Genomic DNA, 115,343 nt, shown 5'->3' on the forward strand with positions numbered 1-115,343 from the left:
CGGCGACCCGTTGCCCGGTCGTGCCGGCTACGTCACCGCGGCCGCCCTCCGGCCCGACGGCCGCGTCCTGGCGGCCGGGTACGGTGACGACGCCGTCCGGCTCTGGGACACCTCCGATCCCGCGCACCCGAAACCGCTCGGCCGCCCGCTCGCGCTCGACACGAAATACGGCAGCCCGGCGTTGTTCAGCCCGGACGGGCGCACCCTCGTCACCGGCGGCGACGACCACACGCTGCAAGTATGGGACGTCACCGACCCGGCACGTCCCGTCTGGGCCGGCGGGCGCTTTCCCGGTCATCCCGCGTACGTCAACTCGGCCGCCTTCAGCCCCGACGGGCGTTTTCTCGCGACAGACAATGACGACAACACCGTGCAGCTGTGGGACTTTCGTGACCCGGCCCGGCCCACAGCACTCGGCAAGCCCATCTCCGGGCACGGCGCGCCGGTCCGGTCGATCGCGTTCGACCGAGGCGGGCAGGTGCTCGCCACCGGCAGCGACGATCAGACGGTGCGGCTCTGGACCGTCGCAGACCCGGCGAACCCGGCGCCGGTTGGCCGGCCACTCACCGGACACACCGAGGCGGTGAATTCCGTGGCTTTCGCTCCCTCGGGTGACCTGTTGGTTTCGGGGAGTTCCGACCGGACACTCCGGTTGTGGGACATCGCCGACCCCGCGCACCCGGAGCCGGCGGGCGAGGCCGTCACCGCCGGCGCGGACGCCACCTCGGTCGCGGCCTTCTCCCCGAGTGCCCGATTCCTGGTGACCGGTGGCGGCGACGCCACGGTGCGCGCGTGGAACCTCGACGTCGACGATTCCCGCCGGAGAATCTGTGCCACCACAGGCGATTTCCTCACTCCGGAAGTCTGGGCACAGCATTTGCCGCAGCTGGAGTACGAACCGCCGTGTGCCCGATGACACAAATTCGATCATCAGATGGAAAGACGTCGTAAAGACGGCACAGAGATTCTTTGTCAAAGTATTGCCAGTGGTATTAACCACTCGTAAGGACTGATGCGAGAACGACCGTACGAGTTCTACGATCGCATTATGTACATCGCATTGTTGCGCTACACAGCGCCCACCGAAGAAGTCGACTACGCATTGCCCGATCACAGCACCTGGCTGCGCAAGCAGTTCACCAAGGGGCTGTTCCTGGTCTCCGGAAAGGGCACCGGAAACGCCGACCAGGTGATCCTGACCCGCCCGGTGCTCCGGGGCAAACTGGACGCGGTCCTGGCCACGGACCCGTTCGTAGTGCAACGTCTCGCCCGCTACGACGTCATCGAGTTCTCCGCGACCCGCACCGCACAGGAACTATTAGCTCTCAACGAGGCCATCGCCTCCTGACCGACGGACGCCAGCGGCGAGGTGGCCTTCGGCAGCGACGCCCGCCACCTCCCGGCGAAGAACCGACGGGTCCGAGATCCCGCGCGCGCCCCGCGCCGCCGGTCGATCCGCCGTCCGGGAATCCAGCCCTTCGTTGAAGGCTCACCTAAGATCGTCCGGGCAGCACCCCGCCCGACGCACGCACAGGAGAGCCCGCATGAGAACCCCCGACCTCGTCCTGCGCGGCCGTCGGCTGACCGGCGACCGCGCACTGGTCATGGCGTCGGTCGAAACCGGCGGCGACGAGGCTCGGGACGCCGTCCACCTGGCCGGGAAGGACGGAGCCGACCTCGTCGAGGTCCCGGCCGGGGCACTCCCGCACTGCCACCCCGGCCCCACGTTCGCCGTCGCCACCGGCAGCGCGGAGGTGGCCGAGGCCGCCTGCCGGGCGGGCGCGCGGCTGATCCGCGACACCGGCGACGCGGACCCGGCCCTGCTGGAGATCGTCGCCCGCCATGGCGCCGGTTACGTGTGCGCCGCGCCCGGCGGCGCGGTGCCGATCGCCGAGGCGCTCGCGGAACGCGCCGAGCGCGCCGCCGCGGCGGGCGTCCCCCGCCAGGGCATCCTCGTCGACCCCGGCGCCGAGCGTCCCGGCCTGCTCGCGGCGGTGCTGCGGCAGCTGGACGCGGTGGCCGCGACCGGCTGGCCCGTGCTGCTGACCGCGCCGGGCGAGACGGCCGAAGCGCTGACCGCGACCGCGCTCGCCGCGCGGCACGGCGTCGCGGTGTTCCGGACGACGCGGGTCCGGCAGACCCGGCACGCCGCCGAGATGGTCGCGAGTGTCCTGGGCACCCGGCCCCCGGCCAAGGCGGTGCGATGGGAGTAAACGAAGAGGTGACGTTGCGGCGGATCTGGCCTGGCGACGGCGGCCCGGTCGGCGACGCCGAACTGGAACGGCTCTACGCCTATCCCGACGGTCCGAAGTGGCTCGCGGTCAACTTCGTTTCCAGCGCCGACGGCGCGGCGACGATCGACGGCCGCTCCGGCGGGCTCGGCACGGCCGCCGACCGGGCCGTCTTCCGGCTGGGCAGCGATCTCGCCGATCTCGTGCTGGTCGGCGCGGGCACCGCGGTCGTCGAGGGCTACGACGGGGCGCACCCGGACGAGGAGACCGCACGACGCCGCCGCGAGCACGGCCTGGCGCCGATCACGCCGGTCGCCGTGGTGACCACGGGCCGCGCGCTGGCCCCCGACGCGCCGGTGCTCACCAAGGCACTGGTGCCGACGATCGTCGTCACCAGCGAGCAGGCCCCGCCCGCGCTGCGGGAAGCGTGGGCCGCCGCGGGCGCGCGGGTCCTCGTGGCGGGCACCACCGCGGTCGATCTGCGGCAGGCCGTCGGCACGCTCACCGAATGGGGATACCGGCGGATCGACTGCGAAGGCGGTCCGCGGCTGTTCGGCTCGCTGCTCGACGCCGGGCTGGTCGACGAGCTGCGGCTGACCGTGTCCCCGCTGCTGGTGGCGGGCGCGTCGGGCCGGATCGCGGCGAGCGCGGGCATCGACCACACCGACCTCGCGCTGGCGAGCGTGCTGACCGACGGGTCGACGCTGCTGCTGCGTTACCTCGTCAAGCCGTAGACGTCCTCAGTGGACGGTCAGTTTTCCGCCGCTTCCTTGGCTTTTCGCGCCGCTTCCTCAGCTCCGTCGAACGCGGCGCGGGCGGCGTCGAGGTCGTCGCCCGCCTGTGCGGCGCGGGTCTCGGCGTCCGCGAGCCGGGTACGCAGTTCCTCGGCCCGCGTGCTCGCCTGCTCCGCGACGCGTTCCGCGCGCACCAGCTCGCGCCGGGCCTGATCCCGTTCCCTGGCCAGGGTCTGCGCCACGCGCCGCAGCCGGTCCCGTTCCTCCCGTTCCCGTTTCGCGCGCTCGGCCGCTTCGCGCCGTTCCCGCTCGGCCTTCTCCTGTTCGCGCCTGCGGCGGGCGGGTTCGAGCGAGGTCACCTTCTTCGCCGGTTTCGGTCCGGTCTTCGCGGGCTCCTTCGGCGGCTTTTTGGCTTCCTTCTCGGGTTTTCGCTTGGTTTTGATGTTCGCGGGCGCCGCCGCGAAGGTCAGCCACTGCTCGCCGCCGGACTGCGTGACCATCGACGTCAGCCTGCCCGCGAGGGCGAGCCCGGCGGTCTCCGGATCGGCGGCGACGGCCTCCAGCGTCGCCTCGACCTCCCTGGCCACCGGTTCGCTCAGCCGGGGGACCTCGGCACGCATGACCTGCCGGATCAGCTCGTGCCTGCGCTGGGTGAGCGCCCGCAGCTCCGCGCCGGCCAGCTTCGCGTGCGCGTCCCGCAGGGCCGGGCCCAGCTCGGCGAGCTCGGCCAGCGCCGTCGAACCCGCCCTGGCCAGCCGGTTCACCACCGACGCGGCGAGGGTCGGCTTGCGCAGCGCGCGGATCCGTTCCGCGAGCGCGGCGTCCCCGGCCGCCTTGGCCTCGCGCGCCGCCGCGTTCCGCGCGGTGACGAACCCGGCGGGCTCCCCCGCGTACAGCGCGTCGGCGACCGTCTCGAAGTCCACCCTGGTCAGCGAACCACACCGGGCCCGCGGGCGCGAGAAGATCCGCCGCCATGGCGTACCGTGGACGGGCGTCACCGGAGGTGAGGACCGCGCGTATGACGACTTCGCACAGCCAGTTCACCCTCGGGGACGCGCTGGCCAAGACCCTCCCGGTGCTCCAGCGGGTGACCGGGCTGGCGGTGACCTTCGGCGGTCCGGTCGACGGCGACGCGCTGGTGATCGAGCGGCTCCGCGGCACACAGACCCGCTCGCTGGAGAACCTGCGGGTCGCCGCGGGCGCGGGTCTCGGCGGCAAGGCGCTGGCCCTGTCCCGGATCTCGACGGTGACCGACTACCTGAGCGCGAAGGGCATCACGCACTCCTACGACCGCGCGGTCGCGCCCGAGCGGATCGGCACGATGCTCGCGGTGCCCGTCCGCACCGGGGCGGCCACCCGCGCGGTGCTCTACGCCGGGACCCGCGCGCAGGTCCCGATCGGCGACCGGGTGCTGCGGGCCGCGCTGGAGGTCGCCGCGCGGCTCGAACGCGACATCCTGGTCGAGGAGGAGGTCCGGCGGCGGGTGGCGGCGGTGCCGGCCGCGCTGCCCGCCGGGGACCTGCGCGACCTGCGGGCCGAACTGGTCTCGATCGCCGCCGCGATCACCGACGAGGACGCGCGCACCGCGCTGCTCGCGGTCTGCGACCGGCTGGAGCCGCCCGCCCCGGCGGCCGGGCTGCTGTCCCCTCGCGAAACCGAGGTACTCGCCCAGGTCGGGCTCGGCTGCACGAACGACGAGATCTCGGCGAATCTCGGCCTGTTGCCCAACACGGTGAAGTCCTACCTGAAGCACGCGATGCGCAAACTCGACGTCAGCAACCGGATCCAGGCGGTCAACAAAGCCCGCTCGCTGGGCCTGCTGGGCTGAGCACCCCACTTGTGGGGTGGTGTGATCACCGGTCGCGGGTCATCATCGGCCGTGAGCGGCGTCGCTTGTGGAGGATGGAGGATCGGCACGTGTTCTTCGATTTGGGTATCCGCGACTTCCTGGACCGCGCCGAGCTGGTGTACCCGGACCGGGTGGCGGTGGTCGACGAACCCGACCAGCCCGCGGCCTCGTGGGGCTCGCTGACCTACGCCGACGTGGCCCGGCTGGCCAGGGCGCAGGCGGCCAACCTCGACGCGCTCGGGGTACCCGTCGGCGGGCGGGTCGCGATCGTGTCGCACAACGCCGCCCGGCTGCTCGTCTCGTTCTTCGGCGTCTCGGCGTGGGGCCGGATCCTGGTCCCGGTCAACTTCCGGCTCGCCGCCGCCGAGGTCAAGTACATCGTGGAGCACTCCGGCGCCGAGGTGCTGCTGATCGACCCGGAACTGCGGCACCTGCTCGACAACGTGACCGCCAAGCACGTCTTCGTCCTCGGCGAGGACGACGACAAGGTCTTCGGCGGCGACGGCACGCCCCGGGACTGGGCGGGCGACGAGTCCGCCACCGCCACGATCAACTACACCTCCGGCACCACCGCGCGGCCCAAGGGCGTCCAGCTGACCCACCGCAACATCTGGCTCAACGCCGTCCTGTTCGGCCTGCACACCACGTTGTCCGACAACGACGTCCTGCTGCACACGCTGCCGATGTTCCACTGCAACGGCTGGGGCATGCCGTACGCGGTGACCGGGCTCGGCGGCAAGCACGTCGTGCTCCGCAAGATCGACGGCGCCGAGATCCTGCGCCGCATCGACGAGCACGGCGTGACGATCCTGTGCGCGGCGCCCGCGGTGGTCACCGCCGCGCTCGACGCCGCGTCCACCTGGGACGGTGAGATCCCCGGCCGGGACCGCGTCCGCATCGTCGTCGCGGGCGCGCCCCCGCCGACCCGCACCATCGAACGCGTCCGCGCCGAGCTGGGCTGGGAGTTCATCCAGCTCTACGGGCTCACCGAAACCTCGCCGCTGCTGACCTTCAACCGCATGCGGCACGAGTGGGCCGATCTCGACCCGCACGAGCAGGCCCGCCGCCTCGGCCGCGCGGGTACCCCCGGCCTCGGCGTCCGGATCGCCATCGACGCCGACGGCGAGGTGCTCGCCCAGTCGAACACGAACCTCGAGGGCTACTGGGAAAACCCCGAGGAGACCGCGCGGGTCCAGGCGGGCGGCTGGTTCCACACCGGCGACGGCGGCACCTTCACCGACGGGTACCTGACCATCGCCGACCGCAAGAAGGACGTCATCATCAGCGGCGGCGAGAACGTGTCGTCGATCGAGGTCGAGGACGCGCTCAACTCGCACCCGGCGATCCGCGAGGTCGCGGTGATCGGCATCCCGGACCAGAAGTGGGGCGAGCTGGTGACCGCGCTCGTGGTCACCGACGGTTCGGACGTTACCGCCGAAGAACTCATCACCCACTGCCGCGAACATCTCGCCGGATACAAGTGCCCGAAGCGGGTCGAATTCCTCGACGCGCTCCCGCGCACCGCGACCGGCAAGATCCAGAAGTTCAAGCTGCGCGAGCCGTTCTGGAAGGACCAGGACCGGCAGGTGAACTAGCGCGGACGTGCCGTCAAGGCCACCTTGAGGGACTCGGGCGCTCGAAGCCAGCGGGACAGGCCAGCAAGTCCGGTGGTCATGCGCCCCAATGTGGCGTTCGGTGCGTCCAACGCACCGAACGCCACATTCGCTGCGTCCAACGCACCCAATGCCACATTGGGGCGCTCGACCACGCGGGAAGGGACCGAGGGCCGGGCTTCGGGAACTAACGCACCAGCCGGAAGAACGCGCGGAGCTCGTCGACGAAGAGTTCCGGTTGCTCGAACGCGGCGAAGTGCCCGCCGCGTTCGAGCTCGTTCCAGTGCCGGATGTCGGTGAAGCGCTTCGCCGCCCAGCGCCGCGACGGCCGGGTGATCTCCTTCGGGAAGATCGAGCAGCCGGTCGGCACGTCGATCGTGTCCTCTGTGGACTCACTGGCCCACGCCCGCATGGCCTTGAGGCTTTCCCAGTACAGCCTCGCCGAGGACGCGCCGGTACCGGGCACCCAGTACAGCATGATGTTGTCGAGCAGCTCGTCCCTGGTGAACACGTTCTCCGGGTCGCCGTCGCAGTCGGTCCACGCGCGGAACTTCTCCAGTATCCACGCGCACTGCCCGGCCGGGGAGTCGACCAGCCCGTAGCCCAGCGTCTGCGGCCGGGTCGACTGCTGGCCGGAGTAGCCGCTCTCCCATTCGCCGAACTCCCGCGTGGCGGCCAGCGACGCGCGTTCGGCGTCGGTCAGCTCGCCGAAGGTGTCCTTGTCCGGTACCACCATTGGCATATTGAGGTGGATTCCCGCCAGCGAGCCCGGGTTTCGCAGCGCCATCATCGTGGTGACCGCGCTGCCCCAGTCCCCGCCCTGCGCGCCGTAACGGCGGTAGCCGAGCCGGTCCATCAGCTCCGCCCACGCCGACGCGGTCCGCTCGACCGACCACCCCGGCCGCTTCGGTTTGTCGCTGAAACCGTAGCCGGGCAGGGAAGGACAGACGAGGTGGAACGCGTCGGCGGCGTCCCCGCCGTACGCCGTCGGGTCGGTCAGCGGCCCGATCACCTTGGTGAACTCGACGATCGACCCCGGCCAGCCGTGCGTGATCACCAGCGGGAGCGCGTCCGGGTGCGGGGAGCGCACGTGCAGGAAGTGGATGCCCAGCCCGTCGATTTCCGTACGGTACTGGGGAAATCCGTTCAACCGCGCCTCGGACGCGCGCCAGTCGTAGCCGTCGGCCCAGTACTCGCAGAACCGCCGCACGTAGCCGAGCGGGATGCCCTGGCTCCAGTCCGCCACCGTTTCCGGCTCCGGCCATCGGGTCCGGCGCAGCCGATCGGCCAGATCCGCCAGCTCTTCGTCGGGAACGTCGATCCGGAACGGGGTGATCTCCGGTGAGCTCATGCCTTCCACACTTAGCGCGTACCCCGCGCCACGGCAAGTGTCAGAGCGGGTGCCCGGTGGTGACGTCGACGTGTCCGGGGACCTCGTCGTGCTCGTCCCCGACCGAAAGCGTGCCGGACGGCTCGACCACCATGATCGACGCGCCCTCCTTCGACGAAGGCTTGTGGAAGACACCGCGCGGCACGACGAACAGCGAGCCCTTGGGCAGCGTGACGACCCGCTCGCCGTCCTCCTCGCGCACCGCGATGTCCAGTTCGCCGTCGAGCACCAGGAAGAACTCGTCGGTGTCGCGGTGGACGTGCCACACGTGCTCGCCGGCGACCTTGGCGATCCGGACGTCGTAGTCGTTGATGTTCGCGACGATGCGCGGGCTCCAGATGGCGTCGAAACCGGCCAGCGCGGTGCTGAGATCGAGAGGCTGCTTACTCATGAAGGTCATCCTGACCTTGGCGGAACGAAGGCACGAGTGCTAGGAATCGCATATGTCGCATGATTCCTCGCACGCGGTCGCGGTCCTCGTCGACGAGGGTTCCAACCCGTTCGAACTCGGCGTCGCGACCGAACTGTTCGGCCTGCGCCGTCCCGAACTCGACCGGCCCTGGTACGCATTCACGCTCTGCTCCGCCACGCCGTCGGTGCGCATGCACCTGGGCATGTTCACGCTTTCCGGCGTCGCCGGGCTCGACGCCGCCGAGGCCGCGGACACCCTGATCGTGCCCAACCGGCCCGATCCGCGGGTGTCCGCGAGCCCGGCGGTGCTGGCGGCGATCCGCCGGGCGGCCGCCCGCGGCGCCCGGCTGATGAGCTTCTGCACCGGCGCGTTCACCCTCGCCGAGGCGGGCGTGCTCGACGGCCGCCGCGCGACGACACACTGGCGCTGGGCCGACGAGTTCGCCGCGCGGTATCCCTTGGTGCGACTCGAACCCGACGTGCTGTTCGTCGACGACGGCGGTCTGCTGACCGCCGCGGGCAGTGCCGCCGCGCTGGACCTCGCCCTGCACGTGATCGGCCTCGACCACGGCGCCGAGGTGGTGAACGCGGTGAGCAGGCGGCTGGTGTTCACCGGCCACCGCTCCGGCGGGCAGCGGCAGTTCGTCGAACGCCCGGTCCCCGACGTCCCGGACGCCTCGCTGGCTCCGACACTGGCCTGGGCGCGGGAACGCCTGCACGAACCGCTCACCGTCGCGGACCTCGCGGCCAGCGCCATGACCAGCCAGGCGACCCTGCACCGCCGGTTCCGCGCCGAGCTCGGCACCACCCCGCTGGCCTGGCTGACGGCCGAGCGGATCACCCTCGCCCGCCGGCTCATCGAACGCGGCGAACTCCGGCTCGACGCGGTCGCCGGCGCGAGCGGTCTCGGCACCGCCGCGAACCTGCGCGCCCAGCTGCGCCGGCACACCGGGCTGACACCGACCGCTTACCGAAAGCGTTTCGGCCTGGCGTCCTCGGCCGTAGCCGGAGCGTGAGGATTGCTGCCACCATGGGGCGCATGGACGCTCCTTTGCTGCGTCAAGTGGTCCTCGACTGCACCGACGCCCGGGAACTGGCGGAGTTCTACCGGCGGCTGCTGAACCTGACCTACCGGCCGGGAGACGAGCCACCGCCCGAGGGCGAACCGGACGCCCAAGGTCAGGACTGGCTGGTGCTGCGCAATCCCTCCGGGCCGCAGGTGGCCTTCCAGCAGGTCGACGAGCTGCCTCGGCCGACGTGGCCGGACGGGCGGCATCCGCAGATGCTCCATCTCGACCTGACCGTGCCGACGGCCGGGGAGTTGCTCGCACAGCACGAGCGGGCGCTGTCGCTGGGCGCCGAGCTGTTGCACGACAACTTCGAGGATCCCGACGAGCCGTTACGGGTCTACGCCGATCCGGCCGGGCATCCGTTCTGCATCTTCGTGGCACCACCACCGGCGAACTGAGACGTCGCTGTGGAGCAGCCGCACTGGATCGGCGACGAGGACGACCGGGACGCGGCCCCGCCGCCCGTGACCTACCCCGAAGCGGTGCAGATCCTCCAGGACCTGGTCCGCGCGCGCCGGGACGTGCGCCTCGACTGGTACGGCGGCCGGGGTCCCCGCGGCGACGCCCGCCTCGTCTTCCTTGCCACCGCGGGAATCCCCGAGCACCGCGTCCGGTTCGGGTCGCCCCGGCAGCTGCCCGCGCTCACCAGGGTCCTCGGCTCGGCGCGTCCCCTGCCCGCCCACCAGGGCCTGTGGCACGCGCGCGAACGCACCATCACGGCCCGGATCGTCGGGGACTACGACGAGCTGGTGGTGGCGCTCGCGCGGATCATGATGCCGAAGGCCCCCGCCCCCGACAGCCCGCCGGGCCGGGACGTGCGCGGCAGGCTCGCGAGCAGCGGCGCCTTCCTGACCAGTGAGACCGCGGCGGGCCCGAAACCGGGACGGCGGACGATGCGGCTCGTGCCGGCCGGCGACGAGCTGACGACGCTGTATCCCCGGCGCTTCCGCACGGCGCCGGCGCTCGCGCTGGCACTGACCGGGTTCACCGCCACCGACGCCGCGGCCGCCCAGGAGACCCTGGTGGGCTACGGTTCGAGCTATCTGCACGAAGTGGTGCGGGCGTCCGGGGTTTCGCTACGGCTGTGGGAGGCCGGCCACCCGGCGGACCGGGGTTTCCCTGGCAGCGGCGCGGGAAAGATCGCGTTCCCCCGGGAACGGTACGACGCCACCGCGGTCGCCCTCTACGCGGACGCCGGTTCGTCCTGCCGGGATCCCCTGGAGAAGTACCTCAAGTACTACCGGATACTCGAGTGCTACCTTCCCGGCACCGGCGGCGCGCGCCCACTGTCCGAAGTGGACCAGTTGCGGGCACTGGCCGAACTCGTGGTCACCCCGGCGCGGCTGGCGGGATTCCTGCGCGGGGGCGGCCTGCTCGCGAGCCTGTCCGACGGCTCGCTCGTCCGGGACGTCCCGGTGCTGCGCGCGGACCACGGCGCACAACCGGTGCCAGGGCTGGACTACCGGCCCGGCATGGCGAAGCGGGTGCACCGTATCCGCGGCCGGATCGTCCCGGCCGGGAAGGGCGGCCGGGCCGGGGCCATCCGGCCCGGCGGCGGCGAGGAGCGTGGCCTCGGCGCGGATCTGGCGCTCATCCGGTTCTTCGCCGAAAGCGCCATCGGCCACTGGGCCACCCCACTGCGCTGAGCCACCCGGAGCGGAGCACGCTTGATCGCGATATTCGCCCGGATGACTCTTGCGGAGCGACGAATTAACTCTTACCAGAGACAACGGAACATCAATTGCTATCCCGTTCGCCCCGGAATGTCGGAAAACGGTTTTCGCGTTTGCTTTGTTCATCTCGCACACATCTCGTGTCCGCGAAATATTGGGGACGGCGCCGCCGGCGGTTCCCAGGATGACCCGGCCCCGGCAGTGCGGCCGGGGCCGGTCATCCACCTTCAGGAGGATTCGTGTTACGGAAGCGCGTCGCGGCCGCGATCATCGCGGCTACCGCCCTCGTCGGCCTGACGACGGCCGCCTCGTCCACCGCGCAGGCGGCGAGTGTGCCGGTGTTCGATCACATCGTGCTGGTGATGTTCGAGAACCACTCCTATTCACAGATCAACGGCAGCTCCCGTGCCCCTTATTTCAACAGCCTGGCCGGCCAGGGCGCGAAATTCACCCAGTCCTTCGCGATCACTCATCCGAGCGAACCCAACTATCTGGCGATCTTTTCCGGGTCGACGCAGGGCGTGACCAACGACAACTGCCCGCTGACCTTCAGCGGCAACAACATCGCCAACCAGCTGCTCACCGCGGGCAGGACCTACAAGAGCTATTCCGAGGCCATGCCCTCGGACGGCTACACCGGCTGTTCCAGCGGCACCTACCGCCGCAAACACAACGCCGCCCCGGACTTCCCGAACGTCCCGGCGAGCAGCAACGTGCGCTACAGCACCTTCCCCTCGTCAGCCAACTACGCCTCGCTGCCGACGGTCTCCTACGTGGCGCCGGACATGTGCCACGACATGCACGACTGCTCGATCAGCACGGGTGACACCTGGCTGAAGAACAACATGGACGCGTACGCGCAGTGGGCCAAGACGCACAACAGCCTGCTCGTCGTGACCTTCGACGAGGACGACAGTTCCTCCTCGAACCACATCTTCACCACGTTCGTGGGTGCGCACACCCAGGTGGGCTCCTTCGCCAACCAGGTCAACCACTACAACGTCCTGAGCACCATCGAAAGCGCTTACGGGCTGACCCAGCTGAACTCGGCCGCCCCGATCACCACCGTGTGGAACTGACCGGTCAGGACTGATCGGCGACGAAAACCGGCATCCGCTCGCGGGCACGGCGCCCCCGTGCCCGCGAGCGGGCTCCCCGTTATCCTGGTCCCGACGGCATCACCGCTACCGGGAAGACCCCATGCGACCACCGGCCGACGATCCGCTGCGGCGGCTACGCGCGCTGTGCCTGGCGCTGCCCGAGGTGACCGAGCGGCTCAACCACGGCGAGCCGGCGTGGGCGGTCCGCGGAAAGCCGCTGGTCACCTTCTCCGAGCGCAAACCGGCCGGCCGGACGGGCTTCTGGTGCCCGGCGCCACCGGGCGAGACGGAGGCACTGGTCGCCGGGGACCCCGAACGGTTCTTCCGCCCGCCGTTCGGTGGCCGGGACTGGCTGGGTGTCTACCTGGACGTGCCGGTGGACTGGACGGAGGTACGGGAGCTCATCGTCGAGGCGTACCGCATGATCGCCCCGCGAAAACTGGTGGCCCGGCTCGACTGACCCGGCATACTGGTGTGGTGGCAACCGCGCTCGTGACCCCCTGGTGGTATCGCCGCCGAGCGGCGGACTCCGACGAGCCGGTTACCGGCGGCACCGCCCCGACCCCGATCCTCGACTGGGCGCATCCGCTGATCCGGTCGCTCACAGCGCGGACGGCGTCCGCCGGCGGCGACCGGCTCGCCGGGCTGCGCCACGCTCACGCGCTCATCGCGCGGTCCGTCCGGCCGGTGTACGCGGTGAACGACCGGCAGCCGATCTCCCGCACCCTGCGCCGCGGCCGGGGTTCGTGCAGTCAGCGCATGGCGCTGCTCGAAGGTGTCGCGCGCGGCGCCGGGGTCCCCACCCGGGTACGCGGCCTCGTCGTGGACGGGCGGTTCTGGTATCCGCGGTTCCCGCACCTGAAACCCCTTGTCCCGTCCCGGGTTCTGCTGGCCTGGCCGGAGTTCCGGATCGCGTCGGAGTGGCTCTCGGTGAGCGGCCTCTTCGGCGCGTCGGGCACCGGCTTCACCAACACCGGCGCCGAGACGCTGTTCGACGCGGTGGCACGGACCACGGTGGACTGGGACGGGCACAGCTGCGCGGCCGGGGATCCGTCCGCCTGCGACCTGTCCGCGCACGTGCTGACCGATCTGGGCCGGTTCGACTCGCGTGACCTGCTGTTCGCACGCCACGGACAGACGCTCTGCGGGCCGCTCACCGCGCTGGCGGATCCCCTGCTGAGCCGCTGGGCTCCGCCGGTGACTCGTCGAGACCGCCCGGAGTAGCGCGTATCGGGGCGGCGCCCGGCTTGGCGCCGCCCCGATACGCCTGTCTCAGGCCAGGCCCATGGCGAACACGTGCATCGCGGAGTTGCCGGGCAGGGTCACCGCGACGACCTCCTTGCCCGCCGTCACCGGCACGGTGGTGGCGAACACCCGGTACGGCGTCGTCGGATAGGCCGGCCCGGTGCGGGTGTTCTTGCCGAGCACGGTGGCCACTGTGGACGCTCCGTACTGCGCGGGATCCGCACAGCACCAGTTCGGGAACCCGGTGTCCGCGGAGCTCGTCGTGCCGTCGGCGTAGTGCAGGGTCACCGTGCCCTTCGCCGTGCCGGTGCCCGTCCCGGCCAGCACCAGCCCGGAACCCTTACCCGCCAACGAAATCGTCTGTCCGGAAGCGACGGTGTTGTCCGGGCGCCCGGTCCCGGCGTCCGGCCAGGTGAGCCGGGCGCCCCTGGCCTCGAAGGCCGCGCCCGGTTTCAGCCCGGCCTCGGCGAGCCCCTCGGCCCGGAAACTGCTCCCGCCGCCGTCGAGGTCGCCCGCGGCGAGGTGCGCGGCGTCGGTGACCCCGGTGTTCCCGGCGGCCGCGCCCAGCGACGCGTAGGGCACGGTGACCGTCGCCGAGTCGGTGACCCGGTGCTCGCCGAGTCTCGCCCGGTACCGGACGGAGCCGGTGAGCTGGTAGTCCTGGGGTTTGACCGCGGCGTCCGGCGCCAGCGTCACCGGGACACGCAAGGTCTGCCCCGGCCACACCAGCCGCCCGCCTTCGACCGCGACGTCGGCGTGGAACCCGTCCGCGGCCGAGACCGAGAAGGTCACGTCCCGCACCGGCAGCGGCGTCCCGTTGGTGAAGCTCAGCGTGGCCTGCGCGGACGCGCCGGGCGCGACCAGCGGCGGCGCGGTGAGCGTCACCGAACCCGCGTTGTCCTCCGGGAAGAACCCGCCCACCGCGCTCGCGCCGTAAAGCCGGACGTCCTGGCTTTCGGCGGCCCCGATCGGTGCCGTCTTGACCCGCACGACACCACCGCGGTCGGCCGCGTCGTACCACCAGCCCGAGGGCGCGGCGTCGAGCTCGGCCCGGCTCGCGTACTGGCGCAGCACACCGTTCCCGGCCTGGACGGCGCCCGGCTTCGATCCCGTGTGGACGGTCAGCTGGTAGCGCCGCGCGTCCGGCTTCCCGGTGTAGGAACCGGAACTGGCGCCGATGCCCACCGTGACCGTACCCGGCCCGGACTTCGGCGCGTCCACGGTGAACCGCTGCGTCGCCTGCTGCCCGCGCTGGTAGCCACGGGTGACGCCGTCGTCCTCGGTGAGAGTGAACCCGCCCTTGCCCTGCGGGTAGACGTCGAGGTCCAGTGAGCTCTTGTCCCGCGTCTGCCACGATTTCGTGCCCTCGGCCCACATCGGCACCACCGCACCGGCACGGACGAACAGCGGCAGCGTGTCCAGGGGGGCGTTGTAGCCGTCCACTGTGGTCGGTCCGGTGTAGGTCCGGCCGGACCAGTAGTCGATCCAGGTACCCTTCGGCAGGTAGATCCCGTTGCGCTTGTTCGACTTCTCGTACACCGGCGCGACCAGGAAGTCGGTGCCGGACAGGAACTCGTACTTCGCCTTGTCGGTCCACACGTTCGGATCGCCGGGGTACTCCAGCGCGAGCGGGCGCACCTGGCCGACGCCGGTCTCGTGCGCGGCGGCCGAGTAGCTGTAGGTGTAGGGCAGCAGCCTTTCCTTGAGCAGCAGGTACTTCCGGTTGATCGAGGTGTAGGGCTCGCCGTGCCGCCACGGCTGCTTGTCCGAGGCCGCCCAGCCGTCCATGGTCATCGCCACCGGCAGGAAGGTCTTCCACTGCAGGTCCCGCGCGTAGGTTTCCGGGCTGCCACCGAAGATGCCGTCGATGTCGCCGGTGTTGTAGGCGATCCCGGAGGTCGTCGCGCCCGCGTAGGTCGGGATCTGCCAGCGGATGTAGTCGTAGGATCCGGACTGGTCCCCGCTCCACAGCACGCCGCAGCGCTGCGCGCCCGCCCAGCTGACCGGCTGCCACACGAAACCGCGCGCGTCGCTGTTGTCCTCGATACCCTTGTGCGCGGTGTCGCACGCGTCGAGCGCGAACTGGTACCCGGGCCCGACCCAGGCGACGTCGAGCTTGCGCACCCGCACGCCCGCCTTGACCTCCTCGCCCTGGTTCGGCAGCCCGTTCTCGGTCCACAGGCCCAGTTGCATGTTGTCCTTGCGGAGCCCCTCGCCGACCTGCTGGAGGTTCTCGTAACCGCAGCCGTAGCCGTCGTTGACGAGCATCCAGCCGTTGGGCATGCCGTTGGCGGTGTAGCCGTCGGCCACCTTCAACGCGTCCAGCGTGTGCCGCTCGCCGCGGTTCTTGTTGTGCAGATAGCAGTCGGAGTCCCCGGTCTCCAACCCGTAGATCGGGGGCAGGAAAGGCTTTCCGACCAGATCCGTGTAGCCGGAGATGACGTCCTTGAGCCCGTCGCCGACCACGTACACCGCGTCGAAGCGCTTCTCGTCGTGGGTGGTGCGGACGGGATCGGTGAACGAGTAGCTGCCCGGCGCGAAGGTGTTGCGCAGCACGCCGTAGCCCGCGGTGGAGGCGTAGAACGGCTGCGAGTTCGGGGCGCCGCCGTCGTTCCAGTTGTCGTCGGCGAAGATCTTGATCGTCTGGTCGCGGTGACTGAACCGGCCGTTCTGCTCCCCGCCGCCGACGAACTGCTCGGCCGCGCCGCGGGCGAGGGTCTGCGTCGTGGTCTTGCCGTCCCAGGACAGCGGCGCGGACTCCGCCCAGATCCGCCTGCTGTCCGAACCGTCGTAAAGGGCGAACTTCAGCGGGTGCTTGTAGGCGCGCACCGTCGCCTTCGGTGTGGAGATCGCCCAGTACGCGCCCTTGTCGACCCGGCGCGGCGTCGCGGGCTGCCCAGCCCGTGGCCGGACGATCTTGCTGCCCGCCGGATCGGTGAAGTTCCCGTCCGGGGCCAGCCACAGCCGCACCGCCGCCTCGGCCGGGAAGCTGACCTTCACCGCGGCGGCGCCCGACTTCAACGTCACCGCCGGACCGTCCGCCGAGATCCCGGTGAGGTCACCGAGCCGCCCGGACGGCGCGGCGGCCGGCTCGGCGTAGGCGGCCGTCGGGGCGAGAGCGAGGATCGTGGCTGTCGCCAAACTCCAGAGCGAATGCGCAACTCTGCTCATTTGTGGCACCTTTCGCGCATGAACACGCATGATGCCTCTGTATAGCTCACCCCGGGCGCGCTGTCATCAGCCGAACCGGTTCAGGACGCGGAACGCCCGACTTCCGTAGGTAGCTGTCGCGGCCGTCCGCGCTACCGCGTGCCGACGACGGCATCCACCGGACAGCCCGGCCTGTCACACCTCCGACGGCAAGAGTGTGCTGACGTGACCGGCGATGACGCCGCGAGACTCGCGTTCGGGCAATGCCTGTTCCTCGAGTGAAGCCATGGTGTGCCGGTAGTGCGCCACCGCGCTCTCACTGGTCAGGTAGGCGTGGCACCGATTGTGTTCGGCGACGATGACCTGCCGCTCTCGATGGAGTGTCATGCACGCGAACGCAGCGGGCAGCGGCCACATCACCGTGTCGGGCACGACCTGGATCGGCACGGTCTGCTTCAGCAGGTGGTGAAGCTGGTGTCGACGGACGTCACGAGCGGCCGGGAACTGGCGTAACGCACGTTCGCCGAGCAGTACCCGGTAGCGCATCGAGAGAACGTGTTGCCGCGAGGCGGCGAGAACCACTCGTTCGTCCTCGCCGCCGAGCGCCTCGACGTAGTCGGGAGTTTGCAGCGGCGCGGGGATCACGTCGGGCGCCCATGCCGTGATCCCGGCCGCCCGGTGCTCGTACTCCAGCAGCAGCGGCGGGTGAGCCGCCGGGTCCGCGTCGACGAGATCGGGATTACCGACCTGGCGCGCCAGGTCGAGCAACCGGGCGCCTTCGTCGGCGCCCAGATGCAGGCCGCCGACGATCCGTGCCACGTTTTCCGCGCGCGGCGCCCGGCGCCCGGTCTCGTACAAGGCCAGGTCCGGGAAGGGGATACCGGTACGCGCGCTCAGTTGCCGGTAGGTGATCTTCTGCGCCTCCCGGGCTGCGCGCAGCCCGACACACAACGCGACAGCTGCCGGGGTAATGCTCTGCTTCGTAGAAGCGCACGAAGTCAGCGGTCGCTCCTCTCGGTCGTGACGGCACGCGCCTCGCGTACCAGCGGGTAGCCGGTGTTCGCTCTGTCGATCACGGCCTACTGGATCCCCCAACCGCGGCTGGTCGGCTTTCCCAGCCACACCGTCTGCGTGCCGTCCGGCGCGACGGTCAGCCCGTACGACTGTGGCTGTGGTTCGCCGTTGTCCTGCCACCATTCGTAAGCCGCGAGGGCTTCGTCCCACAACCGCCGGGGGCCGAACTGCCAGACGGGCAACGCGTCGGCCCGTGGGTCGGTGTCGACACGGGCCCAGGATCCGCTCGCGGTGTCGTGGAATTCGACGACATGCCGGTACTGGACGTCTTTGTCTTCCCAGTGGGTCAGATAGCAGGCGGGCACGCGCAGCCCGATCGTGAACGCCGCCTTCTCGAACGCGACCAGTTCGTACATATCGCCGCCGCGCAGCGTTGTTGTGGACTTGTCGGCGTACTCGATCTGTTCCTGGGTCGGGTCGAGAAAGGTCCGTCGTTGGTTACGGACCCGCATGAACTCAAGGTTGTCCCCGAACCGTCCCGACGCCTGCCCGCCGTCGACAACCAGCCGCAGCAACGCGCCGTTGCAGTAGTCGGTACCCCACGGCAGCACCAGCACGCCGCCTTCGACGGTCTGCTCGATCCACGCGGCGGGCACGCGCCGCACCGACGCGGTCGCGATCACCCGGTCGTAGGGCGACCCTGCCGGAAAACCCGCTGTGCCGTCCCCTTCGATCACGGTCACCCGATACGGCGTAACCGCCAACGCGGCCCGCGCCGCGTCGGCGATCTTGCCGTCGACCTCGACCGACGCCACCCGCCCGGCACGCCCGACCCGGCACGCCAGCAGAGCGGCGTTCCAGCCCGTGCCGGTACCGATCTCCAGGACCCGATGTCCGGGTCGCACGTCGAGTTCGCCGAGCATCTTCGCTACGAGCGAGGGCTGGCTGCTCGAACTGGTCGGCACCCGCCCGATCCCGCCGACCGGATGCCCGTCGTCGACCTGAGTCACGATCGGCCCGGCGGAGTTCACCAGATCCAGCCACCGTTGCCGATCAGCCGTCCGGGAAACAGGAACGAATCCGTGACCGTCAGGGTTGTCGTCCCAGATCACCTCCGGGATGAACAGCTCCCGGGGAACCTCATCGAGCACACTCGCCTGATTCGTCACGTTCAGTTCTTTCCGTGCTTGCCGGTGTCATCGCCTTTGTCGCCCCAGTTCGACCACTTGTCAGTCTGCGCGTCACCCCCGCCATCACGTTCGCTCTCGTGACGACCGGCCTTGTCCTCTTTGTCGTTGCCGTTCTTGTCACCCATGCTGACCTCCATCAGTCGTTCGTGTACAACAGGTACTTCGCCACGCCGCCCTGCGTCGGCGCGGAGCCGAATCACGCACGTGGGTGCGGCACCGGTCGAATGACCGACCGGCGAGAAAGGGGCGGATAACCGCCCGGCGGCGGCGAATAGCCCATTGCCTCGCGGTACTCGCGTTCGCAGCTCCAGCACTGGGCAGGGACACCGTGCGCATCCCGCTGCCCACGATCGTGATATTCGGCGGTGGCAACCAGACCGCACAGCATCGCGACTCCCTCGCCGGGCGCGGGCAAATGGTCGAGCCACGCCCGATGCCAAACCCCATCGACGATCGGATGCAGATGCGCGAGGTCGACGTAGATCACCGCGCTCATGACGGCCGCTCCACCTCGCCGCTGCCGTCGCGCTCGTCCTGCTCACGCCGCCGACGCGCCGCTTCATCAGCCAACTGCCGCTGAAGTTGCTGTTCGACCATCGCGCGCGCCGCGATTTCAAGCCCGTCAAGGCCCTTACCGGTCACGCTCACCATACGCCGCCCTTCTTCCCAGATGCTTCTCTCGTTCTCCCTCAGGTAGCCTTGTCGTCACACGGCGTCATCGGAATGGGTTCGCCGTTTGCAAGGGTTTGCAGACTGGTGGTCACGTGAGCGAACTGGGCGAACGACTGAAGGCGGCACGGGCCGCGGCGGGTGTCAGCCTGGCCTCTTTGGCGGCGAAGACCCACTACAGCAAGCCGTACCTCAGCCAGCTTGAAAACGGAACGAGGACCGTCAAGCCCGACCATGTCACCGCCTATTCGCGCGCGTTGAGCATCTCCGTGGACTCGCTATACGGCCCGGCACAAGATCCCCTCCGCGTCGCGCACGAATGGCTGGTAGCGGATACACCGGTAGCGCTGCACCGGCGGGCTGGTCGACGCGTCGGCGAAAGCCTCGTCAGCGAGTTGGAGCACCGCGTTGTCGAGCTTCGCCACCTTGACGACACGGTGGGCGGAGGCGACCTCATTCCGCTCGTGCGGCGCGACCTGGCCGGCGCAGAGGACACCGTGAAGCGCGGAAGCTATTCCGAGTCGGTCGGACGGCGGCTTCGCGTGGTGGTCGGCGAACTCGCCCAGCTGGCAGGGTGGGTTGCCAGTGACGCGGGGGCTCACGTCGAGGCCGAGCGAACTTACCTCAGCGGCGTCTCGGCAGCACAGGAGGCCGGGGACACCGCACTCGTCGGCCAGCTCCTTTCATCGCTGTCGTACCAAATGGCGAACGTGGGTGATCCGGCCGATGCGGCACTCCTCGCGAAGAGTGCCGTGGCCGGCGCGCGCGACATCTCTCCGGTTGTGCGAGCGCTGCTCCTGGAGCGCGTCGCGTGGACAAGCGCGCGCTCTCGCGACCGAGATGCAGCTCGGCGAGCGCTCGACGCGGTCGATGATGCCTACGCTGCTCGCACGCCGGGCATCCCCGAGCCGGAGTGGGTCTACTGGATGTCTCGGGACGAGATCGACGTCATGGCCGGGCGCTGCCTGATCGAGCTTGGCGACTCGGCGAGCGCCTTACCGCTGCTGACCACGGCCATCGACGGCTACGACGTGGACCATGCGCGAGAAAAGGCCCTGTATCAGACGTGGCTCGCGGAGTCGTACGCACGAGCGGGTGAGTTGGACGCGGCACGCAGCATCATTGGACGAGCCCGAACCACCACGGCCGAGGTGAACTCGGCCCGGCTGACGGATCGGGTGGAGAAGATCGAACAGCTTGTGCGCTAAGCCTCGGCGGCGCGTTGCTGTGCGGCGAGGAAGTGTGCGGTGTCCGCCGTCGCGGAGTAGAGCGCGCGGTAGTGCCGGTAGAACTCCTCGTACCGCGCGGCCGCCACCGGATCGGGCTCGACGGTCGAGGAGATCGGGTTCCACCGCGCGACGTCGACCTCGACACCCGCGCCCTCGGCCGCGAGCAGCGCGTCGCCGAGGCAGGCACCGATCGTCTCGGCGGGCACCTGCTGCGCCAGCCCGGTCACGTCCGAGACGATGCGGGTCCACAGCCCGCCGGTGGTTCCGCCACCGACGGCGACCAGCCGCCCGGCCGCGCCACCGGCCTGCGCCATCGCCTCCAGGTTGTGCCGGACGCCGTAGGCGATGCCCTCCAGCGCCGCCCGGTAGACCTCGGCCCTGCCGTGCCCGGTGGTCAGCCCGGCCAGGACGCCCCGCGCGTCGGGATCGAACAGCGGCGTGCGCTCCCCCGCGAAGTACGGCAGCAGCAACAGTCCCCGGCTGCCCGCGGGCACCTCCGCCGCCCGCGCGACGAGTTCCGTGTAGCCGAGGCCGAAGAGCCCGCGCAGCCAGTCGGTGATCGAACCGGACGTCGCCATCCCGGCGGCGAGCGTGAAACTGCCCGGCGTGACACCGCGGGTCCCCCACAGCCCCGGATGCGGGCGCGGTTCGGTCAGCACCTGGACGAGGAACATCGTGGTGCCGTACATGACCATGACGTCACCGGGTTCGCGGACGCCGACGCTGGTCGCCTCCGCCCACGCGTCCACGGTGCCCGCGACGACCGGCAGCCCGCGCGGCAGCCCGGTCCGTTCGGCGGCCTCCGCGCTCACCTCGCCCGCGATCTCGCCGGGCCACAACAGGTCCGGCAGCGCCACACCGGGCGCGACCCGCTCGGCCCAGTCCCGCGCCCACTCCCCGGCGGCGAGGTCGTACATCGGCGTGCACTGGCTGGCCGAATGGTGATCGAGCACGTACCGCCCGGTGAGCCGGTGCACCAGGAACGAACTCGCCATCAGCAGCTTCTTCGTGCGCCGGTAGACCTCGGGTTCGTGCCGCGCCAGCCAGCGCAGCTTCGGCCCGACCGCCTGACTGGTCAGCGGCGAGCCGCACCGCGCGAGGATGTCCGCCGCGCCGAGTTCGTCGTCCAGCTCGACGATCTCGGCGACCGCGCGGGTGTCGACGCCGTAGAGGATCGCCGGACGCAACGGCGAGCCCGCGTCGTCGGCGGGCAGCAGGCAGGGCCCGATGCCGCTGACGCCGAGCCCGGCCAGCGCACGTCCGCCGGCGGCACGCAGCAACTCCCCGGTGATCGCGGTGAAATCTCGCCACCAGACGTCTTCCGGATCGTGCTCGACCCAGCCGGGGTGCGGTGTCGACACCGCGTGCTCGCGGACCGCCCTGGCGAGTACCTCGCCCGCCGGATCGACGAGCACCCCCTTCGAACTCGACGTCCCGATGTCCACCCCGAGCAACAGACCCGTGCGCGGTGACATCAGACCTCCAGCCGTGGCCGACGTTCGAGAAATCGATTACCACGCTATGGTGATGCCCTCAGGTGTGTCAATGCGGACAGGCCAACACACAGCAGGGGACAACACGAGTGGCGACGATATCCGACGTGGCGGCCAGGGCGGGCGTGTCCACCGCGACGGTGTCCAGGGTGCTGAACGGGAAGTCCACTGTGGACCCCGCGCTGGCCGAACGGGTGACCCGCGCCGCCGAGGAACTCAGCTACACGCCGAACGGCCTCGCCCGCAACCTGCGCCGCCGGGAAACCGCGGTGCTGGCGCTGATCATCTCCGACGTCGAGAACCCGTTCTTCACCGCGATCGCGCGCGGGGTCGAGGACACCGCGCAGGCCGCGGGCTATTCGGTCATGCTGTGCAACTCCGACGAGAACCCGGCGAAGGAACGCCGGTACGTCGAGGTCGCGGCGATGGAACGGCTGGCGGGCGTGATCATGTCGCCGACCACGCCGGACAGCGACGTCCGCCCGCTGCTGGAACACCGCACGCCGATCGTCACCGTCGACCGGCGGCTGCGCTCCGCCGACTGCGACGCGGTACTCGTCGACTCCCGCGCCGCCGCCAAGGAGGCGACCCTGCACCTCGCCGAGCGCGGCTACACCCGGATCGGCTGCGTCGCCGGGCCCGCCGGGGTGATGACCGCGGACGACCGGCTCGCCGGTTTCCGCGACGGAATCCGGGCCGCGCAGGCAAAGTCCTCCGCCCGCTGGATACGCCGGTGCGAGTTCCGCGGCGCCGCCGGACGACAGGCGGCCGACCACCTGCTGTCGCTGCCGGAACCGCCGGACGCGCTGCTGGTCTCGAGCAGCACGATGGCGGTCGGGGTGCTGCAGGCACTGGCGGACCGGGGCCTGCGCGCGGGCCGGGACGTCGGGATCGTCGCGTTCGACGACGCGCCGTGGACGACGCTGATCGATCCGGCGCTGACCGTGGTCGCCCAGCCCGCCGGCGCGATCGGCCAGCTCGCCGCGCGGCTGCTGCTGGCGCGGATCGCCGACCGCACCACGACGACCAGCACCACGACCATGCGGGCACAGCTGCTGATCCGGGACAGTTCGCACCGCTGAGGCGGCATTGGGCCGTTCCGCCTAACCGGTCAACCGCTACCGAAGTGACGCTTGACACAGTCGGCATCCCACACCTAGCGTCTTGAGTAATCGATTACCCACTACCACCTTCCGCTGACGTGAGGTGTTGTGAGGTGTCCGTGAGCGTCCCCACCGCGCCGCTGGTCGCGATGACCGGCATCAGCAAGACCTACGGCGGCACCCTCGCCTGCGACGACGTCGACCTGACGGTGCGCGCCGGCGAGGTCCACGCCCTCCTCGGGGAAAACGGGGCGGGCAAGTCGACGCTGATGCGCGTCCTGTCCGGCGACGTCACCGATCACCACGGCACCGTGGCGATCGAGGGCAGGCCGACGCGGTTCGGCTCACCGCACGACGCGCAGCGCGCCGGGATCGCGATGATCCCGCAGGAACTCGACCTGGTACCGGGGCTGTCGATCGCGGCGAACATCTTCCTCGGCCGGGAGCTGCGCACGCGCGCGGGCATCATCGACGTCCGCCGGATGAACCGCGAGACCGGGGATCTCCTTGCCCGCACCGGGATCACGCTCGATCCGAAACGGCACGTCGGCGAGCTGCGCACCGGCGAACAGCAGCTCGTCGCGATCGCCAAGGCACTCGCGCTGGACGCGAAGGTGCTGATCATGGACGAGCCGACGTCCGCGCTTTCGCCCGCCGAGGTGACGCGGATGTTCGCGGTGATCACCGAACTCCGCGCGGCGGGCGCGGGAATCGTCTACATCTCGCACCGGATGGAGGAGATCAGCCGGATCGCCGACCGGGCGACGGTGCTGCGCAACGGGCGCGTCGCCGCCGCGTTCGCGACCGCGGACCTGACGGTGGCGCAGGTGACCGAGGCGCTGGTCGGCCGTCCGGTGCAGGCATTGTTCCGTACCGAACACGGCAGTACCGGGCGGGAGTTGCTCCGGCTGACCGACTTCGCGCTCCGGCCGCGGCGGACCCGCCCCGGCCGCCGGGAACCGGACGGCGTCTCGCTGAGCGTGCGCGCCGGGGAGATAGTCGGGCTGGGCGGATTGCTCGGCTCGGGACGCACCGAACTGCTCGAAACGCTGTTCGGCGCGGGCACCCCGGGCCGGCGGCACGGCGAGCTGCGGGTCCGCGACCGCGTGGTCCGGCCACGCCGCCCGCGTCAGGCGATGCGGCTCGGCATGGCACTGGTCCCCGAGGACCGCCGGATCTCCGGTCTGGCGCTGTCGCACTCGATCCGCGCCAACACCGTACTGTCCATAGTGGACCGAATCGCGGTCGGCGGGTACGTCCCGCGTAAGCGGGAGACCGGCGCGGTCCGCCGCGTCGTGGACGAGCTGAAGATCAAGATCGGCGGGCTCGGTGACGCGGCGAACACGCTCTCGGGCGGCAACCAGCAGAAGATCGTGCTGGGCAGGGCGTTGCTCACCGAGCCGAGCCTCCTGCTGCTCGACGAGCCGACGCGCGGCGTCGACGTCGGCGCGAAGGCCGAGATCTACCAGTTGCTCAGGGAGGCGGCCGGGCGCGGGATCGGCATCCTGCTCGCGTCCTCGGAGCCGGCCGAGCTGGTCGGGCTGTGTGATCGCGTGGTCGTGCTGCACGACGGGCGCAGCGTCCGGGAGCTGGACACCCGCGACGCGGGCGAGGCGGAACTGCTCGCCGCGGCGATGGGCGAGGGCAGAACGGCGGCGGCAGTGGGGGGAGAGTCGTGAGCGAGCAGCAGCGGACCGAGACGCGGCCGGAACCGGCGGAGTTCCTGCCGGGCCGCCGCGCCTCCGTCGTGGACACCCTTTTCCGTTTCCAGAGCCTGTTCGGCCTGGTGCTGGTGTTCGCCGCCGGGATCGTGTTCTCCCCGGTTCGCGACGGCGAACTGATCTTCCTGAGCAGCGACAACCTCTTCAACATCGTCCGCGCGACCGCCGAGATCGGGATCATCGCGGTCGGGATGACGTTCGTGATCCTGATCGGCGGCATCGACCTGTCGGTGGGCGCGGTGCTCGGGCTCGCCGCGGTCGGCTCAGCCGTGCTGATGGTGAACAACGGTCTCGGCGTGCTCCCGACCGTGCTGATCGTCCTGCTCGCCGGGCTGGTTTTCGGCCTGCTGCAAGGAATCGCTTCGGCGGTTTGGGGCATCCAGGCGTTCATCGTGACGCTGGCGGGCCTCCAGATCGCCCGTGGGCTCGCCCGGATCTGGTCCGGCGGGCAGGGCGTGCCCATCCCGTACGGTGACGGTCCCGGCAAGGCACCCGTGGCGTTCTCGCTGCTCGGCGAGCGCACCTTCAACGGCCTGGTCCCGATCCCCGCGATCATCTTCGTGATCGTCGCCGCGCTCGCCATCGTCTTCCTGCGCACCAGCGCGTTCGCCCGGCACCTGTACGCGATCGGCGGCAACGAGAAGGCGGCACGGCTCTCCGGTATCCCGGTCGTGCGGGTGAAGGTGCTGGTGTTCGGCCTGTGCGGGCTGCTGGCCGCGCTGGCCGGCATCATCCACGCCGGACAGCTCAACCAGGGCAGCCCCAACGACGGCAACACCTACGAACTCGACGCGATCGCGGCGGTCGTGGTCGGCGGCACCGCGCTGCAGGGCGGTCGGGGCTCGGTCGTCGGCACCGTCGCCGGGGCGCTCATGCTCGGCGCGCTCAACTACATCCTGGGGCTCAACAACATCGACTCGAACGTGCAGCTGCTCATCAAGGGCCTCGTCATCGTGGCCGCCGCCGGTCTGCAACGACTCCGGCCGACACCGTGAACCGGCCGAACCCGGCAACAGGGAGGAACGCCATGCCCGTCCGTCCACGCACCGGACTCACCGTCACCGCACTGGCCGGGGTGCTCGCACTGGCCTCGGCCTGCGGCACCACCAGCGAGAACTCCGGACAGGGCAAGCAGACCGGGCCCAGTCAGGCCGCCTGCAAGGGCGCGGGCGGCAGCTTCACCATCGGGATGAGCCAGGCCAACCTGTCCGAGCCCTACCGGCAGCAGATGAACGACGACATCGCCAGGGCGGCGAAGGGGGTGCCGCAGTTCACCGTCAAGTTCGCCGACGCCCAGCAGGACAACAGCAAGCAGGTCGCCGACGTGGAGAACTTCCTCACCCAGAAGATCGACCTGCTGATCATCAGCCCGAACGAGGCGAAACCGCTGACCGCGGTGGTGAAGAAGGCCTACGACAAGGGAATCCCGGTGCTGGTGCTCGACCGGAAGGTCGAGGGCGAGGCGTACACGCAGTGGATCGGCGCGGACAACGTCGAGATCGGCAAGCAGGCCGGAAAGTACCTGGCCGAGAAGGTGCTGCCGCAGGGCGGGAAGATCGCCGAGATCCGCGGGCTCGCCGGATCGACCCCCGCGAAGGAGCGGCAGGACGGCTTCGCGCAGGGGATCCAGGGGCACAACATCGACATCGTGTCCACAGTGGATGGCGACTGGCTGCGGGAGAAGGGCCAGCAGCAGGCGGACGCGGTGTTCAAGGCCCATCCCGAGATCCAGGCGGTGTACTCGCAGAACGACCCGATGGCCGAAGGCGCCTACCTCGCCGCGAAGGCCGCCGGGATCGACCAGCGGCTGAAGTTCGTCGGGATCGACGGACTGCCCATCCCCTCCGGCGGGATCAAGGCCGTCGAGGAAGGCCGCCTGTCGGCGACGTTCGTCTACCCGACCGCCGGCCGGGAAGCCGTCGGGTCGGCGAAGCAGCTCCTGATCGACTGCAAGCAGCTGCCGAAAACGCAGCTTCTCCAGACCTCGCTGGTCACCAAGGAAAACGCGGCCGAGGCCTACGCGAAGGGCAACAGCTAAAGCTTTCCCGTCCCCACCCTGGTAGCTCCTCCCTCCCCTCCCCCACCGATCGGAGTGCGCCATGCACAGCCGAAGAGCCCGCCCTGCCCGCAGACCACTACTGATAGCAGCCATGACAGCACTGACCATAGTAGGAATACCCGCCACCGCGGCCGGGGCCGAACCCGACCGGCCACCGTCGGCGGCCTCGGTGGGGCCGATCGGCTGGGACGTCTACCGGGATCTGGACGCGATGGCGGCGCTGCGGCCGGGCGCGCAGACCAAGCAGTTCTCCAGCTTCGACCGCACGGGCGGCAACGACGACGGCTTCAACGGGACCTACAGCTGCCTGCGGATCACCGCGGAAGGCTGCGTGATCGCGGAGAAGACCGGCGCCGGTGAGATCGAGAGCATGTGGTTCACCCGGGACAGCGGGAACATGGTCAACAACGGCCGTCTCAGAGTCGAGCTCGACGGGCGCGCCGTGCTGAACAGCTCACTTCAGGACATTGTGGACGGACGAATGGGCGCGCCGTTCGTCTGGCCGCTGGTCGGCAACGGCGACGACACCTCCGGCGGCTCGGTGATCAAGGTGCCGATGCCCTACCAGCGTTCGATGCGCGTCACCGTCCAGCACAACCCGCTCTTCTACCACGTCACCTATCGCGAGTTCCCCGACAACGCGGGAGTGCGCACCTTCGACCCGCGCGATCGGGCGCTCGACGTCGTGGATCGCCTGCGGGGCTTCGGGATCCGCGATCCGAAACCCGCCGCGCACCGTGCGCGGACGGACTCGGGCACCGCGAACGTCCCGGACGGCGCCACCGCGCGGTTCGCCTCACTCGGCGGCCCCGGCACGATCAGCCAGCTCCGGGTGACGCTGCCCCAGCTGGTCTCCGAACCGCGGGTCCGCGACGACGGGCGGGCGTTCGGCGCCGGCGGGCACAGCTCGTTCCGGATCGCGATCGATCCGGACAACACCGGCGTCCGGCTGACCCGGCGCCCGGATCCCGCGATCGGCCACCAGGTCGCCGACGTGACCGTGGACGGCAAACCCGCCGGGCGGTGGACGACCGGCGCGCCCACGCCGCGCGGGGTGTGGACCGATCAGGTCCTCGACCTCCCGGCGAGCCTGACCGCCGGCAAGTCCTCACTGCGGATCACGAACACGTTCGTCTCGTCCGACCTCGACGTCAACGAGTTCCGCTACGACGCGCACTCCCAGGTGAACGGGAAGTGGCGCCGCACCGACGTCCTCGACCTCGGCCCCGGCCATCCTGGCGAGGAGAAGACGCACGACTACCAGCTGACCATGCAGACCTGGAACGGTTTCCAGATCTACCGGTACGAGCGTGACGCCGCGAAGCTGGCGGCGTCACAGGCGGTGCTGTCCGGTACCCGGCTGCGGATCACCTTCGACGGGAAGACCACTGTGGACTCCCCGCTCGGCGAGTTCTTCGGCTCCGGGCTCGGCAAGTTCGACACCCGCACGATGCTGTCCTCGATCGACGCCACCGAAGGCGGCGCGCTCACCGCGTGGTGGCCGATGCCCTACCGCCATGACGCGGTCGTCGAGCTGGTCAACCACAGCGGGCAGCCGATCACCGGCGCGGCCGTGGAGGTCACCTCGGCCCCCACGCCTGCCACCGAGGCCGGGCTGCGGCCCGGCGGCGGGCTCGGCTACTTCACCGCGACCAGCCACAAAGGACTGACCGAGAACGGCAAGGACTGGTCGATACTGAAGACCGCGGGCCGAGGGGTGTTCTACGGCGTGACACAGAGCATGACCGGGCTCATCCCCTCCGGCAACCGGCGCGACTACCTCGAAGGCGACGAGCGCGTCTACGTCGACGGCGTGGCCAGCCCGCAGTGGCACGGCACCGGGACGGAGGACTTCTTCGAGTCCGGCTGGTACTTCCGCGACGGCACGAACTTCGCGATGCCGCTGGCCGGGAACCCGGCGTACAAACTGGACGGTGACGGCTGCCGCTACGACTGCACCGGCGCCGTCCGCCTGCTGGCGGGGGACGCGGTGCCGTTCTCCTCCGCGCTGGACTTCGGGATCGAGCACGGCCCGGTCGACAACGAGCCCGCCGAGTACGGCACCACCGCGTACTGGTACGGCCAGCCGGACACCGCCGCCCGTCAGACCGACCTCGTCGACGCCGGGAACGACGCCAGCAGGCGCGACCACGGCTACACCGCCGACGGCGAAACCCGGAGCAGCCTGACGTCGAGCTTCGAGGGGACCCAGCACCAGGTCCCGGTGACCCGCGAAGTCACCGCCGCGACCGGCGAGGTGCGCTTCACCCTCGCGCTGGACCCGCGCAACGCGGGCGCGCGGCTGGTACGGCTCGGTGACCAGAACGCTGCCTACCAGCAGGCCGCGGTGTTCGTGAACGGCAGGCAGGCGGGCACCTGGACCGAACCGCTGGGCAACAGAACCCTGCGCTGGCTGGAGGACACCTTCGCGCTCCCGGCGAGCGTGACCGCCGGCCGCTCCTCGATCGACGTGCGGATCGTGCCCGCGAAGGGCGCCCCCGCGTGGTCGGCCGCGCACTATCGGCTGGAGGTGCTTTCCTGACCCACCGGTACCGCAGGACCGCTCTTCGTCGTTTGGAGGACACATGGCACGCATCGGCGTGATCAACATTTCGGACGGGCGTGACTACGTCCACAGTGGAATCACCGACTTCATCAGGTCCAACGAGGACAAGCTCGTGGCGTCCCTCACCGCCGCGGGGCACGAGGTGGTGAGGGCCCCCTCAGCCGTTTCGGCCAACACCCTCGCCACCTCGCACGCCCGCGGGATCGAGGCGGCGGACGTCGATCTCACCGTGCTGCACTACTGCGTCTGGGCGTTCCCACACTTCACCATGCTGGCCGCGGGCGCGCTGCGCGGGCCGCTGGTGCTGGTGGCCAACACCGACCCGGTGCAGCCGGGCATGGTCGGCATGCTCGCCGCCGGTGGCGCGCTCGACCAGATCGGCCGCGACCACGTCCGGCTGTGGGGCGCGCCGGAGGACCCCGCGCTGATCGCCGAGATCGGGGTGCGCGCGAGCGCCGCGTCGGCGGTGGCCCGGTTGCGCGGCGCGACCTTCGGCCGGATCGGCGGACGGCCGATGGGCATGAACACCACCGTCGCGAACACCGACCAGTGGCAGCGGAAGTTCGGCATCGACGTCGAGGAGATCGACCAGTGGGAGATCGTCCGGCGCGCCGAAGCCGCCGACGCCGGGGAGAAGGCCAAGGCCAGGGCCTGGCTGGAGCAGCACGCCACCGTGCGCTACGACGGGGCCAAGCTCACGCCGGAACTGCTGGAACGGCAGATCGGCTCGTACCTCGCGATGCGTGAGCTCATCGACGAATGGCACCTGGACTTCAGCGGTATCAAGGGCCAGCCGGAGCTCACCGGTCACTTCGCGACGATGGACGTCGCGGAGGCGTTCCTGAACGACCCCTACGACTGGAACGGTCCAAAAGAGACACACGTGTGCGCGACCGAGGCCGACATGGACGGCGCGCTGACCATGCAGCTGATGAAGCACATCTCCGGGACGCCGGTGCTGTTCGCCGACGTCCGGCACTACCACGCCGACCGCGACATCTGGGATCTGTGCAACTCCGGGCAGCACGCCACCTGGTTCGCCGCGCGCAGCGACGATCCGGCGGAGAACCTCGCGCGGGTGACGCTGCACCCGGAGGTGTTCTTCTTCCCCGCCGGGGGCGCCTCGGTCGAACATGTCGCCGCGCCGGGGGAAATGACGCTGGGCAGGCTCACCCGCAAGGACGGCGAGTACCGCCTCCAGCTCATGCTCGGCGAGTTCGAGAACTACGACGAACCGACCACCGCGGAGCTGACCGCGCGCTCCACCCCGGAGTGGCCGCACGCGTTCGCCCGGCTCGACGCGCCCGCCGAGACGTTCCTGTCCCGGTTCGGCGCCAACCACATCCACGCGATCCCCGGCGACCGGCGCGCCGAACTGCGCGCGGTGTGCGCGCTGCTGGACATCGCGCTCGACGAGTTCACCCGGGGGTGAGGGCCGTGCCGGTGAACAGACGGACGATGCTGCTGGGCGGTCTCGCGCTGGGTGCCGGGTTCGGCCTGACGGCCACCGGCACCACCCCGGCCGGTGCGACCCCGGCCAGGGACGACGTCGTGGTCGGGGAGTTCGTGAAGATCTACGACCCGAGCGTGGGCGAAAGCGCGCCGTGGTACCTCAACGATCACACCTTCGTGCGGGACTGGCGCGGGACCTGGCACGTCTTCGGCATCACGCACGCGGAACCCGCCGATCCCGAGCACGAAATCGTCTTCGCCCACGCGACCGCGCCCGATCTGCACGGCCCGTGGACGAAACAGCCGTTCGCGCTCACGGTCGACCCGGGCTACGGGGAAACCCACCTGTGGGCACCGCACGTCATCCGCGTCGGCGGGACGTACCACATGTTCTACTGCGGCGGCGGCAAGGACAACACCCGGTCCGCGATCAACGTGGCCACGTCGCGGGATCTGTTCCACTGGACACGGTATCCGGGCGGCACGCTGTTCACCGACGGCTACGACGCGCGGGATCCCTACGTCATCCGGATCGGCGGGCGCTGGGTGCTGTTCTACACCGGCAACACCGAGCCCAGCGGCGGTCACCACGTCGTGCTCTATCGCACGAGCCACGACCTCCGCCACTGGGGCGAACGCAGGACGGCGTACGTCTCGCCCGAGACGGGTACCTGGGGCGGCCCCACCGAATCGCCGTTCGTGGTGCGGCACGGGCGGTACTGGTACCTGTTCACCGGCCCGCGCGGGGGCTACCTGGGCACGGACGTCTACCGCAGCACCGATCCGCTGCACTACGAGAACGCGGACCTGGTGGGACACTTCGCCTCACACGCGGCGGAAGTGATACAGGACGACGGTGACTGGTACGTCTCGCACGCGGGCTGGGGGCAGGGCGGGCTCTACCTGGCCCCGCTGCGCTGGCTGCGCTGACACCGGGCTCGCCTGTCGCGGACCTCCCGTGACGGGCGAGCCCATCGCCGCGAAAAACCATACGCGTCAAGGGAATTCCCGATGTTACGGTCGCCTGATGACGGCGTCCATGATCGCGGTACTCACCGGCGGTCAAACTCGGAGCCGACGCGTTCTGAACCACTGCCACGGCGTCCGCTTCGCGACGGGGTGCCGCTCCCGGCGTCCGGCGAGCGGGGACAGCCTGCCCTCGGTGCGGTAGTCCATTTCCACCTGCACCAGATCGAAAATCCAGTCGTGTTTCATACCCTTAGCGTGCCGCTGAGGGAGGGGGTCCGGCATCGGACGATCACGCCGTTCCCGGGCGGGCGGGGCCCTTACCCTGACACTTCAGACGGTAAGGACCTCGACGCCCGCGGCCTCGAAAGCCCTTACCGCGGCGGTGTCGGCATCGGCGTCCGTGACCAGCGTGTGCACGTCGTGCGTCGCGCAGATCCGCGCGAAGGCACGGCGGCCGAGCTTCGAGGAGTCGGCCACCGCGACGATCTTCTCGGCCCGCTCGACCATGAGCCGGTTGATGCTCGCCTCGCCCTCGTGGTGGGCGAAGGCACCGGCCTCGGCGTCGAGCGCGTCGACGCCGAGGAAGAGCAGGTCCATGGTCAGCTCGGACAGCACCCGGGTGGCCAGCGGCCCGCTCAGCTCGAACGACTGCGGCCGCGCGACACCGCCGGTGACGACGATCTTGACGTGGGGCCGCACGGCCAGCTCGTGCGCGATGTTGAGCGCGTTGGTCACCACGGTCAGCCCTGGCGCGTCGCCGCGGCCGGCCAGGTCCGCGCGCATCGCGAGTGCCCTGGCCACCCCCGCGGTCGTGGTGCCGCCGTTGAGCCCGACCGCCATGCCCCGCTCGGCGAGCGCGGCCGCGGCGGCGCTGATCCGCTGCTTCTCCGGGACGTGCCGGGCGGTCTTGTAGCGCAGCGGCAGGTCGTAGGCGAGGTCGTTGGCGACCGCGCCGCCGCGGGTGCGGGTGAGCAGCTGCTGTTCGGCGAGGTGGTCGAGGTCGCGCCGGATCGTGGCCGCCGACACGTTCAGCTCGGCGGCCACGTCCTCGACGTCGATCTTCTCCCGCTGCCCGAGCATGTCCAGCAGCGTGCTCAACCGTTCGTGCCGGGCCATCGGCGGTGCTCCCTACCTCTGCGGTGCCGCTCGCGGGGTGTGCTCCGCGCACTGTGCTGCGTCGTTGTACCCCGTTTCGAGCAGTATGCTGCATTCACCGCCGCGGACCACATCGGACCCGCCGGGTGGGATCAGCCGATCTCGTCCACCACCAGGTTGTCCAGGATCAGGTCGTGGTCCTGGTTCTGGGTGCCCGGGGTCAGCTTCGCGACCCCGATCCAGGCGTCGGCGCCGCCCTCGACGGTCGCGGTGAACGTCGTCGGCGTGTGTGCCTCGGCGAAGGTCGTGCTCGTGCCCGCGCCGGTCACGAACGCGTAGTCGCCGGTCTTCGAGGCCTCGTAGGTGAACGACACGCGATAGCGGTGTCCCGGCTCGAACCGCAGGGTCTGCGGCAGCGTCCGGTAGACCAGCCCCTGGTTCTCCTCGTGCGACTTCAGCGATTCCCCGTCGCCGATGACGTCGTCGACGAGCTTCCCGTTCCAGCCCGCCTGGGTGTAGGGCGCGTTCTTCTGCGCGAGGTGCGTGCGCGGGTCGTCAGGCGCGCCGTCGTTCCCGGCGTAGACGAACGGGCCCCAGCCGGTGTCGACGTGCTCGAAGTCCTCGGCGAAGTAGTGCCCGTTCAGCGGCGTCCGTCCGGTTTGGACGACGCGGACGTCGTCGAAGAACACCGGCGGGTTCCCGGCCGCCGCGTCCAGCGCCAGTGTCGCCGTCGACTGTCCTTCCGGGACGTCGAAGACCACCTTCACGCGCTGCGTGGTCGTCCCGGCGTACTCGCTGGCCCGAACGTAGTTCTTCACCGTCGAAGCGTCCGTCCACCGGGTCACGGGCTTTCCCCCGTCCGGGGTCACCGTGAGACTCGCCTTGCGCTGCCCCGGCGCGACCTGGACGTTCACCGACGCGGTGTAGGTCTTCCCGCTGGCCAGCCCGGTGACCCGCTGGGACACCGTGGTCCCGGTGCCACCGTCGAGCCGCAGCTGCCGCTGCCCCGCCGCGTTGGCGGGCACGGACGCCTTGCCCTTGTCACCGGTGATCTTCCAGGCGTCGAGATTCCCGGAGTAGAAGGACGGATCCTTCAGGCCGGTGTTGTCACCCCAGTTCGCGTCGGTGTTCGGCCCGGGATCGGCCGGGTACACGACGTATGGCGTCTTGGCCGCCGCGTCGATGGTGATCCGGCGCGCGGCGTCGACGTCCAGGTCCTTGACGAACCGGCGGCCGGTGTCGGTGAGCTGGTACAGCTTCACCGAGCGCCGGGCACCCCACGACTTCGGCAGCGTCCACTGTGTACGCCCACCCGCCGGATTCCAGTGGTACAGCTTGGTTTCCTCCTGCTGGCTCCACGGGAGGAGGTAGGCACCGCCGGTCAGCACGGGGTGCCCGTCCTTGGCGATCTGCCGGGTCCCGCTCGTGTCGGAGACGCTGACCCCGCCGGACAGCGTGATCGTGTGCGGCGCCCACTTCTGGATGGTGAATCCCTGGAGGTACTTGGTCGGCAAATCGGTGCCGAAGGTCCGGTCGAGGAAGGCCGGGTAGCCCGCGCCGCCGACCCAGCCCTCGTAGGCGCTCAGTTCGCCACCGCCGAGCAGCGGGTCACCCGCGATCCAGTCGTCCTTCTGGTGGTTACGGATGAAGCGGACGATCTGGCTGTTGATGCCCTTGTTGCCACTGCCACCGTAGTTCACGTCGTTGGCCCAGTGGCTCCAGACGCTCTGGCGCTCGAACTTCTCGGTGAACTCCGTCGCGACGTCGTAGCCGAGGTCGTTCATCTCGCGGGCGAACTTCTCCGAGGTGTAGCCGTCGCCGTACCACGTGTCGACGTAGAGGAAGTCGAGATCGGGCACCTTGTCCTTGAACTCCCGCAACCGCGCGAGGCGCTTACCGCTCTGGCCGTCGTGGCGGTAGTCGATGTGGTAGCTCTGGTCGAGCCAGTCCCAGCCGAGATCCTTCTCGACGTCCTTGGCGATCGCCGGGTCGAAGGCGGGCGAGACCGGGTACTCCTCGGTATCCTGGATGTGCACGCCGATGTCGGCGTTGTACCGGTGCGCGTTTTCGACCAGCGCGTTCAGGTCCTTGACGCCGCCCTGCCGCTTGCCGACCCCCGCGTAGTCCGGGTGCGCGGAGTCGTGCCCTTCCGAGCCGTACCCCTTGAGCAGCACGAACTGTCCGAGCCCGTCGGTGTTCAGCGCGACCCGTTTGGTCTCGTCGAGGGTCTGGGTGAACGGGTGCTCGGCGTTCGAGGCGAAGTTGAACGGGATGCGCATGACCGGGCGCCGCGCGACCTGCTGCCAGCCCTTCGGGTTGGTCATGATGTCCCGGAAGGCGATCGCGCCGTCCTGCCAGTCGACGGTCTTGTCGCCGTTGCGGTCACCGGTGACGACGATCCTGGTGTAGGGCAAGGGTTCCGTGTCGGACCGCGCAGCGCCCTTCGCCCGGTAGGTCCAGTCGCCGCTCCACAACCCGGCACGTTTGTAGCCGCCCTTGTCGGCGATCTGCTCGCGGATCCGGCCGTTGTCCTTGGTGGTCGGCCCGGACGGCGTGTCGTAGGCGGAGTTCGTCTCGATCGACGCCGCGAGCTGTCCGGTGTTCACGATGCCGTACATCGCGCTCGACGGCGCGGCCTCGGCCGGGGTGTCCCGGGTGATCCGGGTGAAGGTGTCGCCGGTGCCGCTCTTCGCGGTGTGCATCTTCGCCGTGGCGAGCGCCGCGCCGGGTTGGTCGCTGCGTACGGACACCAGGTTCTGGTCCGGAATGGACAGTGAGCCGACCGGATTCCTTTCGGTGTCCCGGATCTTCGTGACCGCGAAGCCGACCTCGCGGCCCTTGACCCGGATGCTCGCGTCGAGTTCGACCCCGCCGTAGTCGGGGAAGGTGAGCCGGTAGTCCACGCGGTCGCCGGTGCGGCGGCTGCTCACCCGGGGCGTGTAGGCCGTCCCGTCGAGGACCACCTGGCCGATCCTGTCCTCGTTCCCGTACAGCTTCGCCCCGCTGTGCGTGTCGGTGTACCCGACGACGCGCGGAAAACCCGGGTCGACGGTGACCTTCAGGTCCGGCGACCGCAGCGTGACGTACTCGTCGGCCGCCGCCGTCGCGGCGAGACCTCCAGCGGCGACCACGCACAGCGCGGCAAGACAGGCAAGACGGCGCATACGACGCTCCCATGTCCCCGGCCGGCCCCACACCGACCCGACGTCGCCCCATCCTCCGTTCACAACTGCACGAAAGTCAAGCAAAACCTCCAACATCAAACATCTCCACGCACTTTTGCACACACCAAACCAGCGAACTCACGTGATTGAGCACGTAACTCGCGTGATTGAAGGAGGTGCGGCTCTGATCACGCGAGTTACGCGTCTGATCACGCGAGTTAGACGGTGTGGAGGGTGGTGACGGCGGCGAAGGCGGTGGCCAGGGGCTCGGAGAGGGCCGCGTCGGTGACGACGGTGTCGACCGCGGAGATGGGGCAGATCCCGGCGAAGGCGCGGCGGCCGAGTTTCGAGGAGTCGGCGGCGGCGACGACGCGGGCGGAACGGTCCACCATGAGGCGGTTGATGCTCGCCTCGCCCTCGTGGTGGGCGAAGGCGCCGGCACGCGGGTCGAGCGCGTCGACGCCGAGGACCAGCAGGTCGACGGCGATCTCGTCGAGGACGCGGGTGGCCAGCGGCCCGGTCAGCTCGAAGGACCGCGACCGCGCCACACCACCGGTCACGACGAGCTTGACGTGCTGCCACACGGCGAGTTCGTGCGCGATGTTGAGCGCGTTCGTGACCACGGTGATCCCGCCGCCCAGCTCGCCGCGGCCGCCGAGCGCGCGGGCGATCTCGGTCGTCGTGGTGCCCCCGTTGAGACCGACCACCCAGCCCGGTTCGACGAGCGCCGCCACGGCCTCGGCGATCCGGGACTTCTCCGGCGCCCGGCGCGCCATCCGGTACCGCAGCGGCAGATCGTGCGCGACGTCCCCGGCGACGGCACCGCCCCTGGTCCGGATCAGCAGCCGCTGCTCGGCGAGCTGGTCGAGGTCGCGGCGCACGGTGGCGGTCGACACCGCGAGCTCCGCGGCCAGCTCGGCGACGTCGGCGCGGCCCCGCTCGGCCACGATCCGCAGCAGCCCGCCGTGCCGCTCGTCCTTCCGCCTCACCCCGGCCTCACCCCGGCGCCGACATCCGGAAGTCGTAGCGTTCCGGCAGCGGGCGACCGCCGGACACCGCGGCCCACGTGTCGGACAGCGACGTCTCCCCCTCGCGGATCCCGGCGATCTCGAAACCCTCCTCGAAGATCGTCAGCGCCGCGGCGGGATCGCCCTGCGCGAGCCGGATCCTGGCCTCCAGCAGGCGAATCCGCCCGGCGGCCCGCGCCGAGGACGGCAGTGCGTCGAGCAGTTCGGCGGCCCGGTCGGCCGAGCCCGCGGCGAGCTGGGCGCCGATCGCCTCGACCGCCAGCGGGAGCAGCCCCGGCGCAAGGGCGAACGCGCGCAGGTACAGCCGCGCCGCCTCGACCGCCAGCCCACCGGCCCGGGCCGCGACCGCCAGATTCCGCAACGCCCAAGGGTTCTCCGCCGCCGAGACCGACGAACTCCACGCCTGTTTCGCGGCCTCGCGGTCGCCCGCCGCCCAGCGGGCGACTCCCCGGTGGTACCAGACCGCCCAGTTCGACGGCGCCTTTTCGAGCCGGCGCGCCCAGTCCTGGCCGACCAGCGTGGCGGCCGGGACGTGCAACGGATCGCCGTCCGGCGCGACGCCGTCGAGCAGCTCCAGCCACGGCCGCTGCTCGGGCCCGAGCGAGGACGGCGGGAACGGGGTCCCCGGCAGGTCGGCCGTCATCCGGCGCAGCTCCAGCGCGCCCCAGCCACTGCCCTCGTGCAGCATCGCCGACGGTGGCGCGTCGGCGATCCCGCGCCACGCCGCGTGGTATTCGTCCACAGCGGACGCGGAAAGCAGACCGCGTTCCACCGCGTCCGTCGCCACCGTCCATTCACGACCATGCACAGTGGACGGATCGGCGACGACGGGGCCGTACGCCTCCAGCCAGTCCCAGCTCTCGCCCGCGGGCAGCCGCAGGTGTTCCAGCTGGGTGCGCGCGAGCCCGGCCTGGATCTCCAGATAGCCGGGAGCGCCAGGGGCGAGCCAGTCCTGCCACCGGCGTCCGCCCGCGGATTCGCCCCAAACGAACAGTTTCCGGCCGCGCAGCCGGTCCGTGGACACCTGCGCCATGCCGTGGCCGTCGCCGTCCACCGCCGCGATCCACCGGCGTGCTTCCGCCGGGATCTCGAAGAAGTAGTCCGCGGCGTGCTCGTGCCGCGCGGGGTAGGTCAGCTCGTCGCCGGGGACGTCGACGAGGTCGAGCCGCCCGCCGTAGCCGTAGTGCCACGCCTGCTTCGCGGGCACCAGCACGCGGCTCCGTTCGGTACGGGTCACCGCGATGTTCGACCACCAGTAGGCCGGGACGTCATGGGCGTGCGGGTTGCGGATCCGCACCCCGACCAGGAGGAAGTCGGACTCGTCCGGCAGCCAGAAGTCCAGCTGGTAGGGCAGGTCCCGCGTCCGCTCCCACTCCCACAGCCGCAGCACCGGACCGCCGTCCGGACCGGCCACCTCGGCCGCGAACATCGGCGCGCAGGTCAACGTCGTGTGCCCGGTGCTGCCGAGGTTCCATTCGACGCCGCCCGCGAACCAGGCGTCCCGCAACGCCAGGTTCGCGGGCTGGAACACCGGGTTCCGATAGAGCAGTTCGCGCTGGGAAGGCTTGTGGTACAGGGAATACAGCCGCCCGCCGAGCGAGGGAAGCACGGTCGCGCGCAGCCGGGTGTTCTCCAGCACCAGCGCGGGCAACGACCGGGTGCGCCGCTCGCGGCCGTAGCCGTCCTGCAGCCGGCAGGGCAGCACGGTGTCCAGCTGCCCGTAGCCCAGGCCCTCGGCGAGGTCCGGCGGCAGCTCCGCGCGGTTCGCGACCTGCTGGACCTGCTCCGGTTTCACCAGTGGCGGCAACGGGTTCTCCGCCCCGAGCGGTGCCGCGGGCAGGGTCAGTTCAGTACGACCTAGCCTCGTCATGCGATCGACTCGCTCCGCGAGACAGTGTTCAATCCCTTTAGGCGCATGATATCCATGATTCGCTCGCAAGCTTCGCTCATGCGTCGGGCAGCCGATCACCAGAGGCAGCGTCGAACAGGTGCACCGCGCCGGGTTTCGGGGCGAGGCCGAGCTTCTCCCCGCGCTGCCACGGCGCCATCCCCGGCGTGCGGACGGTGAACACCTTGTCGCTGCCCGAAGTCCGGCAGTACAGGTACTGGTCGCTGCCCAGCTCCTCGACGACCTCGACCACCGCGTCGATCCCGGTCCCGGCCTCCCCGAGATCCCAGCCCTCCGGCCGGACGCCGACCACCACACCCGGCCCGGTCAGCGCCGAACGCTGCGCCGGGGTCAGCGGGATCCTCGTCCCGCCGAGGACGACGCCCTCACCATCCACTGTGGACTCCAGAAGGTTCATCGCGGGAGAGCCGATGAACCCGGCGACGAACACGTTGACCGGCCTGGCGAAGAGCCCGATCGGGGTATCGCACTGCTGGAGCACGCCGTCGGAGAGCACCGTGACCCGGTCCCCCATGGTCATCGCCTCGACCTGGTCGTGGGTGACGTAGAGGGTGGTGACGCCCAGCCGCCGTTGCAGCGACGCGATCTGCGTGCGGGTCTGCACCCGCAGCTTCGCGTCCAGATTGGACAGTGGCTCGTCCATCAGGAACACGCTGGGCTCACGCACGATCGCACGGCCCATGGCCACGCGCTGCCGCTGCCCGCCGGAAAGCTTGGCCGGCTTGCGGTCCAGATAGGCCGTGAGGTCGAGCAGCTCGGCCGCCTCGCGAACCCGCTTCTCGCGCTCCTCCTTGGCCATCTTGGCGATCTTCAGGTGAAAACCGATGTTCTCACCGACCGTCATGTGCGGGTACAGCGCGTAGTTCTGGAACACCATCGCGATGTCCCGGTCCTTGGGCGGCAGCTCGGTGACGTCGCGGTCGCCGATGTGGATGGTGCCGTCGTCGACGCCCTCCAGCCCGGCGAGCATCCGCAGCGTGGTGGACTTGCCGCAGCCGGACGGGCCGACCAGCACGAGGAACTCGCCGTCGGCGATTTCGAGGTCGAGCCCGTCCACCGCGGGCTTCTCCACCCCCGCGTAGAACCGCGTGGTGTCGGTGAAGGTCACGGAACTCATGAAGGGTCCTTACTTTCCGGCGCCGAGCGTGAGGCCGGTGATGATCCGGCGGGCGAGCAGGAGGTAGAGCACGAGCATCGGGAGCACCACGATCGCGACCCCGGCGATCAGGCCGCCGTACTCGGACTGGTAGCTCGCCGCGCCGTAGAAGGTGAACAGCGCGCGGGACAACGTGAAGTGCGCCTGGTCCTTGAGGAACACGATGGCGAGCAGCGTCTCGTTCCACAGCCCGATGGCGTTGAGGATCAGCGCGGTGATCAGCCCGCCCCGCGCCAGCGGGAGCATCACCGAGAAGAACGTCCTGGTCGGCGAGGCGCCGTCGATCGCGGCCGCCTCCTCCAGTTCGTCCGGCAGTGACCGGAAGAACCCGGTCAGCAGGAACACGGTGAACGGGATCGACAACGCCACGTACAGCACGAACAGCCCGTACTGGTTGTCGAAGTGGATCTTGGACAGCACCACGAACAGCGGGATGATCACGGTCTGGAACGGCACCCCCATGCCGATCGCGACGAAGTTCGTCATCCCGCCCGAACCCCGCACGCCGAGCCGGGTCAGCGCGTAGGCGGCCGGGGCGGACACCGCGACCGTCGCCACGGTCGCCAGCCCGACGAGCACGACCGTGGTCAGCACCGCGTCGCCGAACCCGGCGTTGTTCCAGGCATAGACGAAGTTGCGGAACGGCTTACCGGCGTGGAACCACTGGTACGGCAGGTCGAACGGCTTGGTGAAGATCTCGACCGGTGTCTTGAACGACGCCGAGATCAGCCAGTACAGCACCAGCAGGTTCCCGGCGGTGAACAGCCACACGATCACCGAGCCGAGAATCCTCAGTGGACTCAACCGCCGGGATCCCGGCGCGGGCTTGGGTTTCCTCGGCGCTTTGCGCACCGGCTTCGGCGTCGCCGACGGGGCGGCAGCAGCGGACACGGTCGCTCCTAGAACTGGATCGCGTCACGGCGCATGAGGCGGCGCAACAGCACGACGAGGACGGACACCAGCGCGATCATCGCGACCGCGCAGGCACACGCGGCACCGAAGTCCGGCGTCGCGTTCGAGCCGAAGGTCCGGTCGAACACGTAGATCCCCAGCGTCCACGCCTGGTTCGGCGGGGCGTAGGTACCCGGGCCGGCGAGCACGAAGACCAGCTCGAAGATCTTGAGCGCGTTGATGGTCCACAGCACACCGGCGACACCGACGACGTCCCAGGTCATCGGCAGCGTGATGTTCCGGAACTTCTGCCACGGCGACGCGCCCGCGATGTCCGCGTCCTCGTAGAGGTAGGGCGGGATGCGGTCCACCGCGGCCATCAGGATCGTGATGTAGAACCCCGAACTCGCCCAGATCAGCGACGCGGTCACCACACCGGTCACATTGGACGGTGCGAGGAACTTCGCCGCGTCCGCGCCGAGGTGCTCCAGCACGAAGTTCGCCAGCCCCTGCTTGCCGGGCTGGTACTTGAACACGAACCCGAGGAACATGCCGAGCGCGACCGGGGCGACGATGTTCGGGAAGAACAGGATCGCCCGGACGATCTTCCCGCCCCGCATGTCCCGCAGCACCATGGTGAACAGGAACGCCAGCGCGAACGTGCCGATCCCGCCGAGGAAGACGTAGACGAGCGTGTTCCGGAAGGCGTACTGGAACGAGTCGCTCTCCCACATCTGGACGTAGTTCGTGACACCGTTGGGTTTCGGGGTGTCCCCCGCCCCGGCCCAGCTGGTGAAGCTGAGCACCGCCGTCGCGACGGTCGGCAGCACCAGGAAGGCCAGGTACAGCACCAGAGCCGGGCCGAAGAACGGCCAGAACAGCCTGCGCTTACGGGAAAGATGCGCGCCCCTGGTGGCGCGGGCCCCCTCGGCCCGCACCACCTTCTCCGCGACAGCGGTCATCAGCCCTGGCTCTTCCAGAACTCGGCGCCCTTGGTGGCGAGCTGGTCGATGAACTGCTGCGGCGTCAGCTGTCCCTTGAGCAGCGCGATGTCGGCCGGGTCGAACACCTCGGTCTGCCACTTGCCGCCCGCGAGGCTGTCGATTCCGTCGTACTGGAGGACGTGCTCCTTCTTCTCGTCGTCGAGCGCGGCCTTGGCCTGCTTGAGGTCGTCGGGCACGGCGAGGTCGGTGCGCGGCACCAGGTTGTCCGCGACGGCGGGGATGCCGGAAAGGATGTCCTTGTTGAGGAAGTAGGCGATGAACGCCTTCGCGGCCTCGGGGTGCTTGGCCTTCTTGGTCACCGCGAACCCGATCGGGATCTGCTCGACCGTGTCGTGCGTGGCACCCGGCGGCATCGGGAACTGGAAGGAACCGTACTCCAGCTTCGTGCCCGCGCCCTGCTTGTCGAGGTACTCGCGGGTCTCGCTCGGCGCCCAGGTGCCCATGTAGAGGAACCGCGCGTCGCCGTCGGCCCAGCGCTGCTGCACCTGCGGGAACTTCGCCGCGTCCCAGCCGTCGATGAGGTACTTCGGCAGCTTGGCGGTTTCCGTGGCGGCCTTGAGGAAACCGGGATCGCTCTTCCACGCCTGCCCGGTCCGGTCCGCGGCGGCCTTCGCCAGCCCGCCCGCGCCGACGTAGCGTTCGGCGAACTGGGTGAAGAAGTACATGTTGTAGAACGGGATGTCGCCGTCCTGCGCGATCGGGGCCTTGCCCTCGCCCTTCGCCTTGTCGAACAGCCCGTACAGCTCATCGACGGTCTTCGGGGCGGCGAGGTCCTTCGCCTGTCCCTTGTTGTACCACCAGGCGTTCGAGAGCATCTCGTACGGCACCAGGAAGGAGTTGCCCGCCTTGTCCTTGTTTTGCGGGAAGTCGTAGGAGGTGCGGGTGAGCACGTCCTTGACCTTCTTGTCGCCCTCGCCGACCTTCATGTCGAAGACGTCGTCGACGCTCTGCGTGCCACCCGCCGACACGATCGCGGCACTGACCTTGCTGACGTCCTGGTCGAACAGGTCCGGCACGTTGTCGGTGTTCAGCGCCGGGGCGATGTTCTGGGTGTAGGCCTTGCGCCCCAGCCACTGCACGTTGACCTTGACGCCGGTCTTCTCGGTGAAGCACTTGACGGCCTTCTGCAGCACCTTGCCCTGCGGCTCGTCGGCGGTCCACATCGCCCAGTAGGTGAACTCCTTGTCCGTCTGCGGTTTCGTGCCCGCCTCCGGACAGGGCGCGGTGAGGTACTGGTCGACGCCGGGGAGCGCGTTGGCCCCGCCACCACCGCCCGCGTCGCCGCCACCGCACCCGGCCAGCGCCATGGTGAGCGCGGCGCCGGCTGCCAACGGCAGTGCCTTCCCGGTTACCTTCCCGGACCTGTCCCGTGCCACCCGCATGGCCACCACCCGATCAGAGAGTCAGCTATCGCGCACTTCTTGCGCGTTAGCGCGCAGTTTTGTTTGGTTTCACGCAGCTGTCAACAACTTGCCCCAGGAAAGACTGCGCAATCGTCATTTCGCGACCTCCCCGTGACCCGGCGCGAGCACACCCAGCAACCGTTCGACCTCACCCGCCACCGCGTCCCGCGCCGCGCCCAGGTACTTACGGGGATCGACCCGCTCCGGATGGTCACGCCAGTACGCCACCGCCGCGCCGGTGAACACCTTGTTGAGCTGCGTGGCGATGTTGATCTTGCTCATCCCGGCCCGCGCCGCGGCCGCGAGACCGTCGTCCGGCACACCGGACGAACCGTGCAGCACCAGCGGCACCGGCACCCGCTCCCGCAGGCGGGCGATCAGGTCGAGATCCAGCGCGGCGTCCCTGGTCAGCATCGCGTGCGAGCTGCCGACGGCGACCGCGAGCGCGTCCACCCCGGTGACCGCGACGAACTCCGCGGCCTCGTCCGGATCCGTCCGCGCGCCGGGCGCGTGCACCCCGTCCTTGCCACCGACCTCGCCCAGCTCGGCCTCCACCCAGACGCCGTGGTCGTGGCAGTACGCCGCGATCTCCCTTGTCGCCGCGAGATTGTCCCGATAGTCCATTGTGGACGCGTCGAACATGACCGAGCCGAAACCCAGCGCGACGGCCTCCCGGACCAGTTCCGGCGACTCGGCGTGGTCGAGGTGCACCGCGACGCCGAGGTCGGCGGCCCGCGCGGCGGCGAGCATGGCGCCACCGATCGGCGCGAGCGCGCCGTGGTAGCGGACCGCGTTCTGGCTCAGCTGCAGGATCACCGGCGTCGCGGCCCGGCGCGCGCCCTCGATGATCGCGGTGACGTGCTCCAGCTGGATCACGTTGAAGGCGCCGCGGCCGCGGCGTTCCTTCGCGGCGGGGCCGACGATCTCCCCGGCGGATACCAGTGGCATGGAACTCCTTAACTCAGTGGGCACGCACCACCACGGCGCCGAGTTCACGCCGGTAGTGCGCGAGGTCGAGGTCCCCGGCCAGCGGCCCGAGGACGGCGGCGCCGGACAGCGCGACGGCACGGCGCAGCGTTTCGGGCCACGGCTCCCCGCGGGCGAGCCCGAGCGCGAGCCCGGCCACGGCCGCGTCCCCCGCGCCGGTCGCGTTGCCGGTCAACGTTTTCGACGGCCTCGCCTGCCAGGCACCGTCTTCGGTGACCGCGAGCAACCCGTCCGGGCCCAGTGAGACGACGACGGTTTCGGCGCCGCCACGCCGAAGTTCGGTGGCCGCTTCGACCGGATCGGCGCGGCCGGTGACCTCGCGGAGTTCGGCGAGGTTGGGCTTGACCACGCTCGGCCGCCCGGCCAGCCCGGCGAGCAGCGCGGCACCGGAGGTGTCGAGGATGGTCGGGACGCCGGCGCCGAGGAGTCCGGCGTGGCCCGCGGCCCCCGGCGGCAGGCTGCCGGAGCAGACGAGCACGTCCGGGACATGGCGCCGCACAGTGTCCACAAAGGACGTCCACTCGGCGGCGGTCACCTCCGGGCCCGGCTCGTTGAACAACGTGACCGTTTCCTCCACTGTGGACAGTACGGTCGTGGTCCGCCGGGTCTCGCCGCCGATTGGGACGAGGTCGGCCGGGATCCCGGCCTCGGCGAGCTCGGCCCGGAAAGCGTCTCCCGTCGCGCCGCCCGCCGTGGCCACCGCGTGGACGTCCTCGCCGAGCGCGCGCAGCACCCGCGCGACGTTGACGCCCTTGCCCCCGGCCCTGGCCCGGACCTGTCGGACACGGTGCACGGAATCCGGCCGCAGGGCGTCCACTGTGTACGTCACGTCGAGCGCGCTGTTGGGTGTCACGGTGAGGATCACGGCGCCACTCCCGCGAGGTCGGCCGCGAGCAGGCCCGCGCCGAGGCAGCCCGCCTCGTCACCCAGCCGCGCGCGGCGGAGTTCGGGCATCCGCTGGAAGGTGAGCCGCTCGGCGACCCGGCGGCGGACACGCGCGGCCAGCCCGTCCCCCGCGCCGAACAGGCCGCCGCCGAGGACCACGACCTCCGGCGCGAGCAGGGTGACCAGCTGACGCAGGCCGTCGCCGAGCGCCGCGACCGCGTCGTCCAGCACCGCCGCCGCGTCCGGGTCGCCGGACCCGGCCGCCGTCAGCACTTCCCGCGCGCCCTCGGCGGGACGGCCCGAGCGTGCGGTGTACCGCCGCGCCAGCGCGGCCGCGGAGGCGATGGCTTCGAGACAGCCGACGGCACCGCACCCGCAGGTCAGGTCGTGGCCGACGTCGAGATGTCCGAGTTCCCCGGCGTGCCCGCCCGCGCGGTACGGGCGGCCGTCGAGGAGCAGCGCGGCGGCGATCCCGGTGCCGACCGGCACGAACGCCACGTCGGCGAACCCGCGCGCGGCGCCGAGCCGGTGTTCGGCGAGCCCGCCCGCGGTGACGTCGTGCCCGAACGCGACCGGCAGGTCGATCCGCTCGGCGAGCAACGCGGGCAGCGGGGCGTCGCGCCAGCCGAGGTTCGCCGAAAACCGCGCGATCCCGGCACGTTCGTCGACGACGCCGGGGACCACGACCCCGGCCGCGGCGAGCGGCCCCGCCGACTCCGCCAGCTCGCCGATCAGCTTCCCGGCCTGATCGGCGAGCACGCGGGCCGGATCCTCGCCGCGTTCGGTCGGCCGCCGCAGGCCCGCGACCCGCCGCAGCCCGCCCGGCACCGGTTCGTACACCGCCGCCTTCACGCTGGTACCGCCGACGTCGAGGGCCGCGACCAGTGCCGACATGGGTCAGGTGAGCACGACGGAGCGGGTGAGGCTCCGGGGGTTGTCCGGATCGAGGCCCCTGCGCCGGGCGATCTCCCCCGCGACGAGCTGCGCGCGGACGAGGTCGGCGAGCGGGTCGAGGCCGCTGCACTCGAACCGGCCGCCCGCGCGGGCGACGTCCTCGGCCAGCCCCTCGGGCGCCTGACCGAACATCCAGGTCACGCGTCCCGGTTCGCTGATGCTGATGGGCCCGTGGCGGTACTCCCACGCGGGGTAGGACTCGGTCCAGAACAGGCAGGCCTCGCGGAACTTCAGCGCCGCCTCGTTGGCGATGCCGACCGACCAGCCGGTGCCGAGGAAACTGAACTGGCCCGCCGAGGCCAGCGCGTCCTCCACCGGCCGCGCGAGCACCTGCTCGGCCTGCGCGATCACCGGGGCGAGATCCTCGCCGAGGTGCGTGCGCAGCACGGCCAGCGCGGTGGTCGCGAACCTGGTCTGGACCACTGAGCGCTCGTCGGCGGCCGACAGGTCCACCACCTCGTCCACCGACGCGGCGATCTCGGCGGGGACACCGGTGACGGCGGTGGTCGGGAGCGTGCCGCGCAGCTTCGCGAGCAGCCCGAGGACCTCGGTCGTGGTCCCGGACCTCGACAGCGCGATGACGTGGTCGTACTTCCGGCCGATCGGGAACTCCGACGCCGCGAACGCGTCGGTTTCGCCGAGCCCGGCACTTTCGCGCAGGACCGCGTAGGCCTGGCCGATGAACCACGACGTCCCGCAGCCGACGACCGCCACCCGGGCACCCGCGGCGGGCAGCTTTTCGGCGAAGTCCGAGGTCAGCGCGGTGGCCGCACGCCAGCGCGCGGGCTGGCTCGCGATCTCCTCCGCCATGAAGGTTCCGGTCATGAACTCCCCATCCGCCGGTCGAGTGCGCAACAAGCACCACCGTAGTTGCAGCTTTGTGCATAGTCAATCGCGGTTTTGCGCAGCTTTCGTCAAAGTCTATGCAGGTTTGCGCGCGGACCTGATGAGGATGGCAGAGCCACGCCGGGAGCGGTCCCGAACGGGCCGTTCGGGACGTGCGCGAACGGCCCTGTCGCGACGGCGGACGCACCGAGGGACGCCTTCAGTGCACCCAGCGCACCGAGGGACGCCTTCGATGCATCCAACGCACCGAAGGCGTCCCTCGGCACAGCGCGCCCCCACCGCTCCCAGGCCCGTCGCGAACGGACCGTTCGCGACCTTGGAGCCGAGCCCCCATGTCCCGAAAGCGCCGTACGCGACGTTCAACGTCCCCAACGCGTCGTTCGCGACACGGATCGCGCCCACATGTCCCCGAACGGGCCGTTCGGGGACACGCGCGACCGGCGCCGTCACGACGGCGGAAGCGCCCAGCCGCGTCACCGGGCCGACACGTGCCGATCATCTCGGGTTCGTCGCGGGCTGCCGCACAGGTCACCCGGACGGCGGTGCGCGCCCGTAGAGTGGCCCCGTCGACGCGACACCGCGCCGACATGTCCACTATGGACAAAGCTGGGGAAACCGAGGTACGTGAAGCCCGCGTGAAGATGACAAGTTTGCGACGTTGGGTTTATGCCAGACGGACGAACTTCGCCGAAATCACCGGATTTCGCTTGGCAAAACGCCAGAGTTTGCTTTGATCGGATAGCTTTCCCATACCCACCGGTAACCCGGTGGAGCCGACGGACATTCGAGGGAACGAGGTGTGGGCATGCCGAAGCACCGGCCACGGAGGCGAGCGCGTTCGGTCCGGCAGCGGACCGCCGCGGCACTGGCGGGCGGCGCGCTGGCCGTGCTGCCGACGGTCACCGCCAGCGGCCTGATCTCCCCGGTCGCGCACACCACGCCCGACGCGCAGAAGGCCCCCGCCCAGGCCGCGCCCGCCCGCGTACCGGACGTCGTCATGCCGCCCGTCGCGGTCGACGGCAGCCTGCCGCAGCCCCCGGTGCCCGAGCCGCTCGCCGCGCCCGGCACGCGCGTCGGCTCCGGGTCGGCCGGGGTGTCCGGACCGCTCGGGATCCCGGCCAGCATGCTCCGGGCCTACCAGAACGCGGCCGACATCATGGCGCGGGAACAGCCGAACTGCCACGTCGACTGGGCGCTGCTCGCGAGCATCGGCCGCATCGAGTCCAACCACGCGCGCGGCGGCTACGTCGACGCCAAGGGCAACACGCTCGAACGCATCCTCGGCCCCGCCCTCAACGGCACCAGCGGGTTCGCCGCGATCCCGGCCGTGGACGGCGGCAGGCTCACCGGCGACCCGGTGTGGGACCACGCGGTCGGCGCGATGCAGTTCATCACCGGCACCTGGAAGCAGTACGCCTCCGACGGCAACGGCGACGGCGTCTCCGACCCCAACAACGTCTACGACGCGACGCTCGCCGCCGGCCGCTACCTGTGCTCGGGCAACCTGGACCTCTCCTCGGACGAGGCCCAGCGGGTCGCCGTGCGCCGGTACAACAACTCGCAGTCCTATGTGGACACCGTGATGGCGTGGGCCGCCGCCTACCGCGGCGGCGTGGCCAAGCTGCCCGACAGCGAGGTGCCGATCGGCGCCCCGCCGAGCCGGCCCGCCGAGGGCGCGCCCGGCGCCGTGCCGCCACCCCCGCCCCCGCCGGGCACCCCGGCGCCGGGCATCCCGGGCGGTCCCGGCGCGGAGACCCCGGGCAGCACCCTCCCGCCCACCGGGACCCCGACGACCTCCACCACGCCGACCACTTCGACGCCTCCGAGCACCCCGCCGACGACTCCCCCGAGCACCACGACGAGCAGCCCGGCGCCCACGACGAGCAGCAGCAGCACGCCGGCCGCCCCGTCGTCGAGCAGCAGCAGCACGACGCCGAGCAGCAGCACCACCACGACGGGGAAGTGAGTCAGGCGACGAGTTCCCCGATGCCGTCGAGCAGGCGGTTCAGGCCGAAGTCGTAGGCCTGGGCCGCCTGTTCGGCCGCGCTCAACTCGAAGCCGCCCCTGCTCCACACGCTCGCCATCGTCGGGTGACGGCCGACGTCGAAGTACTTGCCCCAGAACACCGAGCGCTGGTCCCACCAGGCGTCGGCGGACTGCCCGGTGACCTGTTCCAGATGCGAGCTTTCCGCCTCCAGCGCGGCGTTCGCGTCGACGTAGGTGGCCAGCCCGCCCACCGCGGCCACCACCTGCGCCGGTTCGAGACCGAGACCGTCCAAAATGGACAGCAGATACTCCTGTCCTGCCAGGTGCCCCGGCCCGAGCGCGGGCCGGACCCGGGAAACCTCGCGCAGCCACGGATGCCGCCGGTAGGCCGCGCGCGTGCGGTCGGAGTACAGCAGCACCTGGTCGCGCCAGTCCGCGGGCCGCTCGTCGCCCGGCCCCGGCAGGCGGCGTTCGGACAGCACCTGGTCGACCATGAGGTCCAGCAGTTCCGCCTTGCCGGGCACGTAGGTGTAGAGCGTCATCGTCCCGGCGCCGAGTTCCTTGGCCACCCGGTGCATCGACGCCGCGGCGAGGCCCTCGGCGTCCGCCACCTCGATCGCGACCTCGATGATCCGCCCGACGTCCAGCCGGGGACGGCGCCCGCGCGCCGGCTCGGGGTGGGGTCCGCGAAGGCGCCACAACAGGGCCAGCGCCCGGTCGATGTCCGCCGCGCCGTCGTGCTCGACCGTCATGTGTGCTGGCTCCTCACGCCGGTCGCCGTCGTCCCGGGGATCGTACGCGACCGGTCCCTTTTCGTACGTTATACGGCCACCGGCCGGTATCCTGAAGGCCGGGACGGGAGGAGACGGGGATGACGAAGCGGAAGCCGGTGGGGGCGTCGTTCGGCACTTGGGTCGACAAGCAGATCACCATCGCCGAGCAGCGCGGCGACTTCGACAACCTGCCCGGCGCGGGCAAACCCCTGCCGAAGGGCACCGGCAGGGACGCCGCGACGGAGTGGATGCTGCGGCAGGTGCGGGACAGGAACCTCGACACCTCCGACATGCTCCCGCCGTCGCTGGCGCTGCCGAAGGAGATCCAGGAACTCCCGGCGAAACTCGCCAAGGAGCGCAACGAACAGCGCGTCCGCGAGATCGTCGAGGACCTCAACGCGCGGATCCTCAAGGCCTACCGGGAACCGCAGCTCGGACCTCCCCTCGCCGTCGCACTGCTCGACGTCGACGAGGAGATCGCGAGCTGGCGGCAAAACCGGGAGGGTTAGCCCAGGATCGGGACGCGCTGGCGCACGGCACGGACGGTCTCGACATCGACGTCCGCGACGAGCAGGCCGGGGGTGCCGCCCAGCCGGGCGTGCACCCCGCCCAGCGGATCGGCGAGCACGGACCGGCCGACGCCGAGCGGATCGGTGCCCGACGGCGGTGTCCACGCCTGGTCGCAGGCGAGCAGCCAGGCCTGCGCGTCATGGGCCCTGGCCCGGGTGAGCAGGTCCCACTGCTCCTCCTTGCCCGGCCCCGCGCCCCACGACGCCGGGACGACGACCAGTTCGGCGCCAGCGCGGCCGAGCGCGGTGAAGTGATCGGCGAAACGCAGGTCGTAACAGGTCGCGAAGCCGATCCGGACGCCGCGCAGTTCCACCTGGACCAGCTCGGCACCGGGGGCGACGGTGTCCGACTCGCGCGAGCCGAAGGCGTCGTAGAGATGGATCTTGCGGTACGCCGATTCGACGCCGCGGCCGGTGATCAGCAGGGTGTTGTGCACGCGGCCGTCCGGGGCGGGCTCGAACATCCCGGCCACCACGAGGACGTCGTGCTTCGCGGCGGCCTTGCGGACGCCGGTCGCCCACGGGCCGTCGAGCGGCTGTGCCACGGTCCTCGGGTCCGCCGCGAAGCTCGCCAGCGCCGCTTCCGGCAGCACGACCAGATCCGCGCCGCGCCCGGCGGCCCGCTCGACGGCGTCCTCGACCACCGCGAGGTTCGCCAGCGGATCGGTGCTCCCGGCGATCTGGGCGGCGGCGATCCGCACGGTGGCGGGGTTTCCGGTCATCGAGGCCTCCTAGCCTGTATACATGTGGTATGCGATCTGATGGGGGTTCCGGCAGGGATCGGGCGTATCAGTACCTGCGTTCGACCGTACTGACCGACCCGGCGGTTTCCGGCACGTTCATCAACGAGCAGGCGGTGGCCACGAGCGTCGGCGTTTCCCGCACCCCGGTGCGGGAGGCGCTGCTGATGCTCGCCGCGGAGGACCTCGTGCAGCTGGTCCCGCACCGCGGCGCGTTCGTCACCCCGTTGCCGGGACGGCAGATCGCCGAGCTGATGCAGGCCCGCGCCGTGATCGAGTGCTGGGCCGCGAGCACCTCGCTGGCCGGGGGACGCGCCCCGGCCGCGGCGATGGCGGCGGTGATCGAGCGGCAGCGCGAGGTCGCCGACGACGCGCGCGCCTTCATCGACCTGGACAGCGAATTCCACGCGCTGCTCGTCGACGCCGCGGGCAACAGCGTGCTCGCGAGGCTGTACGAGACCCTGCGTGCCCGGCACGTGCTGCTCGGCGTCGTCGCGCTCGAACGCAGCGAGGACCGGCGCCGGGAGGTCCTCGCCGAGCACCAGGAAATCGTCGACGCGCTCGCCGCAGGCGACGCCGCCGGGGCCGAGGCGGCGATCCGGCGCCACCTCGACACCACCGGCAACGTCCTGATGCAGGGCTGACCGGATCACTTCACCGCCATCGCGCCGGGATCGACCGCCTCGTCGACGTCGTCGACCACCGCGCGGCCGAGGCCGAGCCCGACGAGCGTCACCACGCACGCCACCACGATGTAGGCGCCGATCACGTAGCCCGTGCCGGTTTCGGCGAGCAGCCAGGTGAACGCCAGCGGGGCGATCGCGCCGCCGATGACCCCGGCGAGCGTGTAGCCCAGCGAGCTGCCGGTGTAGCGCAGGCGCGCGTGGAACTGCTCGGCGACGAACGCCGCCTGCGGGCCGTACATGAGCGAGTGGAAGAACAGCCCGACGATCACGCCGATGAGCAGGGACACCATCCCGCCCTGGGCGAGCGCGAAGAACAGCACGCTCCACACCGCCCCGCCGACGGCGCCGATCGCGTACACCCTGCGGCGGCCGTAGGCGTCGGAAAGCCAGCCGGCCAACGGAATCAGCACGATCTGGAGCGCGGAGCCGACGAGCACCGCGGTGACCGCCTCGCCACGGCTCATGTGCAGCGTCTTGGTGGCGTAGGTCAGCACGAACACGGCGAACAACGCGTACAGCACGTCGGGGCCGACCCGGGAGAGCACCGCCGCGGTCAGCGCGCGGGGCTGGGTGCGGAAGACCTCGCGGACCGGCGCGGCCGGGCGCTCGCCCCGTTCGGACAGCTCGCGGAACACCGGGGTCTCTTCGAGACTGGCGCGGATCCAGAGCCCGAACCCGACCAGCACGGCCGAGAGCAGGAACGCGATCCGCCAGCCCCAGCCGAGGAACTGGGCCGGGGTCAGCACGCCGGCGAGGATCGCGAGCACGCCGTTGGCCAGCAGCGTGCCCAGCGGCGGGCCGACCTGGGCGGCCGAAGCCCAGAACCCGCGCTGTGACTGGGCGCTGAACTCACTACTGAGCAGCACGGCGCCGCCCCACTCACCGCCGACGCCGACGCCCTGGGCGAAGCGCAGCAGCACGAGCAGCGTGGGCGCGAGCGCGCCCGCCGAGGCGTGCGTCGGCAACAGGCCGATGCCGAACGTCGCGATCCCGATCAGCAGCAGCGTCGCGACCAGCACCTTCTTGCGGCCGATGACATCGCCGAGCCTGCCGAAGACGATGCCGCCGAGCGGCCGGGAGATGTAGCCGACGGCGTAGGTGCCGAAGGCCTGCAAGGTGCCGGTCAACGGGTCGCCGCTGGGAAAGAACAGGTCGCCGAAGACCAGCGCGGCGGCCGAGCTGTAGACGGCGAAGTCGTACCACTCGAGCGACGTACCGGACAGGCTCGCCGCGAAGGCTTTGTACAGGCTGCGACGCTCCGCGCGCGGCTGTGGGGATTGAGACATGGAACCGAACCTCCTTGGCGACTGCCCCATACTTGCTGTATACAACGTGTCTACGCAAGTCTTCACTCCGAATTACTGGAGGCAGCCCGTGACCGAAACCCAAATCAGCACTCCAAAGGCCGCCGAGCGACGGAATCCGGTGCGGTTCACCGTCCCCGGGGGCGCGGTGCGCGAGATCGACGTGCGCTACGCGCTGAACGCCGGGTACGCCGGCCGCGACACCGCGCAGGTCCAGCACCACGTCGACGAGCTCGCCGCGCTGGGTGTCCCGGCGCCGACCCGGGTGCCGACGCTGTACCCGCTGTCGGCGAACCTGGTCAGCCAGACGGGGAACGTGCAGGTGCCGCACGCCAAGACCTCGGGCGAGGCCGAGTGGGCGCTCGTCGTCGGGGATGACGCCGACGACCTGCTGCTCACCGTGGCCTGCGACCACACCGACCGGGCGCTGGAGGTGCACGGCGTGGCGTGGAGCAAGCAGTCCGCGCCGGACCTGCTCGGCGACTTCGCCTGGCCGCTGGCCGACATCGCCGGCGAGCTCGACGCGTTCGCCCTCCGGGCCTGGGTCCGGCACGGCGACGAGGAGCGGCTCGTCCAGGACGGCACGCTCGCGCAGCTGCTCCCGCCCGCGTACTGGGTGGACCGGCTGCGTGCGCACGGGCTGCTGCGGCCGGGCACCGTGGTGCTGAGCGGCACCATCCCGATGATCGAGGGCGTCGACCAGTTCGCCGACGGCTGGCGCGTCGAGCTGACCGATCCGCGCGGGACCACCAGCCGCGTCACCTACGCCGTGGAGAAGCTGCCCGAGGCCTGGGACTGACCCGGACGGCCCACTCCGCTTTTCGACTACGCTGGGTATATCCGGTTCGGTGGAAAGCAGGCAGCGAGATGGGTCGTTCTCTCCGGGTGGTCGTGCCGATCCTGGCGCCACTGCTGTTGTTCGGCGTGCCGTGGCTCTCGCTGGTGCTCGCCCCGGACTGGCCGGCCGCCGGGTTCGTCACCGGCACCGTCGTCTTCGCGGCGGCGCTGCTCGCGCTGCCCGCGCTGATGGTCCTCGGACACGGCCCGCGCCAGTCCGACGCGGCCGCCCGCACCGGTGACGCCCTGCTCGGCGTCGTCTGGGTGCTGTTCACCTGGAGCGTGCTCGGCCAGCTGGTGCGGCTCGTGCTCGTGCTGTCCGGTGTGGACGATCCGGCCGGGCCCGTCGCCGTGACGACCGCGGTCGTCGCCGCGGCCCTGCTCGTCACGGGCAACCGCGCGGCGATGCGGGTCCCGCCGGTCAGGGAAGTCGACGTCGTCGTCCCGCGCATCGGGCCGGGCATCGACGGGCTGAAGATCGCGGTCGTCACCGACACGCACTTCGGCCCGCTGGACCGGACGAAGTGGTCGGAACGGGTCGTCGCCGCGGTCAACGGCCTCGGCGCCGACGTGGTGTGTCACGCCGGTGACCTCGCCGACGGTTCGGTGGCACGGCGGCGCAAGCAGGTCGACCCGCTCGCCGGTGTCCACGCCGCGCTCGGCCGGTTCTACATCACCGGCAACCACGAGTACTTCGGCGAGGCACAGGCCTGGCTCGACCACATGGCCGGGCTCGGCTGGGACACCCTGCACAACCGGAGCACGCTGGTCGAACGCGGCGGCGACCGGATCGTGTTCGCCGGGATCGACGATCCGACCGGGGCCGGATCCGGCCTGCCCGGCCACGGACCGGACCTGCCCGCCGCGCTCGACGGCGTCCCGTCCGAGGTGCCGGTCGTGCTGCTCGCCCACCAGCCGAAGCAGGTGACCGAAGCCGCCGAAGCCGGGATCGACCTGCAGATCTCCGGGCACACCCACGGCGGCCAGATCTGGCCGTTCCACCTGCTCGTCCGCCTCGACCAGCCGACACTGGGCGGGTTGAGCCGTCACGGCGAGCGGACCCAGCTCTACAACAGCCGGGGCACCGGCTTCTGGGGCCCGCCGTTCCGCGTCTTCGCGCCCAGTGAGATCACCCTCCTCACCCTGCGCCGTAGCGTCTGACCTGCGCTTTCACCTTCCCGCGACCACTCATGTGCCACCGACAAATTTTTTTGTCTTGACAATTCAAAGCTCCGGTGCGAACGTAGTCGCCAGCAGCAGGGGTTCCGCCAGAAGAGCCCCGCGGAACGGAAAGAAGACGTCATGAACACCGTGGTTTCCGAAGACGGCACGACCATCGCCTACAGCCGCGTCGGGCAGGGTCCCGCGCTCGTCCTCGTCGACGGCGCGATGTGCTACCGCGGCCAGGGCCCCGGCCAGGCGCTCGCCGCGGCGCTGGCCGACCGGTTCACCGTGTACACCTACGACCGGCGCGGACGCGGCGAAAGCACCGACACCGGCCCGTACTCGGTGGACCGGGAGATCGAGGATCTCGCCGCGCTGATCAAGGAGGCGGGCGGCGAGGTCTCGCTCTACGGCGTCTCGTCCGGCGCCGCGCTCGCCCTCGAAGCGGCGCACCGCGGCCTCGCCGTGCGGCGGCTCGCGGTCTACGAACCGCCGTTCGTCGTCGACGGCACCCGGAAACCGGTGCCCGCCGACTACCCGGACCGCGCCGGGGCGGCGGTCGCGAACGGCCGCCCCGGCGACGCGATCAGGATGTTCATGACCGAGGCCGTCGGCCTGCCCGGCCTGATGGTCACGATGATGCGCCTGATGCCAGCCTGGCCGAAGCTCAAGCGCGTCGCGCACACGCTGTGCTACGACGCCGAGATCATGGACGGCAACCAGTCCGGTCGCCCGCTGCCCGAGGGCCGGTGGTCCGGGATCACCGCGCCGGTGCTGGTCGCCGACGGCGGGAAGAGCCCGGCGTGGATGCGCAACGGCGTCGCCGCGCTGGCCGCGCAACTCGGGACCACGGTGCACACCCTGCCCGGCCAGACGCACCTGGTGAAGCCGAAGGTCCTCGCCCCGGTCCTCGCCGGGTTCTTCGCGCGGTGACAGCGAAATCCGTTCGCCTCACCGCCTCCGGCGGACGAGAATCCCGCTCCGGGAGGAAACCATGGCCACGATCGAACTCGTCGAAGGCGACCTGACCGAGCAGCACGCCGACGTGCTGGTGAACGCGGCGAACTCGTCGCTGCTCGGCGGCGGCGGGGTCGACGGCGCGATCCACCGCAAGGGCGGGCCGGAGATCCTCGCCGCGTGCCGGAAGCTGCGCGCCGGGCACTACGGGCGCGGGCTGCGCACCGGCCAGGCCGTCGCGACCACCGCGGGCAGGCTCCCCGCCCGGTGGGTGGTGCACACCGTCGGGCCGGTCTTCTCGGCGAGCGAGGACCGCTCGGCGCTGCTGGCCGACTGCCATCGCAACTCGCTGCGCGCGGCCGGGGAACTCGGCGCCGGGACGGTCGCGTTTCCCGCGATCTCGACCGGGATCTACCGCTGGCCGCTGGATTCCGCCGCGGAAATCGCGCTGACGACCGTCTCGGCCTGCCTCGCCGAGCACGGCACGCCGATCGAGGTGGTCCGGTTCGTACTGCGGGGCCGGGACGCGCTCGACGTGTTCCGCGCGACCGCCGACCGGCTCGGGATCGGCCGCGCGGAAAAGCCCTGACGCCGTGGCGTTCCTCTCAGCCGTCCGGCCCGGCGCCGTCCGGCTTGCTCCGGCGAGGCGCGGTCGGGCAGGGTGACCGGAGTGTCCATCCGCGCCCTGATCTTCGACTTCGACGGCACCCTCGTCGACACCGAAACCGCCGTGCTGGCGGCCTGGCAGGACACCTTCCGCGAGCTCGGCACCGAACTCCCGCTGGAGAAGTGGCACGAGGTCATCGGCACGAGCACCACGACACCCGCGATGTTCGCCCTGCTCGCCGAGCTCGTCGGCGAACACGACGAGGAGCTCATCCGGCGGTCGAACCGCACCCGGATCCTCGCGCGGCTGGAAACCGAGGGCGTGCGCGAAGGCGTCCTCGGCTACCTCGACGCGGCCACCACCGGCGGGCTGCGGCTCGGGGTGGCCTCCAGTTCCTCCAGCGGCTGGGTGCGGACGCATCTCGACCGGCTCGGGCTGTCCGCGCGGTTCGCGTCCGTCGCCACCGGCGACCGGCACGCGGCGAAACCGCGGCCGGACGTCTACCTCGCGGCGCTCGCCGAACTGGGCGTCGCGGCCGGGGAGGCGATCGCGTTCGAGGACACGCCGCACGGCGTTTCCGCGGCGAAGGCGGCCGGGATGACCTGCGTCGCGGTGCCCAACGCGATCACCGCCGGACTCGACTTCTCCCGCGCCGACCTCGTCCTGCCCGGCTTCACCGCCCGGCCGCTCGGCGACCTGCTGGAGACGTTCACAGCAGCGCGCTGAGCCGGTCGAGAAACGGCCGCTGACCGGCGACGAGTTTCTCCCGCGCCACCTCGAGGGTGAACCACTCGGCGCGGTCGACCTCGGGGAACTCCTGGATCCGGCCCGAGCGCGGCGGCCATTCCAGCTCGAAGGTCCCGGGCACGACGTCGGCCGGGTCGAGGTCGCCCTCCACCGCCCACGCCGTCACGACCTTGCCGGACTGCCGGACCTCGCCCAGCTCCCGGTACTCGCCCTCGGGCGCGGGCAGGCCCAGTTCCTCGGTGAACTCGCGGCGCGCCGCCGCCCCGGGCGCCTCGTCCGGGTCGAGCTCGCCCTTGGGCAGCGACCAGGCGGCCGCGTCCTTCTTCGCCCAGAACGGCCCACCCATGTGCCCGAGGAGCACCTCCACCTCGCCGTCACGACGACGGTGGAGCAGGATCCCGGCGCTGCGTTTGGCTGCCATCCGCCCAGTCTTCCGGCCCGTCTCCGGCGCCCACGAGACGGGTTCAAAAAAAATTTCCCCGCGGATGTCGATCCGGTCGATCGCCACACGACGCAGTAGTGAAAGCAGCCCGCACCCGGGCGACGACCGAACCGAAAGAGGCTGGACATGACCACGATCGCCCCCTCCGCCCAGACCGGCTCCGCCGCTCCCGCCGACGCCACGACCCCGCGCCGCCGCACCCAGCTCAGCGCGCCGGCCTCGGCCGTCCTCTCCGCCTTCCGGGTCGTGGTGGGCTTCCTGTTCCTCTGCCACGGCCTCATGGGTTTCGGCCTGCTCGGCGGGGTCGACGGCCAGGGCGCCGCGGTGCCGCTCGGCCAGTGGCCCGGCTGGTGGGCGACCGTGATCGAGACGGTCGGCGCGGTGCTGATCCTGACCGGCCTGTTCACCCGGCCCACTGCGGTGCTGCTGTCCGGGACGATGGCCTACGCGTACTTCACCGTGCACGCCGCCGAGGGCCTGCTGCCGCTGCAGAACATGGGCGAGCCCGCCGCGCTCTACTCGTGGATCTTCCTGCTGATCGCCCTGCTCGGCCCCGGCCGCTTCGCGCTCGACACCCTGCTCCGCCGTCGCCGCTGATCCCATCACGACGTGCTCTGAAGGCCACCTTGAGGGACTTGAACGCCCTCATGGTGGCCTTCAGAGCACGTCAGAGCAGGGGTCAGTACCCGGCTTGGGCGGCGGCGAGGTCCGAGCGCAGCATGACGTGCTCCATCAGGATCGTCAGCACCTGCTTCGTGGACTCGCGCTCACGGGCGTCGCACAACAGCAGCGGGACGTCCTCGCTGAGATCGAGCGCGGCCCGCACCTCTTCGGTGCCGTAGCGGTGCGCGCCGTCGAAGCAGTTCACGCCGACGACGAACGGCAGCCCGCGCCGTTCGAAGAAGTCCACCGCCGCGAAACAGGATTCGAGCCGCCGCGTGTCGGCGAGCACGACGGCGCCGAGCGCGCCCTCGGCCAGCTCGTCCCACATGAACCAGAACCGGTCCTGTCCCGGCGTGCCGAACAGGTAGAGGATCAGGTCCGGGGTGATGGTGATGCGGCCGAAGTCGAGCGCCACCGTGGTCGTGGTCTTCTGCTCGACACCGGAGAGGTCGTCCACGCCCTCCGACGCCGAGGTGATGACCTCCTCGGTGCGCAGCGGCGGAACCTCGCTCACCGAGCCGACCATGGTGGTCTTGCCGACCCCGAACCCTCCCGCGATGAGGACCTTGACCGCCGTCGCGGTCAGGGAGCGCCGGGGATCAGAGTTTCCGGATGCCATCGAGAACCGCCTGCAATACGTGTTTGTTGGGGGTGTCGGTCGCCGGTGCCGTGGTACGGAACAGCACCAGGTTCTGTTCGATCAGATCGCTGAGCATCACCTTGACCACCGGCAGCGGCAGGTCCACCCGCGCGGCGACCTCGGCCACCGACACGGGCCGCTGGCACAGGGTCAGTATCCGCGCGTACTCCGGATCCAGCGCGGCGACCTCGGCCGCCGTCCGCACGGCGACCACGAGCGTGATCAGCTCCAGCCCGAGGGTGTCCGACCGGGTGCGGCCGCCGGTGACCGCGTACGACCGGACCAGCGGGCCCGCCTCGTCCTCGAACCAGGCTTCCCGGCGGGCGTTCATGCGATGGACCCGCTTCGCGAGAAAGTGTCCAATCCCTTTTGGCGCATGACATCCATGATTCGCTCGCAAGCTTCGCTCATGGCGGGGTGGGCCGTCCCGCGGGCGTGCGCGGCGCCGAGGTGAGCACCGCCCCGACCCGCTTGACCATCAGGTTCATCTCGTAGGCGACCAGGCCCATGTCCGCGTCCTCGCCCGCCAGCAGCGCGAGGCACGCGCCCCGCCCCGCCGCGGTGACGAAGAGGAACGCGTGGTCCATCTCGACCATGGTCTGGCGGACGTTGCCGCCGCCGAAGTGCCGCCCGGTGCCCCTGGCGAGGCTCTGGAACGCCGACGCCACCGCGGAAAGGTGTTCGGCGTCCGCCTCGGACAGGTTGCCGGACCGGCCGATGAGCAGCCCGTCGGCGGAGAGCACCACCGCCCTGTCCGCGCCCGCGACCCGCTTGACGAGGTCGTCCAGCAACCAGTCGAGCTCACTGACCCCTGAGTTGACCATCACTCACGATCTCCGTACTCGTCGTCCGTGTTCGTTGCCGCCGCGGGAGGACGCGCGCCGGCGGGCTCCTGCGCCCGCGCGCGCCGCGTGCCCTGCTGGAACGCCGCCAGCCGGGTACGGGCGAGCTCCGGCGTGTCCTGGCGGACCTCCTCCCGTCCCTGCCGCACGGCCCTATCCTCCCGCAGCTGCGGAACGAGGTTCTGCTGCCTCCGCCGCTGCGGCAGCGGCGGACGGCCGGGCGCCGCGGGCCGCTCGGGCTGCTGCGGCCTGGCTTCCGGCGCCGGGTGCGCTTCCTGCGGCGGCCACGCGGGCGGAGGCGGGGTGTGCGCGGGGTCCTGGCGAACCTGCCGTCGCGTGCGTGAAGGTAGCGGTGGAGCGGCGGTCTCGCCACCGGGCGCCGTGGGCGGCCGCTCGGACGGCGGTTCGGTGGCGGGTGGCTCGGGCGGCGGTTCGGTGCGGTGCCTGCCGCGACGGCGGCCGACGACGGCGAGCCCGTCGGCAGGCGAAGGCAGCTCGTCCCCGGCGGTGTCGTCCTCCGGTTCGGGCAGCGGCGCGAGCAGTTCCGAGCGGACGAGCACGATCGCGCGCGTCCCGCCGTAGGCCGATTCACGCAGGTGGACGGTGATGCCGTGCCGCGCGGCCAGCCGGGCGACCACGAACAGGCCCAGCCGCGGTTCGTCGGACAGCGCCATGATCCCGAAGTCCGGCGGATCGGCCAGCATCGCGTTGAGCCGCTCGGCCTCCTCCGGCTCGATCCCGAGACCCTGGTCCTCGATCTCGACCACGACGCCCTTGCCGACGACGTTCCCGCGCACCTCGACCCGCGACTGCGGCGGCGAGAACGACGTCGCGTTGTCGATCAGCTCCGCGAGCAGGTGCACGAGGTCACCGACGACCGGGCCGCGCACGGCGACCCGCGGCAGCACCCCGGTCTTGACCCGCGCGAAGTCCTCGGTCTCGGCCGAGGCGCCCCGCACCAGTTCGGTCAGCCCCACCGGGTTGCGCCACTGACGGCCCGGCTGCCCGCCGCCGAGGATGATCAGGTTCTCCGCGTTGCGGCGCGCGCGGGTCGAGAGGTGGTCGAGCTGGAACAGCGTGTCCAGCTGCTCGGGGTCCTCCTGCCTGCGCTCGGCCGCGTCCAGCACCTTCAGCTGCCGGTGCACGATGACCTGGCTGCGATGCGCGATGTTGAGGAACACCGTCTTGGTGCCCTCCCTGGTCTTCGCCTCGTCCACCGCCGCCGCGATCGCGGTCTGCTGCGCCTTGTTGAACGCGTCGGCGACCTGGCCGATCTCGTCGCTGCCGTGGTCGAGGAAGTGACCACCGTCGTCCAGGTCGACCGGTTCGCCGTTGCGGACCCGCTCGACGAGCCCCGGCAGCCGCACCTCGGCCGCGTCCAGGGTGTCCTCCCGCAGCCGCGCGAGCCTGCCGATCAGCCGCCGGGACAGCCGCAGCGCGACGATCACCACCGCGAGCGCCACCACGATCACCGCGGCGGCGCCGATGATCGAGTCGGTCAGCGTGTCGTCGGCGTCCGCGATGGCCAGGTCGGTGGCGTGCGAGCTCTGCTGGACGAACAGCTTCATCAGCGTCCCGCCGACCTCGCGGGCCGCGGTGCGCCACTGCTCCTGCGGCACCGGGAGCCGGGTGAGGTCGCCACGGAGGAAGGCGTTCTCCACAGTGGACACCGTCTGCCAGGCCGGCGAGGCGACCAGCTTGTCGTAGCCCGCCCTGACCTCGGGGATCATCCGCGACGTCGCGGCTTCGAGCTGGGCGTGGTAGGCCCCGACCTGGCCGAGGTAGGTCCGGAAGTCCTCGGGGCTCAGCCCGCCCGAAGCGAGCGCGGCGGCGGCGAGCGCGTCGCTGCGCTGCATCTCGTCGGCCGCGCTGAACATCGGGATCGCGGTGAGCCGCTGGAAGGCGTTTTCCGCGCCGCGCGCGGCGCGGGCCAGCGAGCCGACCCCGTCGATGAACTGGTCCATCAGCTGGTTGTAGAACCCGAACGCCTGGCCGAGCTGGAGCTGGCCGCCGTCGGCCTGCTGGCGCATCTGCGGCGTCTTCGCGGACAGCGTGCTGAACATCGCGATGTTCTGCTTGACGCTGTCCGGCACGTGGCTGTCGTCGACGAACTGCTTCAGGTTGTCCGCCACCGGCACCACGGTCACGTCGGTCTTGGCCCGCGCCGCGGCGAGCGCGGGACGCTGGCCGGACTGCCCGGCGAGCACGCTCAGTGTCAGCCGCCGCTCCTCCTGGAGCGAGGCGAAGTACGGCATCGCGGGCGCCTCGGAGCTCTTGATCTTGATCGCGTATTCCCGTGACGTCGCCGCGTCGAAAACAAGGTAACCCGCCAGCGCCACACCGACGAGCAACAACGCGACACTGGGGATCAACGCGATCGTCAGCACCCGTGACCGGATCGAAGAGCCCCGGCCCCGTCGAAGGGAATTCTGCTTCACCGTGGTCCGCTTTCGTTCCGGCAGTTCATGGACTCGGCCTTCCGGCAGTTATGGGCACAGGTCACCGGGGAAACGCTTCTCACCCGGATTTCGGCCAGCCGGATCAACTCACCGTGGTCCGCTTCACCGGCGAAGACGTTAGGCAGGCCCGTATGCGCACGTCAAGTCCGGGGACCAGCGGTGATCGCGGGGCCGTGAGCAGGTCACCTACCGTTGTGGCGGCCGCGAAACCTCACCACGGCGACGGGGCCCGCTGAGCACCCGCTTACCTGCGGTTTTCCGGACGACACCGCTCCGAAAGCGATTGCCGGGACACCGGCAGCCGACACCGGGCACGCAGCGCAAACCACGAAAAACTCTTGGTGACTTCGGTCACGGGCCGTCCCGCTCACCAATCCCGCCGCCCGCGCCGACGACCGGTGACGGGCCCGCCGCACACACCGCGGAATGACGATCAAGGTACCACTGTCGGGTATTCACGAACATTTACCGAATTCGACCACGGCGACTCCGAAAACGATTAAGAACGAAATCCGAAGCCATCCTCCGGCCCGTTTCCGGATCCGGCCCGAAAACCGTCACGCCCCGGCGAATTCGTCGGCGAGGGTGTTCCAGAACCTCAGTTCGTAGCTCTGGAACAGCCGCGCGTACGTCCCGGCCCTGCCCGCCACCCGGCCCGCGTCCAGCCCGGCCTGGACGGCGGCCACCGCCCGCGCCTCGATCTCCGGCACCGGCGCTGCGAAGAAGTCGAAGAACCCGCAGGCCTCGTCGTCGAAGCCGTAGTGTTCCCGCATCGCGGCGGCGATGGCCGCGCAGTAGCGGCCCCAGGCGGCGAAGTTCGCGGTGATCGCGAGGACGACGTCGGCGGGCTCGCCGTTCAGCGCCAGCCACGCGAGGTAGGCGGGATACGCCTGACATCCCGCGCGCGGCTTCTCGACGCCGGCCTCGTCCGGTCCGGCCGCCGCGGCCAGCGCGTCGAGCTTCGCGAGCGCGAGCCCCTCCCCCTGCGCGAGCCCGGCGAAGAACTCCAGCGCGTTCTCCTCGTCCGCGCGGGCCGCGAGAGCATGGAAACCGCGACGATCGCTGCGCACGATCCACCGCTCCTCGGCGGCGATCGCGGCGAACACCGCGCGTGGCGCCGCACCCCGCGCGATCAGCGGCACCAGCCGGTTGTCGTCGTCGTAGGGCGCCCGCTCCGCCTGGACGGCGTCGAGCAGTTCGCGTACCGAGCCGGTCATTCGCACCCTCCCACCTGTACGGGCATGACAGTTCCATTCAAGCGGGCCGCGCAAGGCCGTCGCGGGCTGGCCGCGATTCTCTATCCAGACCGCGGTCGAGCTCTTACAGTGGGTGCCCCCGGGACTCAGGAGGCCAGAGTTGACCGACCAGCACTCCGTCACCGCGCAGACCGAAGGACTCACCATCCCCCGGTTGTTGCATCGCAACGCCACCGAGTTCGGGGACCTCCCCGCGATCACCTCACTCGACGCCGAGGGCAGGCCGACCCTGACCTGGCTGGAGTTCCGCACGGCGATCGCCGAGGTCTCCCGCGGTCTCGCCGGGCTCGGCCTCGGGCCGCGCGACCGGATGCTGATCATGGCCGTGAGCAGCCCCGAGCACCTGATCGCCGACCTCGCCGCGGTGCATCTGCGGGCCATCCCGTGCACGGCGTACCAGACGCTGAGCCCCGAGCAGATCCGGTTCGTCGCGCGGCACAGCGCGGCCCCGGTCGTCGTCCTCGGCGGCGCCGAGGAGCTGAGCCGCTGGCGGCCGGCGCTGGACGAGCTGCCCGCGCTCCGGCACGTCGTGCTGCTCGACGCCGCCGCGGTCCCGGCCGGGGACGACCGGTTCCTGTCGCTGGCCGACCTCCGCGCCAAGGGCAAGGAGGCGCTCGCCGCCGATCCGGACGCCTTCGACGCCGCCTGGACGGTGATCGAGCCGGACGACCCGCTGTCGATGATCTACACCTCCGGGACCACCGGCGATCCCAAGGGCGTCGTGCTCTCCCACCGCAACGCCATCCACGAAGGCCTCGCCATCCAGCGGGTGCACGGCGGCCCGATGCACCCGACGAACATCGCCTACCTGCCGCTCGCGCACATCGCCGAGCGCGAGCTTTCGGTGTACCTGCCGATCGTCTGGGCCGGGCACGTGCACACCCTCGCCGACCCGACCGCGGTCGTCGGCGCGCTCGGCCAGGTGCGCCCGCAGAGCTTCTTCGGCGTGCCGCGGGTGTGGGAGAAGATGGTCGCGGGGCTGAAGAACATGCTCGGCGGCGTCCCCGAAGACCGGCGGACGGCGTTGCTGGCCGCGAACGATCTCCTGCAACAGGGCTACAAACTGCGCAGCGCGGGCGAGCAGGTCCCGGCCGAGCTCGCGGAACGGATCGCGAAGACCGACGAAGCGGTGCTCGCCCCGATCCGCGCGCTGCTCGGGCTGGACAAGCTCATCGTCGCCTCCAGTGGCGCGGCCGCGCTGCCGGTGGAGGTGGTGTACTTCCTCGCCGGTCTCGGCGTCGAGATCATGGAGGTCTGGGGCCTGTCGGAGACGACCGGCGCGGTCACCTCGAACCACGCGGGCGCGTTCCGCGCGGGCAGTGTCGGCAAACCGCTGGCCGACATCGAGGTCAAGGTCGCCGAGGACGGCGAACTCCTGGTCCGCGGCCCGATCGTGTTCCTCGGTTACCTCCAGGAGGACGGCACGATCCGGTCCGCGACCGACGCCGAGGGCTGGCTGCCGACCGGGGACATCGGGACGATCGACGAAGACGGCTTCGTCACGATCACCGACCGCAAGAAGGAACTGATCATCACTTCGAGCGGCAAGAACATCGCGCCGACCCGGATCGAGGGACTGCTCAAGGAACATCCGCTGATCGGCCAGGCGGTCGCGATCGGCGACGCCCGGCCCTACGTCACGGCGCTGATCGTGCTCGACGACGAGATCGCGCCCGGCTGGGCCGCGGCGAACGGCGTCGAGGCGGACGACGTCGACGCGCTCGCCGGGCACGAGGCGGTGCTGGCGGAGATCGAGCGCGCCGTCGAATCGGCCAACAGCAGGCTCGCCCGCATCGAGCAGATCAAGCGGTACCGGGTGTTCGGACGCACCTGGACGCCGGAGAGCGGCGAGGTGACCCCGACGCTCAAGCTCAAGCGCCGCGTCATCAACGACCGCTACGGCACCACCATCGAGGCCCTCTACGACGCGGCCCGGAGCTGACCCGAAGCGCCCCAATGTGGCGTTCGGTGCGTCCAACGCACCGAACGCCACATTCGCTGCGTCCAGCGCACCCAATGCCACATTGGGCGCTTTCAGGCCGTGCGGGAGGGCGCCGTCCACTTGCGCAGCCTCGGCGGCACCCGCTTTTCGAGGCCGTAGTTCTCCAGGTGCGCGCTGAACACCTCGTCGAACGCGCGCTGCACGGTCTCGGTGTCCCACACCGGCCGTTCCAGGATCGGCTGCTTGAGGAACGGCTGTCCCATGACGTGCAGCTGCGGCCCGTTGCACCGGATCATCTGCCCGGTGATGCCCTGCGAGCCGTCCCCGAGCAGGAACAGCACCACGGGCGCGATCCGGCCAGGGGTCCGGTCCGGCGGGCAGGCCCGCAGCGACCGCTCGGACTTCCACACCATCCTGGTGTGCGCGAGCGGGCACACCGCGTTGACGCGGATCCCCGCGTCCTCCAGGTCCAGCGCCCAGGAGTAGGTCAGCGACGCCACCGCGCCCTTGCTCGCCGCGTACACCGCGAGCTTGCGCTGCCCGAGCGAAGCGCCCGAGGAGATGTTGACGATCGACCCGGCGGTGCCCGCGGCCACCATCGTCCTGATCGCCGCCAGCCCGGTGTACATCACCCCGAGCACGTTGACCCCGACGAGTTCCCTCGCCAGCTCGACGTCGTCCTCCCACGGCAGGGCCTCGTAGTTCAGCCCCGCGTTGTTGACCAGCCCGTCGATCGTGCCGAACTCCGCCACGCACAGGTCGACGATCTCCTGTGCCTGCGCCGGATCGGCGACACTGTGCCCGCTGGCCACCGCGCGGCCACCGTGCACTCTGATGTTCTTCGCGGTCCGTTCGGCCAGCTCGACGTCGATGTCGTTGACCACCACGGCACCACCCGCGCGCGCCGCGTGCACGGCGAACGCCTCGCCGAGTCCCCTGCCCGCCCCGGTCACCACCACGGCCTTGTCCTGCATCAGCCCGTTCATTGACTTCTCCCCGCTGCCGCGCCGGCGGAGCACCCGTCAACGCCGCCGGCTCACTACCCAGTGTTGGACCATTCGGCCCAACGGACACCGCCACGGCGCCGAGTGGTGGGCACGCTGCGCCGAACGTGTCGCGCTCGACCAGCCCGGAGATACCCACGCACGGATCAGTCCCCACCCGGTTGACGCCCGTTAGCCCGTTCGGTGCAGCCACCCGGGGGTAGCGTGTCCACTGTCGGCTCCGCGTGTCCGGTCGCATACTGACGGTCAGACGGCGTCCGGCAATTCGTGACTCCCTTACCGGCACCGGCACGGTGAGGGCCACAATGCGGTCTGCTGCACGTTCACCCGATCGGGGGGAAGTGGTTACCCGGTGACGACCGACGCGACGCCACGGCTGCGGGCCGTACTGGCCAACCGCGAGTTCCGCGCGCTCTGGTTCGCCGAGACCCAATCGCTCGTCGGCGATCAGCTCACCGTGGTGGCGCTGTCGATCCTCGTCTTCGACCGCACCGGTTCGGCGCTGTGGACCGCGGCCGTCTACGGCCTGACCTTCCTCCCCGCGCTCGCCGGCGGCCTCGGCCTCTCCCAGCTGGCCGACATCTACCCCCGCCGCACCGTGCTCGTCGCGACGTCGCTGCTGCAGGCGGTGACCATCGGGCTGATGGCGCTGCCCGGGATGCCCCTAGCAGTGCTGTGCGTCCTCATCGTGCTGGCGAAACTGGCCGCGGCGCCCGGTATTTCGGCGCAGAACTCGCTCGGCAGGGAGATCTTCACCGACGACCAGCGCTATCTGCAGAGCCAGGACCTGCGCGGGATCTCCAGCAACACCGCGATCCTGCTCGGCCTCGCGGGCGGTGGCCTGCTGGTGACCGCGCTCGGCACGACCTGGGCACTGGCCATCGACGCGGCCACCTACCTGATCGGCGCGTTCGTCGTGTGGGCCGGGGTGCGCGGCCGCCCCGCCGCGGGCGAACGCGGCGCCGGGTGGTTCGGCGCGATCCGGTACGTCTTCGGGCAGCCGCGGCTCCGCGTGCTGATCTGGCTTTCCTGGCTCGTCGGGTTCGCGGTCATCCCCGAGGGGGTCGCCGTACCACTGGTCCAGGAGCTCGGGGCGAGCAACCAGGCCGTGGGCTGGCTGCTCGCGGCCGACCCGCTCGGTTTCGTGGTCGGCACGTTCCTGCTCTCCCGCTACGTCTCCGCCGAGGGCAGGCGGCGCGCGCTCGGCCTGCTCGCGATCGTGCCGCTCCTGCTGCTCACGACGTTCGTGTTCCGGCCGAACCTGATCCTGAGCATGCTGATCCTGGGGCTCTCCGGCGTCGCGGGCGCCTACTTCATCACCGTGGGCGCCACCTTCATCACCTGGGTGCCCAACGAGATCCGCGGGGCGGCCGGCGGGCTGTACCGCACCGGGCTGCGGGTCGTGCAGGGCATCGGCGTGGCCATCGGCGGCGGGGTGGCCCAGCTGCTGGGCTCGGCGGGGACGGCGATCGCGGTGGCGGGGGCCGTGGGCGTCGTCATGGCGGTGCCCATCGCCATTTCCTGGGCACGCGTGCGGACCACCGGTTCCCCCGGAATCGTCACCTCATGAGCGAAGCTTGCGAGCGAATCGAAGACATCATGCGCCAAGAAGGACCGGGCGCTGTCTCGCGGAGCGAGTCGATCGCATGAGCGAGGACGACGTGTCGGCGCGACACCAGGTCACCGAACGAACCCGGTCGCACACGCGCGGACGAAGATCACCAGTCACGAGCGGACACGAAGGACACCTCCCTGTAACAACGCAGCACCTCGGGACACGAAGAACGGATCACCAGTCACGGGCCGACATAGGATTGCCTCCCATCGGTACTCGTCGCCTCAGCGGGCCGGGTCGGGCAAAGCGCACGACCGGAGTGTGCAGCATGACACTTCCGATGGGCTGAGATGATACCGGTCGAACAAAGCGAACAGACGCCCGAGCGGATATCAGCCGCATTACCGAAGCACCCGGGATGCGGCGGGAGAGGAGACGTGGTGACCGACCGTCTCCGGAAGGGTCCGTTCCGGAACCGGACCACCCCCGCGCGGGGGAGGCGGGCCGTCCGGTGACCGGCGCCGAGCCAGCGCCGGAGGGTCCCGTGGGCGGTTCGAGGGCCAGGCATCCCTACGACCCGCGCGCGTGGGCGCTCTGGAAACACCCGCGCCGGGTGATCGTTTACCTGCTGGCCATGGACGCGCTGGCGTTCCTCGTCTTCGGGCTCACCTTCGCCGCCTCCGCCCCGCCGGGGCAGCTCGACTGGCTGCGCTTCGGGATCCTCGCCGCGGGCGCGACCGTGCACATCCAGCTCACCCAGCGCCAGGAGGAAAGCCGTCGCGCGGGCACCAGCACCGTGCTGATCGACCTCACCGCGGTCTGGGTCTTCCCCGCCGTTCTCATCGTGCCGCCGATTCTGACAGTGGCGCTGATCGCCATTATCCGGGCACAACGGTGGCTTATCGCGCGACGCCCGGCGAACACATTTCTCTTCGCGTCCATTTCGCATTCCGTCGCGGCGGTTCTCGCACATCTCGTCTTCACCTCGTTCGGCGACTGGGAATGGACGTCGCTCAGCCCGCTGGAATCGGTGCGGGAATTCGCGATCGTCGTGCTCGCCGCGATCGTCTACGAGGGCGTCCAGGTCGTCTACATCGGCGGTGTCATCGCGCTGAGCGCGGGCAAACAGGCGAAACTGCGCAACATCCTTGGCAGCAAACAGGACAACATCCTCGAGGCGGTCACCACCGGGCTCGGCGCCATCACCGCCGTCCTGCTGGTCGTCATGCCACCGGCGGTCGCGATCATGGCCGTGGTGACCGTCATCTTCAACCGGCTCGCGGAACTCGACCAGCTGCTCGACGACGTGCGCACGGACTCCAAAACCGGCGTGCTGAACATGCGTGGCTGGTCGGAGGCGGCCGATCGGGCGCTGACCAGGACTGCCCGTTCGGAGGAGAAGCTCGCACTGCTGATGATCGATCTCGACCACTTCAAGTGGATTAACGACACCTACGGACATCCCGCGGGTGACGATGTCCTCCGCGATATCGCACAGTCACTCGACGAGGTGACCCGCCCCTCCGATGTGGTCGGCCGCTTCGGCGGCGAGGAATTCCTGGTCCTGCTCCCGGATATCGACGAGACCTCGGCACGGGAGGCCGCCGAACGGGTACGCTCGGCAGTGGCGAAACTGCACATCGTGACCACGGACAAACGCGGCGGACAGACCAGGATCGCCGACCGGACCGCCTCGATCGGGGTCGCGCTCTACCCGGACCACGGCACCACGATGGACCAGCTGCTGCAGGCGGCCGACGCGGCGGTCTACGTCGCGAAGGAACACGGCCGCAACCAGGTCCGGGTGGCCACCGAGGGCGGGCGGCCTGGCCCGGCCTGAACCGCTCGCACGGGCAGGATCCACTGCCCGACACACCGGACGGGGGCTAGCCCCCTCCCTCCGGCCGGGGCGGGCTGGCACCCTGGACGCCATGTCAGCTCCCGCCGAGAGCGCGCCGGACCCCGGGCCGGGGTCACTCCGCCGCCGACGCCCGTGGTCGACGTCCGGCTGGCTGCTGCTGGTCGTGGTCGTGGTGTTCGCGTTCGGCCTGATCTCCTCGCGCCCGCCCTCGCCGCCCGACCAGGGCCCGCCGACCGGTGACGTGCTCGCCGCGCAGAACGCCATCGACGCGCTGGTCCACCCCGGGCCCGCCGCCACCGCGCTCGCGCTGCTGCCGAAGGACTTCACCGCGGTCAGCGGTGTCACCCCGGGCAGCATGACCGCCCGCGACGGCACGGTCCGCGCGGTGCACACCGACGGCGGCTGCTCGACACCGTGGGGCGACGACAACACGAAGTGGGACTACGCGGTCCCGTGCAAGGCCCACGACCTCGGCTACGACCTGCTGCGCTACGCCGACCACAAGGGACACCCGCTCGGCCAGAGCGTCCGGGCGGCGCTGGACGCGCGGCTCTCGCAGGACATGCACGCGACCTGCGGGCTCAACCCGATGGACTCGCCACACACCTGCCAGGTGGTCGCGTCGCTGTACGCGGCCGGGCTCGTGGTCAACTCGTGGCACCAGCGCTGGGGCCCGCCGGTGGGCGATCCGATCGGCCCGATGATCGCCGGGGTGCTGGTGATCGCGTGTCTGCTCGTGTTCCGCCTGCGCGGCTGGCTGCACGCCCGCCGGACGGCGCCCGCGACGCGACCCGCCGCGCTCCCGGTCCCGGACGCGGGCCGCTGGGCGACGCTCGGCGCGGCCTCGGTCGTCCTGCTGATGCTCGGCGAATCGGTGGCCGCGCTGGCGCAGTGGGCGGGCGCGCCCGACGGCGCGGTGTGGCCGCTGACCTGGCTGGCCCAGCTCGCCCCGCTCATCTTCTTCGCCGGTGGCCGGATGAACGCGGCGAGCTGGCGCGCCGAACTCGAGGCGGGCGGGAGCTACCGCCAATACCTGGCCGGGCGCGCCGGCCCGCTGCTGCGCCCGGTGATGATCTTCGCCGTGGTCGCGCTGCTCGTCCCGCTCGCGCTCGAGGTGCTCGGCATCCCCGCCGGGACGACCGCGACGGTGCTGCGGATCGCGCTGCACCCGCTGTGGCTGCTCGGTGTGTACCTGCTCACGATCGTTCTCGCGCCGATGCTGCTGGCCCTGCACCGCCGGGCGCCGGTGAGCACGGCCGCCGGGCTGCTGGCGCTGGTCCTCGCCGGGGAGCTGCTCGCCGGGCTGACCGGGTCCCCGCTGCCCCGGTACGCGGCGACGCTGGGCATCGCGCTGCTCGCCCAGCAACTGGCGTTCGCGCACGCCGACGGCGTCCGGCCGGGGCGTCCGGTGCTGCTGGGCGCGGCCGTCGCCGGGGTGGCCGGCCTCGCGGTGGCGAGTGTCCTGCTCGGCGCGCCGCCGCTGCTGCTGGGCGGGCCCGGCGCGCCCGCCGCGTTCTCCGCGCCGCCCTGGGGTGTGCTGCTGCTCGGCGTCAGCCAGCTCGGCCTGCTCGGACTGCTGTCCGCGCCGCTCGCGCGGCTCGGCGCGCGGGCCTTCGTGCGGCGGCCCGCGCGCTGGGTGCTGCGGGCGCCGATGAGCCTGTACCTGGTCTTCCTCGCCGCGATGCTGCTGCTGATCGCGATCGTGTACCTGCCGGGCCGGTTCGCGGACGTGCTGGCCTGGCTGGTCCGGCCCCGCACGCTGCTGGCCGTCGGGCTGCTGGCGGTGCCCGCCGCGCTCGTGTTCTGGTGGTTCGAACGGCACGGGCAGGCGCGCCCGGCACGGGCCGACGAGAGCCCGGGACGGCGGACGACGGAGCTGACCAGGGCCGCGGCGGCGCTGGGCATCGGCTACGCGATGCTCGGCGTGTTCGGGTTCGCGCTGACCCGGTTCGGCTCGATCGCCGCCGACGCCGAACTGCTCGGCCTGCGGCTCGACCCGATCCAGAGCGTGGTCCACCTGCTGCTCGGGGTGTTCCTGCTGCACACCGTGCGGATCGGGACCAGCGCGAAGACCGGGACATGGCTGGTGTGCGCGCTGGCCGGGGCGCCGACCCTGTTCTCCGTGGCGGACGGCGACCGGCCGGGGACGGTCGGTGTCGTCCTGCACGCGGCGACCGCGGTGTTCGCGTTGTCGGCGGCGGCCGCGACGCTGCTGCCCCGGCGTGCCGCGACGGCCCTGCCGTCCTGAGACTTGTCCACGATTGTGGCAACGACCAGGCGAAACGGGACCGATTGACGGAAAATGGGTGGTGCGTCGTTGAGACGTCACGACGATGTGTCACCCTACGGCAACCGCAACCACGGCCCGCGCGTCTTAACGGCGGCCCCGGAAACCAGATCACCCGAAGGGAGACGTCCGCGTGGACCACCAGCCTCGGTACGGGCAAGGCGACCGCCGCCCCGCCCGCTCCGGGCCGGGCGCGCCCGGACGTGTCCCGCCCCGCGGCACCCGGCCCCCGGCTCCCCGCCGAGGTGGCCCGCCGCCGCGGCGCCGACCGCGGTTCCGCGGCGTCAAGATCACCATGGTGGTGGTGTCGCTGCTGGTCATGAGCCTGACCGGCTACGCGTGGGCCGCGATGCAGGGCCTGGTCAAGGGCCTCAACTACGCCGACGTGATCAGCAACGGCGCGGGTGGTGAGAAGCCAGCCGACGGCGCGCGGGACATCCTGCTGGTCGGCCTCGACAGCCGCACCGACGCGCAGGGCAACCCGCTGCCGCGCGAACTGCTCGACGAGCTGCGCGCCGGCGTCGCCGACGGCGAGCTGAACACCGACACGCTGATCCTCGTGCACATACCGAACGACGGCAGCAAGGCCGTCGCGCTGTCGATCCCGCGTGACTCCTACGTCGACATCCCGGGCGGCTACGGCCGCCACAAGATCAACTCCGCGTACGCGCGGGCGATGGCGGACGCGCGCAACGACCTGCAGAAGCAGGGTGTCAGCGATCCGAAGGAACTCGACGTCAAGGCCAACCAGGCCGGGGCGAAGACGCTGATCCAGACCATCGAGAAGCTCACCGGGTCGACCATCGACAACTACGCCGCGGTGAACCTGCTCGGGTTCAGCGACATCACCAAGGCCATCGGCGGCGTCGACGTCTGCCTCAAGGAGAACGTGAACGACTCCTACTCCGGGGCGAAGTTCACCAAGGGCCAGCACACGATCGCCGGCGTCGAGGCGCTGGAGTTCGTCCGCCAGCGGCACGGCCTCCCGCGCGGCGACCTCGACCGGGTCGTGCGCCAGCAGGTGTTCATGGCCGGGATGGCGCGCAAGGTGCTCTCCGCCGGGACGCTGGCGAACCCGGCCACGCTGAACTCGCTGATCGACGCGATCAAGAAGTCCGTCGTGCTCAACCAGAACTGGGACATCTTCGGCTTCGCGCAGCAGATGAAGGGCCTGACCGGCGGCCAGCTCGAGTTCCGCACCATCCCGGTGGTCAACCCCGACTACCAGACCCCCGAAGACGGCTCCGCCGTCCAGGTCGACCCGAAGCAGGTCCACGACTTCGTGCAGGGCCTGACCGCGCCCGCCGGCAAGCCCGCGCCGGCGCCGGACACGAACGCGGACAAGAACAAGTCGACCACCGTGGACGTCCGCAACACCGTCGGCGTCGACGGGCTCGCGGCGAAGGTCCAGAAGCAGCTCACCGACAAGGGCTTCACCGCGGGCGACACCGCGACCGCCTCGACGCGCCGGTCCACGGTGATCTCGGTCCCGCCGGGCCAGCGGGCCGCGGGGCAGGCCGTCGCGGACGCGCTCGGCGGCAAGCCCACGATCGTGGAGGACAGGACCGTCGACGCCGGGCACGTCATGGTCTTCATCGGGTCCGACTACCAGAGCCTGGTCTCGCCGGTGGCGAACGAGTCCTCCGCGGCACCCGTCCAGCAGCAGGCGTCCGGCCAGCAGCAACAGCAGGCTGCGCCGCCCGCGCAAGATGACGAGAAGCCGATCACGGCCGAAGGCGTCCCCTGCGTCAACTGAGCCGTTCGGCCGCCTCCGGGTAGCCCATTCGGTCCAATGCCGGAAATTGTCCCCAAAGACATGCCCGAAACCGCGTAAGAGCGGGCCCCCTGCCGACTTTCATACCCGTGAGGTGCATCCGCACGGGATTTGTCACCCCCGTGCGGGTGTCGTTGAGTCGGCTAGCAGGGCAGGGGATCGTGACGTGCTGATCGACGCTGAGGACTACCAGCGGATACTCGGCGACGAGCTCCGCAAGCTCCGGCGCAGGCGAGGCTGGACGCGCAAGGAACTGAACCAGCATCTGCAGAGCGAGATCTCGCTGCAGACGCTGGCCACCTACGAGCTCGGAACCCGGCAGTGCTCCGTGGTGCGCCTGGTCGAGCTGTGCGTGGCCATGGACGAGCTACCGCAGGACCTGCTGGCGAAGGTGCACCGGCGGGTGTTCACCGAGGAGCCCGGCCGCGTGCGGATCGACCTGCGCGAGGTCGTCAGCAACGCCCGGCCCGAACTGCTGCCGCTGCGCCGGTGGGCCGAGGGCAGGCTGCGCCAGGCCGGTGAGAACGGGTCCGCCGAGGTCGCGCTCGACCTGCCCGCGCTGGAGACCATGGCCGAGCTGTGCCAGATGCCGACCGTCGACCTCATCGCCGAACTGCGGAACCTGGCCCCCCACTGACCCCTCCCCCGAAGTCCGTGAATGCCACATCGAGGGACTCTGAGTCCCTCGATGTGGCATTCACGGACCGCTTGATCAGCCGAGGAGTTCGTAGTCGGACCGGCGGACCTTGCGCGTCGCCAGCCAGTAACGCCAGGTGAAACCGGGCCAGATCGTCCGGTTGACACCCTTCGCGTCGAGGTACCAGCTCTTGCAGCCCCCGCGCGTCCAGATCCCCTTCGCCAGCTTCCGCTGGATCTCGGAGTTGAACCGCTCCTGCGCCTCCGGCCGCGTGTCGAGCGCCCTGCCGCGGGCCATCCGCAGCGCCTCGGCGACGTAGGAGATCTGCGACTCGATCATGAAGACCACCGAGTTGTGCCCGAGGCCGGTGTTCGGGCCCAGCAGCATGAACAGGTTCGGGAACCCGGACACGGTGATGCCCAGATGCGTCCGCATCCCCTCGCTCGCCCACTCCTTGCCGAGGTCCCGCCCGTCCCGGCCGAGGATCTCCAGCTCGTCGAAGGCGTCGGTGACGTGGAAGCCGGTGCCGTAGATGATCGCGTCGACCTCGTGCTCGACCCCGGCGGTGTCGACGACGCTGTGCTCCCGGACCTCGGCGACGCCGTCGGTGACGACGTCGACGTTGTCCCTGGCCAGCGCCGGGTAGTAGTCGTTGGAGATCAGGACCCGCTTGCAGCCCATGGTGTAGTCCGGGGTGAGCTTGGCCCGCAGTCCCGGATCCTTGACCGCCTTGTCGATGTTGCGCTTGGCCAGGCGCTGGCCGAGCTTCATCACCCAGGACTGGCCGTTGAACCCGAGCGCCCGCGCCTCCAGCCGCCAGTAGACGAAGTCGCGGTAGGCCCGCTGCACCGGGGGCACCGCGCGGAACAGCGCGCGCAGCCAGCCCGGCATCGCCCGGTCGGGCTTGGGCATGACCCACGGCGGGGTGCGCTGGAACAGCGTCAGGTTCGCGACGTCCGGGGCGATCTTCGGCACGAACTGGATGGCGCTCGCCCCGGTGCCGACGACCGCGACGCGCTTGCCCGCCAGGTCGTAGCCGTGGTCCCACCGCGCGGAGTGGAAGGCGCGGCCGGCGAAGTTCTCGATGCCGGGCAGCGCCGGGATCATCGGCAGGTGCAGCGCCCCGACGCCGAGGACGAGCGCCTCGGCGACGAACTCGTCCCCGGACGCGGTCGTGACGTACCAGCGGTTCTCGTCGGCGTCCCAGCGGCTACCGGTCATCTCCTGGCCGAAGCGGACGAAGCGGCGCAGGTCGTGCTTGTCGGCGACCCCGCGCATGTAGCGCCAGATCTCCGGCTGCGGCGAATAGGCCCGTGACCAGCCGGGATTCTGCTCGAACGAGAACGAGTACATGTGCGACGGGATGTCACACGCGCAGCCGGGGTAGCTGTTGTCCCGCCACGTCCCACCGACGTCGCCGGCCTTCTCGAGGATCACGAAGTCCTCGCGCCCCTCCTTGCGCAGCTGGATCGCCATGCCGAGGCCGGAGAACCCGGTCCCGACGATGACGACCCCCGTTTCGGTGCGCTTGCCCATCAGCCGACCTCCCGAAGTTCCTGTTACCCGGAGTCCATCTTACTCGGAGTAGGTTACTGACGGTAGAGTGTGACCCGTGACCACCGCCAAACGCAAGCGCATGCCCCGCGCCGAACGGGAACGGCAGATGATCGAAGTGGCCGAGCAGGTGTTCTCGGCACGGGGATACGCGGCGGCGTCGATGGACGAGATCGCCGAACTGGTCGGCGTCTCCAAACCGATGCTGTACGAGTACTTCGATTCGAAGGAAGGCCTACTCGTGGCCTGCATCCGGCAGTCACGGACCGAACTGCGCGACGTCACCGCGCAGGCGACCGTCGGGGCGGCCACCGCCGAGGAGGCGCTGCGCCGCGGCATGCTGGCGTTCTTCGTGTTCATCCGCGAACGACGGCAGGCGTGGTCCCTGCTCCGCCACGAGATGGCACTGATCGGCACCCCCGCCGCGGAGGAGATCGAGCAGATCCGGCGCCAGCAGACCGACCTGATCGCCGCGATGGTGAGCGCCTACCTCGCCGACGACGACCACCTGCGCGCCGAGGCCACCGCGCAGATCGTGGTCGGCTCGAACGAACGGCTCGCCATCTGGTGCGAGCAGCACGAGGAAGTCACCCCGGAGATGGCCACCGAGTACGCGATGGACGTGCTCTGGCGAGGCCTGGATCCCCGCCAAGGGTGAAATGCCCGTGAAGATGCCCGCGCACTAGGCCATGAGGTCGTCACGGAGAGCACATTGAACTCCGTGTCTTGTGACACAGAGTTGTATTACGGTATCGATAACACGGACGAAGTGTGTTGGACTGTCACAGCCGCGCAACGAGGCGGGTAATTCCGTCATGCGTGCGCGGTGGCCGAGTCCGACTCTGTGACGCATGCTGATGAGGGGAAGGGGTGAGCGCAGATGGTGGAACCGATCACGGCGAACTACGTCCAGGAGGACGCCGACTGGACGATCACGGTGAGCGGCGGGGGGAAGCAGCTGACCGCCAGGGCGCCCGGCATCATCGCGGCAAGGGACCGGGCGGACCAGCTCGTGGAGAAGCTGGCACCGGAAGGCAAGTCGACGGTGGTGCACCTGCTCAACGGCAGCGCGCTCGAGTTCACCACGGCCTACATGACCGCGCGGCTGACACTGCCGGAGATCGCGCCGCTGGAGGTCCCGCCTTCGGCCATCGCCCCGAAGCAGGCCGAAGCACCCGCGGCGGAGAAGACGACCGGGAAACCGCAGCTCCCGCCGAGCAAGCAGCTCCCCAAGGCCGTCGAGGACCGCAAGCCGGACGAGCCGAAGGCCGACGACACCAAGGCCAAGGCATCCGCCAAGGCCGCGACGCCGCCGGCCGCCCGGGCCTGACTCAGCGGAACAGCTTGCGCAGCAACAGGAAGCCGATGAGGGCCCCGGCGCCGATCAACGGGAACTTGATCTTGGGCTCGTTCAGCTTGGCCTTGATGCCCTGACTCGCCTGATCGGCGAGCTTACGGGGGTCGGCCTTGGTGCCGAGCTGGTCGAGCGTGGCCGCCAGCGCGTTCCTGGCCTGCTCGATCTCACGCTCGATGGTCTCGGGATCGCGAGCCACGTGTCCTCCTCGCCGCTTCGGTACTTCAAGCGCCCACGTTAGAGGACACCGCCCGCGTACCCGGCACTGGCCACGCCGAGCGAAGCCGATCTCCTCGCGCGCTACGCTGCACAGAGCGTTCTTGGGGGCCGTAGCCCAATTGGCAGAGGCACACGGTTTAGGTCCGTGCCAGTGAGAGTTCGAGTCTCTCCGGCCCCACTCGAGACGGATGTCCCTGTTCGCGATCCCTTCGGGGATCGCTCCCGGTGTCCGTGGTATCTACCCGGGGGACAACCCCCGGACCCCCGGCACGCAACGCGTGTCACCTTGCGTGCTTCGTGTACTCCCGAACCCCGCCCGGCGGGCTTCGCCCCCGGACCCCCACCTGTGGTCCCCTAGGCGTGTTGGCGTGGTCGCCTTCACGAGTTTTGGTCATGTTGACGGCGTGGGTGGTTTGGTTTGTGGTCCAGGAGGATCGGGGGGACGGTGAGCAGGGCCAGCGCGGCGCCGATCCAGGACACGGTGGTGACCGGGGCACCCGTGGTGAGCGCCACGGCGGCGAAGACCGGGGTGAGGCTGATGCCCAGCTGGAACGCCGAGACGGTGACCGCGCCCGCCAGGGTCGGTGCGTCGGCGGCGATGGTGAACACCCGGCCGTAGACCGCGGGATTCAGCACGAACGCCGCGACGCCGAGCAGGAAGACCACCGGGACGACCACCCACGCCCGGTCGGCGAACACGGCCAGCGGGACGGAGAGCACCGCGGTCCCCACCGCCCCGGCCAGAAGCGCCCGGTGCGGACGCCGGTCGGCGATCCGCCCGCCCAGGGAAAGCCCCGCGAAGGCACCGGCCCCGAACAACGCGAGAACCGCCGGGATCCACACCCCCGGGACACGGGTGACCTCGGCGAGCACGGCGGCCAGGTAGTTGAAGGAGACCATGTACGCCGCGGTGCTCAGGATCGTGATCGCGTAGACACCCCACAGCCGCGGCCTGCGCATCGCGACGAACTCCCGCCGGACACTCGGCACGACCGACGACCTGGTCGCGGGCACCCCGAACGCACCGGCGGCCGCGCCCGCGAGGGTGAGCACGACCACCGCCCAGAACCCGCCCCGCCACCCGACGAACGCCCCGAGCAACGTCCCCAGCGGACCACCGGCGACCATCGCCACGCTGAGACCGCTGACGACCACGCCTGAGGCGCGGGCGCTGCGGCCGGGACCGGCCAGGCTCACCGCGGTCACCGAGGCGACCGCGAAGAACCCGGCGTAGGCCACCCCGGCGACGAACCGGCAGACCAGCAGGGTCGGGTAGTCACCGAGCAGACCGGCCACGACGGCGGCGGCGAATACGAGCTGGGTGACCAGCAGCGCGGTACGCCGCGGCCAGCGCAGGCTGAGTACCGCGAACGGCGGGCCCCCGAGCACGACGCCGAGCGCGAACGCGGTGATCAGGCCGCCCGCCGACGCGAGCGGGACACGCAGATCCTCCGCGACCGCGGGCAGCACACCCGCCAGCAGGAACTCGGCGCTGCCCATCGCGAACAGGCTGAAGGCGAGCAGATACACCCCCAGCGGCAACCGGCCGGTCGCGGTCCGCGGCGGGTCCACCGTCGTACTCATCGGCCCGCCCCCTCAGCCGATCGTCCCGCCCGCGCGGCGAAGTCCTCTTCCGGCGGCAGGGTGTCCGCCGTTCCCCAGTGAAAATCCATTGCTCGGCACCTCCGCGGGCGAGCATCCGGTCACCGGGGCGATTCCGGCAAACATTTTTGCCGAAACCGGAAAAGAGCCGGATCAGCGCGCGAGGGCGAGAACGGCACTCGCGGCCGCCAGCACCAGGAAAAGCCCGGGGACGGCGATGGTGCGGAGTACGCGGGCGCGGATGTGCGCGACCACGGCGCCGGTGAAGAACAGCGTCAGCCCGATCCCGGCGGCGAGCCCGATCTCCCGGAATCCCAGCAGGCCAAGCAGGAGACCCGCGGCGCCCGCGGCCTTGAGCGTGGCCAGCGTCGGCAGCCACGAGGGCGGGACGTCGACCGCCGCCGAGTTGGCCAACACGAACTTCGCCCTGGCGAAGTCGGCGGCGGCGATCGCCGCGTTGATCACGATGGTGATGATCGTGACGACGAGGTGGAGCTGGGTGGGCACGGGCATCGGCCTCCTCATGACGCGGTGGGAGTCGTCCACACTGACGACTCCCGCCGCGCGGAAAAGGTGACCGGCGCCCGGCGTCAGCTCGCCGGTTCCGCCCCGTCCGGCTCGTCGAGCAGGGCCAGGTCCGGCGGCACCAGCGTGGTCGTGTTCATCACGAGCTCGGTCAAAAGGTTGTGGTTGAGCCAGTTTCCGACCGGCTCCGGCACCTCTTCCTTCGTCAGTCCGGCCACCGGATGCCGGGCGTGGGCCAGCCGCCACCGGACGTTCGCGACGACCCGCTCGACCTTGCGGTATCCCCATTCCCCGTCCGGTTGCAACTCGGCGAGCAGATCGGCCACCTGGACGCGGGACAGCGGCTGTGGCCGCGCCTCGTGCCGGAGGTAGCGCTGTCCGAGCGCGACGAGGACCAAGCGCTCGTGCGGCTCCAGCCGCCAGGTGCGCGGGGTGTCGGTGGGTTCGGTGTGCACCGCCGTCGGCTGCTCGCCGTTCGACCCGACCACGTACACCTCCAGCAGGTGCTCGCGTTCGGCCGAGCCGCGCAGGAACATCGGCGTGTACCCGGAGGTGAGCGGGACTTCCTCCTCCTCGGGGAACAGCCACCGGGACTGCGGCAGCCGGATCGGCAGCCGTCCCGTGTTGCCCACCCACCACTGGCCCTGGCGGTGCGTGAGCACGCCCTGCTGCCTGCTGACCCGCCGGTCGTCCTCGCCGACGCAGACATGCACCTCGTCCTTGTTCCGTCCGAACAGGACGGTGCGGTTCTCCCGGGGGCCGACGGTGTAGCCGCCGCCGATCGCGAGCGCGGAGATCGCGCCGGGGGCGGGTGTCTTCGCGGGCCCGGGGTAGCGGGGTGCCACCCCGAACGCCAGGCTGCCGTGGTCGCTGGGCAGTCTGTGGCCTTCGCCGTCACTCGAACGCAGTCTCACGGCAGTTCCTCCTCACGGTTCCGGCAGCCGGACGAGCCGGTCCCGCGCCCAGCGTAGGCAGGACGGCCGGGACCCCTCCCGCGTCGATTCAGCTCGGCAGCGCGTCCGCGGCGGCCCTGCCGATGGCGGTCGCCATCGCGCAGTAGTCCTTGGCCGGTTTCTTGCCGATCAGCTCCACCGTCACGTGCTCCACCGCCGCGCGGCCGTGCTGGTCGACGTAGGCCCGGTGCACCACCCGGACCATGCACGATCCGCTGGTCTTCCCCTCCGTCGGCATGACATACGCCTCGTGGCCGGCCAGCTGTGTCGGCGCGCCCGAAACGGCGGTCATCTTCTCGTTCCGCTCGAACTTGACCTGCAGGTCGGTCTTCTCGGTCGTGCTGTGCCACTCGCATTTCCAGTTGCCGAACCCGACCCGCGGGTGGATCGCGTCGATGCCGGGGACGGCGGCGAGCGCGCTGCCGTTGAACAGCCCGCACGCGTCGAAGTTGGCCAGCGACGCGGGTTCGAACGGCCGGCGCCGGGGCAGCTGACCATGGCGGAGCTTGTCGAGCACGCTCTGGGTGGCGACATCGGCCATCCCGCACAGATCGGCCGTGGCGTCCTTCTGCTTCGCGGTGATCCAGACGTCGACCTGCTGCGTCGCGCGCACCGCGCGATCGCATTCGTCACCATTGCGCGGGTTCACCTGGACGTCGAACCGCCCCGGCTGGACGGCACGCGGGACGTCCGGGTCCGGTGCCGAGAACTCGACCGCGATGTCCACCTGCCTGCGCGGTCCCACCGCGATGAGGAGATCGCAGCGTTCGAAGCCGCCGTAGTCGTTCTGCATTTCGACCTCGCCGAAGGGCCGCATGGCCTGCTGGTCGGTCAGCGCGCACGGATCGGCCGTGCGCGGTTCGCCGATGACGTCCCCGGCGGGCGGCGTCTCCTGGTGCAGGAAGGGAATGGTCACGGCCGCGGCGATCACCAGGAGCACCACGGCCGCGCCGGCCAGCCGGTACACCCGCCGCCTCGGCCCGCGGGCGGGGGCCGCGACCGGCGGCGGGGCGACCGGTGGCTCCCAGCCGCCCGCGCACTCCCTGAGCCGTTCGGCCACCTCGTCGGTACCCGGCCGCTCCGCGGGCCGGGTGCGGAGCATGTCGTCAAGCACCGGCGCGAGCGGGCCCGCGTTCCGCGTCGGCGGGATGGTCCCCTTCCTGGCGCGCGCGAGCACCGCCTCGGGATGCCCGGTGCCGAACGGCGGGGCGCCCTCCACCGCGGCGAACAGGGCGGCGCCGAGGGAGAACACGTCGGACGCCGCCGTCGCCGGCCTGCCGTTCGCCACCTCCGGGGCCACGTACGCCGCCGTCCCGCTGATCCGCCCGTCGTCGGTCAGCGTGACGTCGCGCCAGACGGCGATCCCGAAGTCGCCCAGCTTGGCCAGGTCGTTCTCGGAGACGAGGATGTTGCCCGGCTTGACGTCCCGGTGCACCACGCCGCGAACGTGCAGGGCCCGCAGCGCGGACGCGACCTGCACGCCGATCCGCGCCACCCGCTCCGGCGCCAGCGGCCCGTGCTCGATGATCTTGTCGAGGCTGCGCGAGGGGAGGTATTCCATCACGAGCCAGCAGTCGTCGCCGTCGACCGTGTCGAAGACGGAGACGACATTCGGGTGATAAACCTGAGCCGCGTTCTCGGCCTCTCTCCGGAAACGGTCACGCTCCGTTTCCCCGCGCAGGGAATGGGGCCGCTTCAGTGCGACGAGCCGCTTCAGCTTCCGATCGAACGCGCTCCACACCACGCCGTTGGAACCCGAGCCCAGTTCATCTTCGAGCCGGTACCGACTGGCGATCACGTCCCCGGTGCGCATTGAGCGCATCTTAGTAGTCGCCGAGAGTGGGCAATAGCGGATCCGGGGACAAAGCCCTCGCCAGTGGAGGTTACCGGACGGTTCACCAGGAAAATCCGGAAAACGATGTGTTTTCCCCTCACCGGACCGCCGCCGCGCCCGATCCGTGCGCCCGGCCCGGCCGGGGAGGCCACCGTCGTCGCCGTCCGCCCGCAGCGCCGGTCACTCAGCGCACACGGCGGACCCGCCGGGCGACCCGGCTCTTCCGGATGTTCGTGGCGAGCACCGCGGCCGCGACCGCCCGCCCGCTCGTGATCCGCCACGCGGGCGCGGCCCCGGACCATCCGATCCGTACACGGGCAACCGGAAGATCCACAGTGGACATAGCGGCGGCTGGCGTCCGGATCAAACAGGATGGTCGTCTCGCCTTCACCGGTTGCGCCGTCTGCCGCAATTCTTGATCACTGGTCTACGCCAATGGGGCAACGCGGCTTTTCCTTCCGGCACCGGCAACTTAACGTCGGAGGGATACCGCCGGACACCACGGAGTCCGGGCGCCCGACCCCAGGGGGCCGCGATGGTCAGCAGACGTGACGTGTTTCGGATCGGAAGCGCCGCCCTCGCGGGCTCGCTGCTCCAGCCCGCCGTTTCGGCGGGGCCGGCGCACGCGGTGCCACCGCCGATGCCGGAGATCCCGATGACCCCGTCTGCGCTGCCCGTCGGCCGGGGTTGCTACCTCACCTTCTGTCGCATCCCGACCGCCGGGCTGCGCACCTGGAAGTCCATCATGGACAGTTTTGCCGAGGACGGCGTGCACCGGGTCGTGCTGTGGATGGGCGGCGCGTTCCGGTCCCGGAAGTTCCCGATCACGTGGCGGTACAACCGGAACCACCGCAACGTGTGCGACAACTTCGTCGGCGAGCTCATCGACTACGCGCACACCAAGGACATCAGCGTCCTGCTCGGCTTCACGCCCTACACCTACGACGGCACCAACCAGTACGCGCTCGAACGGCCGGATCTGAAGGCCCAGCAGGCCAACGGCAAACTGGCCAGGACGCAGGGCATCCATTCGTGGGGCTACAACCTCGACCCGACGAAGGCCGACGCGAAACTGTTCATGCTCGAATACGCGCGCGAGATGTACTTCGACTTCTATCCGAACGCGGACGGCCTGCTCATCGAGTCCTCGGACATCGACATCTGCACCGGCGGCGACTGCGGCGGGCCGAAACACTACTACGAGATCGAGTTCGAGTTCGTCCGGCAACTGTCCGACGAGGTATGGGCGCACGACCCCGGCGCGGAGATCATCGTGCACCCCAACTACTTCGTCGGCGGGCCCAACGGCGCCACCCTCCCCTACGATCCACGGTGGACGGTGATCTTCAGCCCGTGGACGGTCAACCTCGAATTCGCGAAGAAGGTCTCGCGCGCCTACTACTTCGACCTGGACGTCATCAGCCAGCCGCCGGGGAACGTGCGGGCGAGCGTCCGCTGGGTGCACGAGCACGGCTTCGCGTCCTACTTCCCTTCCCAGGAGTTCTTCACCTTCGTCGCGGAGCACGCCGAGTTCGGCGAAACGAACCTCGTCGGACAGCAGCTGCGCCCCTTCGGATTCGACTTCATCGACCTGGACGAAAACCCCTACCGGGACCCCGTGGTCGCCGTCAACCGGGTCGCGCTGCGCGAGTACGCGGTGAACCCCGACCTGTCCGACGCGGACTTCCGCGAACGGCTGGGCCGGGCGGCGTTCGGGGACACCGCGACCGACCAGGACGTCGCGGATCTGCTGTTCCTGCACGACTTCTGTTACGGGCGCGACAAGTCGCTGTTCTCGCTCGCCGTCCAGGCCGATCCGCGCGCGATGCGGGACCGGCTCGAACGGGGCCTGCTCGGCTTCGGTGACCTCCGCGCGATCCGGTCGCGCCTCGACGCGCTGCCCGCGGTCGCCGAGCGGCTGCGCTGCTCCCGGAACCCGGCGGTGCGCCGGCTGACCCAGCACACCCGGCTCATCCAGCGCAACTGGGACTCCGGCGCCCGCGACCTTCTCGCCGCCCACCTGCGCCTGGACTGAACGGGCGTGCTTCAGCACCCGGCCCGGCTCTGGTTGTGCCGAGGGACGCCTTCGGTGCGGGACCGGCGAGACACCCCCGCGCGCGAGTTGTCCACAAGGGCTCCGGTTGTCCACAGATTCGCCGGGCACCCCCTCCGCGAACCCCCACGGCGATACGCTGGTTGCAGGGGTGCCCCCGGGAGGGTGGGGGTATACCCAGGGGATCCGGACCCCGGTGGGAATCGGGACGTGTGGGGGTACGGGGCAGGTGGGATACAAACGCGTGGGAATCCGGGCGCGCGGGGTGCCGGGGCCGGTGGGGAGCCAGGCGGGTAGGGAGTCTGGACTCATCGAGTGTCCATTGTGGACTCCGCAGAGAGCGGGACGTCAGGGGGCGGGGACGTACGCGCGGCCGGCGGTGAGGACCAGGGAGACCTCGCGCAGCGCGGCCAGTTCGGCCAGCGGGTCGCCGCGGACGACGAGTACGTCGGCCCGCAGGCCCGCCGCGAGCCGTCCGGTGTCGCCGAGCCCGAGCGCTTCGGCGGCGTTCACCGTGGCCATGTCGAGGATCTCGGCGTTCCCGAAACCGAGTTCGGCGAAGAACTCCAGCATGCCCGCGTAGTCGTCGAACCGGGCGCCGGGGACCCCGGCGTCGGTGCCCGCGATGAACAGCACTCCGGCCTCGCGCATCCGCAGGATCGAGTCGACCAGCGCGTCCGCGTTCGGCCCGAGCTGGGTGAGGAACAGCCGCCAGTCCCCCGAGACACACCGGCACACGCCGATCCGCCGCCTGGCGATCTCGCGCGCGAGATCGTGGTCGTACCGCAGTCCCGACTCGACCCGCCACGAGCAGTGTTCCAGCGTCCGCACCCCGGCCTCGACGCAGTGCGCGATCGTGTCCGTGCCGTGCGCGTGCGCGGCGACGCCGAGGCCGTGTTCCGCCGCGTGGTCCACGATCAGCCGCAGCTGTGCCGCGGTGAACTGCGGCTCCCACATCCGCGGCCCGCCGGGCGTCAGCGCGCCACCGGAGGCCATCACCTTGACCAGGTCCGCGCCCGCCGCCGCGGCACGCTCGACCTGGCCCCGGATCTCGGCGTCCGTGCCCGCCTCGCCGCCGAGGAACCCGCAGTGCCCACCGGGACAGGTCAGCGGCGTCGTCGCGGCGAGGATCCGCGGCCCGGCGAGACTCCCGGCCGCGATCGCGTCCCGCAGGACGACCGACAGGCCGTCCCGGTCACCGAGATCACGGGCCGTGGTGACCCCGGCGGACAGCAGACGCTGCGCCCGCCCGGCCATCCCCAGCAGCAGCTTCGCCGGATCGGCGCGCGCGACCGCGGTGAGCGGGTCGGCGCTCGAATCGAAGGCGAGGTGGACGTGCGCGTCGATCAGTCCGGGCAGGATCGTCCCTTCGGGGTGATCGCGCCGCGGCGTGTCCGGACCGGCCAGCCGCTCGACCTCCCGGCGCGGTCCGACGGCGCGGAGCACACCGTCCTCGACCAGGACGGCACCGTCCTCGACGCACTCGCCGGCAGGGCCGGTGAGCACCCGCGCCGCACTGAGCAGCAGACCGTTCATCCGCCTATGCCCGGCTTTCCACGAGCGCGTTCGACACCGCGACCAGGCCGCGGACGTCGGAGTTCATGTCGCTCCCCTCCGGGATCGCCACCGACACCGCGTTCAGCGCGTTGCCGGGATCCTCCTCGCCCGGCTTCAGCGTGAGGGCGAACCTGATGTACCCGGCGAGCTCCGCGGGCGTGCACCGGCTGACGTCCTCGCCCTTCGCCGCGATCGCGATGTACGGGCTGAGCCGCACGAGCCCGTCCCGGCATTCGATGAGCCTGCGGTAGAACCCGCGATGCGTGCGGCCGAACCGGAACCGGCCGTTCTCGGGCCGCTCCAGTTCCAGCTCCGGGAACGCCCGGTGCAGCGCCGACCAGAGCGGGTCCAGTTCGCGGTAGAGCCTGCGGTGCAGCAGCCACGAGCGGACCGCCCCGATCAGCTGCACCACCGCGGGCAGGCACATCCCGAGCGTGACGAGCACGAACGACGCGTTGGAGATCGGCCAGTTGATCGCGTTGAGGCCCTTGAGCGGCGGACCGCCGTTGTACCGGATGAGCACCCAGATCGCGCGGTTGACCGAGGTGAACGTGAGCCCGGCGAGGCCGAGCGTGATGATCCACAGCGCCACGGTGAGCGACCGCGACGCCGGGACCGAGTACCGCAGCGCCCACAGCCCGCTGACCAGGTACGCGTAGACGAAGTAGACGTTCCCGACGAGATAGAACCACGCGATCGGCGCTTCGGTGATGTTCGGCGTGGACAGCGTGTGCCCGCGCAGCGCGGCTGGCGTCACGATCATCAGCACGAGCATCGCCAGCAACGTCGCGGCGAGCAGGACGCCGTCGATCCGGAACCGGCGGCGGGCGGCGGGCCCGTCGCCGCGCGTCGCGTACACGAAGAAGGACACCAGCGCGAACAGCCCGCTCATCACCAGCGCGTTGTAGGCGACCTTGGACACACCGAGCGTCGTCGCGGCGTCGAGGGCCTTCGTGACCACCGTGAGGCTCAGCGCGTGCCCGAGCGCGAGCAGCCACAGGCAGGCGACCAGCAACCGGAGCAGCCGGTCACCGGCGGAACGGACGAGGTCGACGGTCTTCCACACCGCACCGATCGTGAGCGCGACCAGCAGGGTGATCTGCAGGCTCACAGCCAGCCCCTACGGCCGTTGAGCGCGGTCTGCAACGCCCGCCCGCCGGGCACCTGCGGAGCGACGTAGTTGATCACCGACGCCCATTCGAGAATGATCGTCGCGACCGTCTCCGCCTCCCGTTCCTGGTCGGCGTCGTAGTGCGTCCGGCGCAGCAGCGCGCGCCGCACCACGTCGGGCGCGATGTCGGGATACAGCCGCTGCAACAGCGCGTCGTCGGTTTCGTCGCTGCTGTGCCCGGCGATGATGTGGCCCACCTCGTGCAGGATGATGTGATCTTGGTGGGTTTTCGTGGTTTCCCGCTGATAGAGAACGTAGTCGGTGGTGTCGCTGGCGAACCAGACCCCGAACTCGCCCGGCACCGGCAGCGGGTAGTCGACGAGCTTGATCGGCCTGCCCCGGTGCCGGGCCAGCCGGTCGCAGAGCGCGCGAACGTCAAGGGGCGCTTGGATGTCCAGTTCTCTGAGCAGGCGGCGGCACTGTCGCCGCAACACCCGTTCCTTCATGGTGACCGTCCCGGATCGCCGCGCGCACCGGGCCGAGGAACCCGGTGCTCTCAGGTATCTTGACCATCATGGCCTCTTTCGAGGCGGTACACCATATCCACCATGTCGACGATTTTCCGGCGGTTCTCCGGGGAGAGTTCGCCCGCCCGGCTCGCCATCAGCCGGATATCACCGGAACCGGTAGCCGCTTTCAGCGCGGCCAGCTGGTCACGCAGCCGCCCCTCCACCGCGTCGTCGAAGAAATAGCCGGCGGGCACGCCGAAGAAGTCCGCGATCGCCTTCAAGTGCTTGAAAGTTGGATTGTCCTTCTGCCCATTGCGGAGCATCCAGAGGTAATTCTCGCTGAGACTTCCTCCCGCCGCGACCACCGCCCTGGCGACCTCGCCGTTGGTGTAGGGCCGCAGCAGACGACCGTCCTGCACGGTGTCGAACAGGTAGTTCAGCCGATCGGCCAGCGTCGACCCCGGTCCGGAACCGCGCGTCTCCTCCGCATCGCCGGAGCTCATGCGATCGACTCGCTTCGCGAAGCAGTGTCCGATCCTTCTTGGCGCATGACATCCATGATTCGCTCGCAAGCGTCGCTCATGGCCACCCAGCCCTCCTGCCGAGTCAGCGTCGATCGGGTACTGACCCGGAATCGTAGTAGACGGTTCCCCACCGGCGATGGCCTCGCCCGACGGTTGCCGTTTACCCCAGTGGTTACTTCCCTTCACCGTGTCACCCGCTTCAAATCCCACACGGGTTGACTATCGGTCTCATGTCAGTGTACTAACTAACTCGGGGCTTCACCAACATGAGACCTGGTTCGGATCTGGCAACCCCGATGCCCGTCATCCCCTCCCGAGATGACGATCCACCGCCAGGACGCACGGAGGGCGGGTCCGGCCGTCTAGGGGTCGGCCGGACCCGTCGGCCGGCGACCGGATGAGATTCCGATCACCGACGAAAGTCGTAGGTCAGGTGGAGCAGGACCGCAGCAGCCGAACGGACTCCGCCACCGCGAGTTCGGCGGCACCCTCGGCCACCGGCGAGATGTTGACCTCGTAGACGTCGGTGCCGTACGCCGCCGCGCCGGGAAGGTAGCCGAGGTATCCCCCGGTGTACCCGGCCAGCACCACCGGTCCGTCCACTTCGGACTCCACGGCGGCTTCGAGCGCCAGGTAGGGCTCCCCGCCGAGACCGATCATCCCCAGCTCACCGAGCCGCACCGCGCTCACCACCAGCCGCGGGTCCCGGATCCGCGCGGCCGAGGCCAGTTCGGCACCCAGCAGCGCCGTCTCGGCCTCGCGCACCGCCACCCGGTCCCCCGCCCGGCGCGCCGCGTCCAGCCGCACGCGCACGGCGCCGGTCTCCGGCGGCGGCTCACCCTCGCGTCCGGGCAGCGCGAACGACCAGGTACGCGCGCCGACCGGCCCCCTGCCGAGGTCGAGCGGCGTCCCCGGCGTCCTGACCAGCGCGAGGATCTGGTCGGCCGCCAGCGCGCCGAGCCGATCCAGCTCACCGGGACGCTGTTCGCGGCGGTGCGGCCGGGTGCTGATGTCCCCGGCGGCACCGGTGGCGACCACCGCCCAGCCGCCGAGGCGCCCGGCCACCGCGCGGCGTACCGCCCCGGCGAGATCCGCGCTGGCCAGCAGGTTGTCCGCGCCCAGCACGGTCGGATGCACCGGGAGCACGACCAGCACACCGAGCACCAGTTCCCGGTTGCGCACGGCCAGCACGGTCACCGGTACGTCCACCCGGGGACGCGGCCCGCTGCGCTGCCCGCCCACCTCGCCGATGAGTCCCTTGTGGACGGTGACACTGCCGGGCACCTCGGCGATCGCGGCGCGTGCGGCCGCGCGCTCACCGATCCGGAGCAACGGGCTGCGCCACTCGGGTGGGGTCCGCCCACCACCGGGATGACAGCCGACCTCCGGCCCGGCGTGCGTGTGCGTCGCCGAGATCCACACCAGCTCGGGGCAGGTCCGCAGCGATCCGGCCAGCCTGCTCAGCAACGGCCCGGCCAGATCGGTGTTCACCGCGGGCAGATCGGCCACCACCCAGGCGAACCGGCGCCCGCCCGCGCTGATCGTCACCGCGTGCACCTCCAGCGGATCGAGCGTGCCGGTGCTCGTCCCGCCCCGCGCGGCGTAGCCGCCGAGCGGGGTGCCAACGGGCACGTCGAGGACGGCGCGGCCGTGCCCGATCCGCACCGTCATGCGATCGCCTCGCTCCGCGAGACAGTGTTCAATCCCTTTTGGCGCATGACATCCATGGTTCGCTCGCAAGCTTCGCTCACGACAAGGCCTTCGCGAGCCGCGTGGTGATCGCCATCGGGTTCGTGATCGCCGTCCCGACGACGACGGCGTACGCGCCCGCGTCGACGGCCGCGCGCACGTCCTCGGCACTGCGGTAGCGGCCCTCCGCCACCACCGGGCAGTCGACCCGCTCCGCCAGCGCCGCGACCAGTTCCACGTCCGGGCCCTCCGGCACCGGCCCGCCGGTGTAGCCCGCCAGCGTCGTGGCGACGATGTCCGCGCCGGCCTTCCTGGCCGCGACGCCGGCCGCGAGGGTGTCGACGTCGGCCATCACCGGTACCCCCAGCTCGCCGTGGATCCGCCGGACCAGCTCGCGGAACGTGCCGCCACCGGGGCGGGGCCGGGCGGTGCCGTCGACGGCCACCATCGCCGCGCCCGCCCGCACGACCGCGGCCGCGGAGTCGAAGGAGGGCGTGATGAACACCCCGTCCGGGGAGAACACCTTGTTGATGCCGAGCACCGGTATGTCCACTTCGGACCGGATCGCGGCGACGTCGGCGGGGCCGTTCGCCCGGATGCCGCGCGCCCCGCCCGCGGCCGCGGCGGCGGCCATCCTCGCCATCGAGACCGGGCCGTGCAGGGGATTGCCCGGCTGTGCCTGGCAGGACACCAGGAGCGCACCGGACGGGAAGGGCAGAGTGTCCATAATGTACTCCACAGTGCTTTCCACAACAACGGCTTTCGCGGCCCTCGCCGCCGAAAAGGCCGCCGTACCACGGTGAATGTGCAACAGCCGGGCATAGGGGCCCGGATCGGACGTGGCCAGCCGGACGGCGCCGTCGAGCGGGTCGCCCTCGGCCGGGACGAGCCGCGCCGCCGGGGCGAGCTCGGCCAGCCGCGCGCGCAGCGGGCCCAGCAGCGGCTCCCCCGCCTCGAACACCCGGCCGGTGCAGGCCACCGGGACGACGCCGTCGTACCCGAGCGCCCGCACCGCCGTGGCGGCGGAGTGCGCGAGGTCCCCGGCGGCACCGGTCACGATCGCGGCGGCGACCGTGTCCCCCGCCTCGGCCGCGGCGAACACGTCGGGCGCGAACTGGGCGACGGCGGCGACCGGGGCCGGTTCCTGGTGGATCCGCTGGGCCATCCCTGGCCCCGGACCGTAACGGCACTCGGCCGCGCCGGTCAGCGCGGTCGCCGCGCCCCGGCCGTCCGCGGCGGCGAGCACCGCGGCGAGCCCGGCCCGCCCGATCGCGAAGCCGCTTCCCGCGTCCCCGAGCAGGTACCCGCTGCCGTCGACCTTCCACCACCGGCCGTCCTCGCCGACCGCGAGGCCCACCACCCCGGTCCCGGCGGCGAGCACCACGCCGTGGCCACCGGGCAGCGCACCGGCGTGCGCGGTCACCATGTCCTCGCACAACCGCACCTCGGCGGCGCCCAGCGCGGCCGCGACCGCGACGCCGAGCCGGGCCCTGTCCTCGGCCTCGGACGGGCAGCCGGTCAGGCCGAGACAGACCACGCCGGCCGGGCCGGTCACCCCCGCGTCCAGCGCCGCGACGCGCACGGCCGCGGTGATCGTGGCGACCGGATCACCCTGCCGGTAGTCGAAACCGGGGCCACGGCCGGTCTTCGGCTCGGGACCGGACACCAGCCGCAACCCGGTCTGACCACTGTCGACCGCGACCCAGGGACGCGGTACGGACCCGGCACTCATCGGATACCCGCCGACATCGTCACACCCTCCACGAACCGGCGCTGCAACGTCACGAACAACAGCACCGTCGGCAGCGCCGCCAGCAGCGCGGCGACGAGCATCATCGGCACCGCCGCGCTGCCGAGGTTGTTCGCCTGCATCGCCGCGAGTCCCACCGGGAGCGTGCGGTGCTCGTCGTCGGAGGCGACCAGCAGCGGCCACAGGTGCGAGTCCCAGTTGAGCATGAAGACGAACAGCGCCAGCGCGGCCATCGGGCCCCGCACGACCGGCGCGACGATCGACACCAGCGTGCGCAGATCACCCGCGCCGTCCAGCCGCGCCGCCTCCAGCAGTTCGTCCGGGACGTTGCCGATCGCCTGGCGCATCAGGAAGATCCCGAACGCGCTGGTCCCGGCGGGCACGATCAGCCCGGCGAAGCTGTCCACCCAGCCGAGCGAGTAGACCAGGCTGTACAACGGGACGTAGATGATCTCGACCGGGATCATCAGCGTCGCCAGCACGATCATGAACGCGGCGTCGCGGCCCCGGTAGCGGAACTTCGCGAAGCTGAACCCCGCCGCCGTGCAGGTCAGCACGTTCAGGCACGTGACGCTGATCCCGACCACCGTGCTGTTGAGGAAGTACCGCGCGAACGGCGTCTCGGTGAAGGGCAGGGTGACGTTCTCCCAGTCGAAGCTCGTCGGCAGCCACCGCAGCGGGACCGCCAGCACCTCGGAGGACGGCTTGAGCGCGGTCAGCACCGCGTAGCCGAGGACGGCGGCGAACACGCACCCGCCGAGCCCGGCCACGACCAGCGCCGTCGCGCGGCCGGCACGCGCGGCGGGCCCGCGCCGCGCGCTCATCGATCCCTCCGCGAGAACACCTTGAGCTGCAACAGCGTCAGCCCGAACAGCAGCAGGAACATCAGCACCGCGACCGCGGACGCGCGGCCCATCCTGGCGTTCTCGAACGCCGTCTTGTAGACGAACAGGTTGACCACCTGGGTGCCGAAGCCGCCGTTGGTCAGCACCAGCTGCGGGCTGAACGCCTGGAACCCGCGGATCACCGCCATCACCGAGCACACCGCGGTCACCGGCAGCAGCATCGGCCAGGTGATGTACCGGAAGCGCGCGAAGGCACCCGCACCGTCCAAACGGGACGCTTCGTAGAGCTCGCCGGGAATGGACTGGAGCCCGGCGAGGAAGAGGATCAGGAAGAACCCGGTCTCCTTCCACACGCCCATGAGCACCAGGCCCCACATCGCGGTGTCCGAGCTGGTGAGCCAGTTGACGTGTAGCCCGAGCGTCTGGTTGAGCAGACCGTCCGGGTGGAGCACGACCCGCCAGATCACCGACACCGCGACCCAGCTGATCGCCACCGGCAGGAAGTACAGCAGCCGCAGCAGGCCGCTGCCGCGGGCCCGGGTGTTCAGCGCGTGGGCCAGCACGAGTGCCAGTACGAGCGCCGGGACGTAGGTGCCCGCCGCGTACACCACGGTCTGCCACAACGCGGCGCCGAACTGCGGATCCGTTGCCAGATAAGTGAAGTTGTCGAACCCGACGAACTCCGGCGGCGCGGTCAGACTGTAGTCGAACAGGGACAGGTAGAACACCCGCAGCATCGGGTAGATCGCGAAGGCGAGGAACAACGCCATCGCGGGCACCGCGAGCAGGACGCCGACCAGCTCGCGCCGCCGGATCGGCCGGTTCCGCCGGGGCGCCGGGGTTTCCGCCGCGCTGGGCCGGGTCGAGAGCACCGTCATCCGCTCAGCTCCCCAGACTGCGGTTGATCCGTTCGGCGGCCTTCCCGGTGGCCTCCGGGATCGCGACGCGGTCGAAGACGGTGTCGTTGACCATCCCCATCACCGCGTCCTTGATCTCGGCGAAGTGCGGGGCGACCTCGTCGAACTTGCCCTTCTGGTACGCCGCCGACCACACGTCGAGCCCCGGGACCTGTTTGCCCGCCTCGCTGTTTTCCCAGCCCGTCACCGGCTGGATGAACTTCACGTCCGACAGCCAGCGCTGCGACTGGCTCGCCAGATAGGCGATGAACCGCCACGCCTGGTCCTGGTGCTTGCTCGCCCGGCTGACGCTCCAGTAGTAGCCGTACCAGCGGTTCACCGGATTCGCCGGGTTCACCTGCGGCAGCGGGACGAGCTTCAGCTGCGCGAAGGTTTCGGGGTTGCTCTGCCGGATCTGCTCCATCGCCCACGGGTAGACGACCGCCATCGACTGACGCCCGGTGGCGAGATCGCCGAACGGTGACGTCGCCTCGCGCGAGGTCTTGTTCGGATCGGCGGTCCGCGTGGCGCCGGTGGCGAGATCGGCCCAGATCTTCAGCGCCGCCTGGGACTGCGGCGACGCCACGGTCGCCTTCTCGTGCTTCGGATCGGTGATCGTGCCACCGGTTTCGTTCAGCAGGGTCTGCAACTGCTGGGTGTACCAGCCCGCGTGCAGGTAGAGGAAGCTGAACGCCTGGGTGTGCCCGGCGCCGACGAGTTTCTTCGACGCCTCGGTGACCTCCTGCCAGGTTTTCGGTGGCGCGTTCGGATCGAGCCCGGCGTCGGCGAAGTGCTTGGTGTTGATGGCGAACGCGGTCGCGTTGAACTCGCTCGGCAGGCCGAACAGCTCGTTGTCGGCCGACGCGCCGCCCAGGGTTCCCGGCAGATAACGCGCTTTGAGTGCGTCGGCGGACTGCACGCCGAACGCGCTGAGATCAACGGGGGCCAGCAGGCGCTTCGGCAGGTATTCGCCGCGCAGGGTGCTGTCGTCCATGTTGAGCACGTCCGGACCGGTGCCGTTGCTCATCGCGGTCAGCATCTTCGTGTCGAACTCGTCGTTCGGGATCTGCTGGTACTTGATCTTGACGTTCGGGTGCTGTTTCTCGTACTCGGCGATGATCGCCTGGTTGAGCTTGACCATCGGTGGATGGGTGTGCGTCCAGAACGTCAGCGTGACGTCGCCGGTGGAATCGCCGCCGCACGCGGTGAGCGCGCCGGTGGCGAGGATCCCGGCGAGGATCCCGGCACCCATCGTCCGGAGGGACCGCAAAGGACGGATTCCACGCATGGCCATGATGCCTCCAGGGGGGTGCGGGTCGGGTCAGCTCGGCACGCCGGTCCGGCCGGGCCTGCGCAGATCGGCGGTGATGGCGTACCGGTCGCCGCGATAGGTCGCCTCGCAGCTCTCCATCACCCGGCCCCGCGCGTCGAGGCTGATCCCGCGGATGCGCAGGCACGGCTGGGTGACGGGGATCTGGAGCTGTTCGGCGGTGCGCTGGTCGGGCAGCACCGGGTCCAGCTGGCAGGTGCCGGTGACGATGTCGGTGCCGTAGCGGGTGGCCAGCAGCTCGTACCAGGAGCTGTCGAGGTCACCGATCGCCAGCCCCGGCACGTAGCGGTCGGGGACGAAGGTGCGCTCCAGCGCCATCGGCGCGTCGTCGGCGAGCCGAAGCCGGACGAACTCGACCACGACGTCCCCGGCCGGGATCCGCAGCAGCCGGCACCGCGCGCGGTCGCCCCGGCGGCGGCGCAGTTCGAGCGTGCGGCTCGCCGGCCGCATGCCGCGGCGCCGCATCTCCTCGGAGAACGAGGTCATCGCGAGCCGACGGCTGACCTTCGGGCGCGAGGTGAACGTGCCGCTGCCCTGCCTGCGCACCAGCAGGTCCTGCAGCACGAGGTCGTCCATCGCCCGGCGCAGCGTCATGCGCGCTACCCGCCAGCGGACCGCGAGTTCGCGTTCCGGGGGCAACGGGGCCCCTTCCGGCAGCAGATCGACGAGATCGAGCAGCCGGGCCCGCACTTCGCCGATCTTCCCGGGAGCCGTCATCTTGCCCTCCTCACCGCCGAATCAGAGGCCGGGCGACCGGATCCAGCACACGGCATGCCCGCGTCGCGGCCAAGACCGCCGACGATCTCCGATGGACCAATCCGTCTGTCGATGATGCCGCAGCGAACCCCGTCACCAGTAGGTTTCCCGCGCGAATTGGTCTGACAGTGGTCTACTGCCCGGCCCGCGCGCGGCCGGACGAGTGACCGGAGTACGCGACAGTGGACACGAGGGTCCGGGCACGGGGGACACGCCGGAGGGCGAGACGTCGCCCGGCGTGTCCTCCGGCGGGCCACCGGCCCTCCGGGGAACGCGCCTACGCCGCCGGGACGAGGTCGACGCGGGAACGAGGGCCACGGAAGATGCCCCAGCCCACCAGGAACCCGGACAGCACGGTGAGCACGAGACCGGCGTAGGTGAGCGCGGTGTGGAAGTCGCCGAGCTGCGCCGCGCTCCATCCGGGCGTCGTCAGCGCGCCGGGGAAGACCACCGCCAGGATGGTGCCGCTGAGCGCGATGCCGATCCCGGTGGTGACCTCGCTGGCGGTGTCGACGAGCGCGGCCCCGATGGTCGTGCGGTTCTCCGGCAGGCCGCGCATCACGTTGGTGCCCGCCACGACACCGACCACGCGCATGCCCGCCGCGACGAGGACGAGCGCGAGCGCGACCCAGACGTAGCCGAATCCGCCGAACGCGGTGTAGACGGCGAGCCCGCACACGACGGCGCCGGCGCTGAGCCAGGCGGCCGCGGTGAGGCCGACGCGGGTGATCAGCGGGCTGATCACGGCACCGCCCGCGATCAGGACGACGACCTGGGGCACCATCCCGATGGCCGCCTCGGCGGGCGTCCAGCCGAGGCCGAGCTGGAGGTGCAGGGTCACCAGGTAGCCCAGCCCGGCGGTCGCCAGCCCCGCCGCGGCCTTGAGCGCCAGGCCGCTGGACACGAGCGGACGGGCGACCAGTTTCAGGTCGAGCAGCGGGTGGCGGGCGGTCCGCTCGCGGAGGACGAAGCCGGTTCCGGCGAGCAGGGCCGCCACGGCGGTGCCCCACGGCAGCGCGGAGGCGGTGCCCGCCTCGACGAAGAACGTCGGGGCGAGCAGCGCGAGGACGATCGTCGCGGTGCCGAGGACGGCGCCCGCGACGTCGATCGGATCGCGGTGCAGACCGGCGGGGTCGTCGGCCGGGATCCCGGCCCGGATGCCGAGGAACGCGAGCGCGGCGACCGGCACGTTCACCAGCAGCAGCGCCTGCCACGGCGCGAAGGCGAGCACGAAACCGCCGACGGTGGGGCCGACGGCGAGACCGATCAGGCCCACGGTGGAGATCAGCGTGGTCGCGCGCACGCGCAGCCGGTCGTCGGAGAACAGCCGGAACGCCAGCGCGAGCGACCCCGGCGTCGTCATCGCGGCCGCGACGCCCATCAGCGCCCGTACCGCGATGAGCTGCCACGCGACCGTGACGAACGCGGTGGCCAGGCTGGCCACGCCGAGCAGCACCAGCCCGGCGAGCATGACCTTCCGCCGCCCCGCCCGGTCGGCCAGCGCCCCGAACACCAGCATCAGCCCGCCGAACACGACGGAATAGGCCCCGGTCACCCACTGCAGGGTGGTCGTCGAGGCGGACAGTTCGCGGCCGATGGTCGGCAACGCGACGTTGAGGATCGAGTTGTCGAGCATCTCGAAGAGGAACACGGCCGAGAGCCCGGCGAGGGCGAGCCACACTTCGCCGAGGGTTCGAGGGGACTGCGGGGGATTCGTGCCGGATCGGCGGCGAACACGGGAAGACATCACGCACTCCTTCGCGGTGAAGGAGTGACGGATCATTCGATACCGCGTATACGCGTGCTCCCGACCTACCGGATGCCCGGCGCGGGGAGCACGTTTCTACCCCGATACGCCGATCATACCCCATCCCCGCGTGCTGCCCCGCCGGCTACCCGCCGAGTCCGATGTGGACGGTCGGGGCGTCAGGGCGGCCTCCCCGGCACTTCCCTGACCCGTCGCGGCTGGACGTGGCCGAGCGCCCCAATGTGGCGTTCGGTGCGTTGGACGCACCGAACGCCACATTCGCTGCGTCCAACGCACCCAGTGCCACATTGGGGCGTTTGGGCCGCCCACGAACCGCACCTCTCCCCGGCGGTGCCGTGAAGAGGTTTAGCGGCTCTGGCCGGTGTGGAGACGGGCGGCCTGGGTGGTGAGGTACTGCTGCTCGGGCAGGCTCGTGGTGCGGGCCGCGGCGGCGCGGTAGCACTCGACGGCGGCCCCGGTCTCCCCGGCCAGTTCGAGCAGGTGCCCGCGGACGGCGTCGAGGCGGTAGTGCCCGGCGAGCCGGTCGGCGACGGCGTCGAGCAGGTCGAGCCCCGCGCGCGGGCCGTGCACCATCGCCGCGGCGACCGCGCGGTTGAGCGAGACCATCGGGTTCCCGGTCATCCGCTCGAGAATCCCGTACAGGCCGAGGATCTGCGGCCAGTCGGTGTCCTCGACGCGCAGCGCGATGTCGTGCGCGGCGGCGATCGCGGCCTGCGCCTGGTACTCCCCCATGGACCCCGCCGTGCCCCGCGCGACCGCCGCGGTGACCAGCGCGACACCCTCCCGGATCAGCTCGCGGTCCCACAACCGCCGGTCCTGCTCGGCCAGCGGGACCAGCCCGCCTTCGGCGTTCGTGCGGGCCGCGCGGCGGGCGTCGGTGAGCAGCATGAGCGCGAGCAGTCCGGCGACCTCGCCGTCGGCGGGCAGCATCCGGTGCGCCAGCCGCGCCAGCCGGATCGCCTCCGCCGCGAGCTCGGTGCGTTGCAGATCGTCGCCGACGCTGCTGGCGTAGCCCTCGTTGAAGATCAGGTACAGCACGTGGAGGACCGAGCGGAGCCGGCCGGCCCGCTCGGCGTCCCCCGGCATCCGGAACGGCTCGCCAGATGACTTGATCTTCAGCTTGGCGCGGCTGATCCGCTGCGCCATGGTCGCCTCGGGCACCAGGAAGGCGTTCGCGATCTCGGCGGTGGTCAGCCCGCCGACGGCCCGCAGCGTCAGCGCCACCGCCGACGCCGGGGTCAGCGCGGGATGACAGCAGAGGAACAACAGCACGAGCGTGTCGTCACGGTCGGGGACGTCCCCGGCGGGCGGCTCCCGCAACGCGGCGACGTCCTCGCGGCGGCGCCGGGCCTGGTCGCTGCGGTACTGGTCGGTCAGCTTCCGGACCGCCGCCTGGATCAGCCAGCCGCGCGGATTGTCCGGCACACCGCCGTCTGGCCAGTGCGTCGCGGCGGCGAGCAACGCCTCCTGCACGGCGTCCTCGGCGGCGGTGAAGTCGCCGTACCGCCGCACCAGAACGCCGAGGACCTGCGGCGCCAGCGCGCGCAGCAGGTCCTCGACACGAGGTTCGGTGCTCACGACTCGATCGTCGGAGCGCCCATGATCTGGCGCAGTTCGACCGGCGCCTGGATCGGCACCCCGCCGGGCCCCGGCGCGGCCGAGATCTTCGCGGCGATCTCGATGGCGCGCGCCTCCGACTCGACGTCCACCACGCGGTACCCGGCGAGCAGTTCCTTGGCCTCGGGGAAGGGACCGTCGGTCACGACCGGGGCGGCCACGCCGTCGGAGACGACCTTCTTCGCCAGTTCCGGGCCGGACAGGCCCTGCGCCTCGACGAACTCCCCGTTGGCGACCAGTTCCCGGTTCAGCACGTGCTGGAACTCGATGTGGGCCGTGATGTCCTCGGGCGTCCACTCGGTCATCGGGATGTCGCAGCCCGCGCCACCTTCGTAGTTCTGCAGCAGCATGTACTTCGGCATGTCCGGCTCCTTCACCGTTTCGTGCGCCCATCCTGGCGCCTTCACGAAGAGGACGGAACACGCCACGCGCGCTCTACATGCTCCGGGAAATCAGCCGCCGAATTTTTTCGCGCCTTCGCCGAGCAGGTCGGGCCGACAGGTAACGCCCGCCGCGATCCGCACGAATCCTTTGTGCACACCACAGTGAGGAAGGCGCCCATGTCCACCCCTGACCAACTCCAGCCGAACGCGGTGAGACCGCAACAACCGAAGAACGGCCTCGGCACCACCGGGTTCGTGCTCGGCCTGCTCGGCCTGATCTTCTCGTTCATCCCGTTCATCGGCGTCATCGCCTGGCCGCTGGTGATCCTCGGCATCGTCTTCGCCGCGGTCGGGATCGGCCGGGTCCGTGCCCGCAAGGCCACCAACAAGGGCGTCGCCATCGCCGGGCTCGTCCTCTCGGTGCTCGGCCTGGGCGTCGCCATCCTGTGGGCCGCCGCGTTCACCAAGGCCGTCAACGACGTCACCACCGAGGCGAACCGCACCGTGACCGTGCACTACGAGGTGAGCGGCACCGCGAAGGGCGCCTCCGTCACCTATTCGACCATCGGCGAGGGTGGGAGCTCGACCAACCAGGAGAAGCCGGGAACCCTGCCCTGGTCGAAAGATCTCACCACCAAGGGCCTGATCAAGGGTGGCACGCTGACCGTCACCACCGGCATGGACGGCGGCGACGTCACCTGCAAGGTCGTGGTCGACGGCAAGGAGGCCAAGACCGCCACCGCGTCGGGCCAGTTCGCCATCGCCTCCTGCGACGGATTCTGACCCCCGGCCGGTCACGACGGCGCCCCGGCACCACTTCGGTGTGCCGGGGCGCCGTTTTCGTGGAAGCTCAGTAGCCGAACTTTTCCGCGCCCTCGCCGAGCAGGGCGAACGCCCGGTCCAGCGCCGCGACGGCCTCCCGGTGGACCTCGTCGGCGCTGCGCCCGGCGGCGAGCTTCGCCGCGTTCCGGTGGGCGAGTTCGTGGGTCACGGCGACGATCTGGACGGCCACGAGACGGCAGAGGAAGGCGTCCTTCTCACCGGTCGCCTCCTGGAAGGCCGCCGCCAGCTCGTCGGTGTCGTACGCGCGGTGCTGCGCCAGCCGCGACGCCAGGCTCGGCGTGCCGAACACCAGCCGGTTGAAGGCCAGCACCTCGGGGTCGTCACACAGCCCGGTGACCGGATCGCGTTCGCCGAGTGCCTTACGGATGTGACGTTTCAACGCGGCGAGGGGCGTTTCGCCGGGCTCGCGGCCTCGGACGACTCGGGCGGCCTCGCCGCGGTGATCGGCGAAGCGGTCGAGGACGAGGTCCTCCTTGGTCGGGAAGTAGCGGAACAACGTCGGCTTGGACACCTCGGCGGCGGCCGCGACGTCGGCCACCGACACCTCGTCGAACCCGTCCGCCAGGAACATCGCGATCGCGGCCTCGGAGATCGCCCGCCGCGTGCGCTCCCGCTTCCTCGCCCGAAGGCCGACCGGTTCCGTCACGCCGACCAGCCTAACACCGGGTCATTAATTTAACCCGGTTGCATTTGATACCCGGTTACGTTTTACTGGGCGTCGATCGAGAGGAGACAGATGGATACCGTGGTGATCGTCGGCGCGGGGCCCACCGGGCTGACCCTCGCGTGCGAGCTGGCCCGGCGCGGCACGCCGGTCCGCGTCATCGAGAAGTCCCCGGAGTACCCGCGCAGTTCGCGGGCCAAGGGGCCGAACCAGCGGACACTGGAGGTCTTCGAGGACCTCGGCGTGCTCGACCGGATCTTCGCGGCGAGCGGCCCGGCGCCGGTCATGCGCAAGTACCGGGACGGCGAGCTGATCTCCTCGGCCGACCCGTGGGCGGGTGTGCACCCGACCCCCGACCGGCCCTACGCCCACAGCAGGCTCATCGCGCAGTACCGCGTGGAGGAGATCCTGCGCGACGAGCTCGCGAAGCACGACGTCCAGGTCGAACTGGGTGCCGAGCTGACCGGGATCACCCAGGACGAGTCCGGCGTGACCGGCACGCTCGCGGACGGGCGCCGGTTCGAGGCCGCGTACCTGGTCGGCTGCGACGGCGGGCACAGCACGGTCCGCAAACTCCTCGGCCTGCCGCTGGTCGGGGAGACCGAGGAGGAACAGCGGATGGTGCTGGGCGACGTGGAGGTCGACGGGCTCGACCGCGCGTTCTGGCACCAGTGGCTCGACGCCGACGGCGGCGTCCTGCTGTGCCCGGTCCCCGGGACCGAGCGGACCTGGTGGTTCCAGGCCGCGCCGGAACGCGGTCCCGGCGGCGAGCCGCTGCCCCCGTCGCTGGAGAGCTTCCAGCGGCTGTTCGCCCGGTACGCGCGGCTACCCGGAGGGTGGCTGACCAGGGCGGACCTGCTTTCGACCTACCGGGTCAACGTGCGGATGGTCGAGCGCTACCGCGCCGGGCGGGTACTGCTCGCGGGCGACGCGGCCCACGTGCACCCGATCGCGGGCGGTATGGGCATGAACACCGGCATCCAGGACGCGTACAACCTCGGCTGGAAGCTCGCGCTCGTCGCCGCGGGTGCGGCGGGGGACGCGCTGCTGGACAGCTACGAAGCCGAGCGGCTGCCGATCGCGTCCTGGACGTTGAAGGTCAGTTCGGAACGGTTGAGCGTGGCGATGGCCGCGATCAAGAAGCCCGGCGGCGGCCTCGACGTCGTGGTGACCGAGGAGACCACCATGCTGGGCGTCGGGTACCGCTGGAGCCCGCTGTCGGCTCGTCCGTCCGAACGCGACAGTCCACTTCAGCCGGGCGACCGGGCACCCGACGCGCCGTGCGCGGATTTCGGGACCAGCACGACGGTCCGGTTGTTCGAGCGGTTCGCCGGACCGCACTTCACCCTGCTCGGGTTCGGCGAGCGGGCGGCGGCCACACTGGGCGGAATCGCCGCGCCGTACGGGGATCTGGTGCGCACGGTCGCGATCGACGCCGGTTCGCCCGGACTGTCCGACAAGGACGGACACGCCCGCCGGGCCTACGCCGTCGACGGCGACGCCCTCGTCCTGGTCCGCCCCGACAACTACGTCGCGGCGGTCGTGGACGTGGCCGAGCAGGCCACGATCACCCGGTACCTGGCCTCGATCACGACCTAGATCTCCGCTCAATCACGTGAGTTCCGCGCTCAATCACGCGTGTTCCGCGTCCGATCACGCGAGGTCGCACTTCGGTCACGGGAGACCTCCAGCCGGTCACGCGGGGCATCGGGCGACCTCGCGTGATCAGGCGGAGATCTCACGTGATTGGGGGCGTATCTCGCGTGATTGGGGACGTAACTCGGGTGATCAGGTGCAGGTGGCCTTCAGCTGGGCGGCGGCGTGGTGGGCGAGACCGCCGTTGTTCTTCCAGTCCACGCCTCGGGAGTGCAGCTGGACCGAGACCTTGCCGCCGCTGACCGCGAAGCGGCCGGCGTCGACCCAGCGGCCCCGCTGGCGGGTCTGGTCGATCTGGAAGGAGCCGCCGCCGGACACCGTGTAGTAGGACGGGCTGCCGCCGACCCTGGTCGCGTCGCCGTTCGGGATGTACACCTGGAGCTGGCAGCTGCCCTGGGAAACCGGCCCGGTGGTGAAGGTCCAGACGGCCGAGTTGTCGCCGTCGCGGCCGTCGCCCGACATCGGCACGGAGTAGAAGCTGCCGTTGCAGCCCTCGCCGCCGTAGCCACCGCTGCCGCTGCTGAGCCAGCCCTCGTCGCCCTTGGTGTAGTACCCGGGCTTGCCGAACGACCCACCGCCACAGCCCGGGCCCGCCACGAGCACGAACGGCGACGCGGACTGGGCGGCTGGAGGGCTCCCGGCGGGCGCTTGCGGGGCGTCAGGGGACCCGCCGGGAGCCGCTGGTGGGGCGACGGCGCCGGCAGGCGGACCGCCCGGTGCCGCCTGCTGGCCCGCCGGGGCGCCCGGTGGCGCGGCCGCGACCGGGTTCGCCGGCGCGCCCACGGCGCCGGTGTCCGGCCGCGCCCCGGGCACCAGGCCGCCGTGCGGGCCCGCTTTGTCCTGGAACGCGGCGGGATCGGGGGCGGCAGCCGGAGTCGGGTCGGCGTGGTTCGCCAGCGCCATCACCAGGAGCGGGGCGGCCAGCAGGAGAAGCCCGGCGACACCCGCGCCGGCGAGTACCGGCCGCGGGATCCGGCCCGACGATTCGGCGGGCTCGCCGGTCTGGCGCGTCTCGACCGCCGCGAGAGCTTCGGCCGTCGTCTCCGCCGCGGCCACACTGTCCGTTGTGGACGCCAGGTGCCGCGCGGTATCCGCGTCGGCGACGGGATCCGTCAGCGCGGAGACCACTGTGGACTCCGCGGCGGCGGAGTCGCCTTCGGACACGGTTTCCTGTTGCTGTGCCGAGATCAGGTACGCGGTCCCACTCCCCGTCACCGGTTCACCCGCGCCGCCCGCGGTGTTCCGCGGACCGGACATCCCTTCAGCAGTCACCGTCGTGTTCCCATCCTGCGCCGGATCCTTCTTACCCGATGCCGCCCGCACCGGCTCACGCCCTCATCCTTTCCGCCCCTCCCCGCCCCGGCCAGTCCCGGTTTCGGGGACATCCCGGTCAGGAGCCGGAGAGCTCCCGGACGAACATGTCCTCGCCGCCGTACCGTTTCAGGCCCTCGGCGTACTCCGTCGCCACCGGTTCCCCCTCGTCGCGGAGGATCCGGGCGAGCAGCGCCAGCACGTGCCGGTCCTCCGGCGAGGACGGATCGAACCGCAGCCCGGCCGCCGCCGCGATCCGGCGCGCGTTCACGGCGTCCGCGGTGGACTGCTTTCCCCGATCCGTCCAGCCCGCCCAGCGGTCGCGGACGGCTTCCCAGGCACGCCGCGCGGATTCCTCGTCCTGGTACGCGACGGCGTCGTGGAACTCCTCCTCGGGCTCGGCCGACGGCTCTTCCCCGGCCGGGGCCGGAGCCGGGGTTTCCTGCTCCGGCGGCGGGTCGAGCCCGAGCGCGCGCAGCCCCGCCGCGTCGGTGCGGAACACCACCGCGCCCCGGCCGCGCGCGGAACGCGGGCGCGTCCAGTGTTCCGGGGCCTTCCCCCGGTATTCCGGCGTAACCTTCCACCGGACGTCGCCGGTCACCAGGTACGTCGGGCCGCTCGACTCGTGTTCGGTCTCCTCGGTCTTCCCGCCGATCTTGAGCGGTTCGGCCTCCTTGTACTCCAGCGCGGGGCCCTTCACCGTCAGCTCCGTCGCGGCGCGACCCGCCTCGCCCGGCAGCGGGAGCCCGGCCGCGGTGCTCCACACCTGGCCGCTGCCGCTGGCCTTGACCCCGGTGCCCGCCGCCTGGGTCCTGGTCGCGGCGCTGTCGGCGAGTGCACTGTGGACGGTCTTGCCGGTGGTGGACGTGCCGCTCGACGACTGGTGGGTCACCCGGGCGTCCAGCAGTTCGGCGTGCAGGGTGAGCGCGGTCAGCTGGCCGTGGTTGAGCAGGCCGGTGAACGCGCGGTCCAGGTGGAGACCGCCGACGCGGTACCCCTCGGCGCCGAACAGGCTCGAAGCGTGCGCGGACAACATGCTGGGCCGGGTCGCGTGCTCGATCAGCTGCCTGCTGCCCCCGGCGTCGGCCGGCAGCTTCGGCGGCGGTTTGCCGGTCGACTCGCCAGGGGGCACGCCGTCCAGCACCTCGTCGAGCACCGTGTGGACCTCGTCGGCACGCAGCAGGGGACGAACCCCTTCCGGCAGCGGCTGTCCCACCGCGGCCGGGTTCACCGGGGACGGTGGGGACAACAGCGGCAGCGCGTCCGATTCGGCGACGGTGACGCGGACGGCCCCGGGAATCGTGTCGAGCGCCTTCTCGGTGGTGACCGTGACCGGCGGGAACCACCGATCGAGCAGGCCGGCCGTCACCGTCTTCGGCGCGCGGCCCCAGCTCGAAACCTTCTCCACCTCCAGGAAGAGTTCGAGGTCGTGAACGAACGAAACGGTCTTCCCCTCGTGGCTCAGCGTGTGCTCGGACTCGTCCTTGCCGGTGAACGTGGTCGCCAGCTCGTTCTTGCGGCTGCCGTCGGTACTGCCCGCCCAGCCGGGGTTCGACTGGACCTGGCCGTTCGGGAAGGCGCTCCACACCACGGGGGTTTCGATCGCTTCGGTCATCAGCGACGTGGTCTTCCCGGTACGTTCCACCGCCGCCTTGTACTTGTCCTTGAGCTTCCACCGGTCCGAGTCGTCCTCCAGCCTGCCCGGCCCCTGCCTGGCCCTGAGCTTCACCGCGATGTCGGTGCGGCCGAGCGGACCGTCGTGGGACTGGACGAACCGCACCCCTCGGCCGAGCAGATCGCCGTACAGCGCGGAGAGCCCGGACGGCGAGATCTGCGCGGCGAGGTGCGGGGACAGCGCGGTGCCGAGCGCGGACACCCCCGGCTCGAACAGCCAGGAACGCATCGACCGGGCCATGCCCCGCACCTGACCGAGCAGCCCGTCCCGTACCGGCCCCGGCAGTACCGGTTCGGCCACTGTGGACAGTGCGGCCAGCAGCTTGGGCAGCAGCAGCGCGGTCACCTCCGAGCGGACGGCGGCGTGCCCGAGGCCGGGATGGGTCACCGGCACGAACTCGCGTGCGGGCACCGGGGCGGGTGCGGGGACGGACGGGATCTCCCCCTGGAGCGGGCCGAGCCGGTCGAGCTGACCGGCGGGCACCCACAGCCGCACCGCGTCCGGGATGTCGAGCTGGAAGTGGGTTTCGTGCTGTTCGCCGAAGTGGTCGCCGACGACCACGTTGGTGTGCCGGACGTCCTGCCCGGTGAGCACCATGCTCGTGTCGAGGGACACGAGATAGGCCGGGCCGGTGTAGGTGCGGCCACGACCGGCCTCGTGCTCGAACTTCGCGCCGGTCCCGTCCGTGTGCTCGCTGGTCAGCGTGTAGGTGCCCTGTGGCACCACCGAAGCCTCGCTGTTGACCCGCAGGTTCGTCCGTCCGTCGAGCGCGAGGTCCCACACCTTGCGGTCCACTGTGGAGTGACCATGGCCGCTCTTGTTCTTGCCGGACACGGTGAGTTCGAGACTCTCCGCGTGGTCGAGCACCTTGGCGTTGGCGAACCGCAGCCACAGCGACCCGGTGCCGAGCTGGTCTCGGTACCCGGTGAACAGCTCGCCCTGTCCGTACCGGTGCAACGGGGTCCGATAGGTACCGGTGGCCGCCTTGTCGAGATGCGCGGCCAGCGCGCTTGGGCTGACGAAGGTGTGCGCGCGGTGCCCGGCCACTGGGCCGAGCCCATCCTCCTTCCCGGTCACCGCCTTGGCGAGCAGTTCGGCGAGCCCTGGCGGGAGCTCGATGCTGTGCACCGCGTAGTCGTCGGGGAGCGAGGATTGCTGCCACTCCGGCGGCAGTGCCGGGGTCCCGCTGTCGACGAGCTTGGCCACACCGGTGCGCGGCGCGGTGGTCGCCGCGCCCAGCAACCGCTTTCCGCCCGCCGCCTCGAACCGCGCCTCAGCGGTCAGCATGTCCTTCCGGACCTCGCCGTTCTTGCCGTACACCGTGATGTCGTAACGGACCTTCTGCCGGTAGCCGTGTACCTCGGAGGACTGCCAGGATTTTTCGTGCTCGTACCCGCCGGAAGCCGTCGTACCGGTCTCGATGTCGCCGAACTTCCGGTTGTGGGTGACCGAGAACTGGAGGGTGCGCATGACCGACCACGGGGAGATCGGGAGCACCCCGCCGACCCCGCCGCCTCCACCCCAGTTCCCCTTCACCGCCGAGGTGTGCTCGCCGGAGGTGACCGCCTGTGTCGTCGTCTTCAGCGTGGTGGCCCGCGCGGGGACGAGCGCCGGTGTGTCCTGCGGCGTCGCGCGGATGACCGCGCGGACGTACTCGGTGCCGGTCGAGGTCCCGGCGTGGGTTTCCGTGGCCAGCAACAGGGAAAGGCCGTTGCCGAACAGGTCCGCGCTGTGCGCGGCGAGGAACTGCGGGGTCACCGCGGTCTTGACCAGCTCCTGGTTCACCAGCAGGTGCGCGGGCTGGTGCCGGACCCAGTTCCGGTGCCGCAGCGCCGTCCCGGACAGCAGGTTCTGGACCCGGCCGGCCAGCGCCGCGGCGGGCAGCGCGGCCGAACCCACCCCCAGCACCGACGCCGGCGCGATGGCGAGCGCGCCCGCACCGATTTCGTCCATTGTGGACTGTCCGACCGGCGTGGTGTCCCAGCCCTGCTCGAAGGCCTCCTGCGCGGTCAGCCAGACCGTCGCGCCTTGCACGACCGGGTAATCGTCCACAATGGTCGTCGTGGGCCCGTCGTCGACGGTGAGCTGGACCGTGTAGCGGAGGTCGGCGCGGTAGGCGGTGACGGCGCCCTTGGTCGTCGCCTCGTACTGGACCTTCGTCCCGGACGTGTGCACCGCGCTCAGCTCGTCGCTTCCGGTCCCGCTCGCCGAGCCGGTCAGGTTGAGGTCACCTCGCGCGCCGAGCCCGTAGCCGCCGGCACCGGGCCACGACAACGACACGCCGCCGCCCCACTTCATCTCGAAGGCCTGTTTGGACTTCTGCGTCGTGGCGTGGTCGTTCTTGCCGTCCACGGTCCGCGTCACCGAGCCATCGCCGCGCACCAGCGGGACCGCGTTCCTGGCCGCGGCCTGGATCTGGAGCGTCGCCGCGCGCTGCCCGAAGGTGAGGGTTTTGGTGATCGCGTGCCCGCCGAGCACGTCCGGCGCGCGGGTCGACAGGCCCTTGCCGGTCAGCTGCTGTATCAGCGCGTCCCGGGTGGCCGAACCGAGGACGGTCACCGCGGCACGCACCGGCGAGTCCGGCGGCATTCCCTCGATGACCGCATGGAGCAGGCCGCGGTCGCCCCGCAGGAAGGCCGAACGCAGGCTGGTCAGCGGCGGCAGGGTCGACGTCTCGGCGGCCGGTGCCGGTGCCGGAGCCCGGGTGACGGCCGGGGCGGTGAGCGTCACCCCGTCCAGCTGGGCCCCGGTACCGGCGCGGGTGTGGCCGAAGGTGAGCAGCTGGAACTCATAGGTCAGCGTGTGCCGGGTCGTCGTGGTGGCGGAGGTCAGCTCGACGACCGACTTCAGCGACGCCTCCGTGGTGTGCGCGGACTTCCACGTCGTCGACGCGCCACCCTTGACACCGAGGGACAGCTCGGCCGTCCGCACCGGTGTCGCGGTGCCGGTGCCCGCCGACAGCGAGGCCGAACCGCCCTTGTCCCGCGGCGCCACCGAAGCCAGCTCGGCCGGGGTCTTCCCGTGGTCACCCTCGACGTCGGTGATCTTGTGCTTCGCCGATTCGTCTTCCGGGGTAACGGGTTTCGCCTCGCCGTCGAGTCCCAGGTGGACGGTCACCTCGACCGCGTCCTTCGCGTGCCCGATCGACTTGGTGACGCCCTCGTTCGCGAACGCGGTGAAGTTGTCCCTCAGCTCGATGTCCGAAAAGGACGCCAGCAGCGCCTTGGCCACGCGGTCGTCGACGCCCGCGCTCGTCATGGCGGCGGCGAGTTCCGCGCGCAGCTTCGCGCCGTCGATCACCTCCACGGTGGCGAGGTTCGCGATGACCAGCGGGCGCGTGTCCGTAGTGGTCGGCGGCTCGGTGGTCGTGGTCGGCCCGGTCGTCACGGCCTGGGACGTCGACTGCCGGTTCTCCGGCCGGACAGCGCCGCCGGACGACCCGGAAGTCGTCTTGTCGACATTCGGCGGGCGGGTGAGGACGGCTTCCGGCGGCGCCGGGCGGCTCTGCGACGGCGGGTGCATGGTCGCCGGATACGAGAACTCCGCCAGGTAGTGCCGCCGGTCGCCGCGGTCGATCTCCAGCAGCCGGGCCGCGCCGGGCGGCAGCTCGACCACCTTCTCCTGGTCGACGGCGATCAGCTCGTGATCGGTCACGCTACGCACCAGCGAGGCCAGCTCCGGGCGGGAGGCGAGGTAGCCGAGCGCCGCGGTCCAGACGGCGTCCGGGTCCGGGTGCCGCCGGACCACGCCGTCGACGGCGGTCAGGTGCAGGTCGCCGTCGCGGTTGTGAAGGTCCCGCACCAGGGTCTGCACGACCTTCTGGGTGAGGGCCAGCGTTTCCTCATCGGACATCGGGGCCGGGGGCGGCTGATCCCGCCGGGTCCAGCTGGAGCTGCTCTTCATCGGGCCGGACAGGCCGGGCAGCTCGGTCACCTGCCGATAGCCGAGGCTCTTCGCCAGCGTGCCGAGGTTGTCCGGGCCGGTGCGGGCCATCACCGAATGCCGCCGGGCACGCAGGTACGGGATGGTGACGAACGCGTTGGCGCCGATGGCCTCGACCGGCGGCAGGAGTTCCTGCTGGGACTTGGCGTGGTTCTCCCGGATCTGCGTCAGCATCAGGTCGGCGACCGGGTGTGCCTTGGGGATCACGAACAGGTCGTTGCCCTGTTTCGTCCCATCCTTGTGGATTCCGTAACCCGCGGGCGAAGCGATAGCCTCTTGCGCGCTGACGAACGATTCGGCGGTCGTGGCGTACTCGCCGTCGGCGTAGTAGGCGCCGAACCGGCGGGCGATCTCCAGCCGCAGGATGTCGCTCGCCGCCGCGTAACCCCGCGCGGTCTGCTTGACCAGCTCGGTCTGGAAGCCGAGCTGCGCGGTCATCGGCGCTTCGCTGTGGAAGACCTCGTCGACGTTCACCAGGATGACGTCGTTGTCCATCGCCCACTGGAGCATCTCGTACACCCCGTACAGCGGATGCGTCTCGTTCAGCTCGTGCGACTTCGCGTACAGCTCATCGATCTTCGCCCGTGGCACGTCGGTCCACAGCACGTTCCGGAGCCCGCCCTCCTCCGGGCCCGGCGCTCCCCCAAGGTTGTTCCGCATCTCGTTCCGGCCCGCGCTGCTGGTGTCCAGCGGCCCGCCCAGCCAGATCGCGTGCCGCAGCTTCGGCAGTTCGCGCGACTCGGGCAGCGGTGGCACTTCGTCCGTCTTCGCCCATCCGGTCGTCGGACCCGCGACCGATACGACGAGATCCTTGTCGTGCTCCCCGACGAGGTGATCCGGCTTGAGATGATCCGGATCGGGCGTCTGGTTACGCAGGTCGAGCCGTTCGAGCAGGTGGACGCCCTGTGCCGCGGTGAGGTTCCGGTGATCGTGGGCGGCCGCGAACGGTGGCGGCTTCGGCGGTGTCAGCAGTCCGAACAGATCCGGCGCGCCCAGCAGGCCCGGCGCGGGCACCGGCAGGGTGGTTTCGGCCAGCTTCTGCCGCAACCAGGACGCCAAGTCCTCCTGCTCGCCGGGACGGGTGGGATAGTACGGCGCGTCCTGAGTGTCCGATGTGGACTCGGGAAGCGCGGATTCGACGGTCTGCTGTGGTTGCCCCGCGGTGTCCGATGTGGACGCTGTGAGCGCGGGTTCGTAGGCGAACCAGTCCCGTACCCGCTGATCGAGCCGTTGCTTCGGCAGCGGGGCCGGATCGTAGTAGGCGGCGTAGGCCTCGGCAAACCATTCCGCGGGCGAGGCGAACTGGTAGTTCGACACCGCGTGTTCCCGTGCCCCGGCGAGGTAACTGGTCCACTTCCCCTCGCCACCGGCGCCGTCGTTGCTGTTGTCGATCTGGTAGATCCGGTCGCCGATGCGCAGTTTCGGGGCGAGACCGTCGTCGAACATCCAGGGATGGACGGCCGCGAGCTTGACGAACTCGATCGCCTTCGCGATCTTCTCGCCCGCGCCCAGTACCGCGAAATCCGCCAGGAGTTTGTCCAGGCCCGAGGGATCACGGCGGGCGAGGAACGGGGTCATGAGCACGCCGAGCACTTCCGGCAGGGTGTTCTTCCCCGTTTCCCCTGCTTCGATTTTTCCGTGCCGGACATGGGCGCCCAGTTCCTCGTCGGTGAGCCCGAAATGCGTGAGGATCTTCGCGGCGACCTCGCTCAGCCCCTTGTCCTCGTACACCTCCCAGCCGCCGAAGCGTGCTTCACCGGCCAGATCCTGCCAGTGGGTCCGGTGGTCCACGGAGTGGCCGATCTCGTGCCGCAGCGTCCATTCCACCAGGTTGCCGTGCGCGAGGACGTCCGAAACGCCACCCATGATGTGCCGGTCGCCGTGGTTCAGGCCCAGCGTGGCGTCGGTCTCCTTGGTGAGCAACGGATAGTCGGCGAGCGCGCCCTTGTCCATCTCCTTGAGCTGCCAGCCGACCCCGCGATCCAGCCGGTTGTGCACCCAGCCGGGGAGGTTGCGCGGCCGGACGAGGTGGATCTTGCCGGACTCCCAGAAGTAGCCGCTGGCGTTGCCGTCCTCGTCGCTCTTGTCGACCTGGATGCCGGTGAGCCGCTGGTTGTCCCGTGCGTGCGCGGAAGGCACCGTGCTCAGCACCTTGTCGATCTTGTTCAGCGTGGTGTGATCGAGCACCTGGCCGCCCGAGACCGAGCCGATCGGGGTGTTGTGCTTTTCGCTGAGCAGCCGCTCCCGTTCCCGGGCTCCCTTGTTCAGGAGCAGCTCGCCCGCCCCGTGCCCCTTCTCCGTTCGCTGGGGCTTTGGCGGCGGAACGTACTCCGTGTCCTGCGTGGTGACCTGGTCGCGCCGGGTCTGCTCGATCAGCCACAGGTTGCGCGGCTTGAGCTCGACCTGCCCGGTGCGGACGCCGCCGGTCATGACGCCGTTGTCGGTGTGGACGTGCCCCTTGCCCTCGCGGGCGTTGAACAGCCTCGTCCCGGCCCGCGCGTCGGCGTACTCGTCGGGCAGGCCGAGGTAGTGCCCGATCTCGTGCGCGAACACGACGCCCGGTTCGGTGACCAGCCAGTGGTCCTGGTCGGTGCTGCCATGTTCGCTGAGCTTGACCGTGCCGTGGGCCCGTTCGTCCGGCCCGGCGAACTCCAGCCGCACGTGGAACTGGTCACCGCCGGGGAGCCGGTAGCCCTGGTTGTAGATGTCGTCCACCGCGTCGAGCGCGGCCTTCTTCACGGCCGCCACCTGCGCGGGAGACACCGAACCGGTGTCGAGCTTCAGCTTGACGGTGTACTCCTGCACCGTCTTGCCCGGCGCCACCTCCAGTGACCGCAGGTCGTAGGCGATCGGCCCCCGGTACACCGTGCTCGGGCGGCCGGCCCGCTCGCCGACGTCGGTGGCCTCGGTACTGACCGTCTTCACCGGCGCGTGCTCGCGCAGCTGCTTCCACGCGCCGGACGGGACCGGATGGTCCGGACGCATCCACCAGGTCTCGGCGGCGGTCTTGCCGCTGTGGCGCCACCGGAGATCGTCCAGCACCGAGGGCTTGACGCCGGGCTGCGGGCCGCCCCAGATCTGGTAGTCCACTTCGGCGTCCTCGGACAGCGTTTCGCCGTACACCTTCGCGGTGAACGCCTCCGCGACGAACTCGAGAGTGTTCTTCGTCGCGTAGTGACTCACCTTCAGCGCGGACGGCAGCCCCGGTGGGAGCGGGAGCTTCAGCCGCGTCCTCTGCTGGACGTCGAGGAACGGCGCGGGGTCCTGCGCGGTGTGCAGGGCGTGCCCCAGTTCGTGCACGACCGTGGCCTCGACGAGCGCGGTTTCGTAGACCGACGAGCCGATCTTCGTGAGGCCCAGTTCACGCGTCTTCTTCGCCTTCCGGTATTCCTCCTCCACCGCGTCGCCGATCCGGTGGGGAACCCCCCGGTGGGGGCCGTGGCCGAGCCCGCCGCGGACCGTCTCGTGACTGGAGACGGCGTCGTTGCGATAGAAGAGCCTGTTGCCGAGGAACATGTGCCAGTGCTTCATGCCCTCGTCGTCGCGGAGATGGAACACCTGGGTCGAAACGTCTTCGGTGTCCGGCTTGGCGACCGCGATCTTCAGCGGTCCCGGCAGGTGATGACCACTGGCCGCCAGTTTGTCCAGCGCGCCCTGGATGGCCTTCTCCTTGATCGTCCACTTCGGATCGTGGCTGGCCGGGTAGTGCTCGACCTCGACGGTGAACCCGCCGGTCGCCGAGGTGAGGTGGGTGAAGACGGTCGGTACGTCACCCGCGCCACGCACTCGTTCGAGATGTTCTTCGACGGCCTGCTGCTGGATTTCGTGGATCTGCCGAACGTCCTCTTCGGGCATAAGGTCCGGTATGTTCCCTGGCGGCGGCTGGCTACCGGTGGCCTGCTCCTGTTCCGGCTGCTGGGTGTTCTCCGGGACCGTATGGCTCTCGCCGAGCAGGGTGTCGAGGTCGTCGGACCGCGGCACGGATCCGCCGGGTCCCGTCGCCTCGTGCTCGCCCGGCGGGCGTTGCAGAGTCTGCTCACCCGGGGCGGGGCGTGCCGGTGGTGGCGGTGTTCCCGGTTTGTCGACGGTCTCTTCGTGTCCGTTTCGGACGTCCGAAGTGGTGGGTCGATGGTCCGGGGCCGGGGGGAGGTCGCCGAGGTCGATCGGCTTGCTCTCGGTGTCCGGCACTGTTTCGGGCGTCTTGTCGGTGAGCTTGCCGAGCCGGGCTTCGAGGTCCTCGTCCGAGGGCCCCCGGCCGCCGCCCGGCCCGCGGGACGGCGGCGGGGGCAGCGGATCGTCCGAGCGGGGCAGATCCGGTGGCGACTGGATCTTCTCGGCGGACTTCAACAGGTCGAGCACCTGCTTCTCATGCCGGGGATCGGCGCTGGTCTTGACCGGGGCCGGGTCGGGCGTGAAGGATTTGAGGTCGTCGAGTCGACCCTGCCATTCCTCCAGTTCGAGCTTCTTCGCGGCTTCGTCGGCCGCGTCCTTGGCGGCGTTCAGGTCCCGCAGGCGGTTCTCGTACTCGTTCAGCAGGTCGAGATGCGCCTTCTCGTCACCCCGTTCGAGGGCGGCCGCTTTCTGCTTCTGCCACTTCGCACTCTCGACGTCGGTCATCCCCAGACGGCGTTCGTGATCCCTGGTCAGGCGCAGTGCCTGGTTTTCGACGTTCTTCCACGACGACTGCGTCTCCGGTGTGCCGTCGCCGAACACCTTCCGGTACCGCTCGGCCAGCGCGTCGGTCGTGAAGCCGTGCGGCACGCTCGGCGCACTGGCGAGCAGGTCCTGTTGCTGTCCCTCCTCTTTGGACAGATGCAGCGGGGTACTCGTGAACTCCTCGTACTTCTTGGTGAAGTCCGCCACGAAATCGGCGTGGTCGTTCGCCCGCTTTTCGTGGTGCTGCTCGGTGATTTCGTCGTAGCGCGCGTCGCGGTCCGCCATGACCTTCAGGACTTCCTGCGGCCCGATCTTCTCCGCCCCAGCGAGTTTGTCCGCCCACTGCCGGTGTTCCCCGGCCGACATCCCGTCGTGTCCGCTGGTGTGCAGCTGTTCCAGCCGGGTCCCGTCCGGGAGCGCAGTCGGCACCGCGGGGGCGTCCTTCAGGTGCTCGACATGCTCGGCCGGTGGGGTGTCCGGTACGGGTGGCGCGGCGCCGAGCTTCTTCTCCAGGTTCTTCACCTGCTGAAGCTCGGTGTGCTCCTGCGGGTGCTTGGCGGTCTCCTGCTGCCCGTGGTCCGAGCTGGTCGGCACCCGCTGGGGCGGTGCGGATTCGCCACCGGTTTCGACGGGATCGAGGGTCAGATCGGGCACGTCGGACGGGTCGAACGGGTCGTCGTGCTTCCCGGACCCCTGCTGCGCACCACCGTCCTCAAACGACAGCGCGCTCCCGCCGTCGCCATGCGCGGTACCGAGGTCCAAGTTCGACGACGTGCCTCCCG

At 70.7% G+C, this 115,343-nt stretch carries 95 protein-coding genes and 1 tRNA gene (2 of these 96 running past the window's edge); 41 read left to right on the plus strand and 55 right to left on the minus strand.

Annotation, left to right across the window (positions count from 1 at the left end):
* The 4 genes from ABD987_RS11775 to ABD987_RS11790 form a co-directional block, all read left to right on the plus strand.
* Positions 1-916 carry the 3' portion of an nSTAND1 domain-containing NTPase gene (locus tag ABD987_RS11775; protein WP_345390564.1) on the plus strand. It extends 2,921 nt beyond the left edge of the window, so 916 of the gene's 3,837 nt are visible here — the last part of the coding sequence; its start codon lies beyond the left edge, outside the window; the stop codon is at positions 914-916.
* A 132-nt stretch (positions 917-1,048) separates the two neighbouring features.
* Positions 1,049-1,348 (plus strand): YciI family protein, encoded by a 300-nt coding sequence (locus tag ABD987_RS11780; RefSeq protein WP_345390567.1) that lies wholly within the window; start codon positions 1,049-1,051, stop codon positions 1,346-1,348.
* A 196-nt stretch (positions 1,349-1,544) separates the two neighbouring features.
* Positions 1,545-2,213, plus strand: coding sequence for a dihydropteroate synthase (locus tag ABD987_RS11785; protein ID WP_345390570.1), 669 nt, complete (start codon positions 1,545-1,547; stop codon positions 2,211-2,213).
* A complete protein-coding gene (locus ABD987_RS11790; RefSeq protein ID WP_345390572.1) occupies positions 2,204-2,965 on the plus strand; it encodes a pyrimidine reductase family protein in 762 nt (253 codons plus the stop codon). The genes ABD987_RS11785 and ABD987_RS11790 overlap by 10 nt, the downstream gene beginning before the upstream one ends.
* Positions 2,966-2,982: 17 nt before the next feature.
* Here the strand turns inward: ABD987_RS11790 and ABD987_RS11795 are convergent, their stop codons facing one another.
* On the minus strand, positions 2,983-3,888 hold the full coding sequence (locus ABD987_RS11795) for a hypothetical protein (RefSeq protein ID WP_345390575.1): 906 nt from the start codon (positions 3,886-3,888) through the stop codon (positions 2,983-2,985).
* 95 nt (positions 3,889-3,983) lie between these two features.
* Between ABD987_RS11795 and ABD987_RS11800 the strand changes: the two genes are divergently transcribed.
* Positions 3,984-4,793, plus strand: coding sequence for a helix-turn-helix transcriptional regulator (locus ABD987_RS11800; protein WP_345390578.1), 810 nt, complete (start codon positions 3,984-3,986; stop codon positions 4,791-4,793).
* Positions 4,794-4,882: 89 nt separating this feature from the next.
* A complete protein-coding gene (locus tag ABD987_RS11805) occupies positions 4,883-6,409 on the plus strand; it encodes an AMP-binding protein (RefSeq protein WP_345390581.1) in 1,527 nt (508 codons plus the stop codon).
* 205 nt (positions 6,410-6,614) lie between these two features.
* Here ABD987_RS11805 and ABD987_RS11810 read toward each other — a convergent pair whose 3' ends face one another.
* Together ABD987_RS11810 and ABD987_RS11815 are read right to left on the minus strand one after the other, a co-directional pair.
* Positions 6,615-7,778, minus strand: coding sequence for an epoxide hydrolase family protein (locus ABD987_RS11810; RefSeq protein WP_345390584.1), 1,164 nt, complete (start codon positions 7,776-7,778; stop codon positions 6,615-6,617).
* Positions 7,779-7,818: 40 nt separating this feature from the next.
* The gene (locus tag ABD987_RS11815; protein ID WP_345390587.1) at positions 7,819-8,208 is read right to left on the minus strand and encodes a cupin domain-containing protein; all 390 of its coding nucleotides are present in this window, start codon (positions 8,206-8,208) and stop codon (positions 7,819-7,821) included.
* A 52-nt stretch (positions 8,209-8,260) separates the two neighbouring features.
* Between ABD987_RS11815 and ABD987_RS11820 the strand changes: the two genes are divergently transcribed.
* The 6 genes from ABD987_RS11820 (at position 8,261) to ABD987_RS11845 (ending at position 13,295) form a co-directional block, all read left to right on the plus strand.
* Positions 8,261-9,244 carry a GlxA family transcriptional regulator gene (locus ABD987_RS11820; RefSeq protein ID WP_345390590.1) on the plus strand — a complete coding sequence of 328 codons (984 nt, stop codon included), beginning with the start codon at positions 8,261-8,263 and terminating at the stop codon, positions 9,242-9,244.
* A gap of 14 nt (positions 9,245-9,258) precedes the next feature.
* The gene (locus tag ABD987_RS11825; RefSeq protein WP_345390593.1) at positions 9,259-9,696 is read left to right on the plus strand and encodes a VOC family protein; all 438 of its coding nucleotides are present in this window, start codon (positions 9,259-9,261) and stop codon (positions 9,694-9,696) included.
* 9 nt (positions 9,697-9,705) lie between these two features.
* On the plus strand, positions 9,706-10,944 hold the full coding sequence (locus ABD987_RS11830; RefSeq protein WP_345390596.1) for a hypothetical protein: 1,239 nt from the start codon (positions 9,706-9,708) through the stop codon (positions 10,942-10,944).
* Positions 10,945-11,210: 266 nt separating this feature from the next.
* The gene (locus ABD987_RS11835; protein ID WP_345390599.1) at positions 11,211-12,050 is read left to right on the plus strand and encodes an alkaline phosphatase family protein; all 840 of its coding nucleotides are present in this window, start codon (positions 11,211-11,213) and stop codon (positions 12,048-12,050) included.
* A gap of 121 nt (positions 12,051-12,171) precedes the next feature.
* Positions 12,172-12,531 carry an MmcQ/YjbR family DNA-binding protein gene (locus ABD987_RS11840; RefSeq protein ID WP_345390602.1) on the plus strand — a complete coding sequence of 120 codons (360 nt, stop codon included), beginning with the start codon at positions 12,172-12,174 and terminating at the stop codon, positions 12,529-12,531.
* Between the two features lie 17 nt (positions 12,532-12,548).
* Entirely contained in the window at positions 12,549-13,295 is a 747-nt protein-coding gene (locus ABD987_RS11845; RefSeq protein ID WP_345390606.1) for a transglutaminase domain-containing protein, read from the plus strand.
* A gap of 48 nt (positions 13,296-13,343) precedes the next feature.
* Here ABD987_RS11845 and ABD987_RS11850 read toward each other — a convergent pair whose 3' ends face one another.
* The 6 genes from ABD987_RS11850 to ABD987_RS11875 all read right to left on the minus strand — a co-directional run bounded on the left by ABD987_RS11850 (position 13,344) and on the right by ABD987_RS11875 (position 19,321).
* A complete protein-coding gene (locus ABD987_RS11850; RefSeq protein WP_345390609.1) occupies positions 13,344-16,487 on the minus strand; it encodes a TIM-barrel domain-containing protein in 3,144 nt (1,047 codons plus the stop codon).
* Between the two features lie 174 nt (positions 16,488-16,661).
* Entirely contained in the window at positions 16,662-17,417 is a 756-nt protein-coding gene (locus ABD987_RS11855; protein WP_345390612.1) for a Scr1 family TA system antitoxin-like transcriptional regulator, read from the minus strand.
* A gap of 128 nt (positions 17,418-17,545) precedes the next feature.
* Positions 17,546-18,649: a methyltransferase domain-containing protein gene (locus tag ABD987_RS11860; protein WP_345390615.1), complete on the minus strand. Its 1,104-nt coding sequence runs from the start codon at positions 18,647-18,649 to the stop codon at positions 17,546-17,548.
* A 2-nt stretch (positions 18,650-18,651) separates the two neighbouring features.
* Positions 18,652-18,795, minus strand: a complete 144-nt coding sequence (locus ABD987_RS11865; protein WP_345390618.1) for a hypothetical protein — start codon at positions 18,793-18,795, stop codon at positions 18,652-18,654.
* A gap of 71 nt (positions 18,796-18,866) precedes the next feature.
* Positions 18,867-19,166, minus strand: coding sequence for a hypothetical protein (locus ABD987_RS11870; RefSeq protein ID WP_345390621.1), 300 nt, complete (start codon positions 19,164-19,166; stop codon positions 18,867-18,869).
* The gene (locus ABD987_RS11875) at positions 19,163-19,321 is read right to left on the minus strand and encodes a hypothetical protein (protein WP_345390624.1); all 159 of its coding nucleotides are present in this window, start codon (positions 19,319-19,321) and stop codon (positions 19,163-19,165) included. Before ABD987_RS11875 ends, ABD987_RS11870 begins: the two co-directional genes overlap by 4 nt.
* A gap of 113 nt (positions 19,322-19,434) precedes the next feature.
* Between ABD987_RS11875 and ABD987_RS11880 the strand changes: the two genes are divergently transcribed.
* Positions 19,435-20,547: a helix-turn-helix domain-containing protein gene (locus ABD987_RS11880; protein ID WP_345390627.1), complete on the plus strand. Its 1,113-nt coding sequence runs from the start codon at positions 19,435-19,437 to the stop codon at positions 20,545-20,547.
* Here ABD987_RS11880 and ABD987_RS11885 read toward each other — a convergent pair.
* Positions 20,544-22,043, minus strand: a complete 1,500-nt coding sequence (locus ABD987_RS11885) for an FGGY-family carbohydrate kinase (protein ID WP_345390630.1) — start codon at positions 22,041-22,043, stop codon at positions 20,544-20,546. The genes ABD987_RS11880 and ABD987_RS11885 overlap by 4 nt on opposite strands.
* 107 nt (positions 22,044-22,150) lie before the next feature.
* Between ABD987_RS11885 and ABD987_RS11890 the strand changes: the two genes are divergently transcribed.
* The 7 genes from ABD987_RS11890 (at position 22,151) to ABD987_RS11920 (ending at position 31,892) form a co-directional block, all read left to right on the plus strand.
* Positions 22,151-23,143 (plus strand): LacI family DNA-binding transcriptional regulator, encoded by a 993-nt coding sequence (locus tag ABD987_RS11890; protein ID WP_345390633.1) that lies wholly within the window; start codon positions 22,151-22,153, stop codon positions 23,141-23,143.
* 170 nt (positions 23,144-23,313) lie between these two features.
* Entirely contained in the window at positions 23,314-24,843 is a 1,530-nt protein-coding gene (locus ABD987_RS11895) for a sugar ABC transporter ATP-binding protein (protein ID WP_345391595.1), read from the plus strand.
* Positions 24,840-25,880, plus strand: coding sequence for an ABC transporter permease (locus ABD987_RS11900; protein WP_425551080.1), 1,041 nt, complete (start codon positions 24,840-24,842; stop codon positions 25,878-25,880). The genes ABD987_RS11895 and ABD987_RS11900 overlap by 4 nt, the downstream gene beginning before the upstream one ends.
* A gap of 32 nt (positions 25,881-25,912) precedes the next feature.
* Complete coding sequence (locus tag ABD987_RS11905) at positions 25,913-26,923, plus strand: substrate-binding domain-containing protein (protein WP_345390635.1); 1,011 nt, start codon at positions 25,913-25,915, stop codon at positions 26,921-26,923.
* A gap of 112 nt (positions 26,924-27,035) precedes the next feature.
* Positions 27,036-29,486, plus strand: coding sequence for a glycoside hydrolase family 172 protein (locus tag ABD987_RS11910; RefSeq protein WP_345390637.1), 2,451 nt, complete (start codon positions 27,036-27,038; stop codon positions 29,484-29,486).
* 43 nt (positions 29,487-29,529) lie between these two features.
* A complete protein-coding gene (locus ABD987_RS11915; protein WP_345390639.1) occupies positions 29,530-30,942 on the plus strand; it encodes an L-fucose/L-arabinose isomerase family protein in 1,413 nt (470 codons plus the stop codon).
* Positions 30,943-30,947: 5 nt separating this feature from the next.
* Complete coding sequence (locus ABD987_RS11920) at positions 30,948-31,892, plus strand: family 43 glycosylhydrolase (protein WP_345390642.1); 945 nt, start codon at positions 30,948-30,950, stop codon at positions 31,890-31,892.
* Between the two features lie 132 nt (positions 31,893-32,024).
* Here the strand turns inward: ABD987_RS11920 and ABD987_RS11925 are convergent, their stop codons facing one another.
* From ABD987_RS11925 to ABD987_RS11985, 13 genes are all read right to left on the minus strand, one after another.
* Positions 32,025-32,177 (minus strand): hypothetical protein, encoded by a 153-nt coding sequence (locus tag ABD987_RS11925; protein ID WP_345390645.1) that lies wholly within the window; start codon positions 32,175-32,177, stop codon positions 32,025-32,027.
* 84 nt (positions 32,178-32,261) lie between these two features.
* Positions 32,262-33,047 (minus strand): DeoR/GlpR family DNA-binding transcription regulator, encoded by a 786-nt coding sequence (locus tag ABD987_RS11930; protein WP_345390648.1) that lies wholly within the window; start codon positions 33,045-33,047, stop codon positions 32,262-32,264.
* Between the two features lie 131 nt (positions 33,048-33,178).
* Positions 33,179-36,190, minus strand: a complete 3,012-nt coding sequence (locus ABD987_RS11935) for an endo-alpha-N-acetylgalactosaminidase family protein (RefSeq protein ID WP_345390651.1) — start codon at positions 36,188-36,190, stop codon at positions 33,179-33,181.
* A 218-nt stretch (positions 36,191-36,408) separates the two neighbouring features.
* The gene (locus ABD987_RS11940) at positions 36,409-37,179 is read right to left on the minus strand and encodes a DeoR/GlpR family DNA-binding transcription regulator (RefSeq protein ID WP_345390654.1); all 771 of its coding nucleotides are present in this window, start codon (positions 37,177-37,179) and stop codon (positions 36,409-36,411) included.
* Between the two features lie 7 nt (positions 37,180-37,186).
* Positions 37,187-39,088 (minus strand): DUF5107 domain-containing protein, encoded by a 1,902-nt coding sequence (locus ABD987_RS11945; RefSeq protein WP_345390657.1) that lies wholly within the window; start codon positions 39,086-39,088, stop codon positions 37,187-37,189.
* Positions 39,089-39,164: 76 nt separating this feature from the next.
* The gene (locus ABD987_RS11950) at positions 39,165-40,244 is read right to left on the minus strand and encodes an ABC transporter ATP-binding protein (RefSeq protein ID WP_345390660.1); all 1,080 of its coding nucleotides are present in this window, start codon (positions 40,242-40,244) and stop codon (positions 39,165-39,167) included.
* A gap of 9 nt (positions 40,245-40,253) precedes the next feature.
* Positions 40,254-41,174 (minus strand): carbohydrate ABC transporter permease, encoded by a 921-nt coding sequence (locus tag ABD987_RS11955; RefSeq protein ID WP_345390663.1) that lies wholly within the window; start codon positions 41,172-41,174, stop codon positions 40,254-40,256.
* An 8-nt stretch (positions 41,175-41,182) separates the two neighbouring features.
* Positions 41,183-42,136 (minus strand): carbohydrate ABC transporter permease, encoded by a 954-nt coding sequence (locus ABD987_RS11960; RefSeq protein WP_345390666.1) that lies wholly within the window; start codon positions 42,134-42,136, stop codon positions 41,183-41,185.
* Complete coding sequence (locus tag ABD987_RS11965; RefSeq protein WP_345390669.1) at positions 42,136-43,560, minus strand: ABC transporter substrate-binding protein; 1,425 nt, start codon at positions 43,558-43,560, stop codon at positions 42,136-42,138. The genes ABD987_RS11960 and ABD987_RS11965 overlap by 1 nt, the downstream gene beginning before the upstream one ends.
* A 114-nt stretch (positions 43,561-43,674) precedes the next feature.
* Positions 43,675-44,529 (minus strand): class II fructose-bisphosphate aldolase, encoded by an 855-nt coding sequence (locus tag ABD987_RS11970; RefSeq protein WP_345390672.1) that lies wholly within the window; start codon positions 44,527-44,529, stop codon positions 43,675-43,677.
* A gap of 13 nt (positions 44,530-44,542) precedes the next feature.
* On the minus strand, positions 44,543-45,433 hold the full coding sequence (locus ABD987_RS11975) for a 1-phosphofructokinase family hexose kinase (RefSeq protein ID WP_345390675.1): 891 nt from the start codon (positions 45,431-45,433) through the stop codon (positions 44,543-44,545).
* Positions 45,430-46,347, minus strand: a complete 918-nt coding sequence (locus ABD987_RS11980) for an ROK family protein (protein ID WP_345390678.1) — start codon at positions 46,345-46,347, stop codon at positions 45,430-45,432. Before ABD987_RS11980 ends, ABD987_RS11975 begins: the two co-directional genes overlap by 4 nt.
* 3 nt (positions 46,348-46,350) lie before the next feature.
* Positions 46,351-47,232: an SIS domain-containing protein gene (locus tag ABD987_RS11985; protein WP_345390681.1), complete on the minus strand. Its 882-nt coding sequence runs from the start codon at positions 47,230-47,232 to the stop codon at positions 46,351-46,353.
* 826 nt (positions 47,233-48,058) lie between these two features.
* Here ABD987_RS11985 and ABD987_RS11990 point away from each other — a divergent pair.
* Entirely contained in the window at positions 48,059-49,219 is a 1,161-nt protein-coding gene (locus tag ABD987_RS11990; protein WP_345390684.1) for a lytic transglycosylase domain-containing protein, read from the plus strand.
* 1 nt (position 49,220) lies between these two features.
* On the opposite strand, the gene ABD987_RS11995 is transcribed toward ABD987_RS11990, so the two are convergent.
* A complete protein-coding gene (locus ABD987_RS11995) occupies positions 49,221-49,991 on the minus strand; it encodes a TetR/AcrR family transcriptional regulator (protein ID WP_345390687.1) in 771 nt (256 codons plus the stop codon).
* Between the two features lie 119 nt (positions 49,992-50,110).
* Here ABD987_RS11995 and ABD987_RS12000 point away from each other — a divergent pair, with 119 nt between their 5' ends.
* Complete coding sequence (locus ABD987_RS12000; protein ID WP_345390690.1) at positions 50,111-50,521, plus strand: DnaJ family domain-containing protein; 411 nt, start codon at positions 50,111-50,113, stop codon at positions 50,519-50,521.
* Here ABD987_RS12000 and ABD987_RS12005 read toward each other — a convergent pair.
* Positions 50,518-51,303 carry a carbon-nitrogen hydrolase family protein gene (locus ABD987_RS12005; protein ID WP_345390693.1) on the minus strand — a complete coding sequence of 262 codons (786 nt, stop codon included), beginning with the start codon at positions 51,301-51,303 and terminating at the stop codon, positions 50,518-50,520. The two genes, ABD987_RS12000 and ABD987_RS12005, sit on opposite strands and share 4 nt — an antisense overlap.
* A gap of 29 nt (positions 51,304-51,332) precedes the next feature.
* On the opposite strand from ABD987_RS12005, the gene ABD987_RS12010 reads away from it, so the two are divergent.
* On the plus strand, positions 51,333-51,965 hold the full coding sequence (locus ABD987_RS12010) for a GntR family transcriptional regulator (protein WP_345390696.1): 633 nt from the start codon (positions 51,333-51,335) through the stop codon (positions 51,963-51,965).
* A 5-nt stretch (positions 51,966-51,970) separates the two neighbouring features.
* Here the strand turns inward: ABD987_RS12010 and ABD987_RS12015 are convergent, their stop codons facing one another.
* The gene (locus tag ABD987_RS12015; protein ID WP_345390699.1) at positions 51,971-53,293 is read right to left on the minus strand and encodes an MFS transporter; all 1,323 of its coding nucleotides are present in this window, start codon (positions 53,291-53,293) and stop codon (positions 51,971-51,973) included.
* 88 nt (positions 53,294-53,381) lie between these two features.
* Between ABD987_RS12015 and ABD987_RS12020 the strand changes: the two genes are divergently transcribed.
* The 5 genes from ABD987_RS12020 (at position 53,382) to ABD987_RS12040 (ending at position 57,602) form a co-directional block, all read left to right on the plus strand.
* Positions 53,382-54,110, plus strand: coding sequence for a DUF2848 domain-containing protein (locus ABD987_RS12020; protein WP_345390702.1), 729 nt, complete (start codon positions 53,382-53,384; stop codon positions 54,108-54,110).
* A gap of 68 nt (positions 54,111-54,178) precedes the next feature.
* Positions 54,179-55,309 carry a metallophosphoesterase gene (locus ABD987_RS12025; RefSeq protein ID WP_345390705.1) on the plus strand — a complete coding sequence of 377 codons (1,131 nt, stop codon included), beginning with the start codon at positions 54,179-54,181 and terminating at the stop codon, positions 55,307-55,309.
* A 141-nt stretch (positions 55,310-55,450) separates the two neighbouring features.
* A complete protein-coding gene (locus tag ABD987_RS12030; RefSeq protein ID WP_345390708.1) occupies positions 55,451-56,245 on the plus strand; it encodes an alpha/beta fold hydrolase in 795 nt (264 codons plus the stop codon).
* A 61-nt stretch (positions 56,246-56,306) separates the two neighbouring features.
* Positions 56,307-56,858: an O-acetyl-ADP-ribose deacetylase gene (locus tag ABD987_RS12035; RefSeq protein WP_345390711.1), complete on the plus strand. Its 552-nt coding sequence runs from the start codon at positions 56,307-56,309 to the stop codon at positions 56,856-56,858.
* Positions 56,859-56,939: 81 nt separating this feature from the next.
* On the plus strand, positions 56,940-57,602 hold the full coding sequence (locus ABD987_RS12040; RefSeq protein ID WP_345390714.1) for an HAD family hydrolase: 663 nt from the start codon (positions 56,940-56,942) through the stop codon (positions 57,600-57,602).
* Here the strand turns inward: ABD987_RS12040 and ABD987_RS12045 are convergent.
* On the minus strand, positions 57,586-58,044 hold the full coding sequence (locus ABD987_RS12045) for an NUDIX hydrolase (protein WP_345390717.1): 459 nt from the start codon (positions 58,042-58,044) through the stop codon (positions 57,586-57,588). The two genes, ABD987_RS12040 and ABD987_RS12045, sit on opposite strands and share 17 nt — an antisense overlap.
* Before the next feature lie 147 nt (positions 58,045-58,191).
* Between ABD987_RS12045 and ABD987_RS12050 the strand changes: the two genes are divergently transcribed.
* Positions 58,192-58,662: a DoxX family protein gene (locus ABD987_RS12050; protein WP_345390720.1), complete on the plus strand. Its 471-nt coding sequence runs from the start codon at positions 58,192-58,194 to the stop codon at positions 58,660-58,662.
* 82 nt (positions 58,663-58,744) lie between these two features.
* On the opposite strand, the gene ABD987_RS12055 is transcribed toward ABD987_RS12050, so the two are convergent.
* The 5 genes from ABD987_RS12055 to ABD987_RS12075 all read right to left on the minus strand — a co-directional run bounded on the left by ABD987_RS12055 (position 58,745) and on the right by ABD987_RS12075 (position 63,886).
* Positions 58,745-59,347 (minus strand): GTP-binding protein, encoded by a 603-nt coding sequence (locus ABD987_RS12055; RefSeq protein WP_345390723.1) that lies wholly within the window; start codon positions 59,345-59,347, stop codon positions 58,745-58,747.
* On the minus strand, positions 59,328-59,699 hold the full coding sequence (locus ABD987_RS12060) for a DUF742 domain-containing protein (protein WP_345390726.1): 372 nt from the start codon (positions 59,697-59,699) through the stop codon (positions 59,328-59,330). The genes ABD987_RS12055 and ABD987_RS12060 overlap by 20 nt, the downstream gene beginning before the upstream one ends.
* Positions 59,700-59,775: 76 nt before the next feature.
* Positions 59,776-60,192, minus strand: coding sequence for a roadblock/LC7 domain-containing protein (locus ABD987_RS12065; RefSeq protein ID WP_345391601.1), 417 nt, complete (start codon positions 60,190-60,192; stop codon positions 59,776-59,778).
* Entirely contained in the window at positions 60,192-62,597 is a 2,406-nt protein-coding gene (locus tag ABD987_RS12070) for a sensor histidine kinase (RefSeq protein ID WP_345390729.1), read from the minus strand. The genes ABD987_RS12065 and ABD987_RS12070 overlap by 1 nt, the downstream gene beginning before the upstream one ends.
* A 629-nt stretch (positions 62,598-63,226) precedes the next feature.
* Positions 63,227-63,886 (minus strand): transcriptional regulator, encoded by a 660-nt coding sequence (locus tag ABD987_RS12075; RefSeq protein WP_345390732.1) that lies wholly within the window; start codon positions 63,884-63,886, stop codon positions 63,227-63,229.
* Positions 63,887-64,025: 139 nt separating this feature from the next.
* Here ABD987_RS12075 and ABD987_RS12080 point away from each other — a divergent pair, with 139 nt between their 5' ends.
* Complete coding sequence (locus ABD987_RS12080; protein ID WP_345390735.1) at positions 64,026-65,867, plus strand: AMP-dependent synthetase/ligase; 1,842 nt, start codon at positions 64,026-64,028, stop codon at positions 65,865-65,867.
* Between the two features lie 92 nt (positions 65,868-65,959).
* Here ABD987_RS12080 and ABD987_RS12085 read toward each other — a convergent pair whose 3' ends face one another.
* Positions 65,960-66,853, minus strand: coding sequence for an SDR family NAD(P)-dependent oxidoreductase (locus ABD987_RS12085; protein ID WP_345390738.1), 894 nt, complete (start codon positions 66,851-66,853; stop codon positions 65,960-65,962).
* Positions 66,854-67,223: 370 nt separating this feature from the next.
* Here ABD987_RS12085 and ABD987_RS12090 point away from each other — a divergent pair, with 370 nt between their 5' ends.
* From ABD987_RS12090 to ABD987_RS12110, 5 genes are all read left to right on the plus strand, one after another.
* Positions 67,224-68,441: an MFS transporter gene (locus tag ABD987_RS12090; RefSeq protein ID WP_345390741.1), complete on the plus strand. Its 1,218-nt coding sequence runs from the start codon at positions 67,224-67,226 to the stop codon at positions 68,439-68,441.
* 529 nt (positions 68,442-68,970) lie between these two features.
* Positions 68,971-70,266, plus strand: coding sequence for a GGDEF domain-containing protein (locus ABD987_RS12095; protein WP_345390744.1), 1,296 nt, complete (start codon positions 68,971-68,973; stop codon positions 70,264-70,266).
* A gap of 91 nt (positions 70,267-70,357) precedes the next feature.
* A complete protein-coding gene (locus ABD987_RS12100; protein WP_345390747.1) occupies positions 70,358-72,535 on the plus strand; it encodes a phospholipase in 2,178 nt (725 codons plus the stop codon).
* A gap of 172 nt (positions 72,536-72,707) precedes the next feature.
* Entirely contained in the window at positions 72,708-74,330 is a 1,623-nt protein-coding gene (locus tag ABD987_RS12105) for an LCP family protein (protein WP_452039174.1), read from the plus strand.
* 184 nt (positions 74,331-74,514) lie between these two features.
* The gene (locus ABD987_RS12110; protein WP_345390750.1) at positions 74,515-74,985 is read left to right on the plus strand and encodes a helix-turn-helix transcriptional regulator; all 471 of its coding nucleotides are present in this window, start codon (positions 74,515-74,517) and stop codon (positions 74,983-74,985) included.
* A gap of 75 nt (positions 74,986-75,060) precedes the next feature.
* Here the strand turns inward: ABD987_RS12110 and ABD987_RS12115 are convergent, their stop codons facing one another.
* A complete protein-coding gene (locus tag ABD987_RS12115; protein WP_345390753.1) occupies positions 75,061-76,521 on the minus strand; it encodes a flavin-containing monooxygenase in 1,461 nt (486 codons plus the stop codon).
* A gap of 76 nt (positions 76,522-76,597) precedes the next feature.
* On the opposite strand from ABD987_RS12115, the gene ABD987_RS12120 reads away from it, so the two are divergent.
* Together ABD987_RS12120 and ABD987_RS12125 are read left to right on the plus strand one after the other, a co-directional pair.
* A complete protein-coding gene (locus ABD987_RS12120) occupies positions 76,598-77,197 on the plus strand; it encodes a TetR/AcrR family transcriptional regulator (RefSeq protein ID WP_345390756.1) in 600 nt (199 codons plus the stop codon).
* 222 nt (positions 77,198-77,419) lie between these two features.
* Complete coding sequence (locus ABD987_RS12125) at positions 77,420-77,869, plus strand: hypothetical protein (RefSeq protein ID WP_345390759.1); 450 nt, start codon at positions 77,420-77,422, stop codon at positions 77,867-77,869.
* 1 nt (position 77,870) lies between these two features.
* On the opposite strand, the gene ABD987_RS12130 is transcribed toward ABD987_RS12125, so the two are convergent.
* Positions 77,871-78,092 carry a DUF3618 domain-containing protein gene (locus ABD987_RS12130; protein ID WP_345390762.1) on the minus strand — a complete coding sequence of 74 codons (222 nt, stop codon included), beginning with the start codon at positions 78,090-78,092 and terminating at the stop codon, positions 77,871-77,873.
* Between the two features lie 124 nt (positions 78,093-78,216).
* On the opposite strand from ABD987_RS12130, the gene ABD987_RS12135 reads away from it, so the two are divergent.
* Positions 78,217-78,290: transfer RNA gene (locus tag ABD987_RS12135), tRNA-Leu, on the plus strand.
* A gap of 200 nt (positions 78,291-78,490) precedes the next feature.
* On the opposite strand, the gene ABD987_RS12140 is transcribed toward ABD987_RS12135, so the two are convergent.
* From ABD987_RS12140 to ABD987_RS12155, 4 genes are all read right to left on the minus strand, one after another.
* Positions 78,491-79,696 (minus strand): MFS transporter, encoded by a 1,206-nt coding sequence (locus ABD987_RS12140; RefSeq protein WP_345390765.1) that lies wholly within the window; start codon positions 79,694-79,696, stop codon positions 78,491-78,493.
* A 171-nt stretch (positions 79,697-79,867) separates the two neighbouring features.
* Complete coding sequence (locus ABD987_RS12145; RefSeq protein ID WP_345390768.1) at positions 79,868-80,227, minus strand: DoxX family protein; 360 nt, start codon at positions 80,225-80,227, stop codon at positions 79,868-79,870.
* Positions 80,228-80,304: 77 nt separating this feature from the next.
* Positions 80,305-81,153: an FHA domain-containing protein gene (locus ABD987_RS12150; protein WP_345390771.1), complete on the minus strand. Its 849-nt coding sequence runs from the start codon at positions 81,151-81,153 to the stop codon at positions 80,305-80,307.
* An 88-nt stretch (positions 81,154-81,241) separates the two neighbouring features.
* Positions 81,242-83,005: a serine/threonine-protein kinase gene (locus tag ABD987_RS12155; RefSeq protein ID WP_345390774.1), complete on the minus strand. Its 1,764-nt coding sequence runs from the start codon at positions 83,003-83,005 to the stop codon at positions 81,242-81,244.
* A 556-nt stretch (positions 83,006-83,561) separates the two neighbouring features.
* Between ABD987_RS12155 and ABD987_RS12160 the strand changes: the two genes are divergently transcribed.
* A complete protein-coding gene (locus ABD987_RS12160) occupies positions 83,562-85,061 on the plus strand; it encodes a hypothetical protein (protein WP_345390777.1) in 1,500 nt (499 codons plus the stop codon).
* A gap of 366 nt (positions 85,062-85,427) precedes the next feature.
* Here ABD987_RS12160 and ABD987_RS12165 read toward each other — a convergent pair whose 3' ends face one another.
* The 13 genes from ABD987_RS12165 to ABD987_RS12225 all read right to left on the minus strand — a co-directional run bounded on the left by ABD987_RS12165 (position 85,428) and on the right by ABD987_RS12225 (position 99,793).
* Complete coding sequence (locus ABD987_RS12165; protein ID WP_345390780.1) at positions 85,428-86,615, minus strand: amidohydrolase family protein; 1,188 nt, start codon at positions 86,613-86,615, stop codon at positions 85,428-85,430.
* A 4-nt stretch (positions 86,616-86,619) separates the two neighbouring features.
* Positions 86,620-87,747, minus strand: a complete 1,128-nt coding sequence (locus ABD987_RS12170; RefSeq protein ID WP_345390783.1) for an MAB_1171c family putative transporter — start codon at positions 87,745-87,747, stop codon at positions 86,620-86,622.
* Positions 87,744-88,253 carry a hypothetical protein gene (locus ABD987_RS12175; RefSeq protein WP_345390786.1) on the minus strand — a complete coding sequence of 170 codons (510 nt, stop codon included), beginning with the start codon at positions 88,251-88,253 and terminating at the stop codon, positions 87,744-87,746. The genes ABD987_RS12170 and ABD987_RS12175 overlap by 4 nt, the downstream gene beginning before the upstream one ends.
* 50 nt (positions 88,254-88,303) lie before the next feature.
* Positions 88,304-88,759 (minus strand): helix-turn-helix domain-containing protein, encoded by a 456-nt coding sequence (locus ABD987_RS12180; RefSeq protein WP_345390789.1) that lies wholly within the window; start codon positions 88,757-88,759, stop codon positions 88,304-88,306.
* Between the two features lie 450 nt (positions 88,760-89,209).
* Complete coding sequence (locus tag ABD987_RS12185; protein ID WP_345390792.1) at positions 89,210-90,451, minus strand: hypothetical protein; 1,242 nt, start codon at positions 90,449-90,451, stop codon at positions 89,210-89,212.
* A 76-nt stretch (positions 90,452-90,527) separates the two neighbouring features.
* Positions 90,528-92,201, minus strand: coding sequence for a putative N-acetylmannosamine-6-phosphate 2-epimerase (locus ABD987_RS12190; RefSeq protein WP_345390795.1), 1,674 nt, complete (start codon positions 92,199-92,201; stop codon positions 90,528-90,530).
* Positions 92,198-93,043 (minus strand): carbohydrate ABC transporter permease, encoded by an 846-nt coding sequence (locus ABD987_RS12195; protein ID WP_345390798.1) that lies wholly within the window; start codon positions 93,041-93,043, stop codon positions 92,198-92,200. Before ABD987_RS12195 ends, ABD987_RS12190 begins: the two co-directional genes overlap by 4 nt.
* A complete protein-coding gene (locus ABD987_RS12200) occupies positions 93,040-93,942 on the minus strand; it encodes a carbohydrate ABC transporter permease (protein WP_345390801.1) in 903 nt (300 codons plus the stop codon). The genes ABD987_RS12195 and ABD987_RS12200 overlap by 4 nt, the downstream gene beginning before the upstream one ends.
* A 4-nt stretch (positions 93,943-93,946) precedes the next feature.
* Positions 93,947-95,254 carry an ABC transporter substrate-binding protein gene (locus tag ABD987_RS12205; protein WP_345390804.1) on the minus strand — a complete coding sequence of 436 codons (1,308 nt, stop codon included), beginning with the start codon at positions 95,252-95,254 and terminating at the stop codon, positions 93,947-93,949.
* A 27-nt stretch (positions 95,255-95,281) separates the two neighbouring features.
* The gene (locus ABD987_RS12210) at positions 95,282-96,007 is read right to left on the minus strand and encodes a GntR family transcriptional regulator (RefSeq protein WP_345390807.1); all 726 of its coding nucleotides are present in this window, start codon (positions 96,005-96,007) and stop codon (positions 95,282-95,284) included.
* Positions 96,008-96,323: 316 nt separating this feature from the next.
* On the minus strand, positions 96,324-97,793 hold the full coding sequence (locus ABD987_RS12215) for an MFS transporter (RefSeq protein WP_345390810.1): 1,470 nt from the start codon (positions 97,791-97,793) through the stop codon (positions 96,324-96,326).
* A 366-nt stretch (positions 97,794-98,159) separates the two neighbouring features.
* Positions 98,160-99,392 (minus strand): RNA polymerase sigma factor, encoded by a 1,233-nt coding sequence (locus tag ABD987_RS12220; protein WP_345390813.1) that lies wholly within the window; start codon positions 99,390-99,392, stop codon positions 98,160-98,162.
* Positions 99,389-99,793 (minus strand): YciI family protein, encoded by a 405-nt coding sequence (locus ABD987_RS12225; protein ID WP_345390816.1) that lies wholly within the window; start codon positions 99,791-99,793, stop codon positions 99,389-99,391. Before ABD987_RS12225 ends, ABD987_RS12220 begins: the two co-directional genes overlap by 4 nt.
* 198 nt (positions 99,794-99,991) lie before the next feature.
* On the opposite strand from ABD987_RS12225, the gene ABD987_RS12230 reads away from it, so the two are divergent.
* Entirely contained in the window at positions 99,992-100,597 is a 606-nt protein-coding gene (locus tag ABD987_RS12230; RefSeq protein WP_345390819.1) for a DUF4190 domain-containing protein, read from the plus strand.
* A 67-nt stretch (positions 100,598-100,664) separates the two neighbouring features.
* On the opposite strand, the gene ABD987_RS12235 is transcribed toward ABD987_RS12230, so the two are convergent.
* Positions 100,665-101,303 carry a TetR/AcrR family transcriptional regulator gene (locus tag ABD987_RS12235; RefSeq protein ID WP_345390822.1) on the minus strand — a complete coding sequence of 213 codons (639 nt, stop codon included), beginning with the start codon at positions 101,301-101,303 and terminating at the stop codon, positions 100,665-100,667.
* A 90-nt stretch (positions 101,304-101,393) separates the two neighbouring features.
* On the opposite strand from ABD987_RS12235, the gene ABD987_RS12240 reads away from it, so the two are divergent.
* Positions 101,394-102,920 (plus strand): FAD-dependent monooxygenase, encoded by a 1,527-nt coding sequence (locus tag ABD987_RS12240; RefSeq protein ID WP_345390825.1) that lies wholly within the window; start codon positions 101,394-101,396, stop codon positions 102,918-102,920.
* A gap of 189 nt (positions 102,921-103,109) precedes the next feature.
* Here ABD987_RS12240 and ABD987_RS12245 read toward each other — a convergent pair whose 3' ends face one another.
* A complete protein-coding gene (locus ABD987_RS12245; RefSeq protein WP_345390828.1) occupies positions 103,110-104,192 on the minus strand; it encodes a hypothetical protein in 1,083 nt (360 codons plus the stop codon).
* Positions 104,193-104,367: 175 nt separating this feature from the next.
* Positions 104,368-115,343: the 3' portion of a WXG100-like domain-containing protein gene (locus ABD987_RS12250; protein WP_452039175.1), read on the minus strand. 1,399 nt of this gene lie beyond the right edge of the window; 10,976 of the gene's 12,375 nt are visible here — the last part of the coding sequence; its start codon lies beyond the right edge, outside the window; its stop codon occupies positions 104,368-104,370.

It is taken from the genome of Amycolatopsis samaneae (assembly GCF_039541975.1).
Classification (GTDB): domain Bacteria; phylum Actinomycetota; class Actinomycetes; order Mycobacteriales; family Pseudonocardiaceae; genus Amycolatopsis; species Amycolatopsis samaneae.

Bases quoted from the DNA above. Each gene is read 5' to 3' on its own strand.
- ABD987_RS11780 (WP_345390567.1), top strand. From the start codon at position 1,049: ATGTACATCGCATTGTTGCGCTACACAGCGCCCACCGAAGAAGTCGAC.
- ABD987_RS11785 (WP_345390570.1), top strand. From the start codon at position 1,545: ATGAGAACCCCCGACCTCGTCCTGCGCGGCCGTCGGCTGACCGGCGAC.
- ABD987_RS11790 (WP_345390572.1), top strand. From the start codon at position 2,204: ATGGGAGTAAACGAAGAGGTGACGTTGCGGCGGATCTGGCCTGGCGAC.
- ABD987_RS11800 (WP_345390578.1), top strand. From the start codon at position 3,984: ATGACGACTTCGCACAGCCAGTTCACCCTCGGGGACGCGCTGGCCAAG.
- ABD987_RS11810 (WP_345390584.1), bottom strand. From the start codon at position 7,778: ATGAGCTCACCGGAGATCACCCCGTTCCGGATCGACGTTCCCGACGAA.
- ABD987_RS11815 (WP_345390587.1), bottom strand. From the start codon at position 8,208: ATGAGTAAGCAGCCTCTCGATCTCAGCACCGCGCTGGCCGGTTTCGAC.
- ABD987_RS11820 (WP_345390590.1), top strand. From the start codon at position 8,261: ATGTCGCATGATTCCTCGCACGCGGTCGCGGTCCTCGTCGACGAGGGT.
- ABD987_RS11825 (WP_345390593.1), top strand. From the start codon at position 9,259: ATGGGGCGCATGGACGCTCCTTTGCTGCGTCAAGTGGTCCTCGACTGC.
- ABD987_RS11840 (WP_345390602.1), top strand. From the start codon at position 12,172: ATGCGACCACCGGCCGACGATCCGCTGCGGCGGCTACGCGCGCTGTGC.
- ABD987_RS11850 (WP_345390609.1), bottom strand. From the start codon at position 16,487: ATGAGCAGAGTTGCGCATTCGCTCTGGAGTTTGGCGACAGCCACGATC.
- ABD987_RS11865 (WP_345390618.1), bottom strand. From the start codon at position 18,795: ATGGGTGACAAGAACGGCAACGACAAAGAGGACAAGGCCGGTCGTCAC.
- ABD987_RS11870 (WP_345390621.1), bottom strand. From the start codon at position 19,166: ATGAGCGCGGTGATCTACGTCGACCTCGCGCATCTGCATCCGATCGTC.
- ABD987_RS11875 (WP_345390624.1), bottom strand. From the start codon at position 19,321: ATGGTGAGCGTGACCGGTAAGGGCCTTGACGGGCTTGAAATCGCGGCG.
- ABD987_RS11885 (WP_345390630.1), bottom strand. From the start codon at position 22,043: ATGTCACCGCGCACGGGTCTGTTGCTCGGGGTGGACATCGGGACGTCG.
- ABD987_RS11895 (WP_345391595.1), top strand. From the start codon at position 23,314: ATGACCGGCATCAGCAAGACCTACGGCGGCACCCTCGCCTGCGACGAC.
- ABD987_RS11905 (WP_345390635.1), top strand. From the start codon at position 25,913: ATGCCCGTCCGTCCACGCACCGGACTCACCGTCACCGCACTGGCCGGG.
- ABD987_RS11910 (WP_345390637.1), top strand. From the start codon at position 27,036: ATGACAGCACTGACCATAGTAGGAATACCCGCCACCGCGGCCGGGGCC.
- ABD987_RS11915 (WP_345390639.1), top strand. From the start codon at position 29,530: ATGGCACGCATCGGCGTGATCAACATTTCGGACGGGCGTGACTACGTC.
- ABD987_RS11925 (WP_345390645.1), bottom strand. From the start codon at position 32,177: ATGAAACACGACTGGATTTTCGATCTGGTGCAGGTGGAAATGGACTAC.
- ABD987_RS11930 (WP_345390648.1), bottom strand. From the start codon at position 33,047: ATGGCCCGGCACGAACGGTTGAGCACGCTGCTGGACATGCTCGGGCAG.
- ABD987_RS11935 (WP_345390651.1), bottom strand. From the start codon at position 36,190: ATGCGCCGTCTTGCCTGTCTTGCCGCGCTGTGCGTGGTCGCCGCTGGA.
- ABD987_RS11945 (WP_345390657.1), bottom strand. From the start codon at position 39,088: ATGACGAGGCTAGGTCGTACTGAACTGACCCTGCCCGCGGCACCGCTC.
- ABD987_RS11950 (WP_345390660.1), bottom strand. From the start codon at position 40,244: ATGAGTTCCGTGACCTTCACCGACACCACGCGGTTCTACGCGGGGGTG.
- ABD987_RS11960 (WP_345390666.1), bottom strand. From the start codon at position 42,136: ATGACCGCTGTCGCGGAGAAGGTGGTGCGGGCCGAGGGGGCCCGCGCC.
- ABD987_RS11965 (WP_345390669.1), bottom strand. From the start codon at position 43,560: ATGCGGGTGGCACGGGACAGGTCCGGGAAGGTAACCGGGAAGGCACTG.
- ABD987_RS11970 (WP_345390672.1), bottom strand. From the start codon at position 44,529: ATGCCACTGGTATCCGCCGGGGAGATCGTCGGCCCCGCCGCGAAGGAA.
- ABD987_RS11980 (WP_345390678.1), bottom strand. From the start codon at position 46,347: ATGTCGGCACTGGTCGCGGCCCTCGACGTCGGCGGTACCAGCGTGAAG.
- ABD987_RS11985 (WP_345390681.1), bottom strand. From the start codon at position 47,232: ATGACCGGAACCTTCATGGCGGAGGAGATCGCGAGCCAGCCCGCGCGC.
- ABD987_RS11990 (WP_345390684.1), top strand. From the start codon at position 48,059: ATGCCGAAGCACCGGCCACGGAGGCGAGCGCGTTCGGTCCGGCAGCGG.
- ABD987_RS11995 (WP_345390687.1), bottom strand. From the start codon at position 49,991: ATGACGGTCGAGCACGACGGCGCGGCGGACATCGACCGGGCGCTGGCC.
- ABD987_RS12000 (WP_345390690.1), top strand. From the start codon at position 50,111: ATGACGAAGCGGAAGCCGGTGGGGGCGTCGTTCGGCACTTGGGTCGAC.
- ABD987_RS12005 (WP_345390693.1), bottom strand. From the start codon at position 51,303: ATGACCGGAAACCCCGCCACCGTGCGGATCGCCGCCGCCCAGATCGCC.
- ABD987_RS12010 (WP_345390696.1), top strand. From the start codon at position 51,333: ATGCGATCTGATGGGGGTTCCGGCAGGGATCGGGCGTATCAGTACCTG.
- ABD987_RS12015 (WP_345390699.1), bottom strand. From the start codon at position 53,293: ATGTCTCAATCCCCACAGCCGCGCGCGGAGCGTCGCAGCCTGTACAAA.
- ABD987_RS12025 (WP_345390705.1), top strand. From the start codon at position 54,179: ATGGGTCGTTCTCTCCGGGTGGTCGTGCCGATCCTGGCGCCACTGCTG.
- ABD987_RS12030 (WP_345390708.1), top strand. From the start codon at position 55,451: ATGAACACCGTGGTTTCCGAAGACGGCACGACCATCGCCTACAGCCGC.
- ABD987_RS12035 (WP_345390711.1), top strand. From the start codon at position 56,307: ATGGCCACGATCGAACTCGTCGAAGGCGACCTGACCGAGCAGCACGCC.
- ABD987_RS12045 (WP_345390717.1), bottom strand. From the start codon at position 58,044: ATGGCAGCCAAACGCAGCGCCGGGATCCTGCTCCACCGTCGTCGTGAC.
- ABD987_RS12050 (WP_345390720.1), top strand. From the start codon at position 58,192: ATGACCACGATCGCCCCCTCCGCCCAGACCGGCTCCGCCGCTCCCGCC.
- ABD987_RS12055 (WP_345390723.1), bottom strand. From the start codon at position 59,347: ATGGCATCCGGAAACTCTGATCCCCGGCGCTCCCTGACCGCGACGGCG.
- ABD987_RS12060 (WP_345390726.1), bottom strand. From the start codon at position 59,699: ATGAACGCCCGCCGGGAAGCCTGGTTCGAGGACGAGGCGGGCCCGCTG.
- ABD987_RS12065 (WP_345391601.1), bottom strand. From the start codon at position 60,192: ATGGTCAACTCAGGGGTCAGTGAGCTCGACTGGTTGCTGGACGACCTC.
- ABD987_RS12075 (WP_345390732.1), bottom strand. From the start codon at position 63,886: ATGACCGGCTCGGTACGCGAACTGCTCGACGCCGTCCAGGCGGAGCGG.
- ABD987_RS12085 (WP_345390738.1), bottom strand. From the start codon at position 66,853: ATGAACGGGCTGATGCAGGACAAGGCCGTGGTGGTGACCGGGGCGGGC.
- ABD987_RS12100 (WP_345390747.1), top strand. From the start codon at position 70,358: ATGTCAGCTCCCGCCGAGAGCGCGCCGGACCCCGGGCCGGGGTCACTC.
- ABD987_RS12115 (WP_345390753.1), bottom strand. From the start codon at position 76,521: ATGGGCAAGCGCACCGAAACGGGGGTCGTCATCGTCGGGACCGGGTTC.
- ABD987_RS12125 (WP_345390759.1), top strand. From the start codon at position 77,420: ATGGTGGAACCGATCACGGCGAACTACGTCCAGGAGGACGCCGACTGG.
- ABD987_RS12140 (WP_345390765.1), bottom strand. From the start codon at position 79,696: ATGAGTACGACGGTGGACCCGCCGCGGACCGCGACCGGCCGGTTGCCG.
- ABD987_RS12145 (WP_345390768.1), bottom strand. From the start codon at position 80,227: ATGCCCGTGCCCACCCAGCTCCACCTCGTCGTCACGATCATCACCATC.
- ABD987_RS12155 (WP_345390774.1), bottom strand. From the start codon at position 83,005: ATGCGCACCGGGGACGTGATCGCCAGTCGGTACCGGCTCGAAGATGAA.
- ABD987_RS12160 (WP_345390777.1), top strand. From the start codon at position 83,562: ATGGTCAGCAGACGTGACGTGTTTCGGATCGGAAGCGCCGCCCTCGCG.
- ABD987_RS12165 (WP_345390780.1), bottom strand. From the start codon at position 86,615: ATGAACGGTCTGCTGCTCAGTGCGGCGCGGGTGCTCACCGGCCCTGCC.
- ABD987_RS12175 (WP_345390786.1), bottom strand. From the start codon at position 88,253: ATGAAGGAACGGGTGTTGCGGCGACAGTGCCGCCGCCTGCTCAGAGAA.
- ABD987_RS12180 (WP_345390789.1), bottom strand. From the start codon at position 88,759: ATGAGCTCCGGCGATGCGGAGGAGACGCGCGGTTCCGGACCGGGGTCG.
- ABD987_RS12185 (WP_345390792.1), bottom strand. From the start codon at position 90,451: ATGACGGTGCGGATCGGGCACGGCCGCGCCGTCCTCGACGTGCCCGTT.
- ABD987_RS12190 (WP_345390795.1), bottom strand. From the start codon at position 92,201: ATGAGTGCCGGGTCCGTACCGCGTCCCTGGGTCGCGGTCGACAGTGGT.
- ABD987_RS12195 (WP_345390798.1), bottom strand. From the start codon at position 93,043: ATGAGCGCGCGGCGCGGGCCCGCCGCGCGTGCCGGCCGCGCGACGGCG.
- ABD987_RS12200 (WP_345390801.1), bottom strand. From the start codon at position 93,942: ATGACGGTGCTCTCGACCCGGCCCAGCGCGGCGGAAACCCCGGCGCCC.
- ABD987_RS12205 (WP_345390804.1), bottom strand. From the start codon at position 95,254: ATGGCCATGCGTGGAATCCGTCCTTTGCGGTCCCTCCGGACGATGGGT.
- ABD987_RS12210 (WP_345390807.1), bottom strand. From the start codon at position 96,007: ATGACGGCTCCCGGGAAGATCGGCGAAGTGCGGGCCCGGCTGCTCGAT.
- ABD987_RS12215 (WP_345390810.1), bottom strand. From the start codon at position 97,793: ATGTCTTCCCGTGTTCGCCGCCGATCCGGCACGAATCCCCCGCAGTCC.
- ABD987_RS12225 (WP_345390816.1), bottom strand. From the start codon at position 99,793: ATGCCGAAGTACATGCTGCTGCAGAACTACGAAGGTGGCGCGGGCTGC.
- ABD987_RS12230 (WP_345390819.1), top strand. From the start codon at position 99,992: ATGTCCACCCCTGACCAACTCCAGCCGAACGCGGTGAGACCGCAACAA.
- ABD987_RS12240 (WP_345390825.1), top strand. From the start codon at position 101,394: ATGGATACCGTGGTGATCGTCGGCGCGGGGCCCACCGGGCTGACCCTC.